The sequence below is a fragment of the Paenibacillus sp. FSL R7-0204 genome (assembly GCF_038002225.1).
Taxonomy (GTDB): domain Bacteria; phylum Bacillota; class Bacilli; order Paenibacillales; family Paenibacillaceae; genus Paenibacillus_AQ.
On sequence record NZ_JBBOCA010000001.1, the window covers coordinates 7,378,380 to 7,493,722 of the forward strand.

Annotated in this window: 95 protein-coding genes, 2 pseudogenes and 3 riboswitches (2 of these 100 cut by a window edge); of the genes and pseudogenes, 39 read left to right on the forward strand and 58 right to left on the reverse strand. The window is 54.7% G+C overall.

The features are described 5' to 3' along the window. From MKX42_RS31960 to MKX42_RS31970, 3 genes are all read left to right on the forward strand, one after another. Nucleotides 1-254 carry the 3' end of an S-layer homology domain-containing protein gene (locus tag MKX42_RS31960; protein ID WP_340757429.1) on the forward strand. 4,870 nt of this gene lie to the left of the window's left edge, so the window shows 254 of its 5,124 coding nt (coding positions 4,871-5,124); the start codon falls outside the window, past its left edge; its stop codon occupies nt 252-254. A 258-nt stretch (nt 255-512) separates the two neighbouring features. Beyond that, nucleotides 513-1,418, forward strand: a complete 906-nt coding sequence (locus MKX42_RS31965) for an ArsR/SmtB family transcription factor (protein WP_340757430.1) — start codon at nt 513-515, stop codon at nt 1,416-1,418. A 5-nt stretch (nt 1,419-1,423) separates the two neighbouring features. Continuing rightward, nucleotides 1,424-2,695, forward strand: a complete 1,272-nt coding sequence (locus MKX42_RS31970; protein ID WP_340757431.1) for an MFS transporter — start codon at nt 1,424-1,426, stop codon at nt 2,693-2,695. A 215-nt stretch (nt 2,696-2,910) separates the two neighbouring features. Here MKX42_RS31970 and MKX42_RS31975 read toward each other — a convergent pair whose 3' ends face one another. The 12 genes from MKX42_RS31975 to MKX42_RS32030 all read right to left on the reverse strand — a co-directional run bounded on the left by MKX42_RS31975 (nt 2,911) and on the right by MKX42_RS32030 (nt 19,074). Then, nucleotides 2,911-3,546 (reverse strand): histidine phosphatase family protein, encoded by a 636-nt coding sequence (locus tag MKX42_RS31975; protein ID WP_340757432.1) that lies wholly within the window; start codon nt 3,544-3,546, stop codon nt 2,911-2,913. Between the two features lie 38 nt (nt 3,547-3,584). Further along, nucleotides 3,585-4,388 carry an aminoglycoside N(3)-acetyltransferase gene (locus MKX42_RS31980; RefSeq protein ID WP_340757433.1) on the reverse strand — a complete coding sequence of 268 codons (804 nt, stop codon included), beginning with the start codon at nt 4,386-4,388 and terminating at the stop codon, nt 3,585-3,587. Between the two features lie 109 nt (nt 4,389-4,497). Continuing rightward, nucleotides 4,498-6,081 (reverse strand): response regulator, encoded by a 1,584-nt coding sequence (locus tag MKX42_RS31985; RefSeq protein ID WP_340757434.1) that lies wholly within the window; start codon nt 6,079-6,081, stop codon nt 4,498-4,500. Further along, entirely contained in the window at nt 6,078-7,976 is a 1,899-nt protein-coding gene (locus tag MKX42_RS31990) for a sensor histidine kinase (RefSeq protein ID WP_340757435.1), read from the reverse strand. The genes MKX42_RS31985 and MKX42_RS31990 overlap by 4 nt, the downstream gene beginning before the upstream one ends. Before the next feature lie 67 nt (nt 7,977-8,043). Then, the gene (locus MKX42_RS31995; protein ID WP_340757436.1) at nt 8,044-9,726 is read right to left on the reverse strand and encodes an extracellular solute-binding protein; all 1,683 of its coding nucleotides are present in this window, start codon (nt 9,724-9,726) and stop codon (nt 8,044-8,046) included. Nucleotides 9,727-9,825: 99 nt separating this feature from the next. Next, the gene (locus tag MKX42_RS32000; protein ID WP_340757437.1) at nt 9,826-10,716 is read right to left on the reverse strand and encodes a carbohydrate ABC transporter permease; all 891 of its coding nucleotides are present in this window, start codon (nt 10,714-10,716) and stop codon (nt 9,826-9,828) included. Nucleotides 10,717-10,734: 18 nt separating this feature from the next. After that, a complete protein-coding gene (locus MKX42_RS32005; RefSeq protein ID WP_340757438.1) occupies nt 10,735-11,724 on the reverse strand; it encodes an ABC transporter permease in 990 nt (329 codons plus the stop codon). A 160-nt stretch (nt 11,725-11,884) separates the two neighbouring features. Continuing rightward, nucleotides 11,885-12,202 carry a hypothetical protein gene (locus MKX42_RS32010; protein WP_340757439.1) on the reverse strand — a complete coding sequence of 106 codons (318 nt, stop codon included), beginning with the start codon at nt 12,200-12,202 and terminating at the stop codon, nt 11,885-11,887. A gap of 91 nt (nt 12,203-12,293) precedes the next feature. After that, nucleotides 12,294-15,521, reverse strand: a complete 3,228-nt coding sequence (locus tag MKX42_RS32015) for a cellobiose phosphorylase (RefSeq protein WP_340757440.1) — start codon at nt 15,519-15,521, stop codon at nt 12,294-12,296. A 552-nt stretch (nt 15,522-16,073) separates the two neighbouring features. Beyond that, nucleotides 16,074-17,417 carry a glycoside hydrolase family 30 protein gene (locus tag MKX42_RS32020; protein WP_340757441.1) on the reverse strand — a complete coding sequence of 448 codons (1,344 nt, stop codon included), beginning with the start codon at nt 17,415-17,417 and terminating at the stop codon, nt 16,074-16,076. A 108-nt stretch (nt 17,418-17,525) separates the two neighbouring features. Continuing rightward, a complete protein-coding gene (locus MKX42_RS32025) occupies nt 17,526-18,539 on the reverse strand; it encodes a LacI family DNA-binding transcriptional regulator (protein WP_340757442.1) in 1,014 nt (337 codons plus the stop codon). Nucleotides 18,540-18,591: 52 nt separating this feature from the next. Further along, nucleotides 18,592-19,074 carry a hypothetical protein gene (locus MKX42_RS32030; protein ID WP_340757443.1) on the reverse strand — a complete coding sequence of 161 codons (483 nt, stop codon included), beginning with the start codon at nt 19,072-19,074 and terminating at the stop codon, nt 18,592-18,594. A gap of 300 nt (nt 19,075-19,374) precedes the next feature. On the opposite strand from MKX42_RS32030, the gene MKX42_RS32035 reads away from it, so the two are divergent. After that, nucleotides 19,375-20,190, forward strand: coding sequence for an HNH endonuclease (locus MKX42_RS32035; protein WP_340757444.1), 816 nt, complete (start codon nt 19,375-19,377; stop codon nt 20,188-20,190). Here MKX42_RS32035 and MKX42_RS32040 read toward each other — a convergent pair. Next, on the reverse strand, nt 20,177-20,374 hold the full coding sequence (locus MKX42_RS32040; RefSeq protein WP_036732721.1) for a YwbE family protein: 198 nt from the start codon (nt 20,372-20,374) through the stop codon (nt 20,177-20,179). The genes MKX42_RS32035 and MKX42_RS32040 overlap by 14 nt on opposite strands. 73 nt (nt 20,375-20,447) lie before the next feature. Here MKX42_RS32040 and MKX42_RS32045 point away from each other — a divergent pair, with 73 nt between their 5' ends. Next, nucleotides 20,448-20,750 carry a hypothetical protein gene (locus MKX42_RS32045; RefSeq protein ID WP_209877347.1) on the forward strand — a complete coding sequence of 101 codons (303 nt, stop codon included), beginning with the start codon at nt 20,448-20,450 and terminating at the stop codon, nt 20,748-20,750. Nucleotides 20,751-20,786: 36 nt separating this feature from the next. Here MKX42_RS32045 and sdaAA read toward each other — a convergent pair whose 3' ends face one another. The 3 genes from sdaAA to MKX42_RS32060 form a co-directional block, all read right to left on the reverse strand. After that, on the reverse strand, nt 20,787-21,665 hold the full coding sequence (gene sdaAA, locus MKX42_RS32050) for an L-serine ammonia-lyase, iron-sulfur-dependent, subunit alpha (protein ID WP_340757445.1): 879 nt from the start codon (nt 21,663-21,665) through the stop codon (nt 20,787-20,789). Beyond that, nucleotides 21,662-22,378, reverse strand: a complete 717-nt coding sequence (gene sdaAB, locus MKX42_RS32055) for an L-serine ammonia-lyase, iron-sulfur-dependent subunit beta (protein ID WP_340757446.1) — start codon at nt 22,376-22,378, stop codon at nt 21,662-21,664. The genes sdaAA and sdaAB overlap by 4 nt, the downstream gene beginning before the upstream one ends. Before the next feature lie 149 nt (nt 22,379-22,527). Further along, nucleotides 22,528-22,938 (reverse strand): GNAT family N-acetyltransferase, encoded by a 411-nt coding sequence (locus MKX42_RS32060; protein ID WP_340757447.1) that lies wholly within the window; start codon nt 22,936-22,938, stop codon nt 22,528-22,530. A 102-nt stretch (nt 22,939-23,040) separates the two neighbouring features. Here MKX42_RS32060 and MKX42_RS32065 point away from each other — a divergent pair. Together MKX42_RS32065 and MKX42_RS32070 are read left to right on the forward strand one after the other, a co-directional pair. Next, nucleotides 23,041-23,244: pseudogene (locus MKX42_RS32065) on the forward strand (SDR family oxidoreductase); the annotation flags it as partial. Between the two features lie 66 nt (nt 23,245-23,310). Further along, nucleotides 23,311-23,766 carry a hypothetical protein gene (locus MKX42_RS32070; protein WP_340757448.1) on the forward strand — a complete coding sequence of 152 codons (456 nt, stop codon included), beginning with the start codon at nt 23,311-23,313 and terminating at the stop codon, nt 23,764-23,766. Nucleotides 23,767-24,425: 659 nt separating this feature from the next. On the opposite strand, the gene MKX42_RS32075 is transcribed toward MKX42_RS32070, so the two are convergent. The 3 genes from MKX42_RS32075 to MKX42_RS32085 all read right to left on the reverse strand — a co-directional run bounded on the left by MKX42_RS32075 (nt 24,426) and on the right by MKX42_RS32085 (nt 27,559). Further along, nucleotides 24,426-26,180 carry an NAD(P)H-hydrate dehydratase gene (locus tag MKX42_RS32075; RefSeq protein WP_340757449.1) on the reverse strand — a complete coding sequence of 585 codons (1,755 nt, stop codon included), beginning with the start codon at nt 26,178-26,180 and terminating at the stop codon, nt 24,426-24,428. Between the two features lie 272 nt (nt 26,181-26,452). After that, nucleotides 26,453-27,085, reverse strand: coding sequence for an NAD(P)-dependent oxidoreductase (locus tag MKX42_RS32080; RefSeq protein ID WP_340757450.1), 633 nt, complete (start codon nt 27,083-27,085; stop codon nt 26,453-26,455). Nucleotides 27,086-27,145: 60 nt separating this feature from the next. Beyond that, on the reverse strand, nt 27,146-27,559 hold the full coding sequence (locus MKX42_RS32085) for a GNAT family N-acetyltransferase (RefSeq protein WP_340757451.1): 414 nt from the start codon (nt 27,557-27,559) through the stop codon (nt 27,146-27,148). 241 nt (nt 27,560-27,800) lie between these two features. Between MKX42_RS32085 and MKX42_RS32090 the strand changes: the two genes are divergently transcribed. After that, nucleotides 27,801-28,109 carry a hypothetical protein gene (locus MKX42_RS32090; RefSeq protein WP_036732747.1) on the forward strand — a complete coding sequence of 103 codons (309 nt, stop codon included), beginning with the start codon at nt 27,801-27,803 and terminating at the stop codon, nt 28,107-28,109. 53 nt (nt 28,110-28,162) lie between these two features. On the opposite strand, the gene MKX42_RS32095 is transcribed toward MKX42_RS32090, so the two are convergent. The 4 genes from MKX42_RS32095 to MKX42_RS32110 all read right to left on the reverse strand — a co-directional run bounded on the left by MKX42_RS32095 (nt 28,163) and on the right by MKX42_RS32110 (nt 31,485). Beyond that, complete coding sequence (locus MKX42_RS32095; RefSeq protein ID WP_036702087.1) at nt 28,163-28,384, reverse strand: YezD family protein; 222 nt, start codon at nt 28,382-28,384, stop codon at nt 28,163-28,165. A 101-nt stretch (nt 28,385-28,485) separates the two neighbouring features. Beyond that, the gene (gene cysW / locus MKX42_RS32100) at nt 28,486-29,349 is read right to left on the reverse strand and encodes a sulfate ABC transporter permease subunit CysW (RefSeq protein WP_340757452.1); all 864 of its coding nucleotides are present in this window, start codon (nt 29,347-29,349) and stop codon (nt 28,486-28,488) included. A 135-nt stretch (nt 29,350-29,484) separates the two neighbouring features. Then, nucleotides 29,485-30,333 (reverse strand): sulfate ABC transporter permease subunit CysT, encoded by an 849-nt coding sequence (gene cysT, locus MKX42_RS32105; protein WP_340757453.1) that lies wholly within the window; start codon nt 30,331-30,333, stop codon nt 29,485-29,487. Between the two features lie 30 nt (nt 30,334-30,363). Beyond that, entirely contained in the window at nt 30,364-31,485 is a 1,122-nt protein-coding gene (locus MKX42_RS32110; protein WP_340757454.1) for a sulfate ABC transporter substrate-binding protein, read from the reverse strand. 411 nt (nt 31,486-31,896) lie between these two features. On the opposite strand from MKX42_RS32110, the gene MKX42_RS32115 reads away from it, so the two are divergent. Next, nucleotides 31,897-34,221: a poly(ethylene terephthalate) hydrolase family protein gene (locus MKX42_RS32115; RefSeq protein WP_340757455.1), complete on the forward strand. Its 2,325-nt coding sequence runs from the start codon at nt 31,897-31,899 to the stop codon at nt 34,219-34,221. A gap of 114 nt (nt 34,222-34,335) precedes the next feature. On the opposite strand, the gene MKX42_RS32120 is transcribed toward MKX42_RS32115, so the two are convergent. Beyond that, a complete protein-coding gene (locus tag MKX42_RS32120) occupies nt 34,336-35,388 on the reverse strand; it encodes a lactonase family protein (protein WP_340757456.1) in 1,053 nt (350 codons plus the stop codon). Nucleotides 35,389-35,644: 256 nt separating this feature from the next. Between MKX42_RS32120 and MKX42_RS32125 the strand changes: the two genes are divergently transcribed. The 3 genes from MKX42_RS32125 (at nt 35,645) to MKX42_RS32135 (ending at nt 37,914) form a co-directional block, all read left to right on the forward strand. Then, nucleotides 35,645-35,905: a GlsB/YeaQ/YmgE family stress response membrane protein gene (locus tag MKX42_RS32125; RefSeq protein ID WP_036732764.1), complete on the forward strand. Its 261-nt coding sequence runs from the start codon at nt 35,645-35,647 to the stop codon at nt 35,903-35,905. Between the two features lie 168 nt (nt 35,906-36,073). Next, nucleotides 36,074-36,580: a CcdC family protein gene (locus tag MKX42_RS32130; protein WP_209994407.1), complete on the forward strand. Its 507-nt coding sequence runs from the start codon at nt 36,074-36,076 to the stop codon at nt 36,578-36,580. A 371-nt stretch (nt 36,581-36,951) separates the two neighbouring features. Then, the gene (locus tag MKX42_RS32135) at nt 36,952-37,914 is read left to right on the forward strand and encodes an L-lactate dehydrogenase (protein WP_340757457.1); all 963 of its coding nucleotides are present in this window, start codon (nt 36,952-36,954) and stop codon (nt 37,912-37,914) included. A gap of 92 nt (nt 37,915-38,006) precedes the next feature. Here the strand turns inward: MKX42_RS32135 and MKX42_RS32140 are convergent, their stop codons facing one another. After that, complete coding sequence (locus MKX42_RS32140) at nt 38,007-40,034, reverse strand: methyl-accepting chemotaxis protein (RefSeq protein WP_340757458.1); 2,028 nt, start codon at nt 40,032-40,034, stop codon at nt 38,007-38,009. Nucleotides 40,035-40,216: 182 nt separating this feature from the next. Next, nucleotides 40,217-42,544 (reverse strand): heavy metal translocating P-type ATPase, encoded by a 2,328-nt coding sequence (locus MKX42_RS32145; protein ID WP_340757459.1) that lies wholly within the window; start codon nt 42,542-42,544, stop codon nt 40,217-40,219. A gap of 270 nt (nt 42,545-42,814) precedes the next feature. On the opposite strand from MKX42_RS32145, the gene MKX42_RS32150 reads away from it, so the two are divergent. Beyond that, the gene (locus MKX42_RS32150; RefSeq protein WP_340757460.1) at nt 42,815-43,795 is read left to right on the forward strand and encodes a cation diffusion facilitator family transporter; all 981 of its coding nucleotides are present in this window, start codon (nt 42,815-42,817) and stop codon (nt 43,793-43,795) included. A 258-nt stretch (nt 43,796-44,053) separates the two neighbouring features. Here the strand turns inward: MKX42_RS32150 and MKX42_RS32155 are convergent, their stop codons facing one another. From MKX42_RS32155 to MKX42_RS32190, 8 genes are all read right to left on the reverse strand, one after another. Then, entirely contained in the window at nt 44,054-44,419 is a 366-nt protein-coding gene (locus tag MKX42_RS32155) for an ArsR/SmtB family transcription factor (RefSeq protein WP_036732785.1), read from the reverse strand. Between the two features lie 107 nt (nt 44,420-44,526). After that, the gene (locus MKX42_RS32160) at nt 44,527-45,264 is read right to left on the reverse strand and encodes an ABC transporter permease (RefSeq protein WP_340757461.1); all 738 of its coding nucleotides are present in this window, start codon (nt 45,262-45,264) and stop codon (nt 44,527-44,529) included. A gap of 2 nt (nt 45,265-45,266) precedes the next feature. Next, nucleotides 45,267-45,983 (reverse strand): ABC transporter permease, encoded by a 717-nt coding sequence (locus MKX42_RS32165; RefSeq protein WP_340757462.1) that lies wholly within the window; start codon nt 45,981-45,983, stop codon nt 45,267-45,269. Beyond that, on the reverse strand, nt 45,980-46,891 hold the full coding sequence (locus MKX42_RS32170) for an ABC transporter ATP-binding protein (RefSeq protein ID WP_340757463.1): 912 nt from the start codon (nt 46,889-46,891) through the stop codon (nt 45,980-45,982). The genes MKX42_RS32165 and MKX42_RS32170 overlap by 4 nt, the downstream gene beginning before the upstream one ends. 78 nt (nt 46,892-46,969) lie before the next feature. Next, nucleotides 46,970-48,388 carry a sensor histidine kinase gene (locus MKX42_RS32175; protein WP_340757464.1) on the reverse strand — a complete coding sequence of 473 codons (1,419 nt, stop codon included), beginning with the start codon at nt 48,386-48,388 and terminating at the stop codon, nt 46,970-46,972. Then, nucleotides 48,385-49,059 carry a response regulator transcription factor gene (locus tag MKX42_RS32180; protein WP_340757465.1) on the reverse strand — a complete coding sequence of 225 codons (675 nt, stop codon included), beginning with the start codon at nt 49,057-49,059 and terminating at the stop codon, nt 48,385-48,387. Before MKX42_RS32180 ends, MKX42_RS32175 begins: the two co-directional genes overlap by 4 nt. A gap of 100 nt (nt 49,060-49,159) precedes the next feature. Further along, the gene (locus tag MKX42_RS32185) at nt 49,160-50,194 is read right to left on the reverse strand and encodes an EAL domain-containing protein (protein WP_340757466.1); all 1,035 of its coding nucleotides are present in this window, start codon (nt 50,192-50,194) and stop codon (nt 49,160-49,162) included. Between the two features lie 210 nt (nt 50,195-50,404). After that, nucleotides 50,405-50,824 (reverse strand): pyridoxamine 5'-phosphate oxidase family protein, encoded by a 420-nt coding sequence (locus MKX42_RS32190; protein WP_209994416.1) that lies wholly within the window; start codon nt 50,822-50,824, stop codon nt 50,405-50,407. A gap of 160 nt (nt 50,825-50,984) precedes the next feature. Between MKX42_RS32190 and MKX42_RS32195 the strand changes: the two genes are divergently transcribed. The 6 genes from MKX42_RS32195 (at nt 50,985) to MKX42_RS32220 (ending at nt 57,071) form a co-directional block, all read left to right on the forward strand. Next, nucleotides 50,985-52,163, forward strand: coding sequence for an MFS transporter (locus MKX42_RS32195; RefSeq protein WP_340757467.1), 1,179 nt, complete (start codon nt 50,985-50,987; stop codon nt 52,161-52,163). 48 nt (nt 52,164-52,211) lie between these two features. Beyond that, nucleotides 52,212-53,663, forward strand: coding sequence for a hypothetical protein (locus MKX42_RS32200; RefSeq protein WP_340757468.1), 1,452 nt, complete (start codon nt 52,212-52,214; stop codon nt 53,661-53,663). A gap of 72 nt (nt 53,664-53,735) precedes the next feature. Next, nucleotides 53,736-53,846, forward strand: a riboswitch (TPP riboswitch). Nucleotides 53,847-53,989: 143 nt separating this feature from the next. Further along, the gene (locus MKX42_RS32205) at nt 53,990-55,063 is read left to right on the forward strand and encodes an ABC transporter substrate-binding protein (RefSeq protein WP_340757469.1); all 1,074 of its coding nucleotides are present in this window, start codon (nt 53,990-53,992) and stop codon (nt 55,061-55,063) included. 51 nt (nt 55,064-55,114) lie between these two features. Beyond that, nucleotides 55,115-55,408 (forward strand): thiamine-binding protein, encoded by a 294-nt coding sequence (locus MKX42_RS32210; protein ID WP_340757470.1) that lies wholly within the window; start codon nt 55,115-55,117, stop codon nt 55,406-55,408. Beyond that, the gene (locus MKX42_RS32215) at nt 55,405-56,166 is read left to right on the forward strand and encodes an ABC transporter permease (protein ID WP_340757471.1); all 762 of its coding nucleotides are present in this window, start codon (nt 55,405-55,407) and stop codon (nt 56,164-56,166) included. Before MKX42_RS32210 ends, MKX42_RS32215 begins: the two co-directional genes overlap by 4 nt. A gap of 80 nt (nt 56,167-56,246) precedes the next feature. Beyond that, nucleotides 56,247-57,071, forward strand: coding sequence for an ABC transporter ATP-binding protein (locus tag MKX42_RS32220; protein WP_340757918.1), 825 nt, complete (start codon nt 56,247-56,249; stop codon nt 57,069-57,071). Nucleotides 57,072-57,682: 611 nt separating this feature from the next. Here MKX42_RS32220 and MKX42_RS32225 read toward each other — a convergent pair. The 6 genes from MKX42_RS32225 to MKX42_RS32250 form a co-directional block, all read right to left on the reverse strand. Continuing rightward, complete coding sequence (locus tag MKX42_RS32225; RefSeq protein ID WP_340757472.1) at nt 57,683-58,285, reverse strand: response regulator transcription factor; 603 nt, start codon at nt 58,283-58,285, stop codon at nt 57,683-57,685. Further along, a complete protein-coding gene (locus tag MKX42_RS32230) occupies nt 58,282-59,439 on the reverse strand; it encodes a sensor histidine kinase (protein ID WP_340757473.1) in 1,158 nt (385 codons plus the stop codon). Before MKX42_RS32230 ends, MKX42_RS32225 begins: the two co-directional genes overlap by 4 nt. A 3-nt stretch (nt 59,440-59,442) precedes the next feature. Then, a complete protein-coding gene (locus tag MKX42_RS32235) occupies nt 59,443-60,180 on the reverse strand; it encodes an ABC transporter permease (RefSeq protein WP_340757920.1) in 738 nt (245 codons plus the stop codon). Then, on the reverse strand, nt 60,180-61,091 hold the full coding sequence (locus tag MKX42_RS32240; protein WP_340757474.1) for an ABC transporter ATP-binding protein: 912 nt from the start codon (nt 61,089-61,091) through the stop codon (nt 60,180-60,182). The genes MKX42_RS32235 and MKX42_RS32240 overlap by 1 nt, the downstream gene beginning before the upstream one ends. 273 nt (nt 61,092-61,364) lie before the next feature. Then, nucleotides 61,365-61,952 carry a TetR/AcrR family transcriptional regulator gene (locus MKX42_RS32245; RefSeq protein ID WP_340757475.1) on the reverse strand — a complete coding sequence of 196 codons (588 nt, stop codon included), beginning with the start codon at nt 61,950-61,952 and terminating at the stop codon, nt 61,365-61,367. Between the two features lie 109 nt (nt 61,953-62,061). Further along, nucleotides 62,062-63,324, reverse strand: a complete 1,263-nt coding sequence (locus MKX42_RS32250) for an alpha/beta hydrolase family protein (RefSeq protein WP_340757476.1) — start codon at nt 63,322-63,324, stop codon at nt 62,062-62,064. 448 nt (nt 63,325-63,772) lie between these two features. On the opposite strand from MKX42_RS32250, the gene MKX42_RS32255 reads away from it, so the two are divergent. After that, nucleotides 63,773-63,952 (forward strand): hypothetical protein, encoded by a 180-nt coding sequence (locus MKX42_RS32255; protein ID WP_340757477.1) that lies wholly within the window; start codon nt 63,773-63,775, stop codon nt 63,950-63,952. A 142-nt stretch (nt 63,953-64,094) separates the two neighbouring features. On the opposite strand, the gene nfsA is transcribed toward MKX42_RS32255, so the two are convergent. Both nfsA and MKX42_RS32265 read right to left on the reverse strand, forming a co-directional pair. After that, on the reverse strand, nt 64,095-64,847 hold the full coding sequence (gene nfsA / locus MKX42_RS32260) for an oxygen-insensitive NADPH nitroreductase (RefSeq protein ID WP_340757478.1): 753 nt from the start codon (nt 64,845-64,847) through the stop codon (nt 64,095-64,097). A gap of 114 nt (nt 64,848-64,961) precedes the next feature. After that, nucleotides 64,962-66,305 carry an aminotransferase-like domain-containing protein gene (locus MKX42_RS32265; protein ID WP_340757479.1) on the reverse strand — a complete coding sequence of 448 codons (1,344 nt, stop codon included), beginning with the start codon at nt 66,303-66,305 and terminating at the stop codon, nt 64,962-64,964. A gap of 208 nt (nt 66,306-66,513) precedes the next feature. Between MKX42_RS32265 and MKX42_RS32270 the strand changes: the two genes are divergently transcribed. Next, nucleotides 66,514-67,452, forward strand: coding sequence for a DMT family transporter (locus MKX42_RS32270; RefSeq protein ID WP_340757480.1), 939 nt, complete (start codon nt 66,514-66,516; stop codon nt 67,450-67,452). Nucleotides 67,453-67,618: 166 nt separating this feature from the next. On the opposite strand, the gene MKX42_RS32275 is transcribed toward MKX42_RS32270, so the two are convergent. The 3 genes from MKX42_RS32275 to MKX42_RS32285 all read right to left on the reverse strand — a co-directional run bounded on the left by MKX42_RS32275 (nt 67,619) and on the right by MKX42_RS32285 (nt 71,281). Next, on the reverse strand, nt 67,619-70,072 hold the full coding sequence (locus MKX42_RS32275; protein ID WP_340757481.1) for a heavy metal translocating P-type ATPase: 2,454 nt from the start codon (nt 70,070-70,072) through the stop codon (nt 67,619-67,621). Between the two features lie 118 nt (nt 70,073-70,190). Then, nucleotides 70,191-70,391, reverse strand: coding sequence for a copper ion binding protein (locus MKX42_RS32280; protein ID WP_036732845.1), 201 nt, complete (start codon nt 70,389-70,391; stop codon nt 70,191-70,193). A gap of 542 nt (nt 70,392-70,933) precedes the next feature. After that, on the reverse strand, nt 70,934-71,281 hold the full coding sequence (locus MKX42_RS32285) for a metal-sensitive transcriptional regulator (protein ID WP_340757482.1): 348 nt from the start codon (nt 71,279-71,281) through the stop codon (nt 70,934-70,936). A gap of 268 nt (nt 71,282-71,549) precedes the next feature. Between MKX42_RS32285 and MKX42_RS32290 the strand changes: the two genes are divergently transcribed. The 8 genes from MKX42_RS32290 (at nt 71,550) to MKX42_RS32325 (ending at nt 79,285) form a co-directional block, all read left to right on the forward strand. Beyond that, nucleotides 71,550-73,070: an MDR family MFS transporter gene (locus MKX42_RS32290; RefSeq protein WP_340757483.1), complete on the forward strand. Its 1,521-nt coding sequence runs from the start codon at nt 71,550-71,552 to the stop codon at nt 73,068-73,070. After that, complete coding sequence (locus MKX42_RS32295; protein WP_340757484.1) at nt 73,048-73,638, forward strand: PadR family transcriptional regulator; 591 nt, start codon at nt 73,048-73,050, stop codon at nt 73,636-73,638. Before MKX42_RS32290 ends, MKX42_RS32295 begins: the two co-directional genes overlap by 23 nt. Before the next feature lie 232 nt (nt 73,639-73,870). Beyond that, nucleotides 73,871-74,848, forward strand: coding sequence for an aldo/keto reductase (locus MKX42_RS32300; protein WP_340757485.1), 978 nt, complete (start codon nt 73,871-73,873; stop codon nt 74,846-74,848). A gap of 601 nt (nt 74,849-75,449) precedes the next feature. Further along, the gene (locus MKX42_RS32305; RefSeq protein ID WP_340757486.1) at nt 75,450-76,757 is read left to right on the forward strand and encodes a hypothetical protein; all 1,308 of its coding nucleotides are present in this window, start codon (nt 75,450-75,452) and stop codon (nt 76,755-76,757) included. Nucleotide 76,758: 1 nt separating this feature from the next. Continuing rightward, complete coding sequence (sipW, locus tag MKX42_RS32310; RefSeq protein ID WP_340757487.1) at nt 76,759-77,361, forward strand: signal peptidase I SipW; 603 nt, start codon at nt 76,759-76,761, stop codon at nt 77,359-77,361. A gap of 100 nt (nt 77,362-77,461) precedes the next feature. Continuing rightward, on the forward strand, nt 77,462-78,058 hold the full coding sequence (locus MKX42_RS32315) for a TasA family protein (protein WP_209994436.1): 597 nt from the start codon (nt 77,462-77,464) through the stop codon (nt 78,056-78,058). Between the two features lie 39 nt (nt 78,059-78,097). Then, nucleotides 78,098-78,688, forward strand: coding sequence for a TasA family protein (locus MKX42_RS32320; RefSeq protein ID WP_340757488.1), 591 nt, complete (start codon nt 78,098-78,100; stop codon nt 78,686-78,688). 264 nt (nt 78,689-78,952) lie between these two features. Further along, nucleotides 78,953-79,285, forward strand: coding sequence for a helix-turn-helix domain-containing protein (locus tag MKX42_RS32325; protein ID WP_036695620.1), 333 nt, complete (start codon nt 78,953-78,955; stop codon nt 79,283-79,285). A gap of 145 nt (nt 79,286-79,430) precedes the next feature. On the opposite strand, the gene MKX42_RS32330 is transcribed toward MKX42_RS32325, so the two are convergent. After that, nucleotides 79,431-79,574 (reverse strand): anti-repressor SinI family protein, encoded by a 144-nt coding sequence (locus MKX42_RS32330; RefSeq protein WP_340757921.1) that lies wholly within the window; start codon nt 79,572-79,574, stop codon nt 79,431-79,433. 34 nt (nt 79,575-79,608) lie between these two features. Continuing rightward, a riboswitch (cyclic di-GMP riboswitch) is annotated at nt 79,609-79,712 on the reverse strand. A gap of 495 nt (nt 79,713-80,207) precedes the next feature. Here MKX42_RS32330 and MKX42_RS32335 point away from each other — a divergent pair. The 4 genes from MKX42_RS32335 (at nt 80,208) to MKX42_RS32345 (ending at nt 85,910) form a co-directional block, all read left to right on the forward strand. Next, nucleotides 80,208-83,075 (forward strand): 2-oxoglutarate dehydrogenase E1 component, encoded by a 2,868-nt coding sequence (locus tag MKX42_RS32335; protein ID WP_340757489.1) that lies wholly within the window; start codon nt 80,208-80,210, stop codon nt 83,073-83,075. A gap of 59 nt (nt 83,076-83,134) precedes the next feature. Next, entirely contained in the window at nt 83,135-84,415 is a 1,281-nt protein-coding gene (gene odhB, locus MKX42_RS32340; protein ID WP_340757490.1) for a 2-oxoglutarate dehydrogenase complex dihydrolipoyllysine-residue succinyltransferase, read from the forward strand. A gap of 317 nt (nt 84,416-84,732) precedes the next feature. Further along, nucleotides 84,733-85,035 (forward strand): transposase, encoded by a 303-nt coding sequence (locus MKX42_RS33535; RefSeq protein WP_445669297.1) that lies wholly within the window; start codon nt 84,733-84,735, stop codon nt 85,033-85,035. After that, on the forward strand, nt 84,957-85,910 hold the full coding sequence (locus MKX42_RS32345) for an IS3 family transposase (RefSeq protein ID WP_445669363.1): 954 nt from the start codon (nt 84,957-84,959) through the stop codon (nt 85,908-85,910). Before MKX42_RS33535 ends, MKX42_RS32345 begins: the two co-directional genes overlap by 79 nt. Nucleotides 85,911-86,338: 428 nt before the next feature. On the opposite strand, the gene MKX42_RS32350 is transcribed toward MKX42_RS32345, so the two are convergent. The 3 genes from MKX42_RS32350 to MKX42_RS32360 form a co-directional block, all read right to left on the reverse strand. Next, nucleotides 86,339-87,589, reverse strand: a complete 1,251-nt coding sequence (locus MKX42_RS32350; RefSeq protein WP_340757491.1) for an L-lactate MFS transporter — start codon at nt 87,587-87,589, stop codon at nt 86,339-86,341. Between the two features lie 123 nt (nt 87,590-87,712). Further along, the gene (locus tag MKX42_RS32355) at nt 87,713-88,444 is read right to left on the reverse strand and encodes a LytR/AlgR family response regulator transcription factor (protein WP_340757492.1); all 732 of its coding nucleotides are present in this window, start codon (nt 88,442-88,444) and stop codon (nt 87,713-87,715) included. After that, nucleotides 88,441-90,045 (reverse strand): LytS/YhcK type 5TM receptor domain-containing protein, encoded by a 1,605-nt coding sequence (locus MKX42_RS32360; protein WP_445669402.1) that lies wholly within the window; start codon nt 90,043-90,045, stop codon nt 88,441-88,443. The genes MKX42_RS32355 and MKX42_RS32360 overlap by 4 nt, the downstream gene beginning before the upstream one ends. A gap of 270 nt (nt 90,046-90,315) precedes the next feature. Between MKX42_RS32360 and MKX42_RS32365 the strand changes: the two genes are divergently transcribed. Then, nucleotides 90,316-90,546 (forward strand): YuzF family protein, encoded by a 231-nt coding sequence (locus tag MKX42_RS32365; protein ID WP_174479860.1) that lies wholly within the window; start codon nt 90,316-90,318, stop codon nt 90,544-90,546. A gap of 381 nt (nt 90,547-90,927) precedes the next feature. After that, nucleotides 90,928-91,137, forward strand: a complete 210-nt coding sequence (locus MKX42_RS32370; RefSeq protein ID WP_340757494.1) for a hypothetical protein — start codon at nt 90,928-90,930, stop codon at nt 91,135-91,137. Between the two features lie 100 nt (nt 91,138-91,237). On the opposite strand, the gene MKX42_RS32375 is transcribed toward MKX42_RS32370, so the two are convergent. Continuing rightward, nucleotides 91,238-92,755: a methyl-accepting chemotaxis protein gene (locus MKX42_RS32375; RefSeq protein ID WP_340757495.1), complete on the reverse strand. Its 1,518-nt coding sequence runs from the start codon at nt 92,753-92,755 to the stop codon at nt 91,238-91,240. A 424-nt stretch (nt 92,756-93,179) separates the two neighbouring features. Further along, nucleotides 93,180-94,643, reverse strand: a complete 1,464-nt coding sequence (locus tag MKX42_RS32380) for an NAD(P)/FAD-dependent oxidoreductase (RefSeq protein ID WP_340757496.1) — start codon at nt 94,641-94,643, stop codon at nt 93,180-93,182. Nucleotides 94,644-94,779: 136 nt separating this feature from the next. Further along, nucleotides 94,780-94,879: riboswitch (purine riboswitch) on the reverse strand. A gap of 310 nt (nt 94,880-95,189) precedes the next feature. Here MKX42_RS32380 and MKX42_RS32385 point away from each other — a divergent pair. Further along, the gene (locus tag MKX42_RS32385; protein WP_340757497.1) at nt 95,190-96,200 is read left to right on the forward strand and encodes a GGDEF domain-containing protein; all 1,011 of its coding nucleotides are present in this window, start codon (nt 95,190-95,192) and stop codon (nt 96,198-96,200) included. A gap of 91 nt (nt 96,201-96,291) precedes the next feature. Here MKX42_RS32385 and MKX42_RS32390 read toward each other — a convergent pair whose 3' ends face one another. Next, complete coding sequence (locus MKX42_RS32390; RefSeq protein WP_340757498.1) at nt 96,292-99,429, reverse strand: EAL domain-containing protein; 3,138 nt, start codon at nt 99,427-99,429, stop codon at nt 96,292-96,294. A gap of 297 nt (nt 99,430-99,726) precedes the next feature. Here MKX42_RS32390 and MKX42_RS32395 point away from each other — a divergent pair, with 297 nt between their 5' ends. Together MKX42_RS32395 and MKX42_RS32400 are read left to right on the forward strand one after the other, a co-directional pair. Further along, nucleotides 99,727-99,870 (forward strand): hypothetical protein, encoded by a 144-nt coding sequence (locus tag MKX42_RS32395; protein ID WP_171720322.1) that lies wholly within the window; start codon nt 99,727-99,729, stop codon nt 99,868-99,870. Between the two features lie 392 nt (nt 99,871-100,262). Beyond that, nucleotides 100,263-102,578, forward strand: coding sequence for a TPM domain-containing protein (locus MKX42_RS32400; RefSeq protein ID WP_340757499.1), 2,316 nt, complete (start codon nt 100,263-100,265; stop codon nt 102,576-102,578). 305 nt (nt 102,579-102,883) lie between these two features. Here MKX42_RS32400 and MKX42_RS32405 read toward each other — a convergent pair whose 3' ends face one another. Both MKX42_RS32405 and MKX42_RS32410 read right to left on the reverse strand, forming a co-directional pair. After that, entirely contained in the window at nt 102,884-105,622 is a 2,739-nt protein-coding gene (locus MKX42_RS32405) for an S-layer homology domain-containing protein (RefSeq protein ID WP_340757500.1), read from the reverse strand. 336 nt (nt 105,623-105,958) lie between these two features. Next, nucleotides 105,959-106,129, reverse strand: a complete 171-nt coding sequence (locus MKX42_RS32410) for a hypothetical protein (protein WP_340757501.1) — start codon at nt 106,127-106,129, stop codon at nt 105,959-105,961. A 198-nt stretch (nt 106,130-106,327) separates the two neighbouring features. Here MKX42_RS32410 and MKX42_RS32415 point away from each other — a divergent pair, with 198 nt between their 5' ends. Further along, on the forward strand, nt 106,328-110,725 hold the full coding sequence (locus tag MKX42_RS32415; protein WP_340757502.1) for an AAA family ATPase: 4,398 nt from the start codon (nt 106,328-106,330) through the stop codon (nt 110,723-110,725). A gap of 157 nt (nt 110,726-110,882) precedes the next feature. Here MKX42_RS32415 and MKX42_RS32420 read toward each other — a convergent pair whose 3' ends face one another. From MKX42_RS32420 to MKX42_RS32430, 4 genes and pseudogenes are all read right to left on the reverse strand, one after another. Continuing rightward, entirely contained in the window at nt 110,883-111,671 is a 789-nt protein-coding gene (locus tag MKX42_RS32420; protein WP_036723535.1) for a formate/nitrite transporter family protein, read from the reverse strand. A 335-nt stretch (nt 111,672-112,006) separates the two neighbouring features. Continuing rightward, a complete protein-coding gene (locus MKX42_RS32425) occupies nt 112,007-114,313 on the reverse strand; it encodes an S-layer homology domain-containing protein (RefSeq protein ID WP_340757503.1) in 2,307 nt (768 codons plus the stop codon). A gap of 12 nt (nt 114,314-114,325) precedes the next feature. After that, a pseudogene (locus MKX42_RS33540) lies at nt 114,326-114,529 on the reverse strand (S-layer homology domain-containing protein); the annotation flags it as partial. Between the two features lie 159 nt (nt 114,530-114,688). Beyond that, a protein-coding gene (locus tag MKX42_RS32430) for a toxic anion resistance protein (RefSeq protein WP_036695607.1) crosses the window boundary here: on the reverse strand, nt 114,689-115,343 show its 3' portion. It continues 440 nt past the right edge of the window; 655 of the gene's 1,095 nt are visible here — the last part of the coding sequence; its start codon lies off the right edge, out of view; the stop codon is at nt 114,689-114,691.

Below are 115,343 nucleotides of genomic sequence, written 5' to 3' on the forward strand. Positions count from 1 at the left end.
AAATGGCAGCCGTCCTGTCTAAAGCCATGAAATACACCGGCAAGACCCTGACGGCAGATCCGGCTGTACTCGCTAAATTCCGCGATGCCTCAAGCATCCCGGCCTGGTCCAGAGCAGCGGTAGCAGAGATCGCCTCCGCAGGCATCATCCAGGGGACCCCTGATGGTGCGTTCGCTCCGGCGAAGCTGGCTACCCGTGCGGAAGCGGCTACGATGCTGGAGAAGACCTTGAAGTCGCTGCAATTCATTAACTAACACACGCACACTACTACAGCGTTATACGAGGTTTAAATCAGTAAAGGCGGTTCCCAAGGCGCATGATGCGCTGACGGGAACCGCCTTTTTTTAAAGGATTTTTTTATGTTTTGGATTCCCCGCAAAGTACCAAAGCCGCATCCTCCGCCAAAAAAGAATCATTTGCCAAAGAGAAAATGTTCGTTTATTATAAAACTAATAAAAGTTCTATGATTATAGAACAAATATCTCCACTACACCAGAAAGCAGGAGCTCCTTATGGATTATAAAGTAACCGTAGATTTTGCGCCTATCTATGAATGCATTACCAGCCTGAACGCTTTTATCGGCAAGCAAAATCATACGGCTATGGATGCCGGTACCCCCTGGGTCCGCCAGGTTCAGACACAGTTCGCCCCTGTCATGCTTCAGCGTATGAAGGAAGTGCTGAAGCTCACGGATAATTTCAGTCTCTCCCCCTACATCTGGAGCTGTCCCGGAGAGCGTACGGCGGAGGAATTCCTGCATTGGTTCGAAGAATTGTCTCCGGGGGACCTCTACGACATTGCCGGGCGGTTCGGACAGAGTGTGCCTGCCAATCTTGCCGGGCTGCGGGATGCAGCGGCTGAAGTGATCCGGGTGTGGAATGACAGCTACTTCAGCAGCATCGATCCGTCCATCATAGAAGGGCTGCGGCAGGAAGCCGTTGCACGGGCAGCGATGCTGAACGGCACGAATGATATGGCCGTCTACGAGGCAGCTACTGAAGGGATGCGGCTCTATCCGTCGGAGACGCTGAAGCAGGTTATTATCACTCCGCAGTATCATGCCCGTCCGCTGGTCATCTCCTCTCAATATGATGAGTTTGTGTTCACCAGCTACTCCTGTGATGCGCTTCCTGCTGAAGAAGGACGGCCCGCCGCCGCGCTGCTGCGGCTTACCCGGGCGTTATCAGATGAGACCCGGCTGTTCATTCTCCGGCAGCTTACCGGCAGCCAGATGAATTTCACGGAGATTGTGAAGGCAGTCCAGCTGTCCAAAAGCACGATTCACTACCACCTGATCGCGCTGCGCGCAGCCGGTCTGGTCATCGTTCACACCAGCGGCAAAAGTGTCTCCTACAGCCTGCGGCTGGAGGCTCTGGACGATCTGCCCGGACAAATTGAGGACTACCTGAAGGGGTGAGCGGGTTGCAGAAACGGAGCTATTACGGATTGTTATCCACGGTTTCACTCAGCGCGTTCGGCGATGCCTTTGGGCTGCTGGCCATGGAGTGGCTGGTCTATGACCTGACTGGCTCCAAGGTAGCGATGGGGGCGCTTGCGCTCAGCTCCATGATTCCCGAACAAGTGCTGCGCCTGCTTGGCTCGCCGCTATCCGACCGGCTGCCCCGCGTGCGGTTCATGGCCTGCCTTGCCGTGCTGCGGCTGCTGGCGCTCCTGCTTCCGCTCGGCATGGGACTCGCCGGCCATCTCCAGCTCTGGCAGCTGTTCGCGGCCGCCAGCCTGAGCGGCGCCTGCTCCGCGCTGTTCCTGCCGACGGCCATGGCGGTCATCCCCGGGATCGCCGGGACCGGCAAGCTGATGCGTGCCTTCGCCATCATTGACGGCTGCAAGGGCGCCGCCGCGCTGCTCGGCCCGGCGCTTGCCGGCATCCTGACCGCGGCCAGCGGGGCCTTGCCGGCGCTCGGGGTCAACGCCGTCTGTTATATGGCTGCGATTGCCATGCTGCTGTGGCTGCCCCGGATGGGCAAGCCGGCCGGAACGCCTGCCTCTGCCGTCTCCATATCCGGCTATCTGCATGAGGTGGCCGAAGGCTTCTCGTTCTACCGGCGGTTCCCCGCTATGCTGACGATCATGATGATGGCTGCCGTCAGCAATCTTAGCTCTACAGCCATATGGACGATGATGGTCCCTTATGTCCGCGAGGTGCTGCACCGCGATGCGGCAGCTGTAGGCACGTTGTCCACAGTGTCTGCGCTTGGCTACCTCGCCGGACTAGGGACCATCTCCATCATGGGTGAGTTTAAACAGCGGCGTGCCGTCATGCTTGGCAGCCTGGGCTTGTCGGGCATCGTCACCATGCTGTGGGGCTTCATCCCCAGCTATGCCTTCGCCTTGTTCGCCGTATTCGCCGCCGGACTGATGGGGCCCTTCTTCAGCTCCTTAAGCTCCTCCCTGCACGGACGGCTCGTGCCCGGCCAGCTTCAGGGACGGGTCAACTCGGTCCGCTTCCTGATTGGCGGGAGCCTGTCGCCGATTGGCGACCTGGCAGCCGGTACGGTCGCCGAGCTGTATGGGGTTCCTGTGCTTTTGCTTGCCGCAGGCCTGCTTCCGGCGCTGTACGCCGGAGTGGCCCTGCGCCTGCCAGGCCTGAAAGCGCTGGATGGCGACCTGTCTGTACTGGAGCAGCGGGACCGTCAGCGCCAGGAGGCTGCACTGACGGGCAATATCTCTATGTAGATGGACCTTAAGGGACTGGCAGTGTTGCACAATGTGCAGAATTTCTGCGTTCGCCGCAGTCCGCCCCTATCGAGCCCCATTGTTGCACTTTATGCAGGATCTCCGCGCATGCCGTAATCTGTCCCACGCCACCCCACGCCAAACAGGCGATGCCACATGCGCATCGCCTGTTTATCGTAACTGTACCTGCTGTGCTGCTATCCGCTAACTGCTACTCAGGACTCCAGGCCGCCCTGAGCGGTTACATAATGACTGGTATCTCCGTGCAGCACGATCTCTGGCACGCCGTCTGTAATATCAATTCTGCATAGGCAGGTAGGGTGGATGTAGGGCAGATTCCACAGCTTCTTCATGTCCCGGTCTTCAAAATAAGCCATCAGCACCTTCACTACTACCGTATGGGTGGCAATGAGGATCGTACCGCCTTCATGCAGGTCTATAAGCTCACGCAGCTTGCCAAGCGCACGCTCCTGCACTGCTGCGAAGGTCTCGCCGCCCTGGATGCTGAAGTGAGCCGGGTCGCCCCAGAACAGCTGGTGCTGCTCCGGGTACTGCTCCTCCAGCTCACCGGCCTCCCGGCCTTCCCAGATGCCAAGATTAATCTCTTTGAATTCGTCATAGGCGGTAAGCGGGATCTCCCGACCGCCCCGGATAATCTCTGCCGTCCGCAGCGCCCGGGGGCTGGAGCTGGCATAGACCGCGTCCAGATGGACATTCTGCAGGCTCTTGCCCAGCCATTCTGCCTGCTGGACGCCCAGCGGCGTAAGCGGCGAATCCTGATGACCCTGCATCCGCTTCTGCACATTCCATTCCGTCTGCCCGTGTCTTGTAATATATACTGTAGTGGTCATGAATTCAGATTCCCCTTTACCCAAGTATGTATCGATAATTACCTGCGGCAGCGCTCCAGCCATTTCACCCCATAATCGACAATCTCCCGCTGCGGGACCAGCTGCGCCGCAGATGCTGCTATGAAGCCCTTGGCAATCTGCCCGGTCTCCTTGTCAAAGTCCGTGCCAAGCTGAGCGAAATCATCCGAATTCCAGTTGTAATCGCTGAACTCCACCCATTGACGGGCACCGTCCACCAGCATCGGAGCGCATGCGATCACTTCCTGCTTCCCGGCATAATCCGCCCGGTACTCCGCCAGATGCAGCGAGGTGTTGTTTCCATGGTCCACGCCCAGCAGCAGCACGCTTCCGCCTAGCTCATAGATCCGGGCCAGCGGCGACTGCTCTCCGAAGGCATATTCCAGACCATGGCCGTCAATAATGACATCCCGGTGCTTCCCCCAGGCGGCAAAAGAATCAATCGGATGGCTGCTGCGCCGCACCCCCCGCTGCTTGCGGAAGCAGTCCGGGATGATACCCATGCCTCGAATAGGTGTAAGATCCGGGTCATACGCGGGCATATGCTCCCGGATCTCCGGCCACCAGGCCTCCGGTACCGGCGGTCTGCTCCAGCCTGACGGATCGGTCAGATCGGAGGACTGCGTCGGCATCACCAGTGTTCCTTCCTCGCCCAGCACCTGCTCCAGCGCGAGGATCACGGCAACGGGTCCGCCTGCAACCCACTGCCCGAGTGACTTGAAGGAGGAATGCATTAGCAGTGTCATTCCCTCCTGCACACCCAACCGCCGGAAATCGGCGGCAAGCCTATCTGCCGTAATCAGTGTTCCTTGGATCTCTTCCATACAAATACCTCCAGACCTTCCATCTATCCTCTATCATAGACCAGAACCGCAAGTCTTGTCACCCGGACCTAATTCTATGATCACCATCGTTCCTGCATCTGCTCTAGCCCTAAGATTCCTTATCCTCAGCCTGTCCGGGATAACGTCCCATCAGCAGCTTCGCCCGGTACTCCCCGGGGGAGATGCCCTCCAGCTCCTTGAATACCCGTGCGAACTGCTTGCTGTTCTCGAAGCCGACGGACTCAGAGACGGAGGCCAGCTTGACCCGGTTATCGGCCAGCAGCTCTTTGGCGTGGCGGATGCGGACTTTTTTGAGATACAGCACGAAGCTCTCCCCGGTGTAGGCCTTGAATGCCTCACTGAAATACGAATAGTTGAGGGACACGTAATTACTGACCATCGCCATGTTCAGCGGGCGGGCATAGTTCGCTTCGATATAAGCCAGCGCTTCCTCCATGTCGGCATGCTCGGTGTGAGCGGATTTGATGCCTATAATATAATCGTTAACGCTAAGGAGCAGATGCTCCAGCGCACGGTAATAGTCGTGGAAATGGCGGAAATTATGCAGGTTGCCCACTTGGCGGTAGAGCTTCAGCACCTCCACCGAAGCTTCGCCGTGCGTACGGAACACCTCATCCAATACGCGTTCATTTATACTCCGTCCTACATTCTCGAGGTAACTCAGATCCAGCCTCAGCAGATGCTCCGTCTGAAAAATAACGCCAAGAAGCGCCTTGATCTCCTTCTCGCGCCCGGTTCCCAGCATATTGAGCAGCTTCCGCAGCTCCTCCTCCGGGAGCGGGAAGCTCAGCTGTCCGGCCTGAATATCCGTATAGTCCACGAAGCTGGCCTGCGGAGACAGGAAGGTATATTGCAGCGCCCGGCAAGCCTCCAGATAACAGACACGGAACTGATCGGCGCTGCGGCTCTCCCTGCTGATTCCGAGCAGCAGCCGCGTAAGCTCCTTGGACTCTGCCTTCCTTGCCAGCTCCAGGAAGCTCTCCCCATCACCAACAAGCACCAGCTTCCCGTCCCCATCTGTCAGAATCTCCGTGAATTTGTGCACCAGCGGTCCGCCCAGCTGCTCCAGCAGCCCCTGCACTTCTGCCGGCTTCATCCGTGTACCGTCACTGTGATAATAGTTCAGCACCCCTATTGTAAAAGGCAGCGCCAGCCCCGCAAGCTCCTCCTGCTGGGCCGCCGATACCTCGCCCTCCTGCTGCATCAGGAGGCTGCGCAGACGGGCCGCCCGCAGCTCGCGGCGGTAGCCCTCTGCTTCCTGCAGCTGCTTGTGGCTGTTGGATTCCCGCTCCGCTCCTTCCTTGGCTATCCGCTCCAGAATCTCGAACAGCTCCTCGCGGCGGATCGGCTTCAGCAGATAATCTTTGACGCGGTAGCGGATCGCGCTTTTGGCATATTCGAAATCATCATGGCCGCTGAGAATAATGACAGCTGGAGCTCCGCCCGCCCCTGCTTCCGCAGACAGCCGCGCCAGCAGCGTAATCCCGTCCATGATCGGCATCCGGATATCGGTAATAATCACATCCTGCCGTTCCCGCTTGTACTGCTCCAGTGCCTCTGCACCGTTTCCTGCCATCGATATATTGTAGACCGACGGATATTCCCGTTCGATCATTGCCTTCAGACCTTGACGGATCATTCTCTCATCATCCACAATCATCAGATTTGTCATCGCTGATTATCCCCCGTCAATAGAACTTTGGGCAGAGACATATACACCGCTGTCCACTTCCCTGCTTCACTCTGCACTTCCAGTCCATAGGCTTCCCCGTAAAAGAGCTGCAGGCGCTGATGCACATTGCGCAGCCCCACGCCTCCCGCCTTATATCCTCCGCTGCTGATCCCGGAAGCGTCCGCTCCAGGCTCCTCCTTCGCATAGATCGCCTCATGCAGCTCTACCAGCCGCTCCTGAGTCAGCCCCAGCCCGTTATCGCGCAGGACAATGAAGATATCCCCCTCCGCCTCTGTAAGCTCGATCTTCACAATCCGGTCCGTTAACTCCACGCCGTCTGCATTCCAGGCATGCTTCACGCTGTTCTCAACAATCGGCTGCAATGACATCTTAAGCACCTCCACTTCCAGATAAGCGCTGTCAATATGAAGCTCCAATTGAATGGTGTGTTCGAACCTGATATTCATGACCTCTATATAATTCTCGATATGGCGAAGCTCGTCTCTCAGCTTCACATATTCCCCGGTCCACTTGAAATTATAACGCATCATTCCGCCCAGCCGGGTCAGTGCATCCGAGATGGTCCGCTGGTTCTCAATTTCGGCCAGCATCTTGATATTCTCCAGCGTATTGTAGAGGAAATGGGCATCGATCTGATTATGCAGGGTCCGCAGCTCTGCCTCCTTGGACAGCGCCTGCTTATAGACCGCCTGGGCAACCAGCGTATTGATCGTATTCATGAGCTTGGAGAAATGATGCGCCAGCTCTCCGACCTCTCCGCCCCCGCTGACCTTAATACTGCCATACGGCTCGCCCCGGCGCACCTTCTTCATCGTCTCTGTCAGGCGGCGGAGATTCTTCAGAATGAATGCATTCAGCACATACGTAATCGCCGTAACCAGGAAAATAAAACCGATATTCACCCCGATTATTAAATTACGGGTCCGCGAAATATCCTTCATCAGGCCTTTCATCGAGACAACAGTGACCAGGGAGGCATCAATCTGCTCCACCGGCGCCTGAATCAGCAGGAACGAATTCCCGTTCTCCTTGTAATCCATCTCCCATTCCCCGGTCTTGCGGTAGACGGCCAGCCGCTCCTTAATCGCTGCGCTCAGCCCGGAATCAGCGGTCAGGAAGGAGTTATCGGTACGCGTGAACAGATTCAGCGCATCATCGACAATGACCATCTGGGATTCGTTATCCTGCACAGAGGTATAGGTCTTGGGCGTGAACTTACTCAGCAGCATATCCACCTGGACCATCCCGATATGATTCCCTGCCGGAATGCTAATCTCACGCAGCACGGATACCTTCGGCTGACCTTGCCCGCCTCCCCCCGAGGAGCGCTGCATCAGATCAATATCCGTATCCTGAAAGGACCAAAGATTCCTCCTTCCTTCCAGCTTCATGGCCTGCTGGAACCAGGGCTCCATCGACACCCGGGATTCACGGAAAATAACCGGCCATAACTCATACACATTCGGACTGGCAGAGAATAGATACAGATGCTCGATGTTGGGGTTGTTGAACTGAATCTGGCTGAAATTCAAAAAGGTAGTCGTGTTGAAATCAATCAGCTCGCCCAGGGTCGGATCGTCCTCACTGATCAGATAATCGCGCACACTTTTATCGCTATACGCCATCTGCAGGGCCCGTTCCATCGCCTCAATCTGATTGAGTACATGCAGCCTCTCCATTTGCAGCAGATAGCTGTTCTTCTCGATTGAATCCCGCATATAGGTGTTGTTGATTTCCTTATACGAATAGAAGGACACCAGCAGGCTGGGTCCCAGAATAATGAAGATATAGGCCGCAATCAGCCGGCTCTGCAGTGACCTCCGCCCCCACCAGTAGTGGAAGGAGTGCCATAATGCCCCTGTTCTCTCTCTCATGCTCACCTCTTGAAAATAGCCCAAAAGCCCGCAGTATGCGGGCCATTTGGGTCATATATTTAAAAACTTACATTCCTAGTTTTTTCTTGTTCTCTTCATATTTCGTCTGGCGGTAGGCATCAAAGGTCGCTTGGCCTTCCTTATCCTTTTTCGCAATATATTCCGTCCAGATCTTGTCGAATTCCGCATCGGAATCAGCCATCAGCAGCTTCGGCATCGTTTTGCCGCGGAGCTGTTTCAGCTTGGTGGCGATAATGCCTTCCGGTGAGTTACCCGTAGGATCGATTAACTGGAACTCTGAAGTATTGATCGATTTGCCCTTGGTCCAGTCTTCCAGTTGCTTGAACGGTTCAACGGATTCCGGTTTCCACTGGTCGGTAATATTCGTATTTTGCAGCATCCAGAAAGTGAAGGAAGAGCCATATTGCTTATCGAAGGCTGCACGGTCTGAGTTCATCAGCTTATTCGCTTCAGGCAGGAACTGGTCCTTGCCGTTAATTGTATCATAGCTGACCCCTTTTTCGCCCAGATAAAGATCCTTGTTGCCTTCTTCACTGTTCAGATAGCTGAGGAATTTGATCGCACGCGCCTTATCCTTAACATCCTTCGAGATCAGGGTTACGGTCCAGCCGGAGATCCCAGGGCCGTTCAGTGCAGGCTGATCCATCTTGGTGTTAGCCGGACCGTCTACTGCAATGTACACCTGCTCAGGGTTCTTCTGGAAAATAGTGCCGAGCTGGGAAGCAAAGTCTGTACGTTGATAGAGCATTGCGAAGTAGCGGCCCTGTACGATCTTTTCTTCCATTTGAGCACGCTTGTCAATGAAGATATCCTTCGCAAGCAGTCCGTCCTGGTTCGCCTGGCGGAGAGTCTTCATCCAGCGGACATATTCAGGGTCAGTCTCACGGTCATAGACCTTGCCGTCTTTTTCCCAAGGGATATTCAGGAAGTTCTGAATGTAGCCTTCAAGGGAATCATTGCCGTTCTCGGTAAACTCATGCAGACCGAGCGGAATCAGCGGCTGTCCGTTCACTTCAGGGAATTTCTCCTGGGCTGCCTTCAGAGCGCCGAGGAAGCCTTCAGGTGTGCGCATATCCGGGCTGCCGATCGCTTCATAGATATCCTTGCGGACCGCGAAGGTCTGGTTCGAAATATAAGTATCACCATATTTTTCGTAGTCGGCAGGAGAAGAGGAGGAGTTAGGATAGCCGTAGACGTTACCGTCCGGCTGTGTGTACCAGCCCAGCTTATCTTTATCCGAGACCTTGAAGAAGTACGGGTCATATTCCTCAGCCAGCTTGTTCAGCGGAAGCACCAGCTCGCCTTCCACCATTTTTTTGATCGCATCTTCCCAGTAGCCGAGCGTGATAAAGTCTGGCAGCTTGCCGGAAGCAATCAGCGTATTCAGCTTTTCATTCTCATTGCCGGCAGGAACGATGAAGTTCACGTTAACGCCGGTCTTCTTAGTAATATATTGCGAAGTCGGGTCAACGCCCCACTTGTTGGCGAACCAGGCAAAGTTCAGGTACCAGTCGAAGGTGATCGGTGAAGTATCGCTTTTCCAGCCCGGCTCATCTGCGTTCAGTGCAGGTGCTGTTGTTTCTGTGGCTGGTGCTTTGGTAGCTTCCGCATTCGCCGGTGTGTTGCTCCCCGTTGCGTTATTGCTGCTGGAGCAGCCTGCCGCCAAGGAGGTCAGCATTAGTCCTGCAAGCAGGAGACCCATTTTCTTTGGTTTATGTTTCATGCCCATTTGTTTACCCCTTTTCTAGAAAATAATAATTATAAGCTCAACCCCGTTGCCCATAAGACACCCGGGCGCTGGAGGAGTTACCGGGTGGCAAGAAGATGATCATCCCTTGATGGAGCCAATCATCATGCCTTTGACGAAATAACGCTGCAGGAACGGATAGACGAATACGATAGGCAGCGTAGTGACAACCATGGTTGCCAGCTTGATGGACTGGGACGTTACCGATCTCGTTGCCGCGTTACCCTGGACAGCCACCATCATGGTATTGGAGCTGGACTGGGCGACTACACGGAACAGATATGTCTGAATCGGCTGCAGATCCACATTGTTGATATAGATAATTCCGGCAAAATAATCATTCCATTGATACACGCCGTGGAACAGCGCAATGGTAGCAATGACCGGCATGGAGACCGGAAGGATGATCCGCAGGAAGATGGACCAGTCGTTGGCCCCGTCAATCCGGGCCGCTTCCTCCAGACCCTCCGGAATCTCCCGGAAGAAGGTCATGAAGATAATGAGATCGAAGAAGCTGAACATCACCGGAATGATATAGACCAGGAAGTTATCCAGCAGATGAAGATCGCGGTTCAGCAGGAAGGTCGGAATCAGACCGCCGTTGAAGAACAGCGTAATGGTGCCGATCAGGATGTAGATTTTGCCGCCTACCAGATCCCTGCGGGATAAGGCATACGCCACCATTGCAGTGAAGAATACATGGACAGCGACACCAAGCACGGTCTTGGCTACCGTAATCCCCATGGCGAGCATAATGCCCGGGCTTGCGAATACCGCCTCGAAATTCTTCAGCGTGATCATCCGCGGCCACCAGTAGATGCCGCCCAGCATGGCGTCGTTCCCGTCATTGAAGGAATTGACCAGCACATACCAGATCGGATACAGCGTCAGGAAGCAGACGCAGAGCATGACCAGATTATTGACGATATCAAAGATGGCTTCACCTTTGGTTTTACGTTTTAGAGCGAACATATATAGGTCCTCCTTGTCCTAGAACAGCGACGTGTCGTTGATTTTTTTGGATACCTGGTTGGCAATCAGCAGCAGAATCAGGGCTATAACCGCTTTGACCAGGGTGACCGCCGCAGAATAGGAGAAGCGGTTGGAGACAATACCCGTCTGATAGATATAGTAGTCAATTACATTAGAAGCACTGTCATTGAGCGAGTTCCGCAGGACCAGAATCTGGTCGAAGTTGGAATTCAGCACCCCGCTGACGGCCAGAACGAACAGAATGCTGATCGTTGCCCGGATTGCCGGCAGTGTGACAAACCACATTTTCTGGAAGCGTCCCGCTCCGTCAATCGTTGCTGCTTCATACATTTCCGGAGATACGCCGGCGATGGCCGCGAGATAGATAATGGCAGACCAGCCAAGCTCCTTCCAAATGTCGGAAGTAATAATAATCGTCCAGAAGTAACTGGGCTCAGCCAGATAGGTAATCGGCTTGTCAATCAGATTGAGTGCAAGCAGAATATTATTGATAATCCCTACATCAGCCAGCCAGGTGGCCAGAATCCCGCCAAGCACAACCCAGGACAGGAAATGCGGCAGATAGGAGATCGTCTGAATAGCCTTCTTGTACCTTATGGAACGGACCTCATTGAGGAACAGGGCGAATATGATCGGCAGCGGAAAACCGATGAACAGCTTGATTAAGCTGATGCCGAGCGTATTGCGGATGACATTCGGCAGATCCTCATCAGCGAACAGCTCTCTGAAATGCTCCAGCCCTACCCACGGAGCTTCGGCAATCGACTTGACGATGTTATATTCCTTGAAGGAAATAATCAAGCCATAAATCGGAATGTAGTTGAAAATGATCATCCAGACTACGCCGAGCAGAGCCATGGTCTGCAGATGACGCTGGGCTACAAACTTCCTCCACAGTGTGTTTTTGCGACCTGAACCGGTTTCGATTGACGCCGGAATAAGCGGCGCCATGGCCGGATTCGGCTTGGTGTTACGTTTGTTCTCCATCGTATGGACCTCCAAAATACCTATCTTTATTGTGAAGCGTTTTCATCTCTATGTATGTATTGTATGCGTTTTAGGAGCAGGGTAAAAGGCCTCATTTTTCGTATTTAGGGGCTCATTTTTCGGCTTGGAGTGTTCTTCTGAGCTCTCCAAGCCGAGCCTGTTACACATGCAGAACTGCATGCTCCTCCGATAGTACGATATAATCACCGATCACGCCTTCCTCAAAGGCAGGCCTGCGCGGCTGGCTGCTTCCGAGCGGCGGCAGATCCTGATGGTATTTGTAGAAAACAAGCTGGGATTGTGCCCCCTCCTGCGTCAGCTCAAGCCGCAGCTCCTCACCGGTCAGACGGACAGCGGACACCACGCTCCCCGTTATTCTCCCTGTAAGCTCATCCCACTGCTGCTCCTCAGGCTCCCCTGCCCAGCTGGATAACCATCGCCGGTGGCTCTCGTTATATCTCAGATGGCATTCAACCACTCGTATACATTGCGCCCACTCCCCTTATCCATAACATCAGAGAGGAGGTCCCCCTGGGACCTCCTCTCCATCACTATCTACGCCAGTTACATTATTCCATCACCGCGCGGATCGCGGTAATCTCCCCGCGCCGCAAGGCCTCGGCATCTGCGCCGCGCAGCAAGCCGCCGGTAATTACGCGCTGCGAACCGTCCCGGAAGGTCAGCGCCAGCGTCTGAATAACCGCCTTGCTGTCGCCGAAGGTATCCGCATGACGCGGATTCACATACGTCACTTCCGTGCTGCCCAGCAGCTTGAAGGAGACCTCTCCCTGCTCGTCGAACAACCAGCCGGGAAGGGCCGGATGCAGCGCAAGGGTTAGTTCGCCATCCCGGGTAGCGAACAGGCTGCTGCCTGCCATCATCGTTCTCCACATGCTCAGGAACTCGGCCGTGGAGCCGCTCAGCCGGGCAACAAATCCCCGTCCGTGTGTATGCGGGTCAGGGTTGCCGCCCGTGGAGATGAACGACGAATTCTCCAGCGTACTGCGTCCGTAGACCTCTGGATCAAGGAACGGGATCAGCGACGTTCTCAGCTCACTGTAGAATTCTTCATACAGTCCCGCCTTCAGCAGCTCAAGCAAGTATTTATAGGACATGTGCAGGAAATTCGATTCCCGCTCCTGCCAGCCTGCGGTGAACGCCCGGATGCGTCCGATCTCATGCCCCTCTTCCTCCAGCGATACCGAAGTGCGGTACATCGAGGTGACCGGATCGAACAGCCCGCTCTGCTTCACCTTGCTGTAGATGGCCTTGGCGGCCTGCTGATCCTCCAGTGTCTTGAGCCAGCGGGTGGGGCCTTCCAGGAAATACGGCAGCGCCGAAGCCTCGAATTCCTCCACTACGGCCTTCGGCAGTCCATAGCCGCTGATGACCGGCTCGCCGGCGGCATCCGTAACCGGCCGGAAGCGCGTAGCCTCGAAACGGAAATAGGTTGGCACCAGGCCGCCGCCCATCTCCACCGCACGTGCGATCCCCTGATCCGTCTTGCGCAGCCACTGCTCCAGCATTTCGCGAATCACCGTAAGAGAGACATCGCGGGTCTCACCTGTAATCCCAAAGCGAATCTCCGCCCGGTAAGCCTCGCGCGCCGAGGCAACGCGATCCCAGTACGCGAATGGGGCCAGCGAGCCGTCCAGCACTTCCGTTACAGCCTGGCCTACCTGTGTCAGCAGCGCCGCTATCTCTGATGGAAGAGCCACTGCCGAAGGAAGTCCGGCACTGTTCTCCAGCGCTTCCGCCATGAACACCAGCATCCGCTTCAGCTCCAGCGTCTCGCTCATCCCCGAGCCGATCAAGCCCGGAAGCCCGTTCATCGCATCGTTCCAGCCCGGCTTGTTCGCCTCCATCTCCACACCCATACCATACGGATCAAGCGTGGCGAATTTGTTCAGGGCGAGCGACAGCATTTTCACAAATAGACTGGTCCTGTAGATCTCCCCGTGCCCGCCTTGCGTGCGCAGCCACTCGGTACCGGAAGCCTTGCGCTTCAGCTTATGCAGCTTCTCCTCATCCTCCAGCAGAGCTCCGAACTGCCGCACCTTGCCGCCGCTGATCACATACTTCTCGCTGCGCGGCAGGACATAGGCCGGAGAGTCGTAGAACGCGTACGTCTCATCCCCGAACAGCAGCTCACCAAGGCGCTCAGGATAAATATCCAGATAGCCTTCCACCAGGTCCAGGTTATACGTCCAGTGATCCGACCAGAACCCCTCGCCGAAGGCGGCTTCAATGTTCTGCTGCGACAGCGCAAGCACCCCGCTGAGGAATTCCTGCTCGCTTAGGGTTAACACGATCTGCTGATCGGCAATATAGTTAATCAGACTGCCTGCGGTGAAGCGTCCGGCCAGGAGCTGTGTAAGTCCCGCATGCTGCTCTGCAAGCGCCCCGGCCAGCCATGCCTTAAGCTGCTCTTCCGCACCCGGCAGAATCTCGAAGCTGGTGCCCTGCACACTGAGCGGGTTGTAGCCGTCCGCCTGAATCAGGCTATAGAACATTTTGATATTGAAGCTGCCCACCTTGGGATGGAAAAAGACGTCGTTACGCCGGTTCTGGTTCATATCGCGGAAATTCCCGTTCCCCTGCGAATAATATTCAGGAGCCAGCGAGAAGAAGTTATAATCCCGTTCCATATCGCCATGCTTGCGGGAGTAGAGATGGACGACGAAGCCCTCTTCCCCATTGTCAAAGATAAACGGATACCCCCCGCGCAGGAGATTATCGAGATAGGACTGGCGGCAATACGCGTCGAAGATCGGCGAAGATGTTCGGGTGGCGATATCCGCAGTTAACTCCTCGGTCAGCGCGGCAGCTTCAAGGGACTTGGCGGCAAAATACTCCGCACGGCACAGCTCCGCCGTCCGTTCATTAATCCGGGCAATATCATTCACATGGCCGATGATGGTGTTCAGCTTCAGCGAAGCCCCCGGGGCCAGCGTCCGGGCTGTGCCGCTGAAGCCGCACGGCACCTTGTTGGCCGGATACTGCGCCTGTGCCAGCAGCTCGGCCAGCGGAAGCGCCGCGAAGCGGTCGGGGTAGGTCAGTGAAGTATTCCCGCCAAAGATCACCTCATAGTCTACCAGCGGGCGGAGCAGCTCCCCTTCCGCCGTGGAGGAGAGATAGAAATGCCCGCTCTCAATCTTGCCGATTTCGGCATCGTCATTCGTGCCGGAGCGCAGCTTGTAGAACGGGATTCCGTTCTCCAGGTTGAACACATCCATCCAGCTGCGGAGCAGGTTCCCCATCTCCTTATAGTTGCTGTTCGCCACCCCGAACGGAAGCACCTCCGGCAGACCGTCCAGCAGTTCAAGCATAAGCTCAGCCCCGCCGATATTCTCAATCTCCACCTGACGGACCAGCGCGGCATAATCATCCCCCGGAAGGTTGAAGTAGTGGACCGTGGTCTTCAGTCCATGTCCGGCATGCGTCTCCTCAATGGTTAACCCGTTCGGCAGAATGGTCATGATCCGGTTGGCTTCAGGGTCCGGGCGGGCCGACTGGAACGGTTCATAGATCTCCCCGGTCCCCATCAGCTTAATGAAGGTGCGGAAGCCGGTCGATGTTACATTCTTGTAGGAGATATTGGCCGGCGAGAACTCCATGATCGGCGAGTTTTTGTCACGCACGCCGAAGCTGCTGATTCCTTGGCCGCGGTTCACATAGAACGTCCACATCGGAATCCCCTTCAGTCCGGCCAGGCCGGGCAGGAAGCTGGCGAACGGCTTACCTTCATGGAACTGCTCGATGATAAATTTACCATTGTCAAAATTATAATTGCTCATTGGACTCCTCCTAAAATATATCAATATACATATTCGTTACGCGGCTCCCCTTCAGCAAGCCGGCTGCGGAGCGGCCCGCATTAGTCTTGCTGAAGATTGTGCAGGATTGGATGGTGCGGGTGACTGTGATACATCTGCTCGTTTAAGAGTGTGATTGCGTTCGCGGTGATTGCATTTTGTGCAATAGAATGTGTCTAGCTGCGCTTCTGACAGCCTTCTGCTGTATTTCATACAGCAGATTTCCGGCTTACTGCCCAATAATGCCGTTTTCGCAGATTTCTACTGTACATAGTGCAATTGATCGCTAATTTAGACGGGAATAGAAGGAAACTAGTGTACAAAATACAATCATCGGCACCCGGAAGCCGCCATGCATCCAGACTTACCTCATTCCGCCGCGCCCACCTTTGACAGCCTCTACATCTACTGGTACACTGCCCGCTCGCCCTCTCACAGCCTCCAACTCGACAAGCACCTTCCACCGCCCCGACCTATCACAGCCTCTACTCCTGCAAGCAGACTCCGCCATCCCTACTCCCTTACTCCACAGGCTTAAGCCTGTGTGATCAGATGGGTTGCAATAGAGTGGGCTGGCAGCGTGCATTGGGCGGTTTCAGCACCCAGTCCCAGCGTTAACGTACGTGCTTCCCCGCCTTCGTTCATCAGCACCACAGCGAGACTGCCGTCCGGATTGCGGAACGCAGCCGACAGCACATCTGCCGCTGCCGAATCCAGTCCGATCCGCACCGCACCCGGGGCGATGAATTTGCTGAAATGCCCGATGTAGTAATACGAGCTGTTGTAGTGGACCTCGTCAGTAGCCGTATCCGCGATCACCGGAGCATCGCAGAGATTGCCCACATGGTTCGGCCCGCCTGTCTCATCCAGCACCAGATTCCAGTCCAGGTAGCCTTCGGTCCAGGCATTCAGATCGCCGATCATATTGCGGCCGTAGCGCTCGCCCGTGAACCATTCTCCCAGACGCACGCCGCCCTCCTGGCAGCCTTCGGTGAACAGCACATGCTTATCCGGGAAAAGCTCATGCACCTGCTCCACATTCCCGAACTCCTCGCCGCCGTACCAGTGGATACCGGTCCCCCAGACATACTGTGCAGCTTCCGGGTCTGACAGAACCCTGGTCACGCGCTCGACCATAATGTCACGGTTATGATCCCAGATCACGATGTTCACATCGCCCATTCCGGCTTCGTGCATCACAGGGCCGAGATGGTTTTTGACAAAATCACGCTCTTCCTCCGCACTGTACACACAAGAATCCCAAGTCTGCACCGCTGCCGGCTCATTCTGCACAGAGACCGCCCAGACCGGAACGCCTTCCTTGCGGTAGGCCTCGATGAATTTGGTATAATACCGCGCCCAGACCGGCGCATACTCCGGCTTCAGCGAGCCGCCGTTGTTCATCTCCCCGTTCGTCTTCATCCAGGCAGGCGGGCTCCACGGGGAAGCCAGCATGGTGAACGGTCCGCCCCGGACCTCCATCGCATCCTTAATCAGCGGCAGAACCCACTTATGGTCACGCGAGATATCGAAGGTCTTAAGCTCCGTATCCCCATCCTCCACATACGTATAATTGCCGAGTGCGAAGTCGCAGCTATGGATATGCACACGCCCCATACTGTAATTCAGCCCGTCCACCGGATCGAAATACCGCCGGATGACCTCAGTGCGCTTCGCCGGACTCATCCGGGACAAAGTATACGCCGCTGCTTCTGTGAATGCGCCGCCAAAACCGATAATGGTCTGGAACACTTGCTCCGGGTGCAGCACGATATCTGCTTTTGCCGCTGAGCCCTCTGCGCTGAACTGAATGCCATCCTTGGGACTCAGGCGATCTCCTGTATCTTTGGCGGTGACTACGGTTTGAACGGTTGTCATGTCCATCACTCCTTTAATATTTTTGCCAGCGAAACCAGGGACGAAAGAAATCGAAACCGGTTTCGATTTTGCCGAAAAAAAAGGTATTCCTGAATGTACGCACCTTCATCACATGCGCGGCGGTGCGCAGGAATCCCTCACAATAATCTCCACAGGCAGCACAAGTGCTTCCTGTGCCGTACCTGGACCGTTCATAGATGCCAGCAGCAGCTCCGCCGCCCGGGTCCCCAGCATTTCGGTATTCTGGCGTACAGTGGTCAGCGCAGGCGTAACGTATCCGGCAAGCTCAATGTCGTCATAGCCCATCACAGAGACATCCTCCGGCACCGCAAGCCCCTGATCCTTGGCCGCCATTACCGCACCCAGGGCCAGCAAGTCACCCGAAGCAAAAACAGCCGTAGGCCGCTGCGGCAACGCCAGCAGACGCTTCATTGCACCATAACCATTCTCCAGCGCGTAGAAGGCTCCCTCGGCCACATATTCATCCGGCACCTCAAGTCCCTGCTGCTCCATCGCCGTTCTGTACCCCAGCTCCCGCTGCTGCCCCGGATAGGTGTTCCCGCCTCCCGAGATATGGGCAATCCGGCGGTGTCCAAGACTGGCCAGATACTCCACGGCCTGCAGCGCACCCGTCATATTATCCGAGCAGACTGTATGCGACAGCTCCGTCTCGAAATCGAGCACCACGGTCGGAATATCACTCTCCAGCAGCTCCCGGAAATACGGGTCAGCATAATCAGAAAGGAACACTACCACCCCGTCGACGCCGCGAATCCGGCAGTTCTCCAGATATCCGCTCTGCTTGCCGCCTACATCCTTCGAGATGAACATGAGGGCATAGCCCTTGGCTACGGCAACCTGCTTGAAGCTCTCAATCACTGCGCTGAAAAAAGGATGGCGGATCCCCACCCCCGTATTCTCCACAAACAGCACACCGATGGTCCAGGATTTCTTGGTCGTCAGTGTACGTGCATGCGCATTGGGAAGATACCCCATCTCCCGGGCGGTACGCAGAATCTCCTCACGCGTCTTCTCCCGCACATCGGAATAGTTATTGAACGCCTTGGACACTGTGGTTGGTGAGTAGCCGGTCCTTTTGGCAATATCATATATCGTGGTCATTTCCGGTTCACTCCCGCAGCTCAATGAAAGCCCTTTTATGTTCACTGACATTCTAACTTCTTTCGGCACGGCCGTCCAGCATAAAATATCTTTGAACCCCGGGCAGCAGCGTCACGATCTGAATCAGCATTCCCAGCGACATATAGAACACATGAATTAAGCTGACCATGTTCCACATGTAGGTCTGCACCATAATCCAGATAATCTGGCCGAAGCCGATATAGAGCGAAAAGCTCCAGGACGCATGCTGCTCCTTGAACGGTGTCAAGGCGTAGCTCCAAGCCCACTGCGGCTGCTTCCAGAGGCCGTACAGCACGAGCAGCGGGAGCATGCCGAATACGAACAGCAGCAGCAGCCCAGGGACGGCAAAGCTGTGAAAGGGCATCCGTGCCATTGCAGTGGCCGGCATACCGAGCAATTCCCCGCTGGGATCCGTTAGCAGCGCCAGCCCGCCTGCGATGGCCCCCAAGCCCAAAAACCCTTGAAGTACCACCAGCACCCTAACAGCACCTGGCATTTTTTTAGCAGCGTTCATCCTCATTCCTCATTTCAGGCACATGTTTTCCGGCTACGGATTAGGGCTATTTCTGGTTAGCGCCTATGCTTTATTGAGATTTTACAGATTTCTCCTTAAGATTGCCGGGAAAGAAATCACACTCCGGAAAATTTGCATGATGTGCCTGCTGTGTGAATGTCTGCGGTTTACGCTATACTAGTATCCATTAGGACAACTCCTGACATTAAAGCGGACACATGCAAGCAGATGCATTTATCATTCACAATACAGAAGGGATTGGACGGTTGCGGCTTAAGGCTGCTTCTGCCAAGTACACTTATGACTGAGATTACAACTCTACCTCCATCCAAAAAATGCGCGTACTGCCATCAGCTTAAGCCGCTCGCTGAATTCCGCCGGCGCACAGGCAAGCGCGCCAAAGGCATGTCCCGGCGCGGCGCGTGCCGGGAATGCCGCAAGCTCCGCGAGGCCGAGGCTTCCTTGCCGCCAGTGCGGGCAAGCGTAGCCCCTGCCCTGCCGGAGCGCCAGGCCGGACCGGCCAGGCCCCTCAAGCGGGACAAGGGGCCGGTCTCTGTCTCCGGGGCATCTGCGCCTGAGCAGGCAAAGCCGCCCATGGCCCAGCCCCGTCCAGCCTCCCGGCCGGAGCGTGCCCGGGACGCCAGAGGCAGCGCAGGCACGGCCGGCCTTAAGGGCAAGGCGCGTCCCCGGCATGCTGCCGAGACCGGGCGCAGCCTTCCGCAGCAGCGCGGGCCGAAGCCCGATCCGCAGGATGCCTCTGCCCTGATTCCATCGGCCAAGGGCATGATTCTCATGCGCGGGCACAGCGATAAGGGCCGCCGCTGGCATCAGGAGATCGACCTTGAGCTTGCCGTGACACTGGTCAAGGAGCATGCGGCCATCGTCGTGAACCGGCGGACGATCCGCCGCTTATACAGCAACAAGGACTTCCGCGCTTATATTTTGACGAGGGACAACTATACCTGTTATTTCTGCGGCCAATACGGGGATACCATTGATCATCTGCTCCCCCGTGCCAAGGGCGGGCATACTACGCCGGATAACTGCGTCTGTGCCTGCAATTTATGCAATCAGACGAAGGCCGACCAGTCGGTGGAGCAATTCATGAGCCGGTAATGTTCTTGACCCGTCCAACCTGGCCGTCCGAGAGCCGCACCTTGATCCCGTGCGGATGGCGGGGCGAGTTGGTCAGGATGTCTTTCACTGTGCCGTGCGTGAGCTTACCGGTCGCCTGATCCTGCTTCAGTACGATATCTACCTGAATGCCGGGGCGGATATCCGCTCTTACTTGTCCGTTCATAAATACACTCTCCTTCCGGTAATATTTGCGTTATATATAGTCTACTTACTCTTACAGATAAGGATGAACAGCCATGGCTTTTGGAATCAACCGGGCGGAATTAACCCGCTGGAAACAGGCCGTCTCCGCAGGTGAGATTGCGTTCCTGACCCATTACTGGATCGATAAACGCTACCCCGAGATCACAACAGTCACCAAGGTGGGCTGCAGCGATCTGCCCCGCCTGCGGGAATGGTGCAGGAAGCACGGTCTCCCGGCGCGGTATATTCATAACCGCCAGCCGTTCCCCCACTTCGACCTCATGGGCCCGAAGCAGGCGGAGATTCTCCGGCAGGAGGGCTTATGGGAACACTTGGAACGCTTCCGTATGCTCTGATGTACAGCAGACTGCGGAGCGCCTGAGACCCGGCAGTTATTTCGGGTTCCGCAGATCCTTCATAATCCGGCGGCCGGTCGGGGTCTGGGCCAGCCCGCCCCCGGCTGTCTCACGGTGCTTCTCAGGCATCGCAGAGCCGACCTCCAGCATAACCTTAATCACTTCATCGGACGGAATCACGCTGCGGACACCAGCCAGGGCCATATCCGCCGCCGCAAGCGCCGTAACGGCACCGAAGCCGTTGCGGACAATGCAGGGAATCTCCACGAGTCCGCCTACCGGATCACAGATCAGCCCCAGTGTATTTTTGAGCGCGAGACCTACCGCATGTACAGCCTGTGCCGGAGTCCCGCCGCGCATCTCGGTCAACGCTCCTGCCGCCATGCCGATCGCTGAACCCACCTCGGCCTGACAGCCGCCTTCCGCACCCGATACAAAAGAATTATTAGCAATAACATACCCTATCGCTCCTGCCGCGAACAAACCGGAAACCATATAGTCATCGTCCCAGCCGAAGCGCTCCTGACAGCTCAGGAATACACCGGGGATAATTCCGCACGAGCCGGCGGTCGGTGTCGCAATAATCCGGCCCATAGAGGCGTTCACTTCAGATACGGCAAGGGCATACGCCATCGCCTGGCCTGCAGGTCCCCCGAGACAAGGCTCATCCGCTGCATTATAGGCAACCACCCGCTGGGCATCCAGGCCTGTCAGGCCGCTGCGTGAGGTGGTGTCTTCGGTCATACCGCGCTGCACCGCTTCCTTCATCACCCCGTAATACTCGTGCATGGTAGCGAACTCCTGCTCCTTGGAACGGCCGGATTCTGCACTCTGCTCCTCAAGCATCAGCGCGCCGATCCCAAGCTCCCGCTCCCCGCATAGTACAGCCAGCTGGCTGAGTGTTTGAAAATTCATGTTGTGATGTCCTTCCCCTTCTGTGTCTGTTCTTGTGTATTGCCGTTCAAATCGACTACCTTGACGCTCTTCACTGCCGGAAGCGCCCGCAGCTTCTCCAGCAGCTCCGCCGTGGCTGACTCATCCAGCTCCAGCACCGTCAAGGCCGCCCCGCTGCGGTTCTTCCGGTCCAGTGACATATGTCCAATATTGAACTGGCCCTCCCGCATGACATCCGTAACACTGGCCAGCACACCCAGATAATCCATATGCTGAATCAGTACCGTCGGGTACATGCCGGTCAGCTTCACACTGAAGCCGTCAATGTCCACAATCTCAATATTGCCGCCGCCGATGGATGTGCCGGTAAGGGTCATCTCCGTCCCGCTCTCTCTGCCTACAAGACGCAGACGGACCGTATTGGGATGAGGAAACAGCCCCGTTCCCTGACCGAAGGAGATGCTCATCCCGGCTTCGGCCGCAAGCTCAATGGAATCCGGCAGCCGGTGGTCGTCCGTGGCGAAGTCAAGCAGCCCCCCGGCGATCGCCCGGTCTGTCCCATGTCCCTGATAAGTCGCGGCAAAAGAACCGAAGAACGTAACCTCGGCCTCTCGCGGCAGCTCACCAAGCACCTGTCTTGCCGCCCGTCCGATCCGCGCGGCTCCCGCTGTATGAGAACTGGAAGGCCCGACCATGGCCGGACCTATAATTGAGAATACATCTTTAAATCTCATAGTTCTGGTCTCCCGCTATCTAAATTCGGCCATGTACAGCGAATGATGTAATGATGTACACCGTTCATTGCACAGCACTTTTATATTATACTGCGTCCGCACCAAAGCTACACTATTACATGAATTGTGATCTATTATCCGCTGCTCTTTTATTTCGAGAAAAGCAACAGCCCGTCCCGCTCCTGCCAGCCGATACGGGTCCAGAAACTGCGGCCCGGCGTATTATCTTCGATCACCATGAGATGGCACTTCGTTATGCCCGCTTCCAGCAGTTCTGCGAGGCAACGCCTCACCAGCTCACGGCCTGCACCGCTTCCCCGGCTGCCACTGTCGACCGCCACATGATAAATATAGCCTCTGCGTCCGTCATGCCCGCACATCGCTGTGCCCATAAGGGTGCCGTCCTCCTTCACGCACACCTGGCTGATGCCCGGATTCCGCTCCAGATAACGGATGATACACTCACGCGAGTCGGCTTCACTGAGACCCATTCCGTCCGTATTCTTCCATAACCGGTAAGCCGCCTCGTAATCGTCCCCTGTCATTGCTCTATATATCATGCATTCTCCCCATTTCTATGTTTATGACTCCACTTCACGCCGCACGCTTTTCTGGGCGCATGCATACCCATATACGGAAGCCATCTACCAAGGGCGCTATCGTCTCCCGGTCCGGTATGGACGCCGCTGATTCCCGCCAGCTTCTCTGCGGAGGAGATCAGTGTCTTCGGTACGGGGACTCCGTTCAAGCGTACGGCACAGCCTTACGAACTGGCAGAAGCCTATGTCTACCTGGCCAGCGGTGATACTTCTTATGTAACAGGCACCTGCATTCATGTTAACGGCGCAGACAGGGTTACCAGCTGATCCATGTCCAGGCTTCAGCCGGTCACTGCGGCCTTGTTCATTCCCAACCCGAAAGGATGTATAGCGATGAATCAACACAAGGATTTCAACCTGCCTTCTGTCCGCCTGAATGCGGGCATGTACGCTCTTACCAAGCTGTCGGCCGCCGGATTGACCTTCATCCTGATCTCCCTGTTCATGCTGATCCATGGCTATGAGAACGGAATTCCGACCGGCTGGCCGGTGTCGGTTCCTTATGCCATCTACGCCTACGGCCTACCGGCTGCCATCCTGGCCGATGCGCTGCTGCGCATGTTGCGCTCCACCTCGCTCAGCCCGGCGCTGGCTCTGTACGCGATTGCCGGCTATGGCGCCGGCCTGTGGCTCGCTGCGGAGCAGGGCGGCGACTCCCTTGTCTCCGGCCTTACCGGACTCGCCATCCTGCTGCTGTTCCGCATCGCCCAGATCGCGGGCGAACGCTTCCCTATCCTGCTTCCCTTCTTCGCCCTGTTCATTCCGCTGATCTGTCTGGTTTTGTTCTGACCTGGCGGGGTCAGACGGGGCAGAGAATGGGCCAGGGCTGAAACAGCGGCGGGACCGGCTTGCCGGGATAGGGCTGGAACATTCTAGGCTGGAATCCCGGATATCGGAGCAGCGTAGGCTCTTAATTTACGGATTAGCTAAGTAAGAGGAAGCCACAGACTACTTGTGTTCGGTTTTAGCATCCATTGGGCCCGATGACCTCCCGTTGGCACATTGTGTTCGGTTTTCCGCTTCAGCCCTCATTATGCCCACCCGCTATTTTAGATCTGATGCTAGGTGGAGCTCTAACATTAGGGTGTTAACTTAACCTCCAGCATATCGCACTCCGCAGGATGCCTACAGCGAACAATTGGAGAAATGTGTCTTAATTCATCCGTTTTTGCCGATTTCAGGCAAGCAGGTGGAAAAACTACAACTAATAAAGTTAGTTTTGCCGCCTGGGGGTGAAATGTGCTAAATTAAGTGTCGTTTATCCAACTAACGTCCCGCCAGGGCACATCCGCTCATCATCAGGTGGACAAAATCCACCTATTATCCGCTCAAGCAGACAGCAGACTAACATAGACTTTAAGCTCGAAGCAGAGCCGTGCACCAAAGCGAGCAAGAGCTTGAACTTGTTAAAGGAATGTTGGTTGGAGAAATCAAGCTGGTGCTTACACTTACAGCGCTTCGATAATATCCCCGGCGATCAGGGCGGCAGGATGGTCCCGCTTCCGGGCGGCGCGTTCTCCGGCCAGCCCATGCAGATAGACTCCGAATGCTGCGGCCTGATCCGCCTCCAGGCCCTGGGCCAGCAGACCGGAGATGATGCCCGTCAGCACATCCCCCGCACCGCCGGTTCCCATACCGGGATGCCCGGTGATGTTAATATAGGCCCGCCCTTCGGGCGTTGCTATTACGGTATGGGCTCCTTTGAGTACAAGGATTACCCCATGCTGAACTGCGTAAGACAATGCCAATCCGATCCGGTCCCGTTGCACCTCCGCTGTTGATATCCCTGCCAGACGGGCCATCTCCCCCGGATGCGGGGTCAGAATAACCGGATGGCGGCGGCTCCAGCTCCGGTAATCGGCATCCGCCAGTATATTCAGCGCATCCGCATCGATAACCATAGGACCATCCGTCTCCTCCCACAGTCTGCGGAGCCACTTCGTATCTCCTTCGAACCGGCCCAGACCGGGGCCGATGGCTGTACAATCGCGGCTGGTACTCAGCCGCAGCACTTCAGCGGCCGTACCCGAGTTCCACTCTCCGTCACCTCCGGTGACCGGGGCCAGCATCAGCTCCGGTACAGAACCGATCACATAGGGCAGCAGCTTCTCCGGCAGCGCCCAGGTTACCAGCCCGCAGCCTGCACGCAGTGCAGCGCGGGCAGACAACAGGCCTGCGCCGCTCATGCGCAGGCTTCCTGCTGCAAGCAGGACATGCCCGTAGGTGCCTTTGTGGCCCTCGGGCGAACGGCGGCGCGCCAGGTCAACCTTCAGGCGCACCGTCAGTACTTCCGGCGTCAGCAGGCTGACCTGGACGCCGCCCTCCCGGGCATGGGCAGCGGGTATGCCAATGGAGCGGACCACGACCCGCCCGGCGGCCTCTGCGCCGGGATATTGCAGCAGCCCCCGCTTCAGGAACGCGAGGCAGACGGTCACTGACGCATGAATGCAGGACTCATGCGTCTCCCCCGTGTCCGCATCCAGCCCGCTGGGGATGTCCGCGGATACAATGGCTCTGCCGCTGGCGTTCGCAGCGGCAATCAGCTCCGCATAGGCACCGCGCGGGGCTCCCGCGCTGCCTGTGCCGAGCAGCGCATCTACGATGCCGCTGCATGCGGCAAGGTCCAGGGCATCCCTGCCGTAGACTACGGCAGGGATGCCCATGGCTGCAGCGGCATCACGCTGCAGCGCGGCTTCGCCGGCCAGCGACTCCGGCGCGGCCGCGTACACCAGCGTGACGGCGATGCCGGCCTCACGCAGGTGCCGGGCGGCGGCGAGGCCATCGCCGCCGTTGTTGCCCTTGCCGGCGAGGACGAGCCAATGCTCTTCCCCGGCAGCGGCAAGCGTCAGCGCTGCATCTCCGCTGACGGAGAAGCCCGCAGCATCAGCGCCTAAGCCTGGCGCCCTGCGCCCGCTTGACGCACCCGCTACGCCATGAGTTGCTGCCGTTCCGTCCGACTGCATTCCGCCACCTGGTATTACCGCTTCATTTCTCCGCACTCCGCCACCAGCCGTACCCGTTCCATTCCACTTCGCTCCGCCACCAGCCACATCAGCTACGCTTGCCCGGCGGCGGCATAGGGCGATGACCTCCTCGGCAATGGCCCGGCCGGCATTTTCCATCAGGGCGATGGCCGGGATGCCCAGCCGCTCAATCGTGTCGCGGTCAAGTTCCCGCATCTCCTCCGCTGTCACTACATCCATTGGTCCAGACCTCCTTCATAGTTGCTTCGATTGTACTAAGTCCCGTTTCAGCAAGCAAATAACCCAGGTAGCTCATGGCGGCCAACGAGCGACAAGCCCCTTAAACAGCAAAAAGCCCTCCCGCTACGAAGAGGACCTCTATGTAAAAGGTACAGACTACAACTAGACGGATAACCATTGGAAAATCAGGCGTTTTAGTTGTACAGAGTGCGATTAAACCTGCCTCTGACTCTACTTCCTGCCTTTTCACCTTCCGCCCGCGTACACTCCCATCAATACCCTACAGTAAACCTGGCTCTGCTGAAATTGCCTTCCTCCAGCTCATCGATGACCGCCACAGCGAAATCCTGGATGCTGATGCCGCTCCGGCCGTCTTCATCTACAATAAGCCGGTCAAGGCCGATACGGAATTGACCGGTACGGCGCCCGTCTACCAGTGCGGCAGGCGGACTAAGATACGTATAATCCAGTTCTGATCCTCTATAGATCTCATAGGCATTGGCGTGAGCCGAAGCCAGCGCGCGGTAGTCCTCCGGGAATCCGGCGGTGTCCATCAGCCATTCTCCCGATTCCGTCTTCAGGCTGCCCGCTCCCCCAACAATGATCAGACGCTCAAGTCCGGCTGCACGCATCCCCTCCAGCAATGAATCCGCCACCCGCAGCAGATCATTCTCATGCCCCGCCGCTGGACCGAACGCACTGATTACCTCTTCATGCCCGCGCACCGCTGCCGTTACCGAGGCCGGGTCCAGCAGATCAGCAGCCACTACCCGCAGCCGCTCATGCTGAAGGCCGAAGGCTTCGGGTCTGCGTACCGCAGCTGTGACCTCGTGTTTTCTTTTTAACGCTTCCTGTACGATGGCACCTCCAACTCTGCCCGATGCTCCAAATACTACAATATCCATTCTCCCGCCGCCTCACTTTCCTAATCTGCTATCCCTTATCATTACACGGGTTCACCCTATTTATCGCCGCAGGAACATTCCCTGTGAAGCAGGCATGACCGGCGCGAACCCGTATTTGGCATACAGCTTGGCCGCTTCCCCGTCAGCAATGAGACTGATATACGCCTTCTCCGGGACACTGTCCAGGAACGCGCGGATTTCCCGCATGATGCTTTTTCCGAGACCCTGTCCCTGGAAGGAGGGCTTCACAGCAATATCTGTGACTTGAAAAAAACATCCCCCGTCCCCAATAACCCTGCCCATGCCCACCAGCAGCTCCCCGGCATACACCGTCACTGCAAAAGCGGAGTTAGGCAGCCCGGCGGACGCCCCCTCTATGCTCATCGGACTAAGCCCGGCTTCCTGCCGCAGCGCCAGATAATCCTCAACTGAGGGCAGCTCCTGCCGGATCTCCGGCTGTACTGAATTTGTCATATCGTTCCTCCTGTATCCTTTATCCTGTATCCTGCAATCTACACGCAGCCACGCTGCCATACTGATACCAATATATATGTATTTGTTCAAAATTGAAACGCCCCGCCTCCTCCAGCGTACAATAACTCAAAACACAGCACTTGCTCTCTGCGGGCAGACAGGTTATTCTTACCCCGTATCCTTGGGTAAACTGTGGAATAAACAAGCGACACTATTATTTTGGAAGGTTGGTGAAGTAATTATGTCTCCTACAGGGAAACTGTTTAAATGGGGAACTTTCGCTTATGAGGCTTTTCTGGCGCTGCCGATTATCGGGGGAAGCTTTGTTGTAGCAAATGCCTGGGCGCCGCTCGGAATCGCTTTTCTGCTGCATGCTGTAGCCATAATCATTCTGCTGAGAGAGCGCGGTCCGATTATCGGGAATGCAGTGGGCGTCGTCACCTCGGTGGTTGCTTTGATTCCTTTTGTCGGCTGGGTGATGCATGCCATTACCGCTATCATTCTGCTCGTAGAAGGACTGAGCGGATCACGGCGCAATCCACGTTACTAATAGTCAATCACAAAAGACCTTCGATGGGGTAACCCGTCGAAGGTCTTTCTGTATTATCCTCGTCCTCCAGTACGGGTATCGGTCCGCCGGCTTCCGGTCTCTCCACTACCACGTGAATTTGCTGTGCTGTTCTCGAAACGTTTGCGCTCCGTGCGCTCCATCTGTACGATTTGGCCTTCATGCACTACGATGTGCAAGGAACCGAATTCCATATCGTCGAGCAGTTCCGTTATCCGCGCAAGCCATACCTCATCCACCTTCAGTGGTTTAGCCATTCGCAAGCCTCCCTTTCCCGGTTAGGGAAGTAACTCTGCCTAAATTCCGTTATTACCGCCTTGTATACTATGAATTAACTTAGCACGGCACCCAATAGCTGTCAATGAGCATTTTTGCGTACAAGCAGGCTTTTTACAACCATCGTCACCAGTGCCAGCAGGAGCAGCAGAGAAGCAACCGCGAAGGATGCCGAAAACTGATATTCGTTGTACAAAATTTCGACATGCAGCGGCAGCGTATTCGTCTCCCCGCGGATATGCCCGGACACCACCGAGACGGCCCCGAACTCGCCCATGGCCCGTGCATTACAGAGAATAATGCCGTACAGCAGCCCCCACTTAATATTCGGCAGCGTTACGCGCCAGAAGATCTGCCACCCGTGTGCACCGAGCGTAATCGCAGCCTCCTCCTCCTGTGTACCCTGCTCCTCCATCAGCGGAATCAGCTCGCGGGCTACGAACGGAAACGTGATAAACAGCGTGGCCAGCACGATGCCCGGCAGGGCGAAGACGATTTTGATATCATGATCGCTTAACCAGGGGCCGAACCAGCCGTGCGAGCCGAACACCAGAATGAAGATCAGCCCGCCAATCACCGGTGATACCGCAAAGGGCAGATCGATCAGCGTAATCAGAAAACCCTTGCCGCGAAAACGGAACTTGGTCACCGCCCACGCCGCCGTTACCCCAAAAACCGTATTCAGCGGAACTGTAATCGCGGCGACCAGCAGCGTCAGCTTCAGCGCCGAGGCGGCGTCCGGGTCGGTCAATGCGGCCCAGTAGACATCCAGCCCCCGCTTCAGCGACTCCACCAGCACAATGACCAGCGGCAGCGCAATCAGCCAGAGCAGGACCAGTCCGGCCAGGGAGATGAGCACCCATTTCACCGCTTGTGACTCCGCCCTTGAAGGCGATGACGTGCCTGTACGCGGCCCGGGGACATGCAGGGGAACCGTACCGGCCATATTTATTCCTCCTAAAAGTTTTGTTGGTATATGCATCCTGAATCCGCTCCTAACAAAACTCGCTTCGGAAGCTTAAGCTTAAGTTTTGTTGGTATATGCATCCTGAATCCGCCTCGAACTAGAACCTCCCTGCCCTTAACGCGAGCTCCTCCGCGCCCAATGCTGAAGGCCGTTGATGACCAGCAGCATCAGGAAGGAGAGCAGCAGCAGAATCAGGGCCACGGCGGTCGCTCCGGCGTAATCGAACTGCTCCAGCTTGGACATGATCAGCAGCGGGGCGATCTCTGTGCGCATCGGCATATTGCCGGAGATGAACACGACAGAGCCGTACTCGCCGATGCCCCGGGCGAACGCCAGGGCGAAGCCCGTAAGCAGCGGGGGGAGCAGCTCCGGCAGGACAATCCGCAGGAAGGTCCGCCCGCGGCCTGCTCCCAGCGTAGCGGCGGCCTCCTCCATGTCTCTGTCCAGGTCCTCCAGCACCGGCTGCACTGTGCGGACGACAAAGGGAATGCCGATGAACATCAGCGCCAGCGTGATGCCCAGCGGTGTGAAGGCTACTTTGAAGCCCAGCGGCGTCAGCAGGGAGCCGATCCAGCCGTTCTGGGAATAGAGGGCGGTCAGCGATACGCCCGCCACGGCTGTAGGGAGCGCGAACGGCAGGTCGATCAGGGCGTCGAAGATTCTTTTACCGGGGAATTCATACCGCACCAGCACCCAAGCCAGCAGCAGTCCCAGAAAAACATTGATCAGGGCCGCAGCGCCCGCCGTACTTAAGCTGACACGGTAGGAGGCCAGGACGCGGGCATCCGTAGCCACATCCCAGAACTTGGCCCAGCTCAGCCCCGTTGAATTGAAGAGCAGCGCGGACAGCGGCAGCAGGACAACAAGACTCAGATAGAGTACGCTGAACCCCATCGTAATCCCGAACCCCGGCAGCAGCCTGCGCCGTACCGTCCTTGCAGCAGCTTTGGTCGTGACATTCATGTGCCCATTCATCCTTTCAAGACTCCGCTATCAGCTGCCCGGTACGTAGATTTTGTCGAAAATCCCGCCGTCATTGAAATGCTTCGCCTGGGTCTCCTTCCAGGTTCCGAATTTATCGGCCAGGGTGAACAGCTTGATCTCCGGGAATTGATTCTTGAACTCGGCCTTCACGCTATCCAGTGTCGGACGGTAATAGTTCTCGGCAGCAATCTTCTGGCCTTCCTCGGTGTAGAGATATTTCAGGTAGGCATCTGCTACCTCACGGGTTCCTCTTTTATCGACCACCTTATCCACCACCGCAACCGGCGGCTCAGCCAGAATACTCTCTGACGGATTCACAATCTCGAATTTGTCCGGACCCAGCTCCTTGATGGACAGATACGCCTCATTCTCCCAGGCAATCAGCACATCCCCGATGCCGCGTTCCACGAAGGTAGTGGTGGAGCCGCGCGCTCCGGTGTCCAGGACCGGTACATTCTTGAACAGCTTTTGCACGAATTCCTGAGCCTTGGCTTCATCATTATTATTGTGGTCCAGCGCATAGCCCCAGGCAGCCAGGTAGTTCCAGCGGGCACCGCCGGAGGTCTTGGGGTTAGGGGTGATGACCTCTACGCCCTCCTTCAGCAGATCGGGCCAGTCCTTGATGCCTTTCGGATTGCCTTTGCGGACCAGGAAGACGATGGTGGAGGTATAAGGGGAGCTGTTATGCTCATACTTACTCTGCCAGTCCGCGCCGATCAGCCCGGCTTCTTGAAGGGCATCAATGTCATACCCGAGCGCCAGCGTAACGACATCCGCCTCTAGCCCATCCAGCACAGCCCGGCTCTGCTTGCCCGATCCGCCATGCGATTGCTTGACGGTTACCTTCTGGCCGGTCTCCTGCTCCCAGTAGGCGGCGAAGGCCTTGTTGTAGTTCTCATACAGCTCACGCGTCGGATCGTAGGATACATTCAGCAGCTCGACCGGTTCCTTTGACTGTGTCTGGGCAGCTTCCGTTGTGGCCGGAGAATTTGCAGCCGCTTCTGTGGGGGCCGGGGCCGCTGTTCCGGCACCCGCACTGTTCCCTGCATTACTGTTCCCGCAAGCCGTAAGCCCTGCCGTCAATATCAATGCAAACCCGGCGAGAAGCCCCTTCTTGATCCCTTGTGTCATCTTAGCCCACTCCCCCATAATAGTCTTGTAACAAGCAATAGACGCAGGAAAGCCCGCTTGCGGCAAGTCAAACCGGTCTTATAGACACGTATCTGCGAGCCTGAAGCAGGCGTTCCTCCGTCTGTACGGTAAGAACTTATTCGATTATTCCTACCCATTTAGTAGGTTATACAGATATAATACTGAACACCTTCCGCGCTGTCAAACCTTTTTTTCACTTTGAATGAAAGACTACGATCGATGGAACCGGGGCAGGAAGTGGCGCCCGTTCCTGTAAGCTCCACTTGTTATTGCTGCCCCAAAGTAATATCATTGCTTACATCTAATAGAGTGAAAAACAGTGAATTCATAGAGCGGAAGACTGGCACGTTCCGCAGCTTCTTATTGCCGCTCACACCGGGGGAAATAATCATGGGCATGGATTTGGAGTATGGCCCCGCGCCGCAGGGACCGCGGCTGCACAGGCGCGTACTCAGAGAACTGGGCAGACGTATTCTGGATACGTACAGGTATGACACTGCTTTATGGAGGACTGCGCTCAGCGGTCCTTGGACACTATGCATTCTGGCTTTTTCTATAGTTATTATGGGTATTCCTACCGGACTCGGAAGCGCAGCGGATATTATGCTGGCAGTTGGCGCAGGAACGCTTGTTATGGCGCTGGCCAGCAATCTGTTGGCTGTGCTGCTCTCCCTAACCGGACTGCGGCTTCCACATCTGTTCGCAGGCTCTTTGCTCAGCACCTATGGGGCTGTATTGCTAATCTTGTATTTTTCCGATCTGGAGCTTGAGGCTGCAGCCGTTATCGCCTGTATCGCAGCCTTGGCCTGCGGGATAGGGGGACTTGCAGCCGGCCTGCTGCGGACCCGGAGAATGCTCAGCGGCAGTCTGCTGGCAGCGGCACTCCTCCTCTCCCCCTTCGCACTGGCTTATGGCTCTGTGACGGGAAGCAGCCCTGCACCTGTACCCTCGCTTCAGACACTGGCGGCAGGTGGACAGGTGCTTCCCATAACTGCGGACGATCCCGCCCAGCCGGGAGACTACACATTCCACAGCTTCACCTATGGCAGCGGCAAGGATCTGCAGCGCAAGGCGTATGGCAAGGATGCCCTGCTAGTCTCCGCTTCCGTGGATGCAACCGGGTATATCTCTTCCTGGCCCTTGCTGCGGACCCTGTTCTGGGGATTCGATCCCGCTTCCCTCCCGCTGAATGGCAGAGTATGGATGCCGGACGGGGACGGGCCTTATCCGCTGGTGCTCATGGTGCATGGCAACCATATGATGGAGGACTTCTCCGAGAGCGGCTACGCCTATCTTGGTGAATTGCTGGCCAGCCGGGGCTTCATCGCGGTCACCCTGGATGAGAATTTCCTGAATTATTCGGCCTGGTCGGGTATTCCGGACAACGATTTCAAGGCACGGACCTGGATGATTCTGAAGCATCTGCAGCAGATCGGCAGCTTCGCCGAGCAGCCCGGCACCCCCTTCTACCAGAAGGTGGATTATGACTCTGTTGCACTGCTCGGCCACAGCCGCGGCGGCCAGGCTGTAGCCATGGCTGCGGATGCATCGCTCTGGTTCGGCAGTGATCCTGTTCTGAACGCTATTCAGCAGTTCCATATTACTTCAGTGATTGCCCTGGCCCCTACGGATAAAATGATCGACAGCAAACAGGCCCGTCTAACGGATGTGAGCTATCTGACGCTGCAGGGTGCCCGTGACGGCGATGTGCATGATTTCTACGGGGACCGGCAATATATGCGTTCTTCCTACACCGGCGATACCCCCGGCTTCAAAAGCTCTCTCTACATTGCCGACGCCAACCACAGCCAATTCAATACGGACTGGGGGCTGTATGACCAGACGCTGCCGACCGGCCTGTTCCTGAAGCGTTCCCGGATCATGGACGGGGAGGAGCAGCGGAGAATAGCCAAGGTCTATGTCTCCGCATTCCTGGAGACCACGCTGCACGGGAGGAGCGAGTACCGGCAATTGTTCCGCGATTACCGCAGCGGTGCCAGTTGGCTGCCGGATACCGCCTACTATAACCGCTTCCAGAGCGGCAACTATATTACGGTGGCAGACTATGATGAAGACCGCAAGAGAGGTGCCGTCCAAGGCGGGACCATCTCTACTGCCGGGCTTCAATGGAGCGAAGAGGCCGCGAAGGACCGCGAGAGGAACAATAAGCCCTCTTACGGTATTCTTCTGGAGCGCAGTTCAAGCCCGGATCAGGAGTCTGCGGACGCCGAGGCTGCTTACAGCATTAGGCTCAGCGATACGCTGACTCAGACGATTGCGGAATCCTCTGCCGTAGAGGGGCTGACCTTCTCCCTGGCGAACCATAACTCCGATCCTAATCAGGACGGCGATGCTGGGCCGCTGCCGGAAGCTGAGCTCTCCCCGGATGTGGAGGTGGAGCTGACCGACAGCAAGGATACCGCCGCAAGAATCCCTCTGGACGAGGTGATGGATATTCTGCCGCTGCCGCAGACGGAATTTACGCTTAGTCCATGGTTGGAGGAGCGGATCAGCGACGGCAAATTCAGCAACCTCTCGGAAGCCGTCTACCAGACGTACAAGCTGCCCTTCGAGCTGTTCCTTGAGGAAGAGCCGGAGCTTGATCCGGATAGCCTGACAGACATCACCTTTTATCTGCAAGGCACAGAAGACAAGATTATGCTGGACGACATCGGCTTCTATGAGCGGGAGGAACCGCTGACAGGAGTGAATTAACCGGACATCATTCTATTTATAAAATAAATAACAACAGCCCAAATTGCCCCCTGTCCGCCATACTCCGGCTAACAGGGGGCTTTGCTGTTCCTGCATAGTAAATCCTTGTGCAGGTTAATCCAGGGCTACAAGGCAGACAGGTGCCGGCACTTCCAGCTCATTGCCGGTAGGGATCAGCCGTCCGGTCTCACTGTCTATGCGGAAGGAGGCAATATTGCCGCTGTTCTGGTTAGCAGCGAGCAGCATGCCGCCGATCAGAGCGAAGTTACGCGGGGTCCGTCCTCCGGAAGTCACCCAGTCCTCGGCTTCCAGCAGACCCGTAGCCTTATCAATATGGAACAGTGCGATGCTGTCATGACCACGGTTGGATACGTAGAGATAGCGTCCGCATGGGGATACATGGATATCTGCAGCCGTATCATCACTTCCGGCGGTATAATGCTCCGGGAGACTGCTGACACTCTGCAGGAGCTTCAGATTGCCCTGAGGCTCATCATTGGCGAATACGGTGACCGTATTGTTCAGTTCATTAACCAGATAGATCCATTGCCGCGAAGGATGCAACGCTAGATGGCGCGGCCCTGAGCCTGGAGGAAGGTCCACCTCCCGGTGAGTGACCAGCTTCCCATCCTCCACCCGGTAGAACACGATCTGGTCGAGACCGAGATCACAGACCAGCACATGATCACCCGTCTTGTCCGGAATCACGGAATGGGGATGGGGGGCATCCTGACGGTCGCTGCGGATTCCCGAGCCCTTATGCTTCACCTGGGAGGACATCTCCTGTAATGACCCGTCCTCGTTCAGCGGAAACACATTGACATTGCCTCCCGTATAGTTAGACACAGCTATGTAATCTCCCTTCGGAGCCACCGAGACATAGCAGGGCGCGCCGCCCCCGGTCGCTCTGCTGCCCAGCAGATGCAGCGCTTTGCTGCCGGGATCAATGGCGTAGGCATGAACCTCACCTTCATCCTGCTCACTCACTGCATATAATACCGTCTGCGCCGCATTAACCGCCAGATAGGAAGGGTTCTGGGTCCCCCGGGTACCGCCCATAACCCTCATTTCTCCGCTCTCCTTATCCAGCGCACCCAGCAGGATGGCCTCTCTCTCCTCACTGTTGTACGTTCCAATATAGAATAATACTTCATTAGGCTGGTGCATGGCAGCGGCTCCTTTGTTGTATAGTATATAAGCTTATATACCCTGTACACCCCTATACTCACTCAGCGGGTGAACCATAATTTCACTATAACATCTTTATGTACCCACTACATTATCAGGGTTAAACAGCATAAATTTGGACAGACTGGAATACTAAATAATTGTGTGCCGGCAAAATTTAACACTGGTTTAAACGCTGTGCATAAGGTTAATAGTAACCATCGAAGACAACAAACACAAAAGGAGCTGAGAGTTAATGAGTTTACTATGGATGTTGATTGTTGGTGGCGTAATTGGTTGGCTGGCCGGGTTGATTATGGGTAGAGACATTCCCGGCGGAATTATCGGCAACATTATCGCTGGTATTCTCGGTTCATGGCTTGGCGGCATGCTGCTGGGAAGCTGGGGACCTAAGATCAGCGACTACTATGTCTTCCCTTCACTGATCGGTGCTGTGGTTCTGATCTTTATCGTAAGCCTGATTCTGCGTTCGGTTGGCGGACGTAGCCGTTCTTAAGCTCTATGACAGCATGCTTATCTGAAGCTGCTGTACTATACTTAGCAAGCAGACCCGCCGGGGGTAGATCCCTGGCGGGTTTGCTGTGTGCGCCTTATTCTGAAATCCGTTCATTATCTGCTATAATGTAGACAATAGTGACCGAAATCACAGAGAGGACAGTGAATTATGGGTAACATCAACCCCTCACTTCTGCATGTGGGCTCTACGCTGGGAGCCGTATTCATGGCGCTGATGGTGATTTTTATCCGCATGAAGGCCAGTGCCCGCCCGGTAACCATCCGCAAAATATGGATTCCGCCGCTTGGCATGTCCACCGGCTTCGCCATGTTCGTCGTACCGGAAGTGCGCTTCCCCTGGTGGTGGGCGGCCCTTGCTTTCCTGGTCGGCTGGTTTATTTTTGCCTATCCGCTAATCCGCAGTACGCGGTTCGAAGAACGTGAAGGGCTGATCTATGCCCAGCGCTCCAAGAGCTTCGCGTTCATTCTTCTTGGACTGCTGCTGGTGCGCACCCTGCTCCACGAGTTCATCAACCGGTATGTATCTGTTCCGCAGTCCGGCGGATTATTCTTCATTCTGGCCTTCGGCATGATCCTCCACTGGAGACTGTTCATGTATAAGCACTATACCGGAATGTTGCCTGCCGAGCCGCAGATTCCGCAGCCCCGGGTCTAGGGAGAAGCGGGTTAAGACATTCATTTCATCAAGTGGAAACGGCTTTGCCGTCCTTTTAAAGGACGGTACCGTTTCAGCGAGAAATAGAAGGATAAGTTATCGTGTGCAACATAAAAATTCTTATATTTGTAAAAGGGGGGTGTCCCCGGCAGCCTTAGGGATGACTGCCGGAGGCCCCCTTTCCTTCTGCCTTCCCAAATGCCCATCAGCTGCATATTATAGTTCATAAGAACCCTGATATTCTAACCTTCCATGTTAATTGTGGCTAAATAACGGACGGGAACAGCGGGTATTTTCGGTGCTATGTCAGGTAACTTGCGATGAGATCAGTTAGAATAGTACCATACTTGTAGAGAGTGGGGACGGGGCAATTGAAAAGTAAATCGAGAAAAGTAGCAATCGTCGGCTCCGGCATGGTCGGCTCCAGCGTTGCCTATTCCATGGTGAATCAAGCCGTATGCGATGAGATCATGATGATTGACCGCACCTACGACCGCGCCATGGCACAAGCGCTTGATCTCTCGCACTGCATGGACTTCACCGGAACACGCACCAAGGTCTATGCCGGCACCGCCAGCGACTGTGCGGGGATGGATGTCGTCATTCTGACGGCAGGCGCCAATCCCAAGCCGGGGCAGACCCGGCTGGATGTACTGGATGCCGCTGCTGTAATTACCCGGGAGATCATCACCGAGATTATGGCGGGGGGCTTTGATGGGATCTTCGTCGTCGCTGCGAACCCTGTAGATATTGTGACTTATTTGGTCTGGCAGATCTCCGGCCTGCCGCGGCACCGGGTGATCGGCACTGGCACCTCCATCGACTCTTCCCGGCTGAAGACACTGCTGTCGGAGGTGTTCACGATCGATCCGCGCAGCGTCAACGGCTACGCCCTTGGAGAGCATGGAGAGTCGCAGTTCGTGGCCTGGTCCCATGTAACCATCGGCGGCAAGCCGATTCTGCAGATTATGGAGCAGCACCGCGAACGCTTCAGCAGCCTGGACCTTATGGATATCGCCCGCAAGACGAAGGATGCCGGCTGGGAGATTTTTACGCGCAAAGGCTCAACTCACTTCGGAATCGGCAGTGCGCTCGCCTATATCACCCGCTCCATTCTGAATGACGAGCACAAAATCATCGCCGTCTCCGCCATCCTGGACGGGGAATACGGACAAAGCGGCGTATGTGCCGGAGTTCCGGCCATTATCAGCAGCAGCGGCATTCAGGAATTGCTGGAGCTGAATCTCAGCGATACGGAGATGTCCAAATTCACCGCCTCCTGCAGCATCATCCGCGCGGGAATTGATAGCCTCACGCTGGAGGAGCATCACTGAGCTTAACAGCACAGCCTATACAAGCAAACACCCCTCTGCTTCACACAGTAACCTGTGCGGCAGAGGGGTGTTTGCGATAATTTTACCTGATATTATTGAAACTTCTCGATCTCGCTCCGCAATTCGCTCATTAACTGGTTGAGGGATTCGGCTGAGGTGACGACCTGGCCCATCAGATTCCGCTGCTCGGTGGAAGCCTCCGCCACCATCTCGGCGCTCTCGGCAGAATCTCTGGCAATAATCAGCATATCGGAGATAGAGGCTGTAATCTCCTCTGTCCCGGCAGACATCTGCTCATTGACGGCAGAGACGTCCTGAATTTGAATCGATACCTCACGGATGGACGAGCGGATATGGTCGAAGGAGGTGCCTACGTTTTGCATTTTACCCACCCCGTCTCCGATCTCAGCAATGCTCTTCTCCATAGAAATCTCGGCCGCTCTGGTGGATTCCTGAATCTGACGGATCAGCTCCACAATATTCACAATGGCACTGTTCGTGCGCTCTGCCAGCTTCTTCACTTCATTCGCCACCACGCCGAACCCGCGCCCGTGCTCGCCTGCTCTGGCCGCTTCAATCGACGCATTGAGGGATAACAGCCCCGTCTGGTTGGAGATTTCGGAGATTACATCAACAATCTGGCCAATCTGTTCGGATTGAGTGCTCAGATTGCTGATCAGAGCCGAGGTCTCCTCCGCAGCGCCGCTGATGACAGTCATCTGCTTAAGTGTGGATTGAATCTCCACATATCCGTTCTCGACCTCGGTGCTGACCGTCTCTGCCTGGTCCGACACATTGACGGAGGATTCCGCAATCCGCTGCAGCCCGATCGCCATCTCCTCCGTAGCTCTGGCCGCCTGCTCCGAGCCCTTGAACTGTTCGCCCATGCCCTGGGCAACCTCCTGGACGACCGTCTCAATCTCTGCCGACGTATTCGAGGTCTGGCTGGCGTAATTCAGCACGCTTTCTGCCGAGACAGCAACCTGCGCCACTGTAGCATCGATTTTGCCGACAATGCCGGATAATGATCCGATCATATCATTAATGCTCTGGCTCATCTGGCCAATCTCATCACCCGAGCGCACCTTCACCCGTTCACTGAGATGGCCGTCCGCCACTTTCTTCATCACCCCGGAGATTGCTACAATCGGCTTCACAATCAGACGGGTCAGAGACAAGGCCAAGGCAATGACCGCCAGAATGATGATTACAATGAACAATGTGGATATCCGCTGGGCTGAGGTGACTTTGGCGGTAATCTCGCTTTTGGGAACCGTAATCAGCAGCTTCCAGTCTGTGCCCGGGACGGTACGGAAATAGGTAATCACCTGCTTGCCGTCCTCTCCCTTGTAGGCCTCCGAGCCTGCTTCCTTGCCGAGAATATGCCCTACAGCCTGCTTCATCTCTGTAGTCTTCGCGTAGTCAGCGATATTCTTGCCGATCCGCTCGGTCTCGGAGTAGGCGTAATAATCACCCTTGCCCGAGATTACGTATCCGTAGCCGGTATCGCCCACGTGGATATTTTTGCCCATCTCCATCAGAATGTCCGGTGTCACCGAGAAAGCGATGCCGCCGCCAAACTGCTTGTCCTTGTCCACGACCGGAACGAATACCGGGATAATATATTTACTGAGCTGTTCCAGATAAGACATCTCCGCTACAGCCGGAGCAAGACTCTCCTTAGCCTGCAGGAAATATGCCGATTGTCCTACATCCGCCGTAAGCTTAAGAGAATTGGCCAGAATGCCTTGCTTGTTAATGACGCTGTAGCCTTCGGACTGAGTATCGCTCTCTTCGAGTACCTTGACCACAGGAAAAATAGTATCGGGTCTTGCGGTATCGAATTCAGGATGCTGCGCAATCAGCTCCTGGACCGCAGATGTCCGCGTATTCAGCCACTCTGCAATCCGTGTCGTATTCATCTCCAGAATATTCTGGGCGAGCTCCTCACTGTCGTCTCTGGTTACACCCCCGAAGTACTGCATGAAAAAGATCGTGACTCCAAGCAGAGGTACAATAGCAATTGCCAAAATAACAAGCGAATACTTGCTTTGCAGCGATAATGATTTTCCATTCTTTGCATTCATTTTCAATTTGGACCGTACACTTGCCTCATTCACCGCAAAATCCCCCTAGAACCCCATTGTGGTCTTCCATATGCTGTAAATATATATTGATATATCGGCATAAATAGACAAAAAGCATAACAAATGCAATAAAAATAAGCCTTAAGACCCAAAAATTAGGATCATTAAGGCTTATACTTTTCATAATTATTTCATTATCGATTCAAATCACACGATTATACCGACTTCGGCGGCTGCAAGGCGCGCATGCTGTTCAGTACAGCAAGTACAGTAACTCCGACATCTGAGAATACGGCCTCCCACATGGTGGCAATTCCGAACGCTCCCAGCAGCAGGAAGACCGCTTTGACTCCCAGCGCAAAAGCAATGTTCTGCCAGACAATGGTCCGCGTCCGTTTGGCGATTCCGATGGCGGAAGCGATTTTGGAAGGCTCATCCGTCATGATGACAATATCCGCAGCCTCAATGGCTGCATCCGAGCCAAGTCCGCCCATGGCAATCCCAACATCCGCTCTGGCCAGCACCGGAGTATCATTAATCCCGTCCCCGACAAAAATGATCTTCTCCTTCGGACCCTTCTCCCGCTCCAGCTGTTCAATCGCCGCGACCTTATCTCCCGGCAGCAGCTCTGCATGAATCTCCTGAATGCCCAGCTGTCTGCCGACAGACTCGGCTACCGGAGAAGCGTCACCAGTCAGCATAACCGTCTTGTGGATTCCCAGTGCATTCAGAGCCTGAATCGCCTTAAGAGAATCGTCCTTCACTTCATCTGCAATGACGAGATAGCCTGCGTAGCGCTTATCTACAGCAATATGAACGATCGTCCCGTACTCCTGCGGGGTTACGCTGGCAATCCCTTCACGCTCCATCAGCCGCGCATTCCCGGCCAGCACTGCCTTCCCCTCCACGGTAACTGCGATGCCATGGCCGGAGATTTCGTTATAGCCTTTAATGGCTTCACCAGGAATAGCTTCGCCATAGGCTGCACGGATGGATTCTGCAATCGGATGGCTGGAATGGCTCTCCGCATAAGCCGCTACCCGCAGCAGCTCCTGCCCGGTGAAGCCTTCCGCCGGAACATTGCCGGTTACCGTGAACTGGCCTTTGGTCAAGGTTCCTGTCTTATCGAACACAACGATCTTCACATCATTCAAGGCTTCCAGATAGTTGCTGCCCTTCACCAGAATCCCGTTCTTCGACGCGGCACCAATCCCGCCGAAGAACCCGAGGGGAATCGACACGACAAGCGCACAAGGGCAAGAGATAACGAGGAAGACCAGTGCACGGTAGATCCAGTCGGAGAAGGTGGCTCCGCTCAGAACCAGCGGCGGAACCACTGCCAGCAGCAGCGCTGTTATGACTACGACCGGCGTATAGGCACGGGCGAATTTGGTGATGAAATTCTCTGTCTTCGCTTTGTTATTCGTAGCATTCTGAACCAGCTCCAGAATCTGCGAGACTGCGGATTCGCCGAAGTCCTTGGTCACTTCAATGGTAATCACGCCATTGCGGTTAATGAATCCGCTTAGCACCTGGCTTCCCGGCTGTGTCGAGCGGGGAACCGATTCTCCGGTCAGCGCCGAAGTATCCATCATCGCGCTGCCCTCAAGAATAATTCCGTCCAGCGGAACCTTCTCGCCGGGCTTAACCACGATGCTGTCCCCTACTCTAACCTCTTCGGGGGATACCTTGCGCAGATTATTGCCTTCCTTCAGATAAGCGAATTCCGGCCGGATATCCATCAGCGCTGTAATCGAACGGCGTGAACGGTTCACAGCCATTCCCTGGAATAGCTCCCCTACCTGATAGAAGAGCATAACCGCGACGCCTTCGGGATATTCGCCGATGGCGAAAGCACCGATGGTCGCAAGGGCCATCAGGAAGTTCTCATCGAACACCTGGCCCCTTACAATATTCCGGGCAGCGGCGAGGACGACCTCTCCGCCGACAATCAGATAGGCTGCCAGGAAGATCAGCAGCTCGGTAATTCCGCTGACCGGCAGGAACATCCCGGCAGCAGCCAGAATGGCACCGCCGCCCAGCCGCATCAGGATGCGGCGCGTATCGCCCTCCCCATGCTCATGGCTGTGTCCGTGGCCGTGTGAATCCTCCTGGCTGTGGCTGTGCTCAGCAGCATGTGAATGCTGATGGCCGTCTTCCTGGGAATGCCCTTCTCCATGGGCATGCTCATGACCGTGCGGTTCGCCGTGGGTATGAACATGGCCCTGTCCTTGAACCGCTACGCCGCGTACCTGAGCTGCCCCCTCCGCAGACAACGGCTTCTTAACTGCCCGTGAAGCTGGAACCGCCCGCGGCTTCACATGCGGCTCCAGCTTGGTAATTGTATGCTCGGCCTGCTCAGCGATCTCATCCGCAGCAGCCGCCGTTGTCTCCAGTGTCATGGTCTTCGTGGCGAAGTTGACGGAGCAGGAGGACACGCCTTCAATCTTCTTGACCTTATTCTCGATCTTCATTGCGCAGTTCGCGCAGTCCAGCCCATCCAGGACCCATTTCCGCTTCACATTGTCTTCTACCGTACTCAAATGACTCATCTCCCTTGATTGTACCTATATATGAGTATTTGTTCATATGTTAACTTACACTTATTATATTCCCCTGAATCATACAGTGTCAATGCATTCAGCGCACAGATTGTGGCTAATTATGTACTGTGAAGAATCTGGATGCCGATGGAGTTATTTTGGACAAACTATTCTTCATCTATATAAAAAAGCTTGTAATTTGTCTGAGCTGGCCATAATATTAACATATGAGCAATCATTCATATGTTAATTGAAAAGGGGTCCTACCTAATGAACAATTCCAAAACCGATTCACATGCTCATTCGCACTCTGGAGCACACGCTGGATCACATGCTCATTCGCACTCTGGCGGGCATTCGCATTCACATTCCCACTCCCATGCACCGGATAATAAGAAAGGCTTGCTAATCGCCTTAATCATCACAGGCGGTATTATGTTCCTTGAATTCTTCGGCGGCCTGCTCACTGGGAGCCTGGCTCTTTTGTCCGACTCAGGCCATATGCTCAGCGACACCGCTTCCCTTGCCCTTAGCCTTGTGGCCATGATTATCGCGGTGAAGCCGGCCTCCTCCAAGAACTCTTACGGCTTCCACCGGTTTGAGATTATGGCGGCTTTGTTCAACGGGGTGACCCTGTTTGTAATCTCCGGATTCATTATGTATGAAGCTTTCCAGCGCTTCTCCGCCCCTCCGGTGGTAGCCAGCGGAACAATGATGCTGATTGCCAGTGTCGGACTGCTGGCCAATCTCGTCAGCGCATGGTCACTGATGCGCAAAAGCGGAGCTAAAGACAATATCAATATCCGCAGCGCTTACCTGCACGTGATCAGCGATGCTCTCGGCTCTGTTGGCGCACTGGTCGCCGGTCTGATTATGAACCTGTTCTCCTGGTATGTGGCAGACCCTATCATCAGTGTGCTGGTCGCCCTGCTCATCCTGCGCAGCGCCTGGGGTGTTATCAAGCAGGCCTTCCATATTCTTATGGAAGGAACTCCGCTTAGCATGAATGCCGAAGAGGTCGAGAAGGCGCTACTGGGAATTGAAGGGGTTCAGGATGTGCATGACCTGCATATCTGGACCATCACCTCCGGCCTGGATGCGCTCAGCGGTCATCTGCTGATCAAGGACGGGGTTAATTCGGAGCAGGTACTGCAACAAGCGCTTAAAATGGTGGAAGAGAATTTTGGCATCCAGCACACCACACTGCAGATTGAGAATTCCGCGGTGAAGCACGGTCACCTTCCGGTCTGAGGAAGAGGTGGTAAGGGAGAATGAGGGAGTCCGAGGAAAATCTAACGATTCTGTATGCCTGCCGAATGTATGCTGTTGTCCACATACATTCGGCCACTTGCCCTCACAACGACCGATTGTATGCTGTTTTCCACATATATTCCGAACACATACCCTCGCACTGGCACATATATTTGATTTATCGCACTTCATAATATAAAAGGGGCTGCCCCAAGCCGTTACCTGGCTTTGGGACAGCCCCTTTGCTATCATAACAATCTATTCATGCCGGATATGCTCATGGGTCTGCAGGAAGATCTGCTCCACATGCGCATCATTCAGCGAATAATATACGGTCTTGCCTTCCTTGCGGCGTTTCACAATCCGCAGATTGCGCAGATAGCGGAGCTGATGGGAGACTGCTGACTGTCCCATATCCAGTATGGAGGACAAGTCATGCACACACAGCTCCTGCTGGGATAACGCGTAGATCAGCCGAACTCTTGTCGGATCACCCAGTGCCTTGAACATTTCTGCCATCTTATCTGTGATCTCACGGTCCGGCAGAATCAAGGCCATAGATTCCGGTTCCAGTTCGGAACCATTACAGGTGTTGTCGCATTCTTCAAGTGCCGCTGGTTCCATGCTCCCGCCCTCCTCCATATGCTCATCCGGCATCACCGGCGCTTAATAGTATCTTCTACGATTAATTATAGAAAAAATGGCGTCCAATGTCCATGGAGAAGGGAATCTTATACCGCCTTACGCCAAAAGGCTATCAAGCCAGCACCCAGGAACAGAAGCAGGCTGCCCGACACGACAATCATCAGGCTCTCCAGCGGCAAGTTGAAGGCGCCGAACCGTTCTTCGCCGAAGGGGGACATAGCCAGCACCGGCTGCACCCATGGATAATAAGGACCGTAGGTGGAAGAATTGGCAATCAGCATGTTAGGAATGGTGAAGCAGACATTCAGCGCCAGCGGGGCGCCGAAGCTGCTCCAGCCTTGAGATATCGCCAGTTGCAGGGCAGCCAGCGGCAGGCAGGCAAACCAGCCTCCGAACAGGCTGCTCAGCAGTAGCTCCCAGGGAACTCCCCCTTCTGCCCCCCTATACCATCCCACTCCCAAAACTCCAGCAAGAAACAGCAGCTGAACCGCACCCAGCAGCGCTATAATCAAAACAAATTTGGCAAAGTATACAGAAGTCCTCGTAACCGGAAGCGCCAGGAGCTGCTTCCAGCCGCCGTCACTATGCTCATTGCGGCAGATTAAAGCGGCGAAGAGTCCAGAGAGTACCGGAAGAAACAGCAGCGCATGTACCGCTGACATTGTGCTCAGCAGAACCTGCCAGGTTATCACCCTATCCTCTTGCATGTCCGAAAGCGCACCAATCGGCAGGGAGACCAGCGGACTGAGCAGAATTAACAGCCAAGTGCGGAATCCGGTTATCTTCATGCACTCCGCAGACAATATTCGCAGAAAAGTCCGCATGTTCAGTCCACATCCTTTCGCGCGAAATGTATGGCTCCAGGCAGGATTACCAGGAGTCCAAGCAACAGGCCGGCTCCGCTGAACAGCCAAGGACGCGGATCACTCCAGGCCAAGGCCGGCCAGGAGAGCGGCATCCATTCCGTGAAGTATACACCGAACGGGCTGACCAGCGACAAGGTCAATCCCACCGATACCGGGAGGGTCTGGTTCCGGCTGGATAGAGACAGCCACAGCTGGAGTGCAATGATAGGCATGGCGGCAGCATACGCGGCGAAGCCCATCCGCAGGACATCCGTTAGCGGTATCGGCTGAGTACCGAATCCGAGCAACAGCCCGAGAATCACGGTTCCCGCCGACAGCAGCAGGCAGGATACGATAAGCAGCAGCAGGCAGAGCAGCAGCTTCGCCATAAACACAGCCGTACGGGAGACAGGCAGCGCCAGAAGCTGCTTCCAGGCGCTGGTCTGATGCTCGACATTCGCAATCAGAGAGCAGATCAGTGTGCCCCCAAGATAGAGGGCAATCGGTACGAAGGGTATGACCTCACTGAGCAGGCCACCCCACAGGTCCTCCCGGTACTGCCCGCGAAGATAGTCATAGCGGAGGCCGAAATTCAGCCCCTGCATGGCGATGAGGCCCAGCGGGCCAAGGAAGGCGAGGAACCATATGCCTTTGCCGCGGATCTTAAGCCAGTCCGCCGACAGCGCACGCCACATCATAGCCCCCCTCCCCCAACCACCTGCAGGAAGAATTCCTCCAGAGATTGCCTGTGCTCCTCTACCCTGTAGATCGCATGGCCCTCTTCAACCAGCTCTTTGACCAGCAGCGATACTCGCGCATCACTCATCCGGGGCAGGACCAGCCGGCCCTCCTGCAGCTCGCCGCCGCAGCCGCGCCGCACCGCCGTCATCAGCGCAGTCTCCGGCTCAGATAACGCCAGACGCAGATGGCCGGCCGCCTGCTGCTGGAGATGGGCAATGGTATCCTGATAGACCATCTGTCCCTCCCGGATAATGCCGACCGTACCGGCCATCTGCTCAATCTCACTCAGCAGATGGCTGGATACCAGCACTGTAATCCCCTGCTCTCCAGGCAGCCGCTTAATCAGAGAGCGGATCTCCTGTATGCCTGACGGGTCCAGTCCGTTGGTCGGCTCATCGAGAATCAGCAGCTCCGGGCTGCCCAGCAGGGCTGCCGCAATCCCCAGCCGCTGCTTCATGCCCAGCGAGAAGCCCTTGACCGGCCGCGTCTCCTCCCCGGTAAGCGAGACGATCTCCAGCACCTCGGCAATGCGCACCTTGGGCACACCCAGAATACGTCGGATCGCCTCCAGATTGTCCCATGCACTCAGATGCCCGTAGTAGGACGGCGATTCCACCAGCGAGCCTACCTTGCGCAGAATCTGCATCCGGTTCGCACGCAGCTCCTTGCCGAAGATTTCAATGCTGCCGGAGGTCGGCTTGATCAGACCGAGCAGCATGCGGATAGTTGTTGTTTTGCCGGCACCGTTCGGTCCGAGGAAGCCGTAGATTTCCCCTTTTGTAATATTGAGATTCAGGTTCTTCACAGCCGCACGGCCGCGGTATTCCTTAAGCAGATTTCTTGTCTCTATTACTGTATCCTTCATTCTCTTCACCTCGGTAACAGCATAACGCCCCAAGGTTAAAAGCACGGAAGCAGCAAGTTTAAATTTTGTTTAAATTGTTCAGGCGTCCCGCTTCCAGATCCTAACCTCGGTCCCCTTCACCGTGCTCTCCATGCTCCATTCCAGGTCCATCCGCTTCAGCAGCAAATCGACAATCGACAGGCCCAGGCCGGCTCCTGCGAAGCCCGAGCTCTGCGCAAGGCCGCCGCCGTGATCCGAGATGATAATCACCCGGTTGCCCTCACGGATCTCCGTAAGTATTCCTACATATAATCCGCTGCGTGCATGACGCAGAATGTTCTGGAACAGATTATCTAGCACTCTGCGGAACCAGCTGTCATCGATCTCCCAATACAGCGGCGCAGCCTCCAGATCAATATCGATCCGATACCCCTCCTTCTCCCACACCGGATACCAGGCGGCGGCGCTCTCCCGCACCAGTCTCAGCACATCCCGGCGCTCTAGATGCAGCGCAATGCGTCCGCTGTTCAGCAAATTGTAGGACAGCAGGTTCTCAATCAGGATGCTCAGGCTCTCGATCCGCTGATCCATCAGCTCAAGGGAGGACTGGCCGCGCGGTGACAACGGCTCCTTGCCCAGTACATGGAGGTGGCTGCGAATAACGGTAAGCGGAGTCCGCAAATCATGCGACAGATCAGCGACCAGCCGCTTACGCAGCGCCTCTTCTTCCGCCTCTCTGGCACGGCCTGCCTTAAGCTCCGTGACCATGGTATTGAAGGCTTCCTCCAGATGCCCGATCTCATCCGGCTTCCCCGGCGGAACAATCTGCGGCAAGCCCTCCTGCCCGGTGAAGACCATAGCGGTCTGCAGGCGCAGCAGCCTTCTGCGGATCATGATGAAGAAGAGCCAGGAGCTGGTGATGAACAGAAGGAAGAACACCAGCATGGCAATCGAATACCACTTATCCAGTCCTGCCGCATATTTACTCTCCGTAATATCCTCAGGAATCTGCATAACCATGAAGCCCTCTGCGGCCTCTGCCCGGTCTCCTATAAAAGCAACAATCGCCAGCGGCTTCAGCGCCGTACTGTCCTTCATGAAGGATACCGCTTCAGCGGCACTCCACTGGGCGGGAATAGCCGGCGTCTCTCCCGTCAAGAGCAGCGGCGGTCCTGAAGGCTCTGTCACCAGCTGTGTTAATCCCGCAGGATCGACCCAGAATATTCTCGACAGCGGATAGGCTTCGCTTAAGGCCGACAGCCGCAGGGTGATATCCGCAGGAGACTGGTCAAGGAGCTTGCGGGCTTCCTCATGCCACATCATCTCCAGCTTATCTATACTGGAATACTGCTTATACTCCTTGGGTGGACTTGTATGAGTAATCCCACCGAAGATGCTGTACACTGCAATCGTCAGCGGAATAACAACCGGCACGAACAGCAGTGCAGCTACAATAATCAGCAGATAGCGAAAAAGCAGCGAACGGTGCAGCAGCTGGAAACGCCCTGTCCCCTTCACCCTCTCACCCGGTAGCCGATCCCCCGGACCGTCTCAATAATCTCCGGCGCGGCCGGATCAAGCTCCAGCTTCTCGCGCAGATAACGGATATGTACCATCAGCGTCTTGTCGCCTTCAATATAACTCTCCCCCCAGACCGCCTCATAGATCTGCTCCTTGGTCAGAATCTGGCCCAGATGCCGCAGCAGATAAGAGAAGATCTGAAACTGCTTGCCGGTAAGCATAATCTCCCGTCCGGTCGCAGCTTCCGTGACCACACTGCTTCCCGGTCTGACAACCAGATGCTTAAGCATGAGCGGAGCAGGCGCGGCAGCGCCGCTTCTTCTCAGCAGAACCTCGATTCTCGCTGCCAGCTCATCGGGATGAAACGGCTTGGTCAGATAATCATCGGCGAAGTCCAGCCCCTGAAGCTTATCGTCAATGGAGGTGCGCGCCGAGAGCATCAGAACCGGCAGCTCCGGATACGCCCGCTTCAGCCGCTGGCCGACGGTGAAGCCATCCAGCCCCGGCAGCATCACATCCAGAATCGCAAGCTGGCAGCCCTCTGCGGCTTCAAGTGCCCCGTCTCCGCTCTCCAGCCAGCGCACCGCATATTCCCGTTCCCTTAGATCAGCCGCTACGACACTGCCGATCTCCCGGTCGTCTTCTACGTACAATAGGGTTACACTCACGTTGGTTAACCGTCCTTTCTTTCTTCGAATGGCAAAACAAATCCCCGGATACCGGCAGTCTTGAGGCCTGCCGGTATCCGGGGAGAATGATCCTTGCTGTTCAGGCCGTAATTCCAAACCGTCCCGGCGGCTTCTCCTCCGGCAGCCCGAACAGATAGCCTTGTCCCAGGTCCATACCGAGATCGCGGCAGACCAGGAATTCCTCACGGCGTTCAATGCCTTCAGCCAGCAGGCTTGCACCGAATTCGCCAGCCCTGGAGATAATCTCTCTAAGCATCCGCTGCTTCCCCTCATCCCGGTCACAGAAGCTGATCAGACTACGGTCAACCTTGACATAATCCGGCTGGAGGCTGGACATCAGCTCAACCGTAGAGTAGCCCGCGCCTACATCATCCAGTGCAACCCGCATCCCCTGCTGGCGGTATTCGGCGAAGATAGCGCGCAGATGTGCAATATCGCTGATCTGCTCCGTCTCCACTACTTCAAATACATAATCCTCCGGGTTCTGGTCCAGCCTCCGGATCGCCTCGAAGGTATGAGTAAGACAATACTTGGGATTATAAATAGAAGAGGGCAGGAAATTAATGAACCGCTTGATGCCCTTGGGCAGCAGCTTACTGCCGGTCTCTATCGCCGAGATCCGGGCGGCCCGGTCAAGGAAGGAATGAAACCCTGTCCGCCGGGCAATCTCAAACAGCTCATAGGGCTGAAAATAACTGCCCTGGGGCAGCGGGCGCAGCAGAAATTCAAAGCCGACAATCTCCTCGCTGAAATTCACAATCGGCTGCATGTGGCTGCAAAAGTCATGGCTCATAATGATGGACACCAGATTCTCGTTAGCGAAGCGGACCTTCAGCTGATCGAAGGTTAGCCACCGTTCCAGAGCCGCATGGTTACCAATGCTCTTAACGCATACGGATAAGGAGTCTGCTATGTCCTTAGCCTTCACCAGCCATTCTATAAGCTCCATCAGCTCTTCCTTACGATGATATGGAATGATACAGGTGTTGCTTGTCTCAAATACTTCATAATCGGCATTCCGGATGGCAGCAGCCAGCGGATCAGAGCAGGGGCGGAGCTTCAGCTCCCCTTGATCCTCTATCGGGTCGATGTCAGCACAATCAACACAGTTCATGGCAATTTCCTCCGCCTCATGATGTCGATAACCTGAGGTCATTATAGCATGATTCCTCCGGCACCATCAGGAAAGAAGCCGCAAAAAGAGCCCCTTATGAACCATGAAGGTCCGTAAGAGGCCCGGGTTGCCGGAGTATGCACTACTTAGGCTTAGGCGGGAGATTCACCCGTTCCCGGCCACCACAATCCTTTTACTGGAGACAGCCGATTAAGACTGCCATACCCCGTGCTCACCGTTCTTGCCCATATATTCAATCCGTGAAGGTGACAGCTCAAGAATGACATAATCAGGATCATCCGGTCCCTTGAACCATTTCTCCAAGGACTCATTCCATACCTTAGAGCGCAAGCTGTCATCCTTCGTCACAGCAACCGTTGCTTCAATCTCCAGTACATCCTTGCCGCCGCCCTGCTCATAACCGAGCAAGAGACAAGCATTCGGATTATCCTGAAGCTCTTCTACCTTATGAGTCTTGCGGTTAGTTGCCAGATAGATGGACAGCCCGTCATGAAATACTGCCATGTAACGCACCTTAGGCTTGTTACCGGCCTCAATCGTGCCGAAGGAACCGAACCTGTTGTCGTCCAGCACCTGTATGATTGTTTTCTCCAGCTCTTTGTTATCCATTGACGTCACAGCTCCCTTCAAAATTCATGTGAATATAAGTTTATATATTCACGTCCGCGGTTTGGATTTATGATTAACCTGTGCCTAATATAGTGTACCCTTCCCGTTCATTCTGAATCCCGCATTCTGTTCATAAATTGATTCATAAGGAGTCTTATCCTTGAAAAAACTAATCTGGATCGGCTGTCTCTCCTATTTCGTAATCGGCCTCGCCCATGTTGTGCTAGGCTCCATTCTGCCAGTGCTGCTCCAGCATTATGACCGCAGCTACAGTGCAGGGGGCGAGCTGATCTTCAGCCAGTTCGCGGGCTTCCTGGCCGGCGTACTGGTCTCGCCGCTGCTGAACCGGCGGTTCGGCAAACGCGGCGGCATTCTGATTGCCACCGGCCTGCTGCTCTGTGCCGAGATTGCTTACGCCTTCCTCCCGCCCTGGGGCTGGATGTACGTAATTGCCGTAGCCGCAGGGTTCGGCTTCGGGATGATCGAAGCCGTCATCGGCACGATTATTATAGCCGCAGTCACCGAAGGAACGGCGGTTGCCATGAGCCGGCTGGAGGTGCTGTTCGGTGTCGGGGCGCTGCTCATGCCGCTGGCGGCCAGTCCGCTGATTGCCGCAGGGCAGTGGAGGCTGGCCTTCCTGATCGTTGCCGCCTGCTCCCTCCTCTCGCTGCTCTTCTGGGCGAAGAGCAGATTCGGCCCGCTGGACAGCGCGCTGAATGAGCGGCCTGCCCGCCCTGACCGCGCTGCGGCAGCGGGAACCACCAGAAGATTGTCCTTGCCCTACAAGGGCAAGCAATGGGTGGTGCTTGGCTTGTTCATTCTGTTCTTCTTTCTCTATGTAGGCACTGAGATGAGCCTGGTGAATTTCATGCCGGCGATCTTCATCGCGAAGCTGGGCATGAGCGAGGCCGCGGCTGCGCTCACGGTGACCTTCTTCTGGCTTGCCATGTCGGCAGGCAGACTGTTCGCCGGTGTCATCGCAGAGAAGATCTCCTACCGCATCTATGTGCTCGTCAGCTGCTTTGCCGCTTTGCTGCTGCTTATTATTTTCCCGTTCGCCGGTCACCGGCTTGCCGCCTTTGCCATCATCCTGCTGCTTGGCCTGTTCATGTCCGGCATCTTCTCCATCGCGCTGGTCTTCTCCAGCAAGCTGCTGCCCGGCGCGGAAGAATCCACGCCCAGCATTATGATCGCCTCCGGAGGAATTGGCGGCGCAGTACTGCCGCTGCTGACCGGCTGGTCCATGGATCATCTGCAGATCGCCCAGACCTCAGGACTTTTGGCCGCTTTTGCCGCGCTGTTATTCGTGCTGAGCGTAACCGCCTGGAGAATCGGGTAATTGTAAACTACAAGGTCCATATTCTGTAAATAAGGATGGAACCCACCCATGGCTATACCGCATTCCGAGCCCACTCTGCATACCGCCTTGCTGCAATTCATTTTCCCCTTTTCGATTAAGGCGGAGGTCGATCAAGAGCTGATTGAGAGTTTACAGAAGGATGGATTTACGCGTTTTTTTCTTGAGAACAAGGAACTGGAGCATGCCTATTACGGAGAGAACCACTGTGTATCCCATGAGAAAATGGAGCGCAGCTATCTTCCGTTTGCCGCCCATGTCTTGTTTCCGCGTGAGAAGGACAAGGATTCCTTCCGCCGCTTTTCCCGGGTGAGTGATCTGCTGTGCGGGCTGCAAATGCCCTTCCAGACGGTTCCCTTCCGAGTGCTGTCGACCGATGTGTTCCTCTGCCCGTTCGAGCTGGGCTTCCTGACGGTAAGAGTGGCTATTGAGGAGGAGAATCTCCCCTTCAGCATGGTGCTGGAATTCGCCGACCGGTTCCGTAACCTGGAGGATGTGAGTGTTCAGGATGAGCATACCTTCATCCATTGTCATAAGAAGTCTTTTGCCCGGGTGGAGGACTTTGTGTTCAGGCACCTGGCAGCCGGTCTGGAGCCGTATCTCGATCCTGCGGAGACGAATGGCAATTATTTCGAGACCCTGCCCTTCTTCGTCGATGAACGGATGCTGGTGCAGGCCTTCTACGGCGTTAATCTCCCGGAGGATGAGGAAGAGATCAGTGTCGAAATGCTCTACCGTGCCTCCCAGGTGGATGGTCTGACCATCGACGGCAGCCCCTATATGAGTGCAAGTGATCCGGATTATATCAAGCAGTACACCCGGGATCATTGCTACAGCCGCTGGGGTCCGGACACCTACTATATGACCAATGAGCAGACCTTTTGCTGCGTGAGCCGGGCCAAGCCGGAGATTGCTGCAGGTCTGATCAGCCAGATGTACGGCGAATATTATTACGGAATGCTGCTGAGTATTTTTCATAAAATCGTGCTGCTGAAGCTCGCCAACCTCCACTCCCGGCTGCGCATCAACCACGATAACGACGAGATCGAGAATCTGATCTTCCTGATCAACAAATTCTCGGCCAAATTCTACTTCCTGGAGCTGATTTCGCAGTCGCAGGGGCGTGAGATTTTTTTTCAGCTGCGTAAGGTGTATGGCAATGACGCCCTGTTCGATGAGGTGAAAATGACCCTGAATGACCTGTTCCAGTATCAGGACAAATTCCAGGCCAAACGGCGGGATACGCTCCTGATGGTGCTCACCGTCTTTACGGTTATCAGCGGGATTTACGGGATGAACCAGGTGATCGAGGATCTGAAGGGCCAGATCGACTGGAGCAAAATGCTGGAGTACTCCGCGTTCGAGTATCTGGCTCTGTTCCTGACCTTCTCGGGGATCACCGTCAGTGTCGGCTTAACGCTGAGAGAGATCTGGAACGGCATCCGCAGCCGCCGCAAGAAGCGGCATTATACGAGGGATTAAGACACAGAGGGTGGACAACGGCGGGACTGCCGTCTATAATACACCGTAAGAACATAGCAATACCCGTGAACTTTATAGAACCAGGGGTGCTGGAATTGGCCGGCTGAGATTGTATCCCACAAGATACTGACCCTTATACCTGATCTGGATAATGCCAGCGTAGGAATCTTCATTCGGCACAGTGCCTTGAGCGGTACTGAAGCTGAATTCCCCTCACGCAAGTCACTGGCGTCCCGATCTTCGGGACGCTTTTTTGATTCTAAGGATATACAGGATTACGGTTTCTGTAAGCTCTGAAGACCAGGGGTTGCTGGAAGGAGAGAGAAATGGGAGTCAAAAAAACAGTCACACTACTGCTCAGCTCCATGCTGCTGCTTACCGTAGCGGGATGTGGCGGCGGGAACAACAGCGGCAATGCGGGGGCCAGCGCACCTGCTGCCGGTAACAGCACGGCTGCACCTGATGCAACCGCAGCCGCACCCACGGATGCACCTAAGGCGCTAACCCAGGTCAAGATTGCCCTGGACTGGACGCCGAACACGAATCACACCGGCCTGTATGCTGCCAAAGAGCTGGGCTATTACGCGGAGGAAGGGCTTGATGTGCAGATTGTACAGCCTGGCGCTGCCGGGTCCGATACGATGGTCACTTCCGGCGAAGCCCAGTTCGGCATCAGTGCCCAGGAGGCGCTGACCCTGGCCCGTCTGCAGGATGTGCCGCTGGTGTCGATCGCTGCAATCATTCAGCATAATACCTCCGGGTTCGCGGCTCCGAAGGACCGCAATATTAAGACGCCGAAGGACTTTGAAGGCAAAACGTACGGAGGCTGGGGCTCCCCTGCGGAGCAGGCTGCCATGAAAGCCATCATGGACCCTGAAGGCGGGGATGTCTCCAAGGTGAAGCTGGTGAATATCGGCGAAGCGGACTTTTTCACAGCCGTGAAGCGGGATATTGACTTCGCCTGGATCTTCTACGCCTGGACCGGCGTGGAAGCCGAGCTGCGCGGGGAGCCGCTGGATATGCTGTATCTGAAGGATTATGCTCCGCAGCTGGATTACTACACGCCGGTGCTGACCACTAGCGAGAAGGAGATCGCCGAGCATCCTGAAGTGGTGAAGGCCTTCCTGAAGGCTACGTCCAAGGGATATCAGTACGCTATCGATAACCCGGAAGAAGCCGCAACGGTCCTGTCGGATGCTGTACCAGACCTTGATCCCAAGCTGGTGCTGGCCAGCCAGAAATGGCTTAGCCCGAAATACAAGGACGACGCCCCGCGCTGGGGTGAGCAGAAGCTTGAGATCTGGAAGAATTACGCCGACTGGATGTACGGCCTGAAGCTGCTGGATAAGCCGCTGGATGCGGAGAGTACGTTTACGAATGAATTTTTGCCGGAATCATAATGAGCCCGCATGGCGGGAATCTTATACCTAACTTGAAAGGAATGATTGATCATGGCTAATACACTGCTCAGCATTCAGGTAATTCCGAAGACACCGAACAACGAGGATTCCATCCCTTACGTGGACAAGGCCATTGAGGTCATTCAGAAGTCAGGCGTGAAGCATCAGGTGAATCCGCTGGAGACCACGATGGAGGGCGAGCTGTCCGACCTTCTCGATATTGTGCGTGATATGCATGAGGCGCTGATCGCTTCCGGCAGTCCTAGTGTCATCTCCCAGATCAAGATCGCCCATAATCCGGGCGGCATCAGCATGGAGAAGCTGACGGAGAAATACCGGCCGTGAGAAGCACCTGGAAGCTAGTGTGGCCGCCCTTTGTGGCGGTCCTCTTTTTTGTCGGGATATGGCAGCTATCGGTCATGCTATTCGACATCCCGGCTTACCAGCTGCCCAGCCCCGCGGATATCGCGCGTGAATCGAAGAACAACGCCTCCGGGATCTGGGAGCACACCGCCGCCACGCTGCGGCTGACCCTGATCGGCTTCCCGGTCGGCACAGGCATCGGCCTGCTCACCGCCTTGCTGCTGCATCTGCTGCCCTGGGTCAAGCGGGCGATCTATCCGCTGCTGATCCTCAGCCAGAATGTGCCCTCCATTGCGCTGGCCCCGCTGCTGATTATCTGGTTCGGCTTCGGCCTGCTGCCCAAAATCATCCTGATCACCCTCGTCTGCTTCTTCCCCGTAGCTGTTGCAGCCATGGGCGGACTGGCCCAAAGCGACCGGGTGATGATGAATTATATGAAGATGGCCGGTGCGGGCAAGTGGCAGATCTTCACCCGGCTGGAGCTTCCCGGCTCCTTGCCCTCCCTGTTCTCCGGGCTCAAAATCTCCGCCACCTATGCGGTGATGGGCGCAGTGGTGGCCGAATGGATCGGCGCCGACAAAGGGATCGGCTACTATATGCTGCTGCAGAAGTCCTCTTACCGTGCGGACCGGATGTTCGTGGCTATCGCCATCATCGTGCTGCTGAGTCTCGTATTATTCGCGCTCATTGCCCTGCTGGAGAGATGGCTGGTGCGCTGGAAGCCGCGCAAGGATGCTTAACGTGTACGGAAGGATCATCCAGAACGGAAGTAACCATAATGCACTGAAGGAGGCTGGACGAAGTGTCTGAGCTTACGAGAATTGAACTGGAGAAGGCGGACGTAGATGGACGCCTGGGTACACGGAGTGTGCCGCCTGCGCTCGAAGTCAGCGGCATCAGCAAGTCGTTCCAGCACCGCCGCCGGGAGACGCAGGTGCTGGATCAGGTGTCCCTGACCGTGGAGCCGCAGGAATTCGTCTCCATTGTCGGCCCGTCCGGCTGCGGGAAAAGCACGCTGTTCCATATCATCGGCGGCCTTACGCTGCCGGATACCGGAACCGTGAGCATGAACGGCATCCCGGTGACCGGGCAGCGCGGCAAGATCAGCTATATGCCGCAGCAGCCCGCACTGTTCCCGTGGCGCAGCACACTGGATAACGTCCTGCTTGGCGCCGAGCTGCAAGGCGCCCCCAAGCGGGAGGCCCGCGAGGCTGCACGCCACTGGCTGGCGAAGATCGGCCTCGGCGGCTTCGAGCGGGCTTACCCGCACATGCTGTCCGGCGGCATGCAGCAGCGGGCCGCCTTCCTGAGGGCCATGCTCGCGCCGCAGGAGCTGATGCTGCTCGACGAGCCGTTCAGCGCGCTCGATGCGCTGACCCGCGAGCAGATGCAGCGCTGGCTGCTGGAGCTGTGGGAGGAGAACCGCCGCTCCGTGCTGTTCATCACCCACAACATCGAAGAGGCGCTGCTGCTCTCCACCCGCATCTACGTCTTCTCGGGGCGTCCCGGCTCCGTCCTCCACACCGTGGAGGTCCCGTTCCCGCGTCCGCGCCGCGAAGAGATCGCCGATTCGCCGGAGTTCCTCCGGATGCGGCGCCAGCTCTCAGAGTGGATGCGCGAGGAGCAGGCGAAGAGCCAGAGCTAAGAGGGGGTGCTGCGCTGGTGACTTAGCGGGATAAGCTTGCGCCCCTTGCTATGCGCATCTACAGCGCTCCTGATTCGGCACTGCCTTGTCTATAGCGGCACAACTCTATCTGATTGTATTTACTGCAATAGAATCTGCAATATTCCAGTCAAAATTCACTTCTGCTGTATTTCGTACAGCAGATTTTTGTTTATTTGCCGCAAAACACCACTTTCGAAGATTTCTGCTGTACAGAGTACAACAGAATAGGGTTAATCGCCGATTCAAGGGACATCTGTTGTATAAAATACAGTGGAGCTAACCATTCCACCCATAGCTGTATTACGTGCGATTAAAAGCAGCCAAAAGCATAGTTTGTCTGCTATAACTGTAATTGGTACAACTAAGTTAGCCCAAAATGAGTCAAAACCAGAATATACAGTTAGTTTAATTGCACCAAATTCAGCTATATGGAGTTTCGGCGGTACAACAGGCGATTTAGTTGTACAGAGTGCATGTAGCACATCGCATCATATAGCAAAACTGTTATGTTTCAAGGCATGGCTTCTCCAGACACATCCTGCATCTTCGTACACTCACCGCCCACCCCAGCCCAGCTTGCCCCTGCCTGCCTAGATCCAGCCCTTATCCTCCGCCAGCCGCACGGCTTCGATCCGGGTCTTGACCGCAAGCTTGCTGAGGATCTCCGAGATGTAGTTGCGGACCGTGCCATAGGAGAGGTGGAGCGCCGCGGCGATCTCTCCGGCGCTGCGGCCTGCGGCAGCCAGCTTCAGAATCTCCCGCTCCCGGTCCGAGAGCGGGTTCTCTTCACGCAGGCTGCCAAAGACCAGCTCGGGGGAGACCTCGCGGCCCCCGCCCATCACGCGGCGGATGGCATCCGCCAGCTTATCCACCGGCTCATCCTTCAGCAGATACCCCTGAATCCCGGCCTTCACCCCGCGCTCGAAATAACCGGGACGGGCGAAGGTGGTCAGGATAATGATTTTGGTGCGGCAGCCCCGCGACTTCAGCAGCTCGGCCACCTCCAGACCGCTCATCAGCGGCATCTCAATATCCATCAGACACACATCCGGCTGGACACGCTCGATCAGAGCCAGCGCCTCCGCCCCGTCTCCCGCTTCGCCCGCTACCTCAATATCATCCTCCAGATCGAGCAGCGAAGCCATCGCGCCGCGCAGCAGCCGCTGATCTTCGGCAATTATGATGCTGATCATGCCGTTTCCCCATCCTTTCCATCCTTAACTACTCTTGGTGTGACCACCGTCAGCCGGGTTCCCCCGCCGGGACCCGGAGCAAGCGTCAGTGAACCGTCAATCAGGGCCAGCCGCTCGCCCATTCCCTTCATGCCATTGCCGTCCCGTCGATCCGTGCTCTCCGAGCCGCAGGCATCTACCCCTATGCCGTTATCCTCCAGCGTAATCTGTACCTCGCCGGGTGTCATTACGATGCTGATCCGGCACTGGTCCGCACGGCTGTGCTTGACGATGTTGGTCACGCCCTCCTTGATGCAGAGGCTGAGAATACTCTGCGTCAGATCGGATACGCCTAGCAGTGCTGCATCCCCTTCAACTTCAAGCGCGATCTCCGCACTGCGCAGCATCTCCGCTGCCTCAGCCAGCTCTTCGGCAACTGAGACTGCACGCATCTCTGAGACCAGCTCCCGCACCTGGCGCAACGCGGCCCGCGAGGTCCGCTGGATCTCACGGGCTTCCGCCTGCGCCCGCTCGGGATTTTTGACAACCAGCTTTTCAACAAGCTGGCTTTTCAGCGTAATCAGCGACAATGTATGTCCCATCGTGTCATGCAGATCGCGGGCGATGCGCATCCGTTCCTCGCGCTTGATCATCTCTCTAATCACCTCATTGGCCTGATCCAGCTCCTTCTCCAGCATCCTCCGCCGGTTCATGGAGCGGATACCGAAGGGAGTAATCAGCATCATCAGCGCAAAGGGCACCATGAACAGCAATCCCCCCGTGCTGTACATTTGATCCAGGGACAGCAGAGCCAACGCGATCAGCATAGCTGTGAATATGGCCAAGGCCCGTCTGAACCGGTGCAAGTCGGTATACCAGCCGATAAAGTTGCTGGTGAAGAAGCCCATATACATGTTGTAGGGACTATAGACTACGGTTAGCACGACAATAATCAGCATCTGCAGCCCCAGCCAGGCCGTATACGTTCTCTCTTCCGCCCAGTAGAGCTGGCGGTAAATCACCAGGAACAGCAGGAGCAGCGCCACTCCCCACATCAGCTTATAGCCGCTGTAGCCATCGAGATTCAGCACCGGGAACACCAGATAGAACAGCCAGATATAGGGGAAGAAGCCGAATCTTTTCGGAAATATCCGGAACTGCTTACGTGCCACCATGGATTACACCGCTTCCTGTTTTCGCCTTATATAGACCGATAATAACATAAATACAGCCAGGTAACCGAGCAGCAGCAGTACGGCCTTCCACGACGGGGAATCTCCCGCTACAATCGCCCAGGCTCCATCTCCATAATTGTAGGACGGCAGCCAGTGTCCGATCTTCTGCATCAGCTTAGGCATAATCTCCAGAGGCATCCACATGCCCCCGGCCACCGCCAGCCCCATATAGAGCACATTGCTCACCCCGCTGGCCGTATCCACCCGCTTCATGGACCCGATAATCGTACCCAGCGCCAGAAAAGGCAGAGAGCCCGCAAGCAGCCACAGTCCGCTAAGCAGCCACTGCGCTGCTGTCAGCGATACCCCGTTAATCAGGTACCCGGCTGCGAAAATGCACAGAACCGAGAACAGATGCATGATGCTCTGACCGAACATTTTGCCGAAAAAATATACCGAAGACGGCAGCGGAGTAATGCGGATAAACGTATTCCAGCCCTGCGTCTGCTCCTGCACCAGCCGGACGCCGAGCGTCATAATCGCCGAGCCCATCACGCTGAAGGCCGCCATCGACATCAGATAATGCGCCTGCCACTGCTTCGTATCGTCCGTCCCCGTATTCACCACCCGGGTGAAGATGAAGTAGAACATAATCGGCATGAGCAGCGACCAGAATACATAATAGGGATTGCGGATAATCCGCAGCAGCTCTGCCTTGCACTGGGCCATCATAGGGTTCATCATACTGCCGCCTCCTCTTGATTCAGGGTCAATTGCTCGAACGCTTCATCCAGCTTCCCCTGGTCGATCCGTACATCCTGCACCGCCAGTCCGTTCACGAAAATAGCCCGCAGCGCCTCATCCGTATTCCCTGTCGACACATGCAGCCGTCCATCCTTCTCGTAGCAGCCTTCCACGGCTGGCAGCTCCAGCAATTGACTGCGCAGCAGCGCCGGGTCGCCGGACGCCAGGAAGGACAGCGACTTCTTGACCAGTCTCGCCTTAATCTCATCCGGGCTTCCGTCCGCTGCCAGCACTCCCCGGTTGAACAGCAGAATCCGGTCCGCGATATCCTCCGCCTCCTGCAGATAATGGGTGCTGAACAGAATCGTCTTGCCCTGATCGGCCAGTCCCCGCACCCTCTCCCAGAAATGCCGCCGCGCTGTCGTATCCAGCCCCACCGTAGGCTCGTCAAAAAACAGCAGATCCGGGTTGCCCGCCAGCGCCAGCGCGAAGCTGAGACTGCGCTTTTGCCCGCCGGAGAGCTTCTCCGCATAGCGGTTCAGATCCGTCTCCCCCAGCCCCGTCGCCTGAAGCAGCACCTCCATCTCCATCGGCTGCGGATAATAGCTGCGGATCAGGGCCAAAAGCTCCCGGACCTTCAGCCGGTCCATGACGCTGACCTCCTGGAGCATGGCTCCGGTCCGCTGCTTCACCCTGACATCTGCCGGCTTAAGACCGAACACCGTCACGCTGCCCTCCGAGGGCTCAAGCAAGCCCAGAAGCATCGCCAGTGTAGTGGTTTTGCCGGCCCCGTTCGGGCCAAGCACCGCTGTGATCGAGCCGCGACTAATCGTAAAACTCACCTGCTTTACCGCTTGCTTCTCCTGGAAGCTGCGGCTGACATTGTTCACTTCAATGACGTGTTCCATCGTGTATCCCTCCGTGTCCTTCTGCCCTCTTGGCTATATTGCTATCGTACCGGAGACCGGAGAGAAGCATCAGTATGGACTGTCACCGATTCAAAGTGACAACTGTCACCCGGCAACAAGTGGAAACGGCTTTACCGTCCTTTTAAAGACGGTACCGTTTCAGCGAGAAATAGAAGGATAATTTATCATGTGAAACATATAAGTTCTTATATTTAAATAAAGCGCTCCTGTCCACGATTCCGTTATCGTAGCAGGAGCGCCTCCGTGTTCATATTACTCAAACCTCAATTGTCCAATCGCCTGTTCCAGCATGTCGTTCAGCGTCTGACCTCCGGGAGGGGCGCTTACCCAATGGAAAACCGCTGTACGTATCGCTGCCATGAGCAGCGCGGCCAATAAGTCCGGATACAGGTCGAGCTTCACATCCTTGTGTGTACGTTCCGATATCACCTTGGCGAGCTCCCGCTCAATCTCGATCTCCACCTTCCGTGTCGCGCCGAACAATGCCGGATCATCACGAAGAAGGACTATGCGTGCATACCACTGACGGTCTGTAGTCTCAGCGAATCCTTCAAGTACAGCGGTGCGGATGGAGTCCTGAAGCGGTTCATCTGAAGGGCGGCCGGCAAGGGTAACCGCTATACGCTCGGAACGCTGATATGCATTGCCAACCATTGCGGCTTCTTTGGAAGCAAAATAGTTGTTGAATGTCCGCAGGGAGACATTCGCGGCTGCGGCAATATCCTCCACGCGAACCTGGCTGGCCCCTTTCTCCATGGCAAGTCTGCAGGCTACATCACTTAGCGTCCGCCTGGTCTCTTCCTTTTTGCGTTCTCTTAATCCCTGTTTTTCAGTCGTCATGTCCGTCTATGTCTCCATTCCTGTATGTAGTCAATTCTGTATGTAATCAAAGGCCTGCGGTGCTGAAAATTTCAGCACTACAGACCCTAGTATCATCTTGCGGAATTGTTTACTGCGCCACTGGAAGCTGAATGTTATAATCCAGTACCTCGTCCAGCCAGTCAAACATCACCTGGTAGCTGAGCGGCAGATTGTTCAACTGACAGTGCAGGTCGGCACCATCCTCTTCCGTCCCCTTGAAGATCGCATTCTTCTTGTTCGGAGCCTTCTCATAAGTGTCTATCGCCTGCCGCTGCATCTCAGGATGCTCTGCTTCAGAATACATGGAGAGCAGGGGACATTTGACGTCCTTCGGGTCCACTTCGATGGCTTCCCTGGCTACATGATACCACTCGGCAATACTGTCGAAGCCGTGCGACCAAGCCGATCCGGCGAAGAGGACCTGGCCGGTGTATGGCATTTTCTTAGTCTGCTCCGCCGCTTCTTCTGCACTGCCCCGGAGAAACGAAGGCATGCCGCGTTCAATGAAGGACGCCATGGAGTACACCGGTGAGTTGGGCACAGCCGCTGCGAAACGGTCGTCACAGCTGGCATGCACCATCGTCTTGGCCCCGCCATAGCTCATGCCGCTGACCACCAGCCGCTCAGGGTCCACATCCGGACGGGCCAGAACGAAATCCGTGGTGGTTCTGTAGACATTATGCAGCTCCTCACGCGGGAAGTTCCGGGCTGTCGCCTCCGGCTCATAGAATCTGACGCATACATCATACGGAAGATCTACGATCAGCGCGTTATATCCCCGGTCAATAGCCGCTTGCCCTCCGAGAAAATAGGTATCTTCCTTGTGCGTTTCCCCGCCGTTATGGAAAATAATCGTTGGCTTAGGCGCATTCCCGTGCTCCGCCTTCAGGAAGCAGCCCGGGAACTTATACCCCTTGTATTCCACCTCGACCCACTCATGGGGAATCTGCTCAGACTTCGCATCAAGCGCCTTGCGGAAGCATTCCACACTTTTGCCGTGATACCGCGCGAAATCCGGTTCATCCGGAAAAGCCCCGTAAAAGGCTGCCCGGTAATACGAGTGGGCACGGATAAATGCCTCACTGGCGCTGATCAGATGGCCCTTCTTCAGGCAGTTCTCTGCCGTAGCTTCGATCTTAACGGCTTCCTTCTCGAATTCAGTCTTCCAGCTGGTCAAAGAGCTGGGATCGATGTTCCGTGCAAGCTTGAATACTTCACCCTGTGACACGCCGCCGCAGTGTACGAACGAGAGCAGCCACTGGAACGTAAATTCAATATCATCGCGTTCGAAGAATACCTTGTGCGTCAAACGTGCAGCCACCTTTGTCTCTTGCCCGTCTACCTGTACCATACCATTCTCCTCCTTCTCGCATCTATGATTTCAAGATCATACGCAACAAAGCAGCCGCTAAGCTGAAGAGGGAATTTGGCTACGGCGCGATTCCGGGCCCGGGTGTTGGCGTCCAGCGAAATCCAACCTCTGACCAGATTTTAGCACTTTCCACATTTTTGCGCAACACGCAAAATTTCTTTTAATGCAATTTTGCAGTTAATGCAAAATAATTAAAAAGAAGATTACCCTCCCCTCGCTTCGGCTTACTCACCTTCACTCGAACCCATTGTATGTTGTTTTCGACATCCATTCACCCCGATCACCCTTGCAGTTGCATATTGTATGTCGTTTTCAGCACACATTCGTCCCGATACCCCGCAGTTGCACATCATGGTGACGTTCTGCCTATCTCCGGCCAATTTTGATGGTTTTCACTCTCTGCCTCAGCTTGTATGGAGCAACATTGTTGCAGTTTTTGCAGGATTTCTCAAGACATGTTACTGGCTGCGGTGCAATGTTGCATGATTTACAGGAATTTTGGCGTTTTGAGCAAGTTAGTGCTGGCTTTGTTGCATTTCGTGCAGGATTTCTGCATTGGCCGCTTCTATTACCCAGCATTGTTGCACTTTTGGCAGGATTTCTCTAAATATGTTACTGGCTGTTGAGTATTGGGGCCTGCGCACATTCGCACCAGACCATTATGTTCGATTTTCCGCGTACATTCGCCCCGCGCCCCTCCAATCCAAAAAAAGCCTCCCCCGCGACCACGGGGAAGGCTCACCAAATCGCTACCGCTGCATGAATCCCTTGCTAAGCAGGAATTCCTTCATGTGCAGCCGGGCAGGCTGAGCCAGCCGGCCGGCCATCATCTCCGACCAGGAGGCTGCGCTCTGGCCGCCGGTACGCTCGCGCATATAGTCGCTGGAGATGGCGTCGTATACGCGGGCCTGTTCCACTGCGGCTTCGGCATTGTAGCCGTTATGATGCAGCACTGCCGCCTGCGGCAGGCGCGGGCGGATACCGTTCACGGCGGCCGGATACCCGAGGCACATGCCGAAGACCGGGTAGACCAGCTCGGGCAGGCCGAGCAGCTCAGATACAGCGGCGATCTCATTGCGGATACCGCCGATGTAGACAATGCCAAGGCCGAGCGATTCTGCGGCAACGGCAGCATTCTGCGCCGCGAGCGCCACATCGACAGTCGCTACAATCAGGTTCTCGGCCGTGTCCTCATAGGACGGCTTCCCCTGCAAATGCGGAGCAGACGCCTCCCGCAGCCGGTACAGATCCGCACACCAGACCAGAAAGACCGGGCACTGCTCGATGTACGCCTGATTGCCGGATAAGGCAGATAACTGGGCTTTCAGTGCTGGCTCCGTTATAGCAATAACTGTGTACGCCTGGACATTGCTGGAGGTCGAAGCCATCTGTCCCGCTCCAATCACTGCTGCCAGCAGCTCGTCACTGACCGGCTTGTCCTGGTACTGGCGGACAGAGGTATGACGGTTCAAGAGCTCAAGGGTTTCATTCGTCGGTTTCATTATCGTTCCGCCTTTCTTCACTCCTATATAAGCCTATTATGATCCCATTTCACGGCTCAGACAACAAGGGGGGGGCCTTCCAGCCTCTTCCTCCCTCTTCCGCCTCTACGGCCTTTACCACCCGCTCCCCCGCTTTACCTCCTGGACAATCGCCAGGATTCCCTCATCAATCTGCGTAAGCCCCGCCCGGGAAATACTGATGCGCAGGAATTTCTCCCGGGTCTGGTAACCCGGCAGATAGAAGCCGTTCCCCGGCACCACGCGGATTTTCCGCCCGGCCAGGCGCTTGACCAGACGCTCCAGGTTGACGGTAACCGGCAGCTTGAACTGGATATAGATGCCGGAGCTGTCCGCAGAGGCTTCGATTAAGCCGTCTGTATTATGCCGCCCGAGTGCTTCGTATACCGCGCGGATTCTTTTGGCATACATAGCCTTAATCTTATGCCTGTGATGCCCGTACATCCCGTTCTTGATGTATACCTCAAGCGCGGCCTGCGACAGCAGCGAGGTATCGGTGTAGCCTTTATAGGAGCGGAAGGTCTCCAGCAGCGGCTGCGGTACCACCACCGCACCGAGCCGGAGGCCCGGGAAGATGATTTTGGAGAAGCTTTTGAGATAAATGACATGGGAGGTCTGGTCATACGCATAGATCGGGTCATAACGCCGTCCAATCCCCAGATCCGCCATATAATCATCCTCGGCAATATAGACATCGTATTTGGCTGCCAGTCCGGCAATGGCCTTGCGTTCCTCTGTGCTGTATGTTGTCCCGAGCGGATTGTGATATCTGGGCATCGTATAAAAAAATTTGAATCGCCCGCTGGCGAACTGCTCCTCCAGCTCCTGCAGGTTGATGCCCGCCGCCGAACGTCCGATTCCGCTCACCGGCAGACCCTCAGCCTCCAAATACCGCAGATAGATATCATACCCCGGCTGTTCCACCAGAATCTCCGTCCTGCCGCTGGGAAAAGGCATTCTGGCCAGTATCTCCAGCGCCTGCTGAATCCCCGAGGTAATCAGGATCGACTCCGCCTTGGCGAACACCTGATACTCCGCCAGATGCGACACCAGGGTGCGGCGCAGCGACTCCAGCCCCAGCGCATCGCCATAGGTAAACAGATGGTATTTGTACTGGTCAATCGCCTTATTGAGACAATGCTGGAAGTCCAGGTACGGAAAGACGTTAAAATCCGGTGAAGCCGAAGCAAAATCAACTGTCCCTTCACTCCCCGCCGCTTCCGAATCCGTAGTCTTGTCCACCATATAATAGCCGCTCTGCGGAATGGAGTAGATCGTATGCGTCCGCTCCAGCTCCCCGTAAGCCTTCAGAATGGTACTGACGCTACAGCCGTAGATTTCTGAAGCACTGCGCACAGACGGCAGCTTGTCTCCCGGGCGGTACTGCCCTTCCTTCATCTGCCTCTCAAGCTCTGTGATCACCTGATGATACTTGTTCATCGCCCGCCTCCGTTCACCGTCATTACTCTGCTATACCGTGTATTCTATCCTATTATTCTTCCCTTATTATATAGGGATCGTAGCAGACTGTACCGGTACAGTTGAGGAAAGCTTGTATTGTTGGTGTACGCCTTTTCCTTTAATTTTAAAGTAATAGATCGAATGTTTACAGCATCCAATCTTCACTAACCTACAAGGAGATGTACCCATGCACAAACAAGGACTCAAGCTGGCCTACAGCTTCGCCGTACTCAATGCGGTCATTATCGGCTTCTCCTTCCTGTTCACCAAAGTAGCTCTGGCACATGCCGGGCCGCTCGACACGCTAACCTTCCGGTTCGCTGCCTCTTTTGCCGTCATGTCGGTTCCGGTCGCCCTCGGCTGGGTCAAGGTTTCCTACCGGGGCAAGCCGATTGGCCGGGCCCTGCTGCTCGCCGCGATGTACCCGCTCGGCTTCTTCACCCTGCAGGTCTTCGGACTTCAGCGCGCCACCTCAGCCGAGGGAGGCATCCTCTATTCGTTCACTCCGGTGGTGACGATGATCATCGCCGCGATTTTCCTGAAGGAGAAGACCACCCTGCTGCAAAAGCTGTGCATCTTCCTCTCGGTATTCGGCGTGGTATTCATCTTCGTCATGAAGGGGAGCGGCATTCAGCTGTCCAATATGACCGGGATTGTGCTGTTGTTCATGACTTGTCTCGCTTTTGCCGGATACAGCGTGCTGGCCCGCTCCCTCTCCAGCCACTTCAGCCCCGCTGAGCTCAGCTACCTGATGATGGGGGTCGGCTTCGCCACCTTCCTGATCATCTCGCTTACCGGACATACAGTCAGCGGGACGCTTGGGGATTTCCTGAATCCGCTGGGAAGTGCAACGTTTGTCCTGTCCGCCGTATATCTGGGGGTGGTCGCCTCGCTGGTCACAACCCTGACTTCAACCTATATTTTATCCAAAATCGAGGCCTCACTTATGAGCGTCTTCACCAACCTCTCCACCATCGTATCCATTGCAGCCGGAGCGATCTTTCTGGGTGAGCAGATCACGGTCTATCACTGGATCGGATCAATCCTGATCATTGCCGGGGTCATTGGCACGAACCTGCTGGGCCGGAAAAAGACCGCTGCGGCTTCCGCAGCAGCGGGCAAATAGAGCAAGGATATACGGAATAGGTCTATATAAGGCGCATATTCCGGCGTTCGCCGCCCTCCGCTGCTTATAAAAAATAAAGAATCGCCGGCAGATGCTCGCCGGCGATTCTTTGAGTTGCGCCCTTCCGTCCGTCCGGATGACCCGGCTGCGGCAGACCGCATAATTCTTACAGCTTGACGCGCTGTAACCGCAGCGCGTTCAGTACCACCGATACCGAGCTGAAGGCCATCGCAGCTCCGGCCAGCCAAGGGGCCAGGAAGCCGAGCGCCGCAATCGGGATGCCGAGCGTATTGTAGGCCAGCGCCCAGAACAGATTCTGCCTGATATTGCGCATGGTCTTGCGGCTCATCAGGATCGCATCCGGGATACTCATCAGATCGCCGCGCATCAGCGTAATATCCGCCGCCTCCATCGCCACATCCGTGCCGGTGCCAATCGCCATGCCCGTATCCGCGGTCGCCAGCGCCGGAGCATCGTTGATGCCGTCGCCGACCATAGCCACCTTGACCCCGCCGCTCTGGAGCCTGCGGATCTCTTCCGCCTTGCCCTCGGGCAGCACCTCCGCCAGAACCGTGCGGATGCCCGCCTGATCCGCAATCGCCTGAGCCGTAATTTTGTTGTCTCCGGTAATCATGACAACTTCGATGCCCATGGCATGCAGCCGGGCTACCGCCTCGCGGGAGGTCTCCTTGATGGTGTCAGCCACAGCAATCACTCCCGCTACCGCATCCTCCACAGCTACCAGCATCGCTGTTTTGCCTTCCTGCTCCAGCCTGGTCATGATCCCTGTCCACGGCCCGATATCCAGCCCGTTCTCCACCATCATCCGCCGTGTGCCTACGCTTACCTTCTGGCCGTCCACTACCGCCGACACCCCGCGTCCCGGTACCGCCTCGAACTGGCCCGCAGGCGGCAGGTCGATCCCTCTGCCCTGTGCTCCGGCCACAATGGCCTCCGCCAGTGGATGCTCCGAGAGCTTCTCCGCAGCCGCTGTTATGGCCAGCAGCCGGTTCTCGCCAAGCACCCCGCCTTGCGAAGTTGTTGCTGTAGTCGCTGCGATATCGGTCAGCACCGGCTTGCCGTTGGTCACGGTCCCGGTTTTATCCACGACCACTACCTTCACGCCCTGCGCAGCTTCCAGATGCTCCCCGCCCTTGAACAGGATGCCGAACTCGGCGGCCCGGCCGGACCCGGCCATAATCGAGGTTGGTGTCGCCAGTCCCAGTGCGCATGGACAGGCGATGACAAGCACCGCAATGGCTTTTTCCAGGGCTTCCGCGAACTGCCCCGGCGCTCCCCAGATATACCAGACCCCGAAGGTTACGATAGCAATACCGACCACAATCGGCACGAAGATCCCGGAGATGACATCGGCAATCCGCTGGATCGGCGCCTTCGAGCCCTGCGCCTCCTCCACGACTCTGATAATCTGTGCCAGCGCCGTATCACGGCCGACCTTGCGGGCTTTGACCCGCAGCATTCCGTTCTTGTTCAGCGTAGCTCCGATAACGGAATCCCCAGGCTTCTTCTCCACCGGGATACTCTCGCCTGTGAGCATGGATTCATCAACGGAGGACAGCCCCTCCACGACTTCACCGTCTACAGGCACCTTGGTGCCCGGCTTCACCAGCACAATATCGCCGATCACTACATCCTCGACGGGAATACTCAGCTCTGCACCGTCCCGCAGCACCAGCGCAGTCTTGGCCTGCAGCCCCATCAGGCTGCGGATCGCATCCGATGAACGCCCCTTCGCCAGCGCCTCGAACCACTTGCCTACGAGAATTAACGTGATCAGAACCGCACTGGTCTCGAAGTACAGCTCCACGGTGTGGTGCATCCCGCTCATTTTCAGCGAATCAATCGTCAGGTATAAGCTGTAGAAATACGCCGCCGAGGTGCCCAGCACCACCAGCACATCCATGTTGGCACTGCCGTTCTTCAGCGCCTTATAGGCGCTGACATAGAACTGCCAGCCGATCACGAACTGAACCGGGGTCGCCAGCACAAGCTGGAACCAGGGATTCATGAATAGCTCAGGCGTCCAGATCCAGGTTGTGAACGAGAAGTGGCCCGCCATGGCCCAGAGCAGCGGTAGGGACAACAACGCAGAGATCATCCACTTATTCCGCTTGCGTGTAATCTCTTCACTGCGCTGCTCCGCGATATCCTTCCGTTCCTGCTTAAGTGACGCCTTATAGCCGATGCTGCTCACCTTATCCATAATCCCGGCTGGACTGACATTGGCCGGCGAATATTCCACATGCGCAGTCTCCAGCGCCAGGTTGACATTCACAGCCGCGATCCCCGGCATCCGTCCCAGCACCTTCTCAATGCGCGCCGAGCAGGCGGCACAGGTCATGCCGGTAATATCGAAATCCGCCGACTCCTTCAGCGTATCATAGCCCAGAGAGCGGATCTTCTCCTCCATTTGCGCCACATCTGCAACTGCCGGATCGAAGCCCACTGTAGCCTGCTCCAGCGCCAGATTGACATTCGCCCGGGATACCCCCTCCATGCGGGACAAGCCCTTCTCAATCCGCGTCGCACAAGCAGAGCAGGTCATGCCGGTAATTTGCAGCGTGGTCTGCTGCGGGGCGGACTCTGCACTCTTTTCCATCCTCATGCACCTCCATATACCCCTATGGGGTATATTTATTTTGAAAAGAAAAGGCATTGGCGCCCGGCCCTGTACCCCAGGGTTCCCTGCTCCAAGCCCTTATATTACAACCCTTAGCTCACACTACGTCGTAGCCCTGATCTTCAATAGCGGCCTTGATCTTATCCAGGCTTACTGTATTCTCATCAAATTCAACCGCCACCGTCTTCGCCGGCAGATCCACCTTCGCCGCAGCGCCTACACCACTAACAGCCTTCTCTACAGCACTTACACAATGACCGCAGGACATTCCTTCAACATTCAGTGTTACATTCGACATTTGAATAACCTCCTAATTGTTGTTGGTATACGCATAATTTGTGTTCATATTCGACAGCCAGCTATATAGATTTTGATACGCGAGGAAGGGATGGCTGTGCTTGATTGTACTTTGTACAACAGATACCGGATAAATCAGCCTCCAAATCAAATCTATTGTATTTTGTACATTAGATTTTCAACTTTTAGGCACTTTAACCTTATTTCCCTGATTTCAATTGTACGAAATACAATAGAATAGGTATTTGGATTGTTTAGCAGGAATTCTATTGCACTAAGTACAATCAGACCTTTGTTTGTCTCTTCTTCCTCACCACAGCCTGGAGAACTTGAACTATTCCCTACAAAGATGATAGTAACGGAGGGGAATTTTGAAACTGTAGGAGCGCCAGCGACCGCCTTTGTCCTCGGATTTCTACCGCTATGGCGGTATCAATCATGAAATCCGTGGACAACAGCGGCCGAAAGTTCAACAATCACCGCAGTTACGTCCTCATATTTGTACTTTTGATTCTCACAGTTCCATTTCTCCAGGCCCAACCCTTATTTCATCAGCTTGTTCACCGTAACCAGCAGCTCGTCAATCACCTCATGCTCACCGGCTTCGATCCGTTCGATAATACAGCTCTTCATATGGCCTTCAAGCAGCAGCTTGCCGACACTGTTCAGGGCCGCCTGCACCGCCGCCAGCTGATTCAGCACATCATCGCAGTAGGTATCCCGTTCAATCATGCCTTTCACTCCGCGGATCTGCCCTTCAATCCGGTTCAGCCGGGTCGTCAGCCCATTCTTGAATTCCGGGGAATGATGACTCTTGCGGTCGCCGGAAGCAGAAGAATGGCAGGCTTCGGCACAATCTTGTCCGGCAGGGTTCTTCTCATTTGTTGACACAGGAATCAGCCTCCTTATGTACCAATATAATATACCCCCCATGGGTATGTCAAGACCTTAGCGGACAAGTGCTCTCCACCCTCCTTTAGAGTACTTTGCCCTATTGTAGCTGGAATAAAGGTCCGGCCGATAAGGAATACCAAGTACACGCTTGCAAGTTCCCAAGCAGATCCCAACCCGTCTGTCCTCCTGAAAAAAACAATTGCCACCCTATTCAAATTTGAATATAATAAGATTCCATTGAATTTTAAACATAAAGGAGCTTAACATGCACACCAAAGAAAGTAATCTCAAGCTCGTCATTGTCGGACTGCTGCTCGGTATTCTGATGTCGGCCATGGATAATACCATTGTTGCCGCAGCTATGGGCACGATTGTGTCCGATCTTGGAGGACTGGATAAAATCGTCTGGGTCACCTCTGCTTATATGGTCATGGTTATGGCCGGCACCCCGATCTTCGGCAAACTGTCGGATATGTACGGGCGCAAGCGGTTTTTCATCTTCGGGCTTATCGTGTTCCTGATTGGCTCCGCCCTGTGCGGAACGTCGGCGAGCATTACCCAGCTCAGTATTTACCGTGCGATTCAAGGGATTGGCGGCGGTGCACTGATGCCGATTGCCTTCACGATTGTCTTCGACATCTTCCCGCCTGAGAAAAGAGGCAAGCTCACCGGACTCTTCGGCGCTGTCTTCGGGATCTCCAGTGTGATTGGGCCTCTGCTTGGTGCTTATATCACCGAATATATGAGCTGGCACTGGATTTTCTATATTAACCTGCCCATCGGGATTGTCTCGTTCTTCCTTATTATGACCTCCTACAAGGAATCCATATCGCATTCCAAGCAGCGGATTGACTGGGGCGGCGCTTTCACCCTGGTGGCAGGGATTATCTGCCTGATGTTCGCCCTGGAGCTTGGCGGTAACCAGTGTGCCTGGGATTCTCTGGTCATTCTCGGCTTGTTCGCTGCGTTCGCCGTGCTTCTAATCGCCTTCATTGTCATTGAAAAAATCGCGGCAGAGCCGGTCATCTCCTTCGCCATGTTCCGCCAGCGCCTGTTCGCAACCAGCAGTATCCTGGGGCTGTTCTATGGTTCGGCATTCATCGTAGCCACGGTATATATCCCGATCTACGTCCAGGGGGTATACGGCGGCTCGGCCACCAACTCCGGCCTGATTCTGATGCCGATGATGATCGGTACCGTAATCGGCAGCCAGTCCGGCGGTCTGCTTACCACCAAAACGAGCTTCCGCAACATCATGCTGCTGTCAGCAGTCTGCTTCGTGGGCGGGATCTACTCCCTCAGCACCTTGACCCCGGAGACCTCCCGGATGGCGCTTAATACCTTCATGGCCCTGACCGGCTTCGGAGTCGGCTTCTCCTTTTCCGTGCTCAGCCTGTCTTCGATCCAGCATTTCGACATGCGCCAGCGCGGCTCGGCAACGTCCACCAGTACCTTCATGCGCTCGCTCGGGATGACGCTGGGAATAACGATCTTCGGCATAATCCAGCGTAACCGCTTCGCCTCCGAGCTTAGTACAGCCTTCGGAGACAGCGGCCAGGCCGCTTCCTTCGGCGACCCGCGTTCCGCGTTGACGCCCGAGGCCAGAGCGCAGATTCCGCCGCCTGTCCTGGAGAAGATTACGAATTCACTGTCTTCGTCAATCTCGCATACCTTCTTGTGGGCCATCGTTCCGGCGGTGCTTACGGTGGTCTTCGTCCTGCTGATGCCGAAGGACCGTCTGCTGCCGCAGGGCAGCCAGCACGGTGCAAATCAAGGTCAGCGGTAAGCCCATGCCGATGAAGCTGCTGATTCTGGGAATTCTGCTGGAGCGGGATATGCATCCCTACGAGATCACCCTTGTTATGAAGGAACGCTCCATGGATCAAGTCATCAAGCTGCAGACCGGTTCCTTATATTATGCCGTTGACAAGCTGGCCGCAGGCGGCCATATCGAGGCGGTGGAGATCATTCACAGCCCGGACCGGCCGGATAAGACCATCTACCGCATTACGGATAAAGGCAAAGAATTGATGGAGCAGCTCATTCTCCAGCAGATTAAGAAAAGTGATCCGCCCTATCATCCGCTGTACATGGCCCTGGCCCTAGCGCGTCATATCGACCAGGACAAGGTGGCGAAGCTGCTGGAGGAACGCATCCGGGAGGCGGAGCATCAAGTGAATTATGCCTATCAAGTATACGAGGAGCATATCTCCATCGTGCCCCGCTCGGTGCTGCATATGATGTACGGCAGATATGAACATAGCCAGACCGAGCTGAAATGGCTGAAGCGCCTGTATGAGGATGTTGCCGTACGCAAAATGAATGATATCGGCGGACCCATTATCCCAGACTAAAAGAAGTAGCTAGCCGATATGATTGTTTAGCGAAGACCGTATGTGTTTATTAGGGAGCAAACCGCTGGCGGGCGGCTTGGGCATCCGGCTGTACTACAGTTTTTAAGGAGAAAGAGACCACCAAGCACCGCTCCTCCAGCGACAAGAGATACCACACCGGGTTCTGAAGGAGTGTGCTGCTACGGTAACATAACCGGAGCATTCTCAAGCTGAATATGATGGAGGGATCACATTGCTGAATGCGTTACCCCTTAACCGGCGCGGCATACCTGCCAGCCGTATCGCCCTTGGCTGCATGGGGCTGGGCGGCGGGTGGGACCGTGAACCGGTCACAACTGCGAATGTGAAGCAGGGGCATGAGGCGCTGGATGCGGCGCTGTCTATAGGCATTAATTTTTTTGACCATGCGGATATCTATACCCGGGGCAAGGCAGAGAAGGTGTTCGGGCAGATCTTCAAGGAGCGGCCGGGGCTGCGCGGGGACATCCTGCTCCAGTCGAAATGCGGCATCAAGCTGATGGAGCCGGGAGATATCTCCAATAGCTTCGACCTCTCCAAGGAGCACATTCTGTCCAGCGTTGATGGAACTCTCGCACGGCTGGGCACAGAGTATATTGATATCCTGCTGTTGCACCGCCCCGATCCGTTAATGGACCCCGAAGAGGTGGCGGAAGCGCTACATCAGCTCAAGGCCTCCGGTAAGGTGCGACACTTCGGCGTCTCCAACATGAGTGCTGCCCAGATCCAGCTGTTACAGACTTATTGCGACGAGCCGTTCATTGTCAACCAGCTGCATATGAGCCTGTCCCGGATCAGCTGGGTCGACGCCGTACTCAGCGTGAACCGCGACCCTTGGAAGGACATTACGTTCCCGGAGGGCACCATGGAGTATTGCCGTGCCGGGAACATCCAGCTACAGGCCTGGGGCCCGCTGGCCCAGGGACTCTTCAGCGGACGGCCGCTTGAAGGCCAGCCGGAGAATGTTGTGAATACAGCGGCCATGGTACGTAGACTCGCTGACGAGAAAGGTGCGACACCCGAGGCCATCGTACTGGCTTGGCTGATGATGCATCCCGCAGCCATCCAGCCCGTTATCGGCACCGTGAATCCGCAGCGGATCGCTGCCTGTGCGGGCGCAGACCAGCTGGATCTATCCCGTAAGGAGTGGTATGAGCTGTACGTCACCTCGCGTGGGGAGAAGCTTCCTTGAGGTTGTATTTACCTGGAAATCACATGAATAAACAGGTTCAGCGATATCGTACATTTTCATAATACTAGCGGAGAGGTACTGTCCTTTTATGGACAGTATCTTCTTTGCATCGGAATACACTAACCCACCGTTTAGCCAACTGGTGCAGCATCCGAATTGTGTTCGGTTTTTCGCATACATTTTGCCCACGCGCCTCCCGCTGACCGAATGTATTCGGTGTTCCGCATACATTCGGCCGGGTTACCTTCGCGCCTACTTTCGCCCCATTCAGGGGCACTAATGCCTCTCATTTCCACCTCCCGCCCACTATCAGCGGATAACTCCTATGCACTTTTCCGCCCCCCTCTTCTCCCCTCACCGTCCCCCGCTCCTCCCATCCACTCCAGTCATGTGTTCTTTATAAAGAACATTTGTGTAAAACAGCGATAACCGTAGTTACAGCGAGATATCCCACTAAATTCGTACTTTATTGCGAACATTTCGCTGAAAATAACATTTTTCTTTTCCGAGCGGAGCAGTGTATGATTTGCTTACGAAAACGTTCTTTATTAAGAACGAATATAACGAATAACTCATTAGCAAGTTGAGAGGGGGCTTAGCTATGTACCCCAGATCTGCCAAGCGGCGCAAACGAAAAACCGGGAAGCTCGGCCTGCGGATTCTGCAATCGGGTATGGCCGTATCTGTGCTTCTGATGTACACCTCGGGCCAGATCGGCAGCACCTATGGAGAGTTCAAAACCTCGCAGGAGCAGATCAGCTCCATCGGGCTATGCCCGGTATTCCCGGGTCAGATTGAACAGCTGTTGTCCGAATTCAGCGGGCACCTAAGCACCCTCATAGAGCTGAAATCTTCCCTTGGCAGCCATAACATCAGTGGAGTGTATAGCACCTCAGTCGCTACCGGAGAATTATCGCTTGCAGAGCTGGATCAGGCTGCGGGCGAGCTCTCAGCCCAACTCACTCAAGCTGACAGCGAGATCGGTCTGCTGGAGAAACAACTGGGCTTCAACGGGACGGTCTGGCAACAAATTCTGCAGGAAATCGGCTATGCAGCGGCCATTCTGCACAAGCTCGGAGGGTATATGCTGAATCTCGATCCTAACTGTCTGGAAATCCGTGATGCACAGTTCTTCGACCAGATTCAAGAGAGTCTTCATCAAAGCGGAATTCTGTCGGAGCCGCTGGCGGAGACGTTAAGCGGAATTGTGGAGTACCTTGGCTCGATTCATGATATCGGCGGATCATTGCCCACCGGCAATCCGGACCGCGTCTTTCTCCGGCAGGATGACTACGGCTTCCCTGCTGAAGAGCCTATTCTCTCGTTCGTAACCAGTGCTTATCAGGCAGATTCGCAGGTATCCCCTGCGCTGTTGGCCACGTATGAGCAGTTGACTACCGAATTAACGGCATCCAAGGATACCCTGTCCTCCACCATCCACACCTTGCAGGAACGGCTGGCAGAAATCGCTGAAACCAAGACGGCCCTTAAGGACAAGGCGAAGGCACAGCAAGAGGAAGAGGAACGCCTGGCGCTTGAAAAGGCCGAAAAAGCCAGAGCAGAAGCCGAGCGGCTCGCCAAAGAGAAGCAGAAGGCTGCTGACGAAGCGCTGGAGCTGGAGCATGAACAAGCCCAGAACCAGCCGCCCGCAACCAGTCCTCCTGACAAAAGCCAGCCGGCAGAGGAGCCCGCTACCGCAGCGCCTGTACAGGACAATCCAGTCCCCACAGCTTCAGCAGCAGCAGAGGTTATTCCCACTGCCACTCCGGCGCCTGAGCTTCTTTTACCGGAAGCAACTCCAGATCCATTACCCGGCAGCGTAATCCCGGGCAATGTATTGGACGGCGCGCAGCCTGCTCCTACAGCTACACCGTCTCCACAATCCGACACCAGCAAAGGCGGCGAATAAGATGCGCATCCGAAAAATAGCCAATACGATAATCTCCACACTGATTCTGATAGTGTTCCTGGTGCTGATCACAGCCGTTGTCATCTCCAAGGCCTCCGGCGGCGAGCCCTCCTTCTTCGGCTATCAGATCAAAACGGTATTATCCGGCTCCATGGAGCCCGGCATCCAGACCGGTTCCATTGTGGCCATTAAGCCGGGCGGGGATATGACCCGGTTCCATAAGGGCGATGTGATCACTTTTCTGAATCCCGATAATATCCTGATTACCCACCGCGTGGTCGATGCCGAGCTGAACAGTGCTCTGGGGGAAGCCAGCTACACCACCAAGGGCGACAATAATGATGCAGCCGACACCGCAGCCGTCAGTTCCACAAATGTGGTAGGTGAGTACACCGGCGTGACCGTCCCCTATGTGGGCTATGCCTTGAGCTTCGCAGTCTCCAAAGCCGGAAGCGTAGTGCTGATGATTGTTCCCGGACTGCTCCTGCTGCTCTACGCGCTGTATTCATCCTGGAAGGCTGTTGCGGCACTGGAAAAGAAGAATGCCTCCTCATCCGCAGCCAGCGCCGGCAGCCCGGATACTCTGACTGATCTCGTCCAATGATCAATTGTCCTCTCCCGTTTACGAAACGCGGAGCCACAATACAGCTTGCCGGAAGCACCGGCTATGCACTCAATAGACTCATTAAGAGAGGGATGAACAAATGAACGTCAAAAAAACATTAGGTCTCGGCGTTGTATCGGCAGCATTAGGCTTAACCCTGGTCGGCGGAGGTACCTTCGCTTACTTCAGCAGTACTTCGACTTCCTCAGCTTCTTTTAACAACGGAACCCTATCACTGCAATCTGATCCCTCCGTCATTGTGAATCTCAGCAATCTTAAGCCGGGCGACACGGTCTTACGGGACTTCAAACTCAAAAACGACGGGACGCTCAATATTCCCAAAGTGGTACTGCGCACCTCATCGGCCATTACAGACGCCCAGGGAGACAACGGCTCCCATAATTTCAAGGATGATATTATTGTGACCTTCCTCGTGAACAAAGATAAGAAGGAATCACCGCTCCTGGTCATCTCGCTGGCCGATCTGGAGCAGGAGAGTCCCGATCTGGTGGCCCGGGGAATTGTCGGAGCGATCTTAGGCGGAGAGAAGTCCGGCATCAAAGCCGGTACCTCGGATAACCTGACCATCCAGTTCGCCTTCAAGGAGACCCTCCAGCCGCAGAACTATTATCAGGGCGATACGCTTGCGCTGACTCTGAATTTTGAAGCTAACCAGGAAAAAGGCAGTCTCAAATAATTCCACAACAAAACAAACCATTCGAGGAGGAAATCAATCATGGGTATCAAAAAAACTTTGGGTCTTGGCGTAGCATCGGCAGCACTGGGTTTGTCTTTAATCGGCGGGGGCACCTTCGCTTACTTCAGTTCCACAGCTACAAGCACGGCAACCTTCGCAGCGGGTACGCTGAAGCTAGGCTCTTCCTTCAACACTCCGGTAGCTCTGACGAATCTGAAGCCGGGAGACTACACCGTCCGCACCTTCACCTTGTCCAATGACGGCACACTGGATATCAAATTCCTCAAGCTTGCCACCACTTACACCGTAACCGATGCCAAGGGCGATAACGCGGGCCAGGATCTCGGAGACCACTTCAAGGTCAAGCTCCTCGATAATTCGTACACCGGCGGTTCATTAAGCGGTCATGTACTGTCCGAGATCTCTCTGAAGGATCTGAAAAACACCCCCAGCTACGATCTCGTAGCAGCAGGTGTACTGCCAGGAGGGATTGCCGCAGCCGGGTCCAAGACCTTCAAGATCGCCTTCGAGTTCGTAGACAATACGCTCGATCAGAATATTTTCCAGGGTGACGGTTTAGCATTGAACTGGACCTTCGATGCACTTCAAGGCCTGGGAGAAGCCAAGTAGGTCAGCAATCCATCAAGACAGCACATCCTTCCCCAACCGGGCCGGGTGTGCTGTTTTCTTTTCTCCAGGCTGCCGGGCTCAATGATTTTGTCCGATTTGCGGTTTTTTGTTATACTGACAAGTGAAAACGGCTTTGCCGTCCCTCCTTTTGAAAGGGCGGTACCGTTTCCGCGAGAAAGATAGGGTTAGGGTATAGCGCGAAGCATATCACTTCTTATCTTTTACCAAAAAAGTACGGAGGGCGTTGTAATCGTGTCAGATACTATGGGAAGCCGCATCCACAAACTCCGGCTGGAGAAGGGATATTCGCTATCCGAGCTTGCGGATAAGGCTGATGTGGCGAAATCATACCTCAGTAATGTGGAACGGAATATTCAATCCAACCCCTCCATTCAATTCATCGAAAAAATCGCTGACGCGCTTCAGGTATCCATTCATGTTCTGCTGTATGGGGGACTGGCAGAGACAGAAGAACAGGCTCTGGACGGGGAATGGTTCCGGCTGGTTCAGGAGGCCATGGCCTCCGGTATAAGCAAACGTGAATTCAAGGAGTTCCTCGATTACCAGAAATGGCGCATGGAACAAAAGGACAACTAGTCTTTGCATTGTATGCCACAGGGAAAACTCCGCACGGCAGGGAGGCCGCCTTCGGCGAAGGCATGCTTCAAGCGGCATACAGAAAAGGCACAGCGTACCGGACGCTGTGCCTTTTCTGTATGTATCCGAACAATGATGACCGCCCTTACATCGCCTGGAGTGCCTTCTCACTTAGAAACCGGCGGATCTCCTCCGCCGTGATCCCCGCCTGCTTAGCAGACATCAGCAAGTGCACCCATTCTAAATCCAGATCTACTGCCTGCAGCTCGTCATTCCCCTGGTTGGACATATCCAAGAAATCTCCTCCTAGAATTTTCGCGTCCCCAGGCAGTCCGGCCATCATAGTAGTTTTGCTACTTTGTAGTATCTCTACTTTAGATCCGAGACTTTGTGCCCCTGTCTTTCGGCAGGTTTACCTTTTACTGGACCCTTTCCATCATGAAAGGATCTGGCAAGAATCGATGAAACCGTTCTCCGCAATAACATTATACAAGATCATACGCGATTAGTGTGTCGTTTTCTGGAATTTTTTTATGATAAAATGTGAGGAAACTTAGCTGAAATTGCCAGCAGCTTGTATAAATATTTCCAGTTCCAAGTTCAAACACTAGCCAATAGTTTAAATATACTAAAGGGAACTCTAACTGCTCCACCTTACCGCTGCGCGCAACATCGTATAGAGACAATTACCCATTTGTATGTATAACGGGCTGTTATATGAGTTTTTTCTATTTATGATAGTTCCGTATGAATACTGTAATGAATCATGCCAAATTGCGAACGGATTGACCGAAAGTATGAATTGATTACCCCGCCGGAAAGTAGCACAATAAGGTGAGAATGAAACCGCAAACATTTGCAGCTCCGCCAAGTGGCACACTGGATGCCTCGCGTGGAGTTTATCCGTTAGGAGGACCTATTCATGGCAGTCAAAGAGCCCTATAACGACACAGTATGGAGCAAATACTACGGCCCCAACCTGGGCTACATCCAAGAAAGATATGAGCAATTTGTCAAGGACCCCTCTTCTGTTGAACAACATTACCGCGATCTCTTCACCGTATCCGGCCCCCCTCCGTTGGCACCCGATGCCGAGAGGGCTCCAAGGCCTGCCGTATCAGCAGATGCGCAGTGGCTCAAGAAGGCCGTCAAGGCCTCGAAGCTGATCGCCAATATTCGAATATACGGCCATATGGCCGCAGACATTGACCCGCTGGAGCGCAGCACGAACCCGATGGCCAAATGGCTGGAGCTGGAGACCTACGAGCTTACCCGCGAGGATCTTAATGCTCTGCCCGCTTCGCTGATCTGGGATAACGCCCCTGCGGATGTGCATACCGCGATGGATGCCGTCCACAGAATGCGCCAGGCCTATACACAGACCATTGCTTATGAATTCGGGCATGTGCATGATGAACGCGAGCTGCGCTGGCTCAACAGCCAGGCGGAATCGATGACCTCCCCTGCCCCGCTGAATAATACAGAACGCAAAGAGCTGCTGAAGCGGCTGGTTCAGGTGGAGCATTTCGAGACCTTCCTGCACAAGACCTTCGTTGGGCAAAAGCGTTTCAGCCTGGAGGGCAATGATGCCCTTGTGCCGATGCTGGATGAGATTGTGCGGGCTGCCGCGCATGACGGCGCAGAGCATATCCTGATGGGTATGGCCCACCGCGGAAGACTTAATGTGCTGGCTCATATTCTGGGCAAGCCTTATGATATTATTTTCTCAGAATTCCATCATTCGCCGAACAAAGAGCTGTTCCCTTCGGAAGGCTCCATGGGCGTGACCTACGGCTGGAGCGGTGATGTGAAGTACCATCTCGGGGCTGACCGTGCCGTCCGCGAAGGCGAGACCGTACGCACCCGGATCACGCTGGCCAATAACCCGAGCCATCTTGAATTCGTCAATCCTGTCGTCGAGGGCTTCACACGCGCCGCACAGGAAGAGCGCAACGCTCCGGGACTGCCTAAGCTGAACACAAGCAAGGCCATGGCTGTGCTGATGCACGGTGATGCAGCCTTCCCTGGCGAAGGGATTGTCGCTGAGACGCTTAATATTGGCAAATTGCAGGGTTATCAGAATGGCGGTACCGTGCATATTATCGTCAATAACCGGATCGGCTTCACCACCGAGAGCGAGGATTCCCGCTCCACCCATTATGCCAGCGACTTGGCCAAAGGGTATGAGATTCCAATCGTGCATGTCAATGCCGATGACCCGGAAGCCTGTATTGCCGCAGTCCGTCTGGCCAGTGCTTACCGCCATATGTTCAAGAAGGACTTCCTGATTGATCTGATCGGCTACCGCCGCCACGGGCATAATGAAATGGATGATCCCGAGACAACCCAGCCGATTGTGTACGGCAAAGTGCGGAACCACCCTACTGTGTACCGCGCTTATGCTGAACGCCTGGAGCGCGAGAAGGTAATCACAGCGGATGATGTGAAGAATATGATTGCGGAGGCGGAGAGCGTCCTTCAGCAGGCCTTTGACCAGATGAAGGAAGGCAAGCAAAAGAATGCCGAGTCCAAAATCGCCGTCGCACTGGATAACGACAGTCCCCAGCAGCGTCCGACAGCCTTCCCTCTGGCCGGTCTGCAGGAGATTAACCGCGAGCTGCTGCGCGTACCGGCCGGCTTCAAGGTCTATCCGAAGCTGGAACGGATTCTGCAGCGCCGCAAGGATGCACTGAATGACGGAGAGCGGGTGGACTGGGCGCTGGCAGAGACGCTTGCCTTCGCTACCATCCTGAAGGACGGCACGCCGATCCGCCTCAGCGGACAGGATTCACAGCGCGGCACCTTCGCCCACCGTCACCTGGTGCTGCATGACAGTGAGAACGGCGAACTCTATTCTCCGCTGCATCAGCTAAGTGATTCCAGCGCTTCCTTCGGCGTATACAACAGTCCGCTGTCCGAGGCCTCTGTCCTCGGCTTCGAATATGGTTATAATGTGTTCGCACCGGAGACCTTCGTCATCTGGGAGGCTCAATACGGCGACTTCGCCAATGCCGCCCAGGTCATTATCGACCAGTTCATTTCCGCCGGCCGTGCCAAGTGGACGCAGCGCAGCAATCTGACGATCCTGCTGCCTCACGGCTATGAAGGCCAAGGACCAGAACACTCCAGCGGCCGGATGGAACGGTTCCTCCAGCTCTCCGCCGAGGAGAACTGGACTGTAGCCAACCTGACCAGCGCTGCGCAGTATTTCCATCTGCTCCGCCGTCAGGCCGCGCTCTGCGGACAACCGGATGCCCGGCCGCTGGTGATCATGGCGCCGAAGAGCCTGATCCGTAACACGCGCAGCACCTCAGCCGGAGCGGACCTCGCTTCGGGCACCTTCCAGCCGGTTCTTCCCGAGCCGCTGCTCGGCAGTAAGCCGGAAGCCGTGAAGCGCCTCGTGGTATGCAGCGGCAAGGTGGCCATCGACCTGCAGACGGAGCTGGAGGCAACGCGCGGACAGGACTTCTCCTGGCTGCACATTTTGCGCATGGAACAGCTCTATCCGTTCCCGGAACGCGAGCTTGGCGCTCACCTTAGCGGCTTCAGCTCTCTGGAGGAGATCATCTGGGTACAGGAAGAACCGAAGAATATGGGCGGCTGGACGTATGCCGAATCCCGGCTGCGCGCCATCGCACCGCAGAAGGTCACTGTCCAGTACATCGGCCGTCCGGACCGTTCCAGCCCGGCAAGCGGCTACGCAGATGTCCATAGCTTCGAGCAGCGGCGCATTGTCCGGGAAGCCCTGAAATTGAATGCTGCAGTGCAAGCACCTGTACCGTCTTCCTGAGCACAGCAAGGCGGTCATCCAATATCACGCACACCACTATATTTGGGGAGGTACGGCCTGTGTCCGAGATAAAAGTACCCGATTTGGGCGAATCGATTTCCGAAGGAACGATCTACAAATGGCTGGTTAAAGAGGGCGACACCGTCGGCCAGGGGGATGTGCTTGCCGAGCTTGAGACTGACAAGGTCAATCTCGAGATCAGTGCGGAGGAGGATGGCGTCATCTCCTCCATCCTGCGCCAGGCGGGCGAGAACGTTGCCGTTGGCGAAGCCATCGGCATCATCGGCAGCGCCGCCGGGGCACCGGCCGCTGGCGGCAGCCAGCCGGAAGCGGCCGCACCGCAGAGCGGCAGCGCGCCTGCTGCTGCCGCAAGTGCAGCAGCGGCTGAGCCTGCCGCTGCTGGCACTGCGGCCCTGGCTTCGCCGGGGGCGCGCAAGCTGGCGCGGGAGCGGGGCATCGACCTCGGCGAGGTCAGTGCCCGCGACCCTATCGGCCGGATCGGTCAGGCCGATGTGGATGGTCATGGCGCAGCCGGGCCACAGGCCGCTGCGCAAGCTGCTCCGGCGGCAGCCGCGCGGCCGGAGCCGGCGAAGCCCGCGCCGCAGGCAGCGGGCAAGGCGCCGCACGCCGAGGACGGCAAAGCCACCGAGCGCAAGCGCATGTCGCGGCGGCGGCTGACGATTGCCAGCCGCCTGGTCGAAGCGCAGCAGACGGCCGCGATGCTCACCACCTTCAACGAGGTGGACATGACCGCCATTCTCGACATCCGCAAGCGCCGCAAGGATGCCTTCAAGGAGAAGCACGAGGTCGGACTCGGCTTCATGTCCTTCTTCACCAAGGCCGTCATCGGCGCACTCAAGGCTTATCCGATGCTGAATGCGGAGATCGACGGAGAAGATCTCCTGCTGAAGAAATATTATGACATCGGCATTGCCGTAGCTGCCAAGGAAGGCCTGGTTGTACCGGTCGTCCGCGATGCCGACCGGCTTAGCTTCCCTGAGATCGAGCGGCGGATCGGCGAACTGGCCTCCAAGGCGCGTGCCAATACGCTCAGCCTGCCGGAGCTCCAGGGCGGAACCTTCACCATCACGAACGGCGGAGTATTTGGCTCCCTGCTGTCCACACCGATCCTTAACACCCCGCAGGTCGGCATTCTCGGCATGCACAAGATCCAGCTGCGCCCCATCGCGCTGGATGAGGAGCGCACGGCCAACCGTCCGATGATGTACATCGCCTTGTCCTACGATCACCGGATCGTGGACGGATCAGAAGCGGTCAGCTTCTTGGTCAGAGTCAAGGAATTGCTGGAGGACCCGGAATCCCTGCTGCTGGAAGGTTAATTCTCCGGCCACACAGTTTCTCCATCCACTTATCTGATAAACACAAAGGCACCCGGCGGAGCGTAACCCTACGCTTCCCGGATGCCTTTTTGCTATATCCGCTGACTCTGACTCAGCCATACCCGCTCATACCAACATGGGCCTGTTCTCGGCAGCCCACGCACCTCCAACGTACGCCCCCCGTCCCATTGTGATCGGTTTTTCGATTACATTTAGCCGACGCGGCGCACCCATGGTATTATCCCCTTTAAGTAGACACTCGAAAAAACCTCATGTGTTAACATGAGGAAATGAGTGAACTTGGAGGGGATTTTGGTATGGCCAAAAAGGGACAAGTGTTTCAATCGTACACGGAGGCATTCAAGAAAGAGGCTATTCAAGCCTATTTTACAGGAGGTGAGAGCTATAAGGTCGTCTCCGACAGGTTGGGGATTGTGAACTGTACCCAGCTTAAAGTATGGGTAAAGAAATATCGGAATGGGGAGCCACTCGATACACAAAAAGGGGCAACAAGCCCTTTAAAAGGACGTCCACGTTCTACATTTGCCAGTATAGAAGAAGAACGAGATTACTTAAAGGCACAGGTGGACTACTTAAAAAAGCGGTATCCAAATCTGTAAAGGGAGGGAAGCTTGGACTGCACGACAAATACGCCGTAATTGAAGAACTACGTGACCAACATGGCATCACCCGCCTATTAGCCATTGCAGAGGTATCGCGGGCAAATTACTACAAGTGGCGAGGTGCAGAGGTTCGACGAATGGATGCCCATGAGCAAGAGCACGCCATTAAAGAGCATATGGTGGCTATTCACCTGGTTCATCCCTATTTCGGGTACCCTCGAATGCAGGCAGCCCTGCGGGAGGCAGGCTACCTCGTCAACCACAAGAAGGTATGGCGGCTCATGAAAGAGCTATCGATCCAGTCTGTCATTCGCAAGAAAAGGAGTCGTGCGGGCTCTACTCCTTCCGTGGTCTACCCGAACCGATTAAAGCGTAAGTTTCATGCGACAGCACCTCAGCAGAAGCTAGTAACGGACATCACATATATCTCAGACGGCACCCGTTTTTATTATCTGTCTGCGATTCAGGACCTCTTTAACAATGAGATTGTAGCTTGGCAGATCTCGGAGCGAAACGACGTAAACCTCGTCTTAGATACCGTTGAACAGTGGACACGGAAAAGAGACGTGTCTGAGGCCGTGCTCCATTCGGACCAAGGCTTTCAGTACACGTCTCAGGCGTACAACACACGATTAGAGGCATTCAGCGTCAAGGGCAGCCACTCTCGCAAAGCAACCTGCCTGGATAACGCCTGCATCGAATCCTTCTTTTCGCATCTGAAGACAGAAAAGTTGTACCTTCACCAGTGTAAGTCAGAAGCAGAGATTCATCAAGCCGTTGAGGAGTATATCTACTTTTACAATTACCAACGTTTTCAGGCGAAACTGAAACAGCGCGCGCCGATTGAGTATCGACACGCGCTGGCTGCTTAGCTTTTTTCATCTGTCTACTTGACAGGGGTATGACCACCCAATCCCATTGTGATCGGTTTTTCGATTACATTTAGCCCACGCAGCGCACCCCGTCCCATTGTGATCGGTTTTTCGATTACATTTGGCTGACGCGGGGCATCCGGGCCATTTGGGGTCGGTTTGCTGAATTAGGTAAGCTAAACAGATGAACGGACGACATTCTGTATTAGGCATACTGCTCATTTTCATGCTGGAGTTGTGCCTCGAAAAATATGTTTGTTTTCGACCATGAAAAAAAGACCTCCCACCCGCTCACGCGGAAGTAGGACATCTCTTCTCCGAACTATTCTCTTTGTCTGTAGTACTCTTGTTTGTCTATAGTACTCTTGTTTGTCTATAGTACTCTTATTTGTCTGTACTTTCTCAAGCCGACGTAAATCGATATATGGTTAAGCCGTATGCCGTGAAGGCTTCAGGCTCATTCCCTTGGCTTTGGCTGCTCTGGCTACCGGAGGCTTCAGCGAAACCGCCAGGATGCACGCCAGAATACACAGCAGCCCGATGATGTTAAAAGTGGGCTTGAACCCGCCGAGGAAGGCGGCGATGAACGAGCCGGACAGCGCGCCGATCCCGAAGCCCTGATAGATGATGCCGTAGTTCTTGCTGTGATTCTTCAGGCCGAAGAAGTCACTGACAATCGCCGGGAAGACGGTAATGTTACCGCCGAAGCAGAAGGCGATGACCGCCACACAGGCGAAGAACAGGCCATAGCTCAGTGTGGCATAGCTGAGGGTAAACATCGCCATAGCCGTTACCGCCAGCGTGATACTAATCAGCTTGGTGCGGCTTACCCGGTCGGATAATGCGCCAAGAATCAGGCGTCCGGCCGTATTGAAAATAGCGATCATCGCTACAGCGTTTGCCGCCGTCGCCACATCCATACCCGCCAGCTGCACACCGATATCCTTCACGATTCCGATCAGATAGAGGCCGCTCATGCAGGCGGTGAAGAAGATCACGAACAGCAGGTATGCTTCCTTCGTACGGAGCATTTCTTTTACCGTATAATCCTTAGGCAGAAGTGCAGCCCCGGAGGCGGCCAGCTTCGGGTTGCCTATGACAGGCGCAGCAGCCGGAGCCTCCCGGATCAGCAGCGAGCCAACAAGGATCATCATCATAACTATAAGGCCCCAGTATAGAAAAGCATTCGACACCCCCGCCGATTCAATCAGGCCGCCGTTGATATATTTGAAGATCAGACTGCCCGTTCCGTAAGCACCCACGGACACCCCGGAGATCAGTCCCTTATTCTTCGGGAACCACTTCATCAGATTGGACAGCGAAGTAATGTACGCCGTTCCGTCCGCATACCCGACCACTACGCCAGCCAGCAGGTAGAACATCGGCAGGGAACTGGCCTGTGAGCTTAGAATCAGCCCCAGCCCCAGCAGAATGCCGGAAGCTGCGGTCAGTCTGCGGAGACCGAACCGGTCCTGCAGCTTGCCTGCGAACAGTGTGGCGAAGGCCAAGGCAAAGCTGGTAATAGAAAACGTTATCGAAACTGAGCTAAGCTCAAAACCAAATGTACTGACAAGATGTGCATTGAACAGGCTCCAGGTGTAGATGGTACCAAGTCCCATTTGCATAATTACTGTACCTAGTACGATGAGCCACCGTTTACTGGTCATAGTCGTTGTCATGGTGATTCCTTCTTTCTCTTTCGAAGTCGCTTCAAGGCTTACTTTGCCTCTTCATTGTAGCGAAAGGAGCTCCTTCTGAGAGAAATCCGGAATGAGATGACACTGACAGGGAATGAACTGCCGCTAGAGACGCATAATCTGCCTGAATTCCTTCACCTTACTGCGGCTGACTGGAACCTCCACATTCAGATCCCGCAGCCTAAGCAGATAGGTATTGTTGAACCAGGGGATAATCTCCTTGATTTTGGACAGATTGACAAGATAGGAGCGGTGGCAGCGGAAGAACTGCTCCTGCGGCAGGCGGGTATGGAATTCGCTGATGCTTAGAGCCATGCTGTATTCCTCACCTTTGGTAATAACACTCGTTGTTTTCTCCTGCGCCGAAGCATAATAGATTTCGTCTGCATCGACGACGATAATCTTTTCATTTTTCCACAGATTGACCTTATCGCTGCCCAGCTTCACCGATCCCTCTTCCCCCTGGCGGCTCCCGGCCGCGATGGCACCCTCCAGCTTCTGCAGCATCGCTCTGATCCGCGTCTCGCTGTAGGGCTTCAGAATATAGTCGAACGCTTCAATCTCGAACGCCTCGGCGGCATGCTCCTTATAGGCTGTAATGAACACAATATACGGCTTGACCGCGAACCGGCTGATATTATGGGCCAGCAGCACCCCGTCGATCGAAGGGATATTGATATCCAGGAAAATCACATCCACCGTATCGGTCTGCAGATACTTCAGCGCATCCAGCCCGTCCTCGAATTCCGCCGCGATCTTGATCCGGCTGTGGGTCTGAATCAGATACGTAAGCTCCTGTCTTGCCAGCACTTCATCCTCGACAATGATCGCTCTCATCGCTGCTCCTTTATCACATCAAAATAGATTTCCGTCCCCTTAGCCAGCCGCCGGATGATCAGACCTGTACCATAAATCAGCTTGATGCGCTGGTGCACGTTGTTGAGGCCGATTTTGTGGCCTTCCATGCTTCCGCTGTAGACTTTTGCAATCGTCTCTTCACTGATCCCCGCTCCGGTATCGGCAATTCGCACCCTTACGCTGTCTCCGTGATCCTTGACCGAGATGTCTACCGTTCCGTTCCCTTTCCCCTTCAAAATCCCGTGGATAATCGCATTCTCCACCAGCGGCTGAATGACCAGACTCGGAATGCGTACCGCTACCTCATCTATATCGTACAGAACGCTCAGGCGGCTGCCGAAACGGGCCTTCTCAATCTCCACATAATGCTGCACCTGCTGCAGCTCGCGCCGGATATCTATGGACTCATCGGTCAGCTCCAGATTATACCGCATATACCCCGACAGGTTGACGATCAGCTCGCGCGCCTTGTCCGGGTCGATGCGGATCGAGGAGATAATCGCATTCAGCGCATTGAATAGAAAATGGGGGTTGATGCTGGTCTGCAGTGCCTTCAGCTCGGCCTTATTGGCCATCTCCTTGATCCCCTCAACCCGTGAGACCTCCATCAGTGTGGAGATGATCTGTGACAGCCCTACCGCCATAGCCTGGAGGGAATAGGTGATTTTATGCGCGTGGGTATAGTAGATCTTGAGTGACCCCGTCACCTCCCCCTTCTCCTTCAGCGGAATAATGATCAGCGAGCGGATGTCCCGGTTCATGTACTCGGTATCGTCGTCACGGATGGTAATCTCCCCGCTGCTCAGCGTCTGCTTCGTCTCCTCACTGATGATCTCATTAGCCTCGGCATAATATTCTTCCCCGACACCCACGTAGGCCAGAATGACTCTGGTATCGGTAATTGCCACCGCATCCGCCCCGATATCCTCCTGGATGATTCCGCAGATGGTACGCAGCGACTCGGGATTAATACTGCGGAAATATGGAAGCGTCTTATTGGCAATATCCAGCGCCAGCTTGGACTGCTTCGCGGCAATCCGCTCTTTCTCCCCTTCTACACTCTGCACAAGCGTAACAATCAGCCCGGCACAGATCTGCCCCACTATCATCGGAAAAGCAATCTTGGACACGATGTCCACCCCCAGCGAGTGGGGATCAGCCATCACCAGAATCAGTGCCATCGTCAGTGCCTCGCAGGCCATCCCGGCAGCAATGGCAGCGATCCAGCGGCGTTCAGGGGAGGTGCGCCGGTAGATGATCCCGGATACCACGCCCGCTGTAATGCTGGTAATCAGACACGGGAGCGAGGTCACCCCGCCGATATCGATCAGGAAGCGGTGTACGCCCGAGAGGATCCCGGTAATCAGCCCGACCCAAGGGCCGAACAGAATCCCCCCCGCGATAATGGCGATAATCCGCACATTGACCAGAGACCCTTCCACATTAATCCCGCTGTAGGTTCCGAAGATGGCGAACAGGCTGAAGATGACCGTGACAATCGCCAGCTCCTGAGGGGCATGAACCCCTTTGGCAAAAATCTCCTTGAACCGCGGCACCCGGCTCAGAACGAACAGACACATCAGCAGCAGCGCAGCCCGCTCAAACAATTGCAGCAGAATACTCAAATTATATTGCACACTCACGCCTCCATAGGACAAGCTATCGGTCCATTATAAAGTGGGATAATGGTTATAGCAATCCGTGCAGCGGCCGCTAAGGGAAGAGGGACGTAGTTGTGTCATAACGTTTACTTCCTATCCTAGAATGGGCTCTCGCCTAGCTCTTTAATTAGGCATTCGCATAAGATGGTGTATAACCATTCGGGAGGTAACAAAGTGCTGAATAATCAAATGTATCCTATGCATCAACAGATGCCGCAAGCAATCATGGTCTATCCGATTGATCCCTATGTCGTTGAAACCTTAATGTCCGTAAAGGGTAAACAGGTAGTGCTCGAAACCACACGAGGCGGGATTAGCGGATGTGTGATGGATGTTAAACCCGACCACGTTGTACTGGATACCAGAGGCAGAAAATTCTTTGTACGCATCTGCGAAATCGTTTGGATCATGCCGGAATAAATGACTGTTCATGAGAGAGTTGCGAAAGCAACTCTTTTTTATGTCTGTTTCCTCCCTGGGTATAAAAGCCTTATATTGCGGAAAATTAACTATTATCGTAAGGTTATTTTAAAGGAGTGATAGCCTGTGCGTATAGCTTTTTGGATTGTATTTGCCTTTGTTGGTATTTTGATCTTTTGGATAGTGGGCGGCTTAATTGGCCGTAACAAACGAAAGTAATCTATGGGGGCTATAACAGCCCCTCAAAATAACTGCTGCGCCGTTTCTTCGGACTGTGCTTTGAGGCCAATTGCGCTTCCTTTGCTCCACTCAACTGCAAATGTTATAATTATGCTGCTGAGTGAAAATTATCTTCCCAACAATTTAGAATGAGGTGCAAAAATGACAATGATGGTCTTGGGCTTACTATTACTTGCCATTTCAGTATTCCAATACGTCAAACCTGAATCAAAGCTAGTACGTTTTGCTAATCGTGGATCGAAAGACACTAGTGATATCCCTGCATTGAAAAGCAACGCTTTAATGGGTCTAACTACTGGAGTAGTATTTATAGTGATTGGCGTAATCGCCAGAGTATTGACCGCAATATAATAGGCATCATGCTCTACACCAAGAAAGGCTGTTGCCTTTCTTTTTTAATTCTCAATATCACAATGCCTATTTCGCAGTATGCGTCTACTGTTCAATGCGTCTAGACTGCCAGATCAATCCCCACCACACCCACAATCTCCCCGTCGCCATTCGTAATTGCTCTGGAGAGTGTGATGCAGGAACGCTTCGTTATGGCCGAGACATACGGCTGCGAGACGTATTGCCCTTCCGCCATCGCCCCGTTCCACCAATCACGGCGTTTCGCATTCAGCAGCCCGGCTGCAGGCTCGGAGTAGATAAAGGTGCCATCTGTCCGGTTGGACCAGATGGCCTGCACATCCGGCACCTTATGCTTGCAGGCCGTAAGAACTCTGCCATGGACGTCCGCATCCGCTGCAAACATCTCCTGCTTGGCTGCTATCTCCTGAAGCACCGTCTGCATTTCCTCAAGCCGCGCCGAACATTGGCCCAGTTCAATGGCTTCGCGTCCGGCAATGCCGTTCACCGACTGCTGCAGGGTCTGAGATTCCAGCAGCAGGCTAGCGCTGATCTCATTAAGCTGCCCGATCTGTGACCGCTGGCGGGTTACCTGCTCCAGGGTCAGGTCTACGCCTGCTATGGTCTCATTAACAATTCCCACTGCACCGCTTAGTTCGCCGGTCACCTCTTCAATCAGCCTGCTCTGCCGATCGGCCGCAGCCGCTGACTCCCTAACTATGACCCCAACTTCCTCCACCCGGGCCGAGATATCCCCGAGGCGCTGCTTCACCTTCGCCACTTCATTCACGCCATGCGCAACCGCAGTCTGCTCCTTCGTGACCGACTCCAGCACCTGCCGTACTCCATGATTGAGATCCCGCAGCACCGCCGTAGAGCGCTCCACGGAATCCCGGCTCTGATCGGCCAGCTGCCTGATCCGGCCTGCGACCACAGCGAACCCCCGTCCCGCTTCTCCAGCCCGCGCAGCTTCAATCGAGGCATTCAGCGCCAGCAGCGAGGTCTCATTGCCGATGCTTACGATCAGGGCGTTCATCTCCTCCACCAGCGCAATATGTCCGCTTAACGTGGTGAATTTGCCCAGCATATCTCCGCTCTGCTCCTGCAATTCCTCCATGACCTCATCGGTATTCTTCAGGGAATCCACCATCCCCGCCATCCCTGTACGCGCTGCCTGCATCGCCGCACTCAGCCGTCCGGTCAGCTCTCCAATCTGTCCGGTAACCGCTGCTACTCCGCCCATTCTGGCAAAAGCCCCCTCAATATTGGCCTTCGCCTCATTGCTGCGGGTCTGCAGCTCCACCTCATAGGCATGCGAATAGTCCGCTGTCTGCTGAAGCCCTTCGGTATGGCGGGTAATCTCCTCCAGAGCACCATGCAGCCGGTCCGAGGTAACAACAATCTCATTGCCCAGCCGTTCTACCTTGCTCTGTGATTCCGCCAATTGCCGGGCTCCAATCACTCCGCCCCGGCGCATATCCAGCGCAAACCCGGCCAGCGCTGCCATCAGCAGCAGATAGACAACCTTATGTACCCAGTACATCTCCATCCATAAGCCATACAACCCCACACCCAGCAACAAAATAATAACGATAGCGGCCTTGCTCCGGCGAACTCCCATTCTGCACGTTCACTCCACTCTGTCATGTCATGTATTCTAACATTATATCAGCAGAGTTAAATTAAGGAAACCACTACTATATAGATTGCCCTTCTTTTTTTCTGTTATGGGATTGCCGTGACTCCAGAAAGTTTTGGACTTCCAGCCGCACATACATTTGGTCCGTGCGCCTGCTTGCGAGCATAATGTATGCTGTTTTTCACATACTTTGGCCCATATACCGATGTACCAGCCAATTGCAATTCGGTTTTAAGCATACAGCATCAAAATCATTCTACGAATCATTCAAAGAACACTTATCCCCAAATCTATACACATCTTATCCACAATAAAAGGAAATCATAATTTCATAAACAATAAATAAACAGCCGCACCCCCAGCTTCAGAGGGTACGGCTGTTCTGATGACGTCTTCCCGCCCAGGATTATACTTCTGCGGGTTGTACGCTAACCTCTTGGGCATTCTTCGCCATCATGCCGCGGGCAATCCAGACGCCAGCCGCTCCGGCCTGGGCCAGTCCGCGGGTAATGCCTGCCCCGTCGCCGCCGCAGTAGAGGCCGGAGATTTCGGTCTCGAACTCATCCGTCAGCTTCGGACGGGCAGAATAGAATTTGGCTTCTACGCCATAGAACAGCGTATGCTCAGACGCGATACCCGGGGTTACCTTTTCCAAGGCCTCAACCATTTCAATCAGGCTCTTCATCGTGATGTACGGCAGCACCAGACCCAGATCGCCGGGCACCGCTTCCTTCAGCGTGGGTTCCAGGAACCCTTCCTTGATCCGGGTCTCCGTAGACCGGCGGCCCCGCAGGATATCCCCGTATTTCTGCACGATGACCCCGCCGCCGGACAGATCATTCGCCCGTTTGCAGATCTCCCGGGCATATTCGTTCGGCTTGTCGAACGGCTCGGTGAAGGTATGGGAGACCAGTAGTGCAAAGTTGGTATTCTTCGAGCCCAGCGCAGGGTCCTTATAGGAGTGCCCGTTCGCAGCCATCGCGCCGCTGTGATTCTCCACGACCACATGCCCCGAGGGATTGCTGCAGAAGGTGCGGACGCGTGTACCTACGGAGGTATTGAAGATGAATTTGCCCTCGTACAGATGCTCATTGATCTCCCGCATCACCACATCCGAGGTCTCTACACGTACTCCGACATCGACCTGGTTATTGTACATTTTGAGCCTGCGCTTCTTCAGCACCTCCGTCAGCCAGGCCGAGCCGTCCCGTCCCGGAGCAATCATCACCAGACCCGCTTCATGACTCTCCCCGTTCTTCAGCGTAATGCCTGTAATGCGGTGCGTTCCGTTCTCTTTGACGGTAACGATATCTTCTACTTCTGTCTTGTATAACATATCAATGCGTGTCCGCAGATATTCATAGATCGATTTCAGAATCTCCAGGTTCTGCTCAGTTCCGAGGTGGCGGACCTGCGCCCGCAGCAGCTTCAGCCCGGCGGCATAGCCCCGCTGTTCGATATCGCGTATGCTCTCCGTGGTCGGATCGGTAATGACCGGGGTTGCCCCGTGCTCCAGGTTGATTCCATCTACATATTCAATCAGCTCCATCACCTTGGAAGGAGGCAGATAATCGGTCATCCAGCCGCCGAATTCGGTCGTAATGTTAAATTTGCCGTCACTGTACGCGCCAGCACCGCCGAAGCCCGCAGTAATGGAGCAGGCCGGCAGACAACCGGCGAATTCCTTGCGGCCGGAGGCGGGCGGACAGAGCTTGATTTTCTCCTCCAGGATCGGGCAGTTGCGGCGGTAGATATCATGTCCCTTGTCCACCAGCAGCACCTTCAGCTCAGGGGCCTTCAGCGTTAATTCATAACAGGCGAATATTCCAGCCGGACCGGCTCCAACAACAATTACATCATAATTACTCATATCTTCTCTGTTCCTCCCAGGTGAAACGCCTTCGGCCTGCGGTTGACAGGGGCTGCGAAGCGTCTCTGCGGTATATTCGTCCACTTATCCAAGCAGCACACAACAGCACACAAAAATCCCGGCCTCTTCATAGGTATGCAAAATGCACCCTATTCGTAGCCAGGAATTTACGGTCCCCTGTAGAAACCCCCAAACCTTATCATTGAGGATATACGAACAGCTTTACCCGTTATTACGGGCCAATTGGAATTTTACCGAATAAATCCGAATGTGTCAATGATGAATAGCGTAAATAGTTCGTGTTTATAGCATTCTGCAGATTTACACACCCAGACAACCTATCAAACACCTTACAAACACGAACGTTATTTCAGACCTATCCCCGGACATAAGACCTAGAAGGAGAAACGTGAACATTGTCGAATATATAAGTACATTGCCACTGGAAAAGAGGAACATCTTATGCAGATCCCACCGCCAACTCCTCGCCAAATGTACTGGAACCGCGTCCTCCTCAATACCTTTTGGATGGCGCTTTTTGTTTATATGGCAAGCCAGCTATATGTTTACTTATCCATGTGGGGCCACCGGCCCGAGTTGTCCGACAAGCCATATCTCGTTAGGCATATCTGGATTCCAGATGCTATTCTGTTCGCCCTGCTGCTGATTCTGGAGGCTGTCCATAAATACAAGCCACTGTTATCCGAATTCTCAATTATTCTTGGAAGCCACCTGTGCGGTATCGTGTTCATCCTGAATCTTAGTTCCGAATATCATGTGAAGCCGCTGATTATGCTGCTTCCGCTGCTGGTATCCATGATCTATCTGAGGGAGAATTATCTGAGGGCTTCCTCTGTGATCTGCCTGATCTACATCATCATACTATTTCTGAACACCTCTATTACCGATTACACGCTACGCATCCAGAACATCATTATCACCCTGATCTTAGCCGGAACCTCCCTGGCCGGCTTCGGTGTAATAGCCCGGGGCAAGGATCTTATGCGCTCGCTGGAGAATTCGTTGAAGTCAGAGCAAGAGCTGCGCATCCAGAATATTATTATGGACCGGCTGTCCAAGATCGACCCGCTGACCGACCTGTACAACCATAAGACCTTTCATGAGTACCTGGGCTGGCTGATTGACCATCAGCAGAGCAATCCTTTTCCGATGCAGCTGGCTATTATTGATATCGACAATTTCAAAAAGGTCAATGACCGGTACGGGCACTGGGTCGGAGACATCGTTCTGCGGCAGGTCGCCGCTGTCATGCTCCAGTATATCGGCTCGGATGATTTCGCAGCCCGGTACGGCGGGGAGGAATTCGTGATTATTCTGACAGCCAAGACGCTGGAGGATTCAAGCCGCATTATGGAGAATATTCTCGCAGGAATTGCGAGCCTCCCGATCAGCGAAATGGACAATAAATCGGTTACCGTGAGCATCGGAATGCATGAATATAACGGTGGGGATTCCAAAAGCTCTATCTTTCAGCAGGCGGACGACGCCCTGTACGAGGCCAAGAAGACCGGCAAGAACAAAATCATCATTCTGTAAGGCTCTCCATCCTATATCCCAAACAAGCGGGTCCACCGTGCATAGCAACCTATGCCGGGGACCCGCTTGTCATCTGAACCTGTTTTGTTATCTATTCCAGCTCCTCCGCCCCATACCGTCGCTGCGGAGCGAGCAACTCCATCACCTGGCGCTGCGGCACCGGCCGGCTGATCAGATATCCCTGCACCTTATCGCAGTGTGCCTCCTGGAGGAAAGCCCATTGGCTGGCATCCTCAACTCCCTCGGCTATTACATCCAGGCCCATCTTATGGCCCAGAATAATAATCGTCTGCACAAAAGATTCGCTAAAGGCCTTATCGGCCAGGGAATCGATGAAGATTTTATCCATCTTAAGGGTAGAGATCGGCAACTGCTGCAGATAGCTAAGGGAGGAATACCCCGTTCCGAAATCATCCAGGGCAATCCGTATCCCCCGGGACTTCAGGAACTCCAGCTTGCTGACCGTACTCCCAAACGACTCCATGAAGATGGACTCTGTAATCTCCAGCTCCAGACTGGATGCCGCAAGGCCGCTCTCCTCCAGACTGTCCAGCACAATCTCTACGAAATCATCCTGCAGAAGCTGAATAATGGAGATATTCACCGATATTTTGTAAGGAATGCCGGTCCGCTGATGGATGCTGTTCATGAACTTGCAGGCTTCCCGCAGCACCCATTCGCCAATATAGATAATCAGCCGGGAATCCTCGGCGACCTTGATGAAGGTGAGCGGGGAGACGAAGCCGAGGACCGGACTATTCCAGCGGATCAGAGCCTCGAAGCCTGAGATCAGCCCGGTCTCCATCTGTACCTGCGGCTGATAATGCAGCTCGAATTCGTTATTAATCATCGCACTGCGCAGATGCTTCTCAATATTCATCCGGTCATTGAAGGCGGTATGCATCGATTTATCATATACGACATAGGTGCTTTTCCCCTCTTCCTTGGCCCGGTACATCGCTACATCGGCATTCTTCAGAATCTCTTCCGTCGTCTCGCCGTCTTCCGGGTAGAAGGAGATCCCGATGCTGGAGGATACATACAAATTGCTCTCACCGATAAGAAAAGACTTGCGGAACGCACGCATAATATCCTCGGCCAGATTAAGCACATCCACCCGGCTCTCAATATCCTTGAGGAAAATTACAAATTCATCTCCGCCCAGCCGCGACAGCATATCCTCCTTACGCACAACAGACTGGAGACGCTCACTGGCCTTGCGGATCAGAATATCGCCGGACTTGTGTCCAAGCGTGTCATTGATGTATTTGAAATTATCCATATCTACAAAAAGCAGCGCCGCACTGCCGCCCGTCCGGCGGAAATAACTCTCCATCGTCTCAAGCAGACAGAGCCGGTTCGGAAGATTGCTGAGCGAATCCATATACGCCAGGCGGTGCATATTCTTCTGATTCTCCAGCAGCATATCATATTGCCCTACAATCTCCTGCTGGGTCGCTGTAAGCTGCTCATAGGTCGCCTCCAGCTCCTGATAGCTGTTATTCAGCTTGAATTCGGCTTGCTTGCGCTTACTGATGTCGATCAGGGAGCCGAGGAACAGGACAATCTGATCCTTCGGATCAACGATCGCCTTGCCCCGTACTTCGAACCAGATGTACTCACCTTGTCCCGTTCTCATCCGGTATTCGGTTTCATAGATCGGGGTCAGTCCGGTAAGATGCTCCTGTCTGGCCTTGCGCGCGGATTCCTGATCGTCCGGGTGAATAATGCTGAGGACACCTCCCTCGAAGGAGTTGATCCCCGCCTCGGTATATCCCATCACCTCGTACCACCGGTCCGAGAGCTTGTAGAAGCCGCTGTCCCAGTCCAGCTCCCACATGTACGCGCCCGAGCCTTCCGAGGCCAGGCGGAACCGCCGTTCGCTGACCCCCAGCTTATTGAACTGATCCTGCAGCTCTACCTCTGTGGCCGCCAGCTCCTCATAAGTGGACTCCAGCTCCTCGTAGCTGAGCTGCAGCTTAAGCTCATTCTGCTTGCGTTCATCGATATCGATGCCGACCAGCACGAAGATATCCTCCGCCTGCTCGTCCATTCCCTTAATGAGGGCCGTGCGGACGGAGAAATAATGCGCACCCGGAGAGTGGCCCGGAAGTCTCAGCTCGACATTGGTCACATAATCCCGGGCTGCCGCTCTGGCAAGAAGATCCCTAAGCACAGCGGCTCCGGCTTCCAGAGGCAGCTCATCTATGCTTACGCCCAGCACCTCCTTCTCCTTCAGCCCGGTCATCAGCTCGGCATATTTATTGAAGCGCACGCTCCGTTTGTCCCCGTGAACAGCCCACACAATCACCCCGGTGTTCTCGATCACATCCTTGAAGAATTCCTGTTCAGAGTGAATCGTACGGCGCAGCCGCCGGATATACATCCGGAGCAGGACTGCACCGAATACCAGCAGAATGGTTCCGATGGAGAACACGGTAAAAATCCGGTTACGCATCTTTTCATTATAATGGTCGGAATGCACGAAGAAATACTGCTGATACAGCTCTTCGAAGGCACCGGAGCTTACCAGATGCTCAAGCCTTGCATTGACGTAGGACACCAGCTCCGGCTTGGACTTGCTGATGCCATAGGCCACATCCTGCGGATACAAATTGCTGATTTTGCGGATAATATTACCGGTTAAGCCTTGTTCTACAATCAGATAATCGACCACCCCCTGATTCTCGAACAGCAGGTCGATCTCACCCTGACGCAGAGCCTCCAGCGCATCCGGTACAGTTGCATATTCTATGTATTCTGATGGCGGGATACCCGCCTCGTTCTGCAGGATGGTCTCTGCATATTGTCCTTTACCAACACCGATCTTGTACTTACGGAGTGTGCCCAGCGTCACCTCACCCTGGAGTCCAGGACGCGAATAGACGGAAATATAGCTTTTTAGCACGGGTTTCGAGAAAAGAATGTCCTGCTTCCTCTCCTCGCTGACAGCCATCAGCCCGGTAGTATCAATCCCGCCCCCGGTCAGCCTCCGGTACGTCTGCTCCCAATTCCCGGTGCTGTAGTGAACGAGATACTCATTCTTCTCAAAGACCATGCTTGTCAGATCAATATCGAAGCCCGTCAGATAACCATTCTGTATGTACTTATAAGGTGGATACTCCAGTTCTGCCTGATATTTAATTTCCTGTCTTTCGGCATAAGCGGCAGCGGGGTGTGCAAGCATGAGCACAATGCTAATTAGAAGCAACAATTTACACCGCTTCATCGCAATTCTCCTTTATCCCAGTAAGATCGGCTTAACTATGTATACAAGCTTATTCGACAAAATATGGTAGGGTTCCTGCTCCTTTTTTCTCATTTCCGATAAATTGTGCACATCCTGCGGGTTCATATCCTTAACTCTTTAGTGCATCATCTTAGATTTAATCAAAAACTTTAGATTTGTATTGCTTTTTGTGGTTAAAGTGTGGATAATAACAGTAACGGTTGATAATGATTATCATTATTGGATGTACAACATTCATTATTTTCTATATTTGAGCCAAAAGGAGACTGAACACCCATGAACGCAGCCACTACCCGGACCGCCCTGCAGGTTGACGATTACCTGGACCTGCTCAATCTTGCTGTGAAGGTCGGAGATATGAAATGGCAGAAAGAAATCAAGTCCCGGTTGCAGTATATCCTGTGCCTGCAGACCAGATAGCCCATTTCATACAGAAATAGATGAATATAGCTTACTTCTTACACAAGAGGCGGTTCCAAAAGCCATGAAATGGCTGCTGGGACCGCCTTTTGATTTGGAGCAGGATTAACGTGAGCACTCGGGTGGACGCTACGCGAACGGACCGATGTTCCAATCGCTGTGATCTCCAGATTTTTTTCATTCCCCTATGCGGTGAAAATCCGGAGACCAAGGCGAACGCTATCGCTTTTCCACATTCGTTCCGTCCTCTTCGCTGTTTAAGCGGATTATAAAAGCTATTTTCCCGTCAATTCCGGGGTACCTGCATCTGCGGGGCTTAGAATGTGTAATGATATAATATAATGATCAGCATACTACAATGAACAATAGCCTATAGATCGGAGTGTGTCAGCTTGAGAAAAAACCTCACCCTCGCCTTGGTCCTGATATTATCCCTGCTATGGATTCCGGGGGTCTATGCTGCGAATGTTCCCGCACAGCAGGGAGTGATTACGGATGAAGCCCGGCTGCTCTCTGCCCAAGAAGCAGAGAGCCTTGCCCGGATTGCCACTACAGACCGCTACACCTTCCATGTCTTAACCGTTGATTCGGTAGCCGAAAGCGACATGTCCAGTTATGCTGCGGATGTATATGATACCTGGGGGCTGAAGTCCCGGGACATCCTGCTCCTGATCGCTTACGAAGATCAGCTAACTGAGATCAGCTTCATTAACCCCGGGCTGCAGGATGCGCTCGATGCCTGGTCCATACAACAGGGCGGAGCTGAGGGCAGCGCAGCCATTAACAAGGTGCTGGAGAAATATTTTAATCCTTATGCCAAAATCGGAGATATCCCTGAAGGCATACGTTCTGTGATCCAGCAGCTGCAAGCCATTGGCAGCAGCGGACCGAGCAGTAATACCGGCAGCGGTGCGGCAGGCGGTGCTGCCGCAGGGACCGCAGGAGCTGCCTCCGGCGCTAACGGTAGCGGCAGCAGATTCCCTCTCCTGCCGGTCGCAGGCGGCCTTGTCTTGGCCGCGCTGCTGATATTGCTGCTGTATGTGCTAATTACCGGAATGCGCCGCCGGAACGGACTGTCCGCGCAGCGTGAGCAGCTCGCCGACCTGCTGGTACGGGCGAACCGCGCTCTGGAGTCCCTTCAGCCTTTCCAGGGGATTGTGCAGGGCAAGACCGGGGAGAGGGTCGAGGGCATCTCGAAGCGCCTGACCTCCCGGCTGGTCGAAATCTCTGCATTGCAGACTGCCGGGCAAGCCCCATTGCCGCCATTCTACCGTTTGTCTGCGCTTAAGGCGGCGGCAGAGCAGCTCCAGCAGACAGAGGGGGAATTCCGTGCCTCCCTGGAGGAAGAGGAGAAGAATATCGCAGTCGTCAGCGAGGCCGACCGGAACGTCAAGCAGCAGATCACCGAGCTGAAGCAGGCTGCCCCCGAGCTTGAGGAACAGCGGCAGCAAGCGGCCCTGGAGACGGGCTATACGCTGGAGGAGATTGCCCAAGATCTTCAGGAGCTGGCCGAAGAGACGGCCAAGGCAGATCAACTGGAGCTGTTCGACCCCATCGCCGCCCAGGAGATTACTGCACAGGCGAAGAAGCGGCAACAGCAGATTGAGCAGGATGTGCAGGATGTGGGGACCTTTGACGATAAGCTGAAGGCCTTCCCCGGTGTCCTGGCGGCTGCACGCAGCCGGATTGCCGGGCTAATCGACCAGAACTCTCTGCACAATATGAAGGTTAAGCCTTACGACAGCCTGGACCAGGCCTCGGCTGCCGCCAGTTCCATGGAAGCGCCGCTGCACAGCGGCGATATGGACGAAGTGCGCCGGATTGGCGCTGACATGGACGCCCTTCTGACTGAAGCCGCGGCTATGACGGAACGCCAGGCTATGATCCGGCAGAATAACCTCAGGGATCTGGAGACGGTACGCAGCACATGGGCAACACTAAGCCAGCGGCGGAATGAATTGCAGAGCCGGCTTGCTGGGGCAAAGAATCGGTTCGCCCGGCAGCACCTGGACGCTCTGGAGGAACTGCTGGAAGAGGCCGGCGCCGCACTACGGCAGGGCGCGGCGGAAGTGCCGCAGCTCGAGACCTGGACCAGCGATGCACGCGGAGAGTATGACAATGCCCGCAGCGGGCTGGACCGGCTGCTTGCCTTGCAGGATGAGACGGCAAACAGCATGAATAACATTAGCAGCAGTCTGGACGCTCTGGAGGAGCGCGTGAACAGCCTGAACAGGCTGTTCACGGAGGGGCAGAGCCGGGTGGATGCCGCCTACAATCTGCTGCACAGCAGAGGAATTGCCTCACAGAACCGCTTCCAGCTGTCCCTGCTGCCGGAGTATACCGAGCTGGAGCAGGGTCTGGCCTCAGGTCCCTACGATCTGGATCAGCTGGAGGAGACAGGACGCTCCTATGCTTCGCAGATCGCGTCCTTCGTAGAGGAAGCGAACCGGCTGGTCCGCCAGAAGGAAGAGGCTGAACGCGCAGCCAGAATGGCCATGCTGCGGGAGCAGCAACGCCGGGAACAAGCCCGCAGACGCAATTCCGGCCCGCCAGGCGGAGGATTCGGCGGCGGGCTTGGCGGTGGCGGACGCTCTTCCGGCGGCTCTTCTTGGGGCGGCGGTGGCGGCGGTGGCGGCGGACGTTCCTCAGGCGGCTCTTCGTTTGGCGGCGGCAAATCCGGCCGAAGCTCCGGCGGCTCCAAGTGGTAAGCAGGTGGCGCAGACACAAGAGGGAACGGTTTTGCCGCCGTTCAGAAGAACAGCAAAGTTTCAACGGGAAATAGAAGGATATGTATAGTGTGGAGCATATAAATTCCGGCTTATTATTTTAAATAAAGAAGGCTTCCGCCAAGATTAATGGCTGGAGCCTTCTTGTATTCATAATCACTCTTTTTGAATTTTGAAGGGAATTCTCCTGAAGACAGGCTATTCATTTCCCCAGAGGGAATCTGATCTTCGCAAGCGGGCAACGGGTGGTCGGCTTGTACACTCCAGCTTGTGACCTTCCCATCTGCTCAGCCATTGATCAGCCGCGCTTGAATCAGCATCCGGTACAACAGCACAGCTGTCTCTGCACGGGTTAAAGGCTTGCCTGGACGAAGCTCTTCTCCGTACCCTTGCACCAGTCCCTCTGCAATAGCAATTCGGATCGCCTCATCAGCCCAGCTCCCGATTTCACCGCTGTCCGCGTAGACGGACAAATCGACGGCCTTCCCGGCAGAATCTGTAACCGAAGCCGCATCAGCCATCTGCAAGGCCCGAATTATCGTTACGATCGCTTCTTGCCGTGTTACCGCTTGCTGCGGCTTAAAGGTTCCGTCTGCGAATCCATCCATAATTCCGTATGCCTGGACGGATTCTACGGCTTCGCGGTACCAGCTGGACTCTGCTACATCGCGGAAGCTCGATTGGCCAGTGGCTTCCGGCAGGCCCAGCGCTCTAGCAAGCAGCGCCGCAAGCTCGGCCCGCGTAATCGCCGCCCCGGGAGCAAATCTGGTTCCGTCTATCCCCTGAACAATCATTCTGCTGTTCATGTCGCTGATCTCTTTTGCAGCCCAGTGGCCCGCCAGATCTGTAAATGCCGGTGTCTTAGCTACCAGTATATACGCGCTGTTCGTAAGGCTCTGAATCACCGCTGCCCGCTGCCCGTCCACTTCGGCGAATACCGTAGCTACTGGCCGCGCACCCAGCTTCTGATCCCAGACCATGACAGCGGATGCTGCGTGGGCATCCTTGGGCAAGTAGATGACACGTTCCACGTAATGGTTGAAGCTGGAGATCTCTTGTCTGACCCCCTGACGCACAATATGCACTTCGAAATAGATCGGAGCTGCAACCAGCCGGAACCCGCCCTGGTCGGCCGCTTCCTGCAATCCGGCAAGCGCCTTGCTATCCCCGCGCTCGATTGTAATTTGAACCTCAGTCTCGTCTGTGAAGTCAGGCAGCCGATTTCCGATTTCAGCCAAAGGCAAACGGTATTGCCCGTTCCGGGTCTTCATTGCAATGGCTGCGACCTGCTTGTCCATGAGCGAAGAAATCGCACTGCCCGGGAGCCGAAGCGTCAGCTTGTCCGCCTCTTCTTCAATGGCAATCGTAAGAGCCTCCTCCAGCTTAAGGAACAGCGATTCCAGAACGTTCTTGAGCGAGCCGGTATCTATCCGTACAGTAATCGCCTTTATTTGGTCCGCATTGATATCAAACGAAGCCATTCCAGATACCCCTTTATCATTAATTCGAATCAAGATTGAACGGTTCTGCGGCGGCTGGCTTAGAGTAATCGCAGGCGATGACGAAGGGTTTGTGCCTGAATCCGCAGCAGGCTCTGCTGGTGCAGCTGAACGAATCACCGTCAGGATATAGGTTCGGGTAGTATGGTCTTGCGCAGTGACTGTTACCTCGAACCGGTTCTCACCGATTGCAAGCGGGTATTCCCCGGTGATCAAGTTAGGACTGATCTGCGATCCGTTAATTTGAAGGGCCGACAGCTCATCTGCAGCGGCAAGCCGCATCTTCAGTGCATATACAGCGTGGTCTGCATTGACCGTATAACTTGCAGCCCCCGCCTTAAAATCAAACCTGACTTGCCCTCCCAAACCTGTGAGCTCCCAGGCTATTAAGTCTGCGTTACTGCTCAGAGGGACAATGTTGCTGATCTCAATATTGCTGACATTCGCGTTCCCCGCCACGTCTGCCACGTATACGGAATAAACTCCATTCTCTTGCACGGCAAAATGATCAGTGATCTCTGTACCTGCTGCAGCGAAATAGGCGATATCTCTACTGCCTGCGGCCCACTTCACCGCAGAGATTTGGTTGAACTCACCATACACAGACGCTGATACGGTAACTTTTACACTTCCGTAAGTTGCGCTAGGAGGGTCAGCCTCCAGTATAATGCGCGGCGGCTGATCATACGTAAAGCTGATGCTCACCGTCTGAAGCAGCGCCAGGCCACTAGCTTCTTCTTTGACCATATAAGTAACCTTCTCGGCGGCTGTGTTACTTACTGAAAAAGCAGTAAGGCCCTCGGCATCCGTCGTGCCATATACATTCTGAATCACAGACTGCCCGCTGTTCGCCTCAAGCATGAGCCGCTTCCCGGCAATCGGGTGTTCATAGTCATCCTGCAATCGCACGATGATCTCAGCTGAGCTCTGTCCGTCTGCCCGTACCACCAGATCACTGGCGGTAACTGTAGAGTGAAGCGTACTGAACTCCCCGGATGTGAACTGGACGGAAGCTGTAGCGTCAAGCATGGTCCCGTCCACACTGGCGCTCACCACCCCGCTGCCTGCACTCGTCGGCGCCGTCAGCTTCGCGCTATACGTACCGTCCCGGTTGTCCGTCACCACGCCAACCGTTCCCGCCGTCGCGCTGATTGTTACCGCCGCTCCGCCGCTGGTCAGCACGTTGCCCTGCGCATCCCACAGCCTCACCGTTACCATCGTCTGGCTGCTGCCGTCGGCTACAAGACTGGAATGCGTACTGAAAATCTGACTGTTGCCCGGAGATACCGAATAATCCGCAACCATGTATGTCCGGAACGAAAAATCATAATTAGTTGCCGGGGAGGATCCCCGGGGATATGGATTGCCGCTGCTTGAATACCACCCAATGCCAGCTTCTAAACCTCCGACATCCGTGGTTACTACCATCCGATACATTTTATCCTTTTGCAAATAAGGATCTGCTGCAGAGAAGTCAATAGCCGTCCAACCCGATGCACTGTCAGTCACGAGTCGCCCTGTCGCCAAGGGTGTAGAAAGATCTCCTTCCTTATAAATTTTTACATTAATGGATCCAAGTGCGCCTCTGCTGTCAAAGATGTTGAGCGCGATCCTGCTAAGGTTCCCTGTTATTGCCGGTGTAAAGGTCTGGTACCTAGAATTATCAGAATTCACCCAGATGTTTCCGGTTGTTGCACTCTGCTCTTGATCCAGGACCGCTGTACTTTCAGCGCTAGCCTCTCTATATGGCACTCCTCCCACAACCATCACTACGGTCAGAAGGATAGCCATCCACCGTTTCCCTCTGTTCCAGACTTTCATCTCAATCCCCCATTTGAATTCCTGCATTATGTAATGAACTCATTAGCCCACGAAATACGTGTACATTCCAACCCCTGCGGCTACCAAAGTAAAAAAGCCAAAATACCATTTGGTGAACCGTAGACTGGTTCCGGTACCTTCCCACCAGATCTTGACAAAGACGACGATTCCGAGGATTAATATACTTACAAAAGCGATGAGTGCGTTCTCCATTTAATGTATCCCCCTACCTCCTTAAGTTTGATGCAGCGAACAAGAAGAACCTGTTTCGCCGTCTAGTAAGCCGCAGACCTATATTTCTTCAATTTCAAGATAGAGCAAATGCTTCAAATTCTCTATACCTATAAAGGAGTATCCTCTAGAATATAGGATAGAAATCACCAGTACGCATACAGTAGGGGTGTTAATAAAATGGAAGAAGTTCAGTATACCCAAGAAATTACGCTCAGGGCATTGATGAACGGGCAGCCCTGCCTGGAGCCGGAGCTGTTTCTGCATCTGGCCCGGGCTATTGCCGCCGAGGCCGGCAAGCTGCATCAGCAGCAGCTTCTCCATCTTGATCTGCGGCCGGAACATATCGTTCTATACTCCCATGAGCAAAGGGCTGAAATAACAGCTTCCGGTTCTGCCTTGTCACGCTCGGCAGAAGGGTATATCCATCCTCCCGGCTACAGCCTCCCAGCTGCCGGTCTGCCGTACTGCTCACCGGAGAATACCGGCAGGATGCACAGAGCGGTAGATGAGCGCAGTGATCTATACTCGTTAGGCATTATTTTCTATGAAATGCTTGCAGGCAGACTTCCTTTTCAGGCTGAAGATTCACTCGAATGGGTATATATGCACTTGGCCCAAAGCCCTCCCCCCCTTGCACATACAAGAGCCGATCTGCCTGAGGGGCTGGAATCCATCATCATGAAGCTGCTCAGCAAGAATCCGGATAAGCGCTATCCGAGTACTCATGTGCTGATCTCGGACCTGGATACCCTTGGACTAGTCCAGGACAGAATCCTTACACAAACACGTTATCACGGGAGAACGCATGAGCTTGCTACTCTGACGCAAGCCTTCTATTCCGCTTGTCTCGGCTCCACGGAAATGGTGTACATATCCGGAGAAGCCGGAATCGGCAAAACCAGCCTGATGGAGCAAATGTTCCAGAATCAGCAGCATGCCCGGCAGTTCTTTTATATCACCGGTAAGTTCGAGCAAATCTCCAGTCAAAGTCCCTATCACCCGATTATCCAGGCCTTTCGCGGACTTCTGCGGCATCTGCTGGGAGAGCGCAGGGACACGTCCGAATTCTGGGCGGAGCGGCTGCGGAATGCCTTGGGCTCAAGTGCCCACATCATTACTGCGATGATACCGGAAGCTGCACGGATATTGGGGGACTTGCCGGAGGCCGAGACACTGCCGGCCAGTGAATCCAAGAAACGGTTTATCTATGTCTTCCGCAAGTTTGTGCAGGCCCTGGCTTCCAGCGAGCATCCGCTCGTTCTGTTTATTGATGATCTGCAATGGGCGAATGACTCTTCGCTTCAGCTGATCCATGAATTGTTGTGTGATCCGGAATGCCAGTATCTGATGTTCGTCTGTGCCTACCGGCATAACGAGACGGACCTTGGCAGGCTCCCAGGATATGAACCGGATGGCACTGTCACCGATCAGGCACTTGTTCATCACATTCATCTGGCTCCGCTGAGCCTTGCGCAGATGAATCCGATTGTGATGGAAGCCTTGAACAGTCCGGCCGATACAGCACTTGCTTTGACCGAACTGTTGTATCCCTCTTCAGGAGGCAATCCATTTCATTTCAAGCAAATCCTCCGCCGGCTTCAAGATGACAGCATTCTGCGCTACAGTCCCGAGCAGCGTCGCTGGCAATGGAATCTGGGACAGATTATAGAGCAGACTCCCAGCTATGCCGTCAAGGATCTGCTGGAGCATAGACTGCACCGTCTCCCAGAGGATGCGCGGCAGTTGCTCGCCATTGCCGCCTGTATCGGAAGTGTGCTTCAAGCGCAGGATATTGTGCATATCGCCGGGCAGACCCACTCTGAGCGCAGCGACGCCTGGTCGATCCTTGAAGCCGAAGGCATGATGATTTCGTGCGGCGACGGCCAATTCCGGTTTGCCCACGACAATATTCAGAAGCTGATCTATAGCAGAATAGACGATGAGGCAAGGCATAACCTCCATCTCAGGATTGGCAGGTTCCTGCTTGAAAGAGACGGCGCCTGGATAGCGCATGCCTTTGATGCAGTCAATCAGCTGAACCTGGGCTCGGCGGGAATAACAGACCCGCGAGAGATCTTGCAGCTGGTGCGCCTCAATCTGGAGGCGGGAATAAGGGCCAAAACCTCCTCTGCTTACGACATCGCGCTGGAGTATTTCGCCCAAGGACTGGAGCTGCTGCCGGCAAAGGATTGGGAGAACGAGTTCGACCTTTGTTTCGAATTGTATATACATAAAGCAGAATGCGAATATTTATGCGGAAATATCAGACAATCCGAACTGGAGCTTGATGCTCTGCTGCAGCATGCCCGCAATCCGGTTGAACGCAGCCGGATTCAGTTAATCCGGATCATGCAGTACATCAACCAGGGCAGATATCTGGAAGGCACTGCGCTTGGACTCAGCAGTCTGCGGGAGCATCTCATTATGATCTCTCCCCGGCCCGGCAAAGTCATGCTGTTGATGGAGAGTATGAAGCTTGAGCTCCTGCTGAACGGCCGGTATGACCGCCTCGCGCATTTGAAGGAAATGTCGGACCCTGAACGGATTGCTGCTATGAATCTGCTTTTTGCCGTGGTGCCTTCAACCTTTTTCACCAACAAGAAGGTGTATTTCCTGTTGGTGTGCCGTGCCATCCAGCTCTCGCTCACATACGGGAATACGCCTGCTTCTGCAGCCGTCTACTCGGCTTATGGTATGATTCTGGGCAATACACCGGGCAAAGCCCGCAAAGGTTATAATATCGGCGAGGTAGGGCTGGAGCTCTCCGATCGTTATAATATTCCTTCCATTAAAAGCAAGACCTACACCGTATTTGGCGGCGTTCTGTGCCAATTTGCCGGAAATTCACGTGAAGGGGAGGCCTATCTGGCGAAAGCGCTGCGCCATGGCCTAGATGCGGGGGATTATGTGTTTGCCAGCTATGCCATAGGCGCGCATATCAACGCCTTGTACTCAAGAGCACCGCTGGGGGAATTCGCGCGGACACTGGCCGAGTATGCCGTAGTGCTTGATACCACCAAAGACGAGTTCGTGAAGAAGAACATTCAGCTGTTCCAGCAATGGATTCTGGCACTGCAAGGCCGGTCGGCTGAACCCGATTCCTTCAGCGGAGCTGGCTTCAGGGAAGAGCTGTTTTTGGAGGAAATCCGTAGGGAAGAGACCTCGTCCACCACTTTATTTCAATACTGTACCTACAAAACGCAGCTATGCTGGCTGCTGGGCCGTTACGATCAGGCGCTACAGTGGGCGAGGAAGGCTCGTGTACATGAGGCGTATGCCACCCATTTGCCCCATTTGCCTGAATGCTTGATGTACGAAGCTCTCTCTCTGATGTCCATGCCTGTACACTGGCGCAAATCTGCACCTGAACACCGCCGTCTGCGGCGCATTCTGCGCCGCTTCAGACAATGGTCATTGGCCAGTCCGGTCAATTTCCAGTCCAGATATGATCTGCTGCAAGCCGAATTCGCCCGGGTATCCGGGCAGCTTCCAAGAGCTGAGGAGATGTATGACCGTGCGATCCGCGAGGCCAGGGAATATGAGGAGGTGCAGATCACCGCTCTTGCCGGTGAACTGGCTGCCAGATATTATTGGAGTTGCGGCAAAAGCACCACGGCGTTGTTCTATTTAGAGACGGCTGCCGGGGGCTACAGCGACTGGGAGGTGCTGATCAAGGTGTCCCAGATAGAAGAGCTGCGCCTCCAATGGCAGGCTGCAGTCGATCCGGCACCTGTCCCTGCATCGACAGCTATTAGCCAGGGAAATCCCCGTCAGAGCGCGGAACCCTTACATTCAGTCCAGAAAGAGGCGCATGCTGTGGAACCGATGGATTTGGCTGCAATCCTTCAAACCTCCCAGGCCATCACAAATCCGCTGGATATAGACACTGTGCTCAGAGAGATGATGAGTACGCTGATGAAATATGCCGGGGCAAGCAAAGGCTCACTGCTGACAGGCAATCAGGATACCCTGTACATTCAAACCTATGCGGATTCTGAGAACCCTGCGGTCTCGTCACCTGCCGAATTGACAGACAGCATTCTTTTGCCTGAAGGGATTATTCGGTATGTGTACCGTACACAGGAGGAGGTGCATTATACCGGCGGAAGCGACAGCTGGTTGATTCATAACCCCTACATGGCCTACCACCGGCCCGGTTCTGCCTTGTGTATTCCCGTAACGGTACACGGTATGATGCTTGGCGTCCTCTACCTGGAGAACAAGCTGACCAGCGGCATCTTCGCGGATGAACATAAGGCGGTTCTGCTGGCACTGGCCTCCCGCGCCCTGCTTATGTGTGTGCTGCAGAGTTCGGGAGAGACTCCGGGTTCACAAATAGAGCAGACCGAGGCGCTGCTGCCCCTGCCTGCCCTGCTGGATGAACCGCTCACAGAGCGTGAATTGGAGGTTCTTACCTTGCTGGCAGCAGGATTATCGAACAAAGAAATTGCCGACCAGCTGATCATCGCCATAAGTACCGTTAAAGTGCATGTCAAGAATATTTTTGCCAAGCTCAAGGTCAACCGCCGCACCAAAGCTATCGCCCAGGCCCAGGAGCTGAAGCTGCTAGGGTAGCGCTCCAGCTCTCCCTGCTGCCGAGTATGCCCCTTATACTGGAACATATCTGACAGCTCACTATAATATCCCCCAGTTCCCTAATTCCGAGCTGCGGACGCACAACAGCGATCCCCCGGTAACCGGAGAATCGCTGTTGTGTCTGTTGTTTTGCCGTTCAGTGAGACTCATCCTCCAGAAACGGCTTGTTCACATAGTAATACATCACGCCCATCAGCACGCCGCCGCCGATGAGATTGCCTAATGTGACCGGGACGAGATTATGCACCACGCCTCCCCAGGAGATCGTACCAGGGTGATCCAGGACGAGAGCAATCGCAAAGGTACACATGTTGGCAATACTATGCTCGTACCCCGAGATGAAGAAGCAGAACACGAACAGCACCATGGCGAACATTTTGGCACCGTCGTTCTTCATTGACATCGGGACGAAGAAGGCCAGACAGACGAGCCAGTTACAGAGAATCGCCCGGAAGAACAGTTGCATCGCCGGAGCTTCCATCTTATGGGCCACCACATTCAGCAGGAACCCGTTGACAGAGGAATCATAGAACAATCCGGTCAGAAAAATAAGCAGCGCAAACGCCGTAGCTCCAAGAATATTGCCCAGATAGCTGACGACCCACATCCGCACAACCTCGGTCCATGCCAGCTTGCGCCTCAGTGCCGCATAGGTGTAATAAAAAGTATCCCCGGTGAACAAATCACCCCCGCCGTAGGAAATCAGGATGATGGCTGCGCCGAACGTGATCGCAGCCATCGGATAGGTCATCGGCGATTGTTCCATATAGAAGAAGTTGCCGGTCTTAAAGGCTACGATCACGCCGAATCCGATAAACATGCTGGCGAGCATGGCCCTGGCAATGTAACGCCATACGCTTTGCCGGAAGATCTTCTGTTTCTTAAGTGCAAGCTTCTCTACCTGCAGCAGTGCCTCGTTCTCCATTTGACCTCCGTATTCACTTTATATTTTCAGTGGTGCCGGAAGACTGATGTACAGCCTCCAGGCTATTATACCCAATAAACCACTGGAAATTGCTTGAATCACAGAGCAGCAATAATTTATGGATTCCGTTCACTGTCTGCACCCTTTTCACAGGCCGTTATCCTCCCGTTCATTCAGGCTGGCAATCGCCTCCGCCTTCTCACTGCTGGCTACGACGATAAGCACCACGATCAAGCATCCCAGAATCATCCCGCTTATCCCCTCTTTCTCCACAGGTCGCCTTAGTGACAACGTATGTGGAGGAGCGGGATAATATGAGTAGGATTAGCGGAGAATCAGTCAGTCAAACCGCCAATATAATAATTAAGCGCCTTATAATTAGCATCATAGAACAGGATAATGTAGTCTTCCGGCTGTCCATTCCGCGCCGCATCATCGGATAACTGAATTCGCTCATAAGGATAGATACTGTTAGTATTCCAGTAATCATTTAAATACTGTACTGCAGATTCTGCAGAGAATTCTTGCTTCGCTGCTGCCAACGCTGATTTAGAAGTCACTGTGAAATAAACCGCCTCGGGATGCGTTTTCTGATAATCTTTTACAGATACATAGTCTATACGGGTACCGTTATTATAATCCCGGACCAGCTTAACTCCGTCCCCAATCTGTGCCGCCGTTCCGTCCCACACGGGCCGCTTCGACGAGAAATCTACCAGCTTGGTGGTATAACGTATCGCTTGCCCTGCCTTATTATAAAAGACCACAGTAACGTAATTCTGCCCGCTCTTATCTGTCACCGGAAGAACTACTGACTGAATGTCAGCAAAATCAAATTCCCCATAAGGGCTTGGTTGTGCTAAATCTTCTGCACGAACAGGATTGGCTGTAATGTAATACGAGAAGCTGCCTACGCTTTCCTTCAACTCATCCGGGAAACCCATCAAATTCATTCTTATTGTTTTGCCGTTGAATTGATTATATCCATCAATAATTACGGATTGAACCAGATCCATATTCTGTAGTGGTCCCGATTTCTTTGCGTCCATAAGAGCTGATACGGCATAATTAAGCTTAGTCTTTCGTTCTCCCCAATTGACAGAATCATCAAAAGGCAAGTAGGCTCTATAAGCCCTGTTAACTGCATCTTCATCCATTAAAGTTACATTCAAAGGAATCTCGTCAATTTTTTTCATGGCTGCTTCTAATTTCAGGTCTGTGCTAAGCATCACCTTGCCGGTGTAATAACCCAACGCCTTCATCTCAGAATCGAGGAAAATAATGGTGTATGCGTCTTCGTTATATGTTTTGAAATTATATAATGTTTCATAGGAAAACGGGATATAGCCCGGTGATGAAGCACCTACTGCTGCATTAGAGGATACTGTGGCATCAACCACACTGACCCAGCCATCTCTGTACACTTTACGCGAAGCATGAATGATATCATTCAATTCCAAATTCAGTTTACTGTCCATATAGTACTTCGGGGTAATTGTATATCCCACTGCTCTTCCGCCAAATTGCAGAGCAGCATCTTCCACATCAATAGTATCCCGATAATATACTTGGGAAGACACGGTGCTGAATTTCTCTTGGGTTATAGTCACACCACTGTGCAATAACATTATACTGTTAGAAGCCTCAGTAACTGAGGGCTGCAAAATCACCTTTTGAGTATAGAATCCGGTCACTTCATTAGATGAATTCCGTACCACAACCGAGACATATTTATCGCCTGCCGTGCCAATCCTGCCCGCTGGAATCGAAACACCGGTATATGTCAGCGTCTTCAATGAGTATCCCGTACTAATAGAAGCGTACTGGAGATTAGTAAGCTCCCAGTGGAGATCTCTAGAGCTGATCGGCTTCGATGTTACATAATAAGTTATCTGGTCATTTGGACGGATAGTGCTGCCAATCACCCTGCTATAATCAACTTCTAGATAAACTGCATTCGTAACTGAATCGTCAGGGCGAGAGGTGATGCTGATATCCAGAGCCGGAAGCTCCTTGACCGGTAATTCATTAACAGGTTCCGGGCTTGGTGTCGGTGTTGAAACCGGTGTTGGTGTTGCTGCCGGAGCCTGGTTTGGCGTCACCTGAGGACCACCGCCACCGCCACTACCGCCGCCACTTCCTCCCGCAGCTACAGCAGCAGTTGCAGTTGGTGCAGCTGTAGCTACTGGAGTAGCCGGCGGTGTTACGGCTGGAGCAGGCGTCGCCGCTCCCTGTGCAGATTGACCCGTTCGAGAGACTGCCGCATCGATCAGCGCTAAGGATTCTGCACGGGTCAAGGCTTTGACGGGCCCGAAGGTTCCATCCGGATACCCTTTAAGTACCTTCGCTGTGACAGCTGCAGCAACACTCCCTTTACTCCAGGATGCAATCTGGCTTGCATCACTGAATACTCTCAATCCCTCTATACTACCCGTGTCCAGCTTCAGCAGCTTGCTGACTATAACTGCTGCTTCCTGGCGGTTAATCGGAGCATTCGGGCGCATCTCATTGTTGAAGCCCTGGATATATCCAGCCGCTATAGCCTTCGCAACCTCACTATACGCCCAGCTGGTAGACGGCACATCGGTGAATTTCACCTTACTCTGTTCCGTAAAATGATAAGAACGGTTAATGAGCGTCATGAACTCCGCTCTGGTTATGGTCTGGTTCGGTTTAACCGATCCATCTCCGAAGCCTTTAAGCAAGCCGTTATCCAGCCAGCTTTGAATCGTTTGCTGAGCCCAATGTCCCTCATAATCCTTTGTTCCTGTAGACTGGGCTACCGCTGTCCCCATAGAACCAAACAGCATCCCCGCTCCAACTATCCCTGCCAATATACCTGTTAACTTCCTGACCATCAATATTCTCCCCCTGAATGTACGACTGAACCCACCTCATAATATCTCACCGGAATATATTAGTAAATTAGAAATTTAACAACAAAAAAAGCCCGCCGAATCCATATCAGCAGGCTTGGTGCATTATTCAAGTTATTCTACCGGCCCAGAAGCAAACCCTTAATTCAAAAAGCTGCTCAGCCCGCTCTCCGCCTGCTTCAATGCCTGCGGCTGTGAGCCTTCGTTAAGTCCGAGCCGGTTGTTCAGCTGGGTGTTGATGGTGGTCATTTTGGACGTATAGTCCTGACAGCTCTCGATGATCCGCCGGTTGGACTGCTCCGAGGTATCCAGGGCGCTGAGCAGGTCGCCAATGGCCTGATTCACGGCTTCCAGGGACATGGACGGCTTGGAGAGCAGCTCCGTGGTCTTCTCGGTCGTCGTGCGCAGCAGCCGCGCATTCTCCTTGAACTGGTCTTCGATGGTCTTGTTGGTGGCTTCCACCGCATTGATGACATTCTCCTGATCAGCCAGGGACATGGCAATCATCGCCGAGACGGTGATCAGGTTAGAGGTCTTATCAATCGCGTTGTTTACGGAATCAATCAGCTTGTCATTATTGTCATTGATGATATCCGTTGCCGCAATCGCCTGATTGTAGAGCAGAATCATCTCGGTCATGGACTGAATCCGCACCATAACCTTGCGCAGCCCGCGCTCCAGATATGCTTTGCGGAATTCATTCTCAGGCTTGGCGATCTCAACCTCGAACAGCTCCTTCAGCTTGTTGCCGAAGGCGATCTTAGTCTGGAGATTATAGATTTCCTCCATGGAGGTG

What these genes read in the sequence shown, in the direction of transcription:
- MKX42_RS31965 (WP_340757430.1), top strand. Translation starts at nt 513, where the DNA reads ATGGATTATAAAGTAACCGTAGATTTTGCGCCTATCTATGAATGCATT.
- MKX42_RS31975 (WP_340757432.1), bottom strand. Translation starts at nt 3,546, where the DNA reads ATGACCACTACAGTATATATTACAAGACACGGGCAGACGGAATGGAAT.
- MKX42_RS31980 (WP_340757433.1), bottom strand. Translation starts at nt 4,388, where the DNA reads ATGGAAGAGATCCAAGGAACACTGATTACGGCAGATAGGCTTGCCGCC.
- MKX42_RS31985 (WP_340757434.1), bottom strand. Translation starts at nt 6,081, where the DNA reads ATGACAAATCTGATGATTGTGGATGATGAGAGAATGATCCGTCAAGGT.
- MKX42_RS31990 (WP_340757435.1), bottom strand. Translation starts at nt 7,976, where the DNA reads ATGAGAGAGAGAACAGGGGCATTATGGCACTCCTTCCACTACTGGTGG.
- MKX42_RS31995 (WP_340757436.1), bottom strand. Translation starts at nt 9,726, where the DNA reads ATGGGCATGAAACATAAACCAAAGAAAATGGGTCTCCTGCTTGCAGGA.
- MKX42_RS32000 (WP_340757437.1), bottom strand. Translation starts at nt 10,716, where the DNA reads ATGTTCGCTCTAAAACGTAAAACCAAAGGTGAAGCCATCTTTGATATC.
- MKX42_RS32005 (WP_340757438.1), bottom strand. Translation starts at nt 11,724, where the DNA reads ATGGAGAACAAACGTAACACCAAGCCGAATCCGGCCATGGCGCCGCTT.
- MKX42_RS32015 (WP_340757440.1), bottom strand. Translation starts at nt 15,521, where the DNA reads ATGAGCAATTATAATTTTGACAATGGTAAATTTATCATCGAGCAGTTC.
- MKX42_RS32020 (WP_340757441.1), bottom strand. Translation starts at nt 17,417, where the DNA reads ATGACAACCGTTCAAACCGTAGTCACCGCCAAAGATACAGGAGATCGC.
- MKX42_RS32025 (WP_340757442.1), bottom strand. Translation starts at nt 18,539, where the DNA reads ATGACCACGATATATGATATTGCCAAAAGGACCGGCTACTCACCAACC.
- MKX42_RS32030 (WP_340757443.1), bottom strand. Translation starts at nt 19,074, where the DNA reads ATGAACGCTGCTAAAAAAATGCCAGGTGCTGTTAGGGTGCTGGTGGTA.
- MKX42_RS32035 (WP_340757444.1), top strand. Translation starts at nt 19,375, where the DNA reads ATGACTGAGATTACAACTCTACCTCCATCCAAAAAATGCGCGTACTGC.
- MKX42_RS32040 (WP_036732721.1), bottom strand. Translation starts at nt 20,374, where the DNA reads ATGAACGGACAAGTAAGAGCGGATATCCGCCCCGGCATTCAGGTAGAT.
- MKX42_RS32045 (WP_209877347.1), top strand. Translation starts at nt 20,448, where the DNA reads ATGGCTTTTGGAATCAACCGGGCGGAATTAACCCGCTGGAAACAGGCC.
- sdaAA (WP_340757445.1), bottom strand. Translation starts at nt 21,665, where the DNA reads ATGAATTTTCAAACACTCAGCCAGCTGGCTGTACTATGCGGGGAGCGG.
- sdaAB (WP_340757446.1), bottom strand. Translation starts at nt 22,378, where the DNA reads ATGAGATTTAAAGATGTATTCTCAATTATAGGTCCGGCCATGGTCGGG.
- MKX42_RS32060 (WP_340757447.1), bottom strand. Translation starts at nt 22,938, where the DNA reads ATGATATATAGAGCAATGACAGGGGACGATTACGAGGCGGCTTACCGG.
- MKX42_RS32070 (WP_340757448.1), top strand. Translation starts at nt 23,311, where the DNA reads ATGAATCAACACAAGGATTTCAACCTGCCTTCTGTCCGCCTGAATGCG.
- MKX42_RS32075 (WP_340757449.1), bottom strand. Translation starts at nt 26,180, where the DNA reads ATGGATGTAGTGACAGCGGAGGAGATGCGGGAACTTGACCGCGACACG.
- MKX42_RS32080 (WP_340757450.1), bottom strand. Translation starts at nt 27,085, where the DNA reads ATGGATATTGTAGTATTTGGAGCATCGGGCAGAGTTGGAGGTGCCATC.
- MKX42_RS32085 (WP_340757451.1), bottom strand. Translation starts at nt 27,559, where the DNA reads ATGACAAATTCAGTACAGCCGGAGATCCGGCAGGAGCTGCCCTCAGTT.
- MKX42_RS32090 (WP_036732747.1), top strand. Translation starts at nt 27,801, where the DNA reads ATGTCTCCTACAGGGAAACTGTTTAAATGGGGAACTTTCGCTTATGAG.
- MKX42_RS32095 (WP_036702087.1), bottom strand. Translation starts at nt 28,384, where the DNA reads ATGGCTAAACCACTGAAGGTGGATGAGGTATGGCTTGCGCGGATAACG.
- cysW (WP_340757452.1), bottom strand. Translation starts at nt 29,349, where the DNA reads ATGGCCGGTACGGTTCCCCTGCATGTCCCCGGGCCGCGTACAGGCACG.
- cysT (WP_340757453.1), bottom strand. Translation starts at nt 30,333, where the DNA reads ATGAATGTCACGACCAAAGCTGCTGCAAGGACGGTACGGCGCAGGCTG.
- MKX42_RS32110 (WP_340757454.1), bottom strand. Translation starts at nt 31,485, where the DNA reads ATGACACAAGGGATCAAGAAGGGGCTTCTCGCCGGGTTTGCATTGATA.
- MKX42_RS32115 (WP_340757455.1), top strand. Translation starts at nt 31,897, where the DNA reads ATGGGCATGGATTTGGAGTATGGCCCCGCGCCGCAGGGACCGCGGCTG.
- MKX42_RS32120 (WP_340757456.1), bottom strand. Translation starts at nt 35,388, where the DNA reads ATGCACCAGCCTAATGAAGTATTATTCTATATTGGAACGTACAACAGT.
- MKX42_RS32125 (WP_036732764.1), top strand. Translation starts at nt 35,645, where the DNA reads ATGAGTTTACTATGGATGTTGATTGTTGGTGGCGTAATTGGTTGGCTG.
- MKX42_RS32130 (WP_209994407.1), top strand. Translation starts at nt 36,074, where the DNA reads ATGGGTAACATCAACCCCTCACTTCTGCATGTGGGCTCTACGCTGGGA.
- MKX42_RS32150 (WP_340757460.1), top strand. Translation starts at nt 42,815, where the DNA reads ATGAACAATTCCAAAACCGATTCACATGCTCATTCGCACTCTGGAGCA.
- MKX42_RS32155 (WP_036732785.1), bottom strand. Translation starts at nt 44,419, where the DNA reads ATGGAACCAGCGGCACTTGAAGAATGCGACAACACCTGTAATGGTTCC.
- MKX42_RS32160 (WP_340757461.1), bottom strand. Translation starts at nt 45,264, where the DNA reads ATGCGGACTTTTCTGCGAATATTGTCTGCGGAGTGCATGAAGATAACC.
- MKX42_RS32165 (WP_340757462.1), bottom strand. Translation starts at nt 45,983, where the DNA reads ATGATGTGGCGTGCGCTGTCGGCGGACTGGCTTAAGATCCGCGGCAAA.
- MKX42_RS32170 (WP_340757463.1), bottom strand. Translation starts at nt 46,891, where the DNA reads ATGAAGGATACAGTAATAGAGACAAGAAATCTGCTTAAGGAATACCGC.
- MKX42_RS32185 (WP_340757466.1), bottom strand. Translation starts at nt 50,194, where the DNA reads ATGAACTGTGTTGATTGTGCTGACATCGACCCGATAGAGGATCAAGGG.
- MKX42_RS32190 (WP_209994416.1), bottom strand. Translation starts at nt 50,824, where the DNA reads ATGGATAACAAAGAGCTGGAGAAAACAATCATACAGGTGCTGGACGAC.
- MKX42_RS32200 (WP_340757468.1), top strand. Translation starts at nt 52,212, where the DNA reads ATGGCTATACCGCATTCCGAGCCCACTCTGCATACCGCCTTGCTGCAA.
- MKX42_RS32205 (WP_340757469.1), top strand. Translation starts at nt 53,990, where the DNA reads ATGGGAGTCAAAAAAACAGTCACACTACTGCTCAGCTCCATGCTGCTG.
- MKX42_RS32210 (WP_340757470.1), top strand. Translation starts at nt 55,115, where the DNA reads ATGGCTAATACACTGCTCAGCATTCAGGTAATTCCGAAGACACCGAAC.
- MKX42_RS32225 (WP_340757472.1), bottom strand. Translation starts at nt 58,285, where the DNA reads ATGATCAGCATCATAATTGCCGAAGATCAGCGGCTGCTGCGCGGCGCG.
- MKX42_RS32230 (WP_340757473.1), bottom strand. Translation starts at nt 59,439, where the DNA reads ATGGTGGCACGTAAGCAGTTCCGGATATTTCCGAAAAGATTCGGCTTC.
- MKX42_RS32235 (WP_340757920.1), bottom strand. Translation starts at nt 60,180, where the DNA reads ATGAACCCTATGATGGCCCAGTGCAAGGCAGAGCTGCTGCGGATTATC.
- MKX42_RS32240 (WP_340757474.1), bottom strand. Translation starts at nt 61,091, where the DNA reads ATGGAACACGTCATTGAAGTGAACAATGTCAGCCGCAGCTTCCAGGAG.
- MKX42_RS32245 (WP_340757475.1), bottom strand. Translation starts at nt 61,952, where the DNA reads ATGACGACTGAAAAACAGGGATTAAGAGAACGCAAAAAGGAAGAGACC.
- MKX42_RS32250 (WP_340757476.1), bottom strand. Translation starts at nt 63,324, where the DNA reads ATGGTACAGGTAGACGGGCAAGAGACAAAGGTGGCTGCACGTTTGACG.
- nfsA (WP_340757478.1), bottom strand. Translation starts at nt 64,847, where the DNA reads ATGAAACCGACGAATGAAACCCTTGAGCTCTTGAACCGTCATACCTCT.
- MKX42_RS32265 (WP_340757479.1), bottom strand. Translation starts at nt 66,305, where the DNA reads ATGAACAAGTATCATCAGGTGATCACAGAGCTTGAGAGGCAGATGAAG.
- MKX42_RS32270 (WP_340757480.1), top strand. Translation starts at nt 66,514, where the DNA reads ATGCACAAACAAGGACTCAAGCTGGCCTACAGCTTCGCCGTACTCAAT.
- MKX42_RS32275 (WP_340757481.1), bottom strand. Translation starts at nt 70,072, where the DNA reads ATGGAAAAGAGTGCAGAGTCCGCCCCGCAGCAGACCACGCTGCAAATT.
- MKX42_RS32280 (WP_036732845.1), bottom strand. Translation starts at nt 70,391, where the DNA reads ATGTCGAATGTAACACTGAATGTTGAAGGAATGTCCTGCGGTCATTGT.
- MKX42_RS32290 (WP_340757483.1), top strand. Translation starts at nt 71,550, where the DNA reads ATGCACACCAAAGAAAGTAATCTCAAGCTCGTCATTGTCGGACTGCTG.
- MKX42_RS32305 (WP_340757486.1), top strand. Translation starts at nt 75,450, where the DNA reads ATGTACCCCAGATCTGCCAAGCGGCGCAAACGAAAAACCGGGAAGCTC.
- sipW (WP_340757487.1), top strand. Translation starts at nt 76,759, where the DNA reads ATGCGCATCCGAAAAATAGCCAATACGATAATCTCCACACTGATTCTG.
- MKX42_RS32315 (WP_209994436.1), top strand. Translation starts at nt 77,462, where the DNA reads ATGAACGTCAAAAAAACATTAGGTCTCGGCGTTGTATCGGCAGCATTA.
- MKX42_RS32320 (WP_340757488.1), top strand. Translation starts at nt 78,098, where the DNA reads ATGGGTATCAAAAAAACTTTGGGTCTTGGCGTAGCATCGGCAGCACTG.
- MKX42_RS32325 (WP_036695620.1), top strand. Translation starts at nt 78,953, where the DNA reads ATGGGAAGCCGCATCCACAAACTCCGGCTGGAGAAGGGATATTCGCTA.
- MKX42_RS32330 (WP_340757921.1), bottom strand. Translation starts at nt 79,574, where the DNA reads ATGTCCAACCAGGGGAATGACGAGCTGCAGGCAGTAGATCTGGATTTA.
- MKX42_RS32335 (WP_340757489.1), top strand. Translation starts at nt 80,208, where the DNA reads ATGGCAGTCAAAGAGCCCTATAACGACACAGTATGGAGCAAATACTAC.
- MKX42_RS33535 (WP_445669297.1), top strand. Translation starts at nt 84,733, where the DNA reads ATGGCCAAAAAGGGACAAGTGTTTCAATCGTACACGGAGGCATTCAAG.
- MKX42_RS32350 (WP_340757491.1), bottom strand. Translation starts at nt 87,589, where the DNA reads ATGACAACGACTATGACCAGTAAACGGTGGCTCATCGTACTAGGTACA.
- MKX42_RS32355 (WP_340757492.1), bottom strand. Translation starts at nt 88,444, where the DNA reads ATGAGAGCGATCATTGTCGAGGATGAAGTGCTGGCAAGACAGGAGCTT.
- MKX42_RS32360 (WP_445669402.1), bottom strand. Translation starts at nt 90,045, where the DNA reads ATGTGTCTGTTCGTTCTGAGCCGGGTGCCGCGGTTCAAGGAGATTTTT.
- MKX42_RS32365 (WP_174479860.1), top strand. Translation starts at nt 90,316, where the DNA reads ATGTATCCTATGCATCAACAGATGCCGCAAGCAATCATGGTCTATCCG.
- MKX42_RS32370 (WP_340757494.1), top strand. Translation starts at nt 90,928, where the DNA reads ATGACAATGATGGTCTTGGGCTTACTATTACTTGCCATTTCAGTATTC.
- MKX42_RS32375 (WP_340757495.1), bottom strand. Translation starts at nt 92,755, where the DNA reads ATGGGAGTTCGCCGGAGCAAGGCCGCTATCGTTATTATTTTGTTGCTG.
- MKX42_RS32380 (WP_340757496.1), bottom strand. Translation starts at nt 94,643, where the DNA reads ATGAGTAATTATGATGTAATTGTTGTTGGAGCCGGTCCGGCTGGAATA.
- MKX42_RS32385 (WP_340757497.1), top strand. Translation starts at nt 95,190, where the DNA reads ATGGCAAGCCAGCTATATGTTTACTTATCCATGTGGGGCCACCGGCCC.
- MKX42_RS32390 (WP_340757498.1), bottom strand. Translation starts at nt 99,429, where the DNA reads ATGAAGCGGTGTAAATTGTTGCTTCTAATTAGCATTGTGCTCATGCTT.
- MKX42_RS32395 (WP_171720322.1), top strand. Translation starts at nt 99,727, where the DNA reads ATGAACGCAGCCACTACCCGGACCGCCCTGCAGGTTGACGATTACCTG.
- MKX42_RS32410 (WP_340757501.1), bottom strand. Translation starts at nt 106,129, where the DNA reads ATGGAGAACGCACTCATCGCTTTTGTAAGTATATTAATCCTCGGAATC.
- MKX42_RS32415 (WP_340757502.1), top strand. Translation starts at nt 106,328, where the DNA reads ATGGAAGAAGTTCAGTATACCCAAGAAATTACGCTCAGGGCATTGATG.
- MKX42_RS32420 (WP_036723535.1), bottom strand. Translation starts at nt 111,671, where the DNA reads ATGGAGAACGAGGCACTGCTGCAGGTAGAGAAGCTTGCACTTAAGAAA.
- MKX42_RS32425 (WP_340757503.1), bottom strand. Translation starts at nt 114,313, where the DNA reads ATGACGCTCATTAACCGTTCTTATCATTTTACGGAACAGAGTAAGGTG.